General features: G+C 74.5%; 110 protein-coding genes (1 of these 110 only partly in view). 47 read left to right on the top strand and 63 right to left on the bottom strand.

Annotated features, from left to right (window positions below; translation table 11 throughout):
• The first annotated feature begins 260 nt into the window (after positions 1-260).
• Complete coding sequence (locus GCU56_RS08760) at positions 261-1,013, top strand: GNAT family N-acetyltransferase (RefSeq protein ID WP_163481178.1); 753 nt, start codon at positions 261-263, stop codon at positions 1,011-1,013.
• Here the strand turns inward: GCU56_RS08760 and GCU56_RS08755 are convergent.
• The 7 genes from GCU56_RS08755 to GCU56_RS08725 form a co-directional block, all read right to left on the bottom strand.
• A complete protein-coding gene (locus GCU56_RS08755) occupies positions 970-1,386 on the bottom strand; it encodes a hypothetical protein (RefSeq protein ID WP_163481176.1) in 417 nt (138 codons plus the stop codon). The two genes, GCU56_RS08760 and GCU56_RS08755, sit on opposite strands and share 44 nt — an antisense overlap.
• A complete protein-coding gene (gene mshB, locus GCU56_RS08750) occupies positions 1,383-2,297 on the bottom strand; it encodes an N-acetyl-1-D-myo-inositol-2-amino-2-deoxy-alpha-D-glucopyranoside deacetylase (RefSeq protein ID WP_163481174.1) in 915 nt (304 codons plus the stop codon). The genes GCU56_RS08755 and mshB overlap by 4 nt, the downstream gene beginning before the upstream one ends.
• 66 nt (positions 2,298-2,363) lie before the next feature.
• Complete coding sequence (locus GCU56_RS08745) at positions 2,364-3,437, bottom strand: dipeptide ABC transporter ATP-binding protein (RefSeq protein ID WP_163481172.1); 1,074 nt, start codon at positions 3,435-3,437, stop codon at positions 2,364-2,366.
• Complete coding sequence (locus tag GCU56_RS08740; RefSeq protein ID WP_163481170.1) at positions 3,430-4,482, bottom strand: ABC transporter ATP-binding protein; 1,053 nt, start codon at positions 4,480-4,482, stop codon at positions 3,430-3,432. Before GCU56_RS08740 ends, GCU56_RS08745 begins: the two co-directional genes overlap by 8 nt.
• Positions 4,479-5,429, bottom strand: coding sequence for an ABC transporter permease (locus tag GCU56_RS08735; protein WP_163481168.1), 951 nt, complete (start codon positions 5,427-5,429; stop codon positions 4,479-4,481). The genes GCU56_RS08740 and GCU56_RS08735 overlap by 4 nt, the downstream gene beginning before the upstream one ends.
• A complete protein-coding gene (locus GCU56_RS08730; protein WP_163481166.1) occupies positions 5,422-6,345 on the bottom strand; it encodes an ABC transporter permease in 924 nt (307 codons plus the stop codon). Before GCU56_RS08730 ends, GCU56_RS08735 begins: the two co-directional genes overlap by 8 nt.
• A gap of 140 nt (positions 6,346-6,485) precedes the next feature.
• The gene (locus tag GCU56_RS08725) at positions 6,486-8,126 is read right to left on the bottom strand and encodes a peptide ABC transporter substrate-binding protein (RefSeq protein ID WP_345771731.1); all 1,641 of its coding nucleotides are present in this window, start codon (positions 8,124-8,126) and stop codon (positions 6,486-6,488) included.
• A 352-nt stretch (positions 8,127-8,478) separates the two neighbouring features.
• On the opposite strand from GCU56_RS08725, the gene GCU56_RS08720 reads away from it, so the two are divergent.
• Entirely contained in the window at positions 8,479-8,649 is a 171-nt protein-coding gene (locus tag GCU56_RS08720; RefSeq protein WP_163481164.1) for a CsbD family protein, read from the top strand.
• Between the two features lie 267 nt (positions 8,650-8,916).
• On the opposite strand, the gene GCU56_RS25115 is transcribed toward GCU56_RS08720, so the two are convergent.
• Both GCU56_RS25115 and GCU56_RS23400 read right to left on the bottom strand, forming a co-directional pair.
• Complete coding sequence (locus GCU56_RS25115; protein WP_163481162.1) at positions 8,917-9,798, bottom strand: DUF559 domain-containing protein; 882 nt, start codon at positions 9,796-9,798, stop codon at positions 8,917-8,919.
• 130 nt (positions 9,799-9,928) lie between these two features.
• Positions 9,929-10,690 carry an NUDIX domain-containing protein gene (locus GCU56_RS23400; protein WP_345771730.1) on the bottom strand — a complete coding sequence of 254 codons (762 nt, stop codon included), beginning with the start codon at positions 10,688-10,690 and terminating at the stop codon, positions 9,929-9,931.
• A 46-nt stretch (positions 10,691-10,736) separates the two neighbouring features.
• On the opposite strand from GCU56_RS23400, the gene GCU56_RS08705 reads away from it, so the two are divergent.
• The 5 genes from GCU56_RS08705 to GCU56_RS08685 all read left to right on the top strand — a co-directional run bounded on the left by GCU56_RS08705 (position 10,737) and on the right by GCU56_RS08685 (position 15,045).
• Complete coding sequence (locus tag GCU56_RS08705; RefSeq protein WP_204331665.1) at positions 10,737-11,219, top strand: RrF2 family transcriptional regulator; 483 nt, start codon at positions 10,737-10,739, stop codon at positions 11,217-11,219.
• A gap of 50 nt (positions 11,220-11,269) precedes the next feature.
• Positions 11,270-11,809, top strand: a complete 540-nt coding sequence (gene cysC / locus GCU56_RS08700) for an adenylyl-sulfate kinase (RefSeq protein WP_163481158.1) — start codon at positions 11,270-11,272, stop codon at positions 11,807-11,809.
• Positions 11,810-12,043: 234 nt separating this feature from the next.
• Positions 12,044-13,717 (top strand): nitrite/sulfite reductase, encoded by a 1,674-nt coding sequence (locus tag GCU56_RS08695; protein WP_163481156.1) that lies wholly within the window; start codon positions 12,044-12,046, stop codon positions 13,715-13,717.
• A gap of 163 nt (positions 13,718-13,880) precedes the next feature.
• Positions 13,881-14,591, top strand: a complete 711-nt coding sequence (locus GCU56_RS08690; RefSeq protein ID WP_163481154.1) for a phosphoadenylyl-sulfate reductase — start codon at positions 13,881-13,883, stop codon at positions 14,589-14,591.
• A 160-nt stretch (positions 14,592-14,751) separates the two neighbouring features.
• A complete protein-coding gene (locus tag GCU56_RS08685) occupies positions 14,752-15,045 on the top strand; it encodes a 4a-hydroxytetrahydrobiopterin dehydratase (protein WP_163481152.1) in 294 nt (97 codons plus the stop codon).
• Between the two features lie 15 nt (positions 15,046-15,060).
• Here GCU56_RS08685 and GCU56_RS08680 read toward each other — a convergent pair whose 3' ends face one another.
• Positions 15,061-15,453: a DUF3037 domain-containing protein gene (locus GCU56_RS08680; RefSeq protein ID WP_163481150.1), complete on the bottom strand. Its 393-nt coding sequence runs from the start codon at positions 15,451-15,453 to the stop codon at positions 15,061-15,063.
• The gene (locus tag GCU56_RS08675) at positions 15,450-16,304 is read right to left on the bottom strand and encodes a HipA family kinase (protein WP_163481148.1); all 855 of its coding nucleotides are present in this window, start codon (positions 16,302-16,304) and stop codon (positions 15,450-15,452) included. Before GCU56_RS08675 ends, GCU56_RS08680 begins: the two co-directional genes overlap by 4 nt.
• 45 nt (positions 16,305-16,349) lie before the next feature.
• On the opposite strand from GCU56_RS08675, the gene GCU56_RS08670 reads away from it, so the two are divergent.
• Complete coding sequence (locus GCU56_RS08670; RefSeq protein ID WP_163481146.1) at positions 16,350-16,895, top strand: DUF1990 family protein; 546 nt, start codon at positions 16,350-16,352, stop codon at positions 16,893-16,895.
• On the opposite strand, the gene GCU56_RS08665 is transcribed toward GCU56_RS08670, so the two are convergent.
• From GCU56_RS08665 to GCU56_RS08655, 3 genes are read right to left on the bottom strand one after another with little or no spacing between them, the layout of a single operon-like run.
• Entirely contained in the window at positions 16,892-17,641 is a 750-nt protein-coding gene (locus GCU56_RS08665; RefSeq protein ID WP_163481144.1) for an ABC transporter permease, read from the bottom strand. The two genes, GCU56_RS08670 and GCU56_RS08665, sit on opposite strands and share 4 nt — an antisense overlap.
• The gene (locus GCU56_RS08660; protein WP_163481142.1) at positions 17,638-18,540 is read right to left on the bottom strand and encodes an ATP-binding cassette domain-containing protein; all 903 of its coding nucleotides are present in this window, start codon (positions 18,538-18,540) and stop codon (positions 17,638-17,640) included. The genes GCU56_RS08665 and GCU56_RS08660 overlap by 4 nt, the downstream gene beginning before the upstream one ends.
• Positions 18,541-18,599: 59 nt before the next feature.
• Positions 18,600-19,412, bottom strand: coding sequence for a formate/nitrite transporter family protein (locus GCU56_RS08655; RefSeq protein WP_163481140.1), 813 nt, complete (start codon positions 19,410-19,412; stop codon positions 18,600-18,602).
• Between the two features lie 109 nt (positions 19,413-19,521).
• On the opposite strand from GCU56_RS08655, the gene GCU56_RS08650 reads away from it, so the two are divergent.
• A complete protein-coding gene (locus tag GCU56_RS08650) occupies positions 19,522-20,220 on the top strand; it encodes a monooxygenase (RefSeq protein WP_163481139.1) in 699 nt (232 codons plus the stop codon).
• 30 nt (positions 20,221-20,250) lie between these two features.
• Here the strand turns inward: GCU56_RS08650 and GCU56_RS08645 are convergent, their stop codons facing one another.
• Complete coding sequence (locus tag GCU56_RS08645; RefSeq protein WP_163481137.1) at positions 20,251-20,769, bottom strand: GNAT family N-acetyltransferase; 519 nt, start codon at positions 20,767-20,769, stop codon at positions 20,251-20,253.
• Positions 20,770-21,039: 270 nt separating this feature from the next.
• On the opposite strand from GCU56_RS08645, the gene GCU56_RS08640 reads away from it, so the two are divergent.
• A complete protein-coding gene (locus GCU56_RS08640) occupies positions 21,040-22,323 on the top strand; it encodes a BtrH N-terminal domain-containing protein (protein WP_163481135.1) in 1,284 nt (427 codons plus the stop codon).
• 59 nt (positions 22,324-22,382) lie between these two features.
• Here the strand turns inward: GCU56_RS08640 and GCU56_RS08635 are convergent, their stop codons facing one another.
• Positions 22,383-23,096, bottom strand: coding sequence for an FAD-binding oxidoreductase (locus tag GCU56_RS08635; protein WP_345771729.1), 714 nt, complete (start codon positions 23,094-23,096; stop codon positions 22,383-22,385).
• Positions 23,089-23,694 (bottom strand): sulfite oxidase-like oxidoreductase, encoded by a 606-nt coding sequence (locus tag GCU56_RS08630; protein ID WP_163481133.1) that lies wholly within the window; start codon positions 23,692-23,694, stop codon positions 23,089-23,091. Before GCU56_RS08630 ends, GCU56_RS08635 begins: the two co-directional genes overlap by 8 nt.
• A gap of 166 nt (positions 23,695-23,860) precedes the next feature.
• Between GCU56_RS08630 and GCU56_RS08625 the strand changes: the two genes are divergently transcribed.
• The 4 genes from GCU56_RS08625 to GCU56_RS08610 all read left to right on the top strand — a co-directional run bounded on the left by GCU56_RS08625 (position 23,861) and on the right by GCU56_RS08610 (position 28,089).
• A complete protein-coding gene (locus GCU56_RS08625; protein WP_163481131.1) occupies positions 23,861-24,556 on the top strand; it encodes a succinate dehydrogenase cytochrome b subunit in 696 nt (231 codons plus the stop codon).
• A gap of 13 nt (positions 24,557-24,569) precedes the next feature.
• Positions 24,570-26,516: a fumarate reductase/succinate dehydrogenase flavoprotein subunit gene (locus tag GCU56_RS08620; protein ID WP_163481129.1), complete on the top strand. Its 1,947-nt coding sequence runs from the start codon at positions 24,570-24,572 to the stop codon at positions 26,514-26,516.
• A 22-nt stretch (positions 26,517-26,538) separates the two neighbouring features.
• A complete protein-coding gene (locus GCU56_RS08615; protein ID WP_440588736.1) occupies positions 26,539-27,375 on the top strand; it encodes a succinate dehydrogenase/fumarate reductase iron-sulfur subunit in 837 nt (278 codons plus the stop codon).
• 177 nt (positions 27,376-27,552) lie between these two features.
• The gene (locus GCU56_RS08610) at positions 27,553-28,089 is read left to right on the top strand and encodes a PaaI family thioesterase (protein ID WP_163481127.1); all 537 of its coding nucleotides are present in this window, start codon (positions 27,553-27,555) and stop codon (positions 28,087-28,089) included.
• Positions 28,090-28,100: 11 nt separating this feature from the next.
• On the opposite strand, the gene GCU56_RS08605 is transcribed toward GCU56_RS08610, so the two are convergent.
• Complete coding sequence (locus GCU56_RS08605) at positions 28,101-30,392, bottom strand: putative bifunctional diguanylate cyclase/phosphodiesterase (protein WP_163481125.1); 2,292 nt, start codon at positions 30,390-30,392, stop codon at positions 28,101-28,103.
• 208 nt (positions 30,393-30,600) lie between these two features.
• On the opposite strand from GCU56_RS08605, the gene GCU56_RS08600 reads away from it, so the two are divergent.
• The 3 genes from GCU56_RS08600 (at position 30,601) to GCU56_RS08590 (ending at position 34,916) form a co-directional block, all read left to right on the top strand.
• Positions 30,601-32,907 (top strand): putative bifunctional diguanylate cyclase/phosphodiesterase, encoded by a 2,307-nt coding sequence (locus GCU56_RS08600; RefSeq protein ID WP_163481123.1) that lies wholly within the window; start codon positions 30,601-30,603, stop codon positions 32,905-32,907.
• Between the two features lie 90 nt (positions 32,908-32,997).
• Positions 32,998-33,891 (top strand): acetoacetate decarboxylase family protein, encoded by an 894-nt coding sequence (locus tag GCU56_RS08595; RefSeq protein ID WP_163481121.1) that lies wholly within the window; start codon positions 32,998-33,000, stop codon positions 33,889-33,891.
• Positions 33,888-34,916: a glycerate kinase gene (locus GCU56_RS08590; protein ID WP_204331662.1), complete on the top strand. Its 1,029-nt coding sequence runs from the start codon at positions 33,888-33,890 to the stop codon at positions 34,914-34,916. The genes GCU56_RS08595 and GCU56_RS08590 overlap by 4 nt, the downstream gene beginning before the upstream one ends.
• 40 nt (positions 34,917-34,956) lie before the next feature.
• Here the strand turns inward: GCU56_RS08590 and GCU56_RS08585 are convergent, their stop codons facing one another.
• The 3 genes from GCU56_RS08585 to GCU56_RS08575 all read right to left on the bottom strand — a co-directional run bounded on the left by GCU56_RS08585 (position 34,957) and on the right by GCU56_RS08575 (position 37,840).
• Positions 34,957-35,814, bottom strand: a complete 858-nt coding sequence (locus GCU56_RS08585) for a CmcJ/NvfI family oxidoreductase (RefSeq protein ID WP_163481119.1) — start codon at positions 35,812-35,814, stop codon at positions 34,957-34,959.
• A 171-nt stretch (positions 35,815-35,985) separates the two neighbouring features.
• On the bottom strand, positions 35,986-37,008 hold the full coding sequence (locus GCU56_RS08580) for an ABC transporter substrate-binding protein (RefSeq protein ID WP_163481117.1): 1,023 nt from the start codon (positions 37,006-37,008) through the stop codon (positions 35,986-35,988).
• A gap of 211 nt (positions 37,009-37,219) precedes the next feature.
• Positions 37,220-37,840 (bottom strand): hypothetical protein, encoded by a 621-nt coding sequence (locus GCU56_RS08575; RefSeq protein WP_345771728.1) that lies wholly within the window; start codon positions 37,838-37,840, stop codon positions 37,220-37,222.
• Positions 37,841-38,019: 179 nt separating this feature from the next.
• On the opposite strand from GCU56_RS08575, the gene GCU56_RS08570 reads away from it, so the two are divergent.
• Positions 38,020-39,288, top strand: a complete 1,269-nt coding sequence (locus GCU56_RS08570) for a Bcr/CflA family efflux MFS transporter (protein ID WP_163481116.1) — start codon at positions 38,020-38,022, stop codon at positions 39,286-39,288.
• 19 nt (positions 39,289-39,307) lie between these two features.
• Here GCU56_RS08570 and GCU56_RS08565 read toward each other — a convergent pair whose 3' ends face one another.
• Positions 39,308-39,922 (bottom strand): ATP-dependent Clp protease proteolytic subunit, encoded by a 615-nt coding sequence (locus GCU56_RS08565; RefSeq protein ID WP_163481114.1) that lies wholly within the window; start codon positions 39,920-39,922, stop codon positions 39,308-39,310.
• A gap of 252 nt (positions 39,923-40,174) precedes the next feature.
• Between GCU56_RS08565 and GCU56_RS08560 the strand changes: the two genes are divergently transcribed.
• Entirely contained in the window at positions 40,175-41,419 is a 1,245-nt protein-coding gene (locus GCU56_RS08560; protein ID WP_163481112.1) for a serpin family protein, read from the top strand.
• A gap of 9 nt (positions 41,420-41,428) precedes the next feature.
• Here GCU56_RS08560 and GCU56_RS08555 read toward each other — a convergent pair whose 3' ends face one another.
• From GCU56_RS08555 to GCU56_RS08515, 9 genes are all read right to left on the bottom strand, one after another.
• Entirely contained in the window at positions 41,429-42,301 is an 873-nt protein-coding gene (locus GCU56_RS08555) for an alpha/beta hydrolase (RefSeq protein ID WP_163481111.1), read from the bottom strand.
• A 67-nt stretch (positions 42,302-42,368) separates the two neighbouring features.
• Positions 42,369-43,370 carry an ABC transporter substrate-binding protein gene (locus tag GCU56_RS08550; RefSeq protein ID WP_163481109.1) on the bottom strand — a complete coding sequence of 334 codons (1,002 nt, stop codon included), beginning with the start codon at positions 43,368-43,370 and terminating at the stop codon, positions 42,369-42,371.
• A 117-nt stretch (positions 43,371-43,487) separates the two neighbouring features.
• A complete protein-coding gene (locus GCU56_RS08545) occupies positions 43,488-44,669 on the bottom strand; it encodes an acyl-CoA dehydrogenase (RefSeq protein WP_163481107.1) in 1,182 nt (393 codons plus the stop codon).
• Positions 44,670-44,777: 108 nt separating this feature from the next.
• Positions 44,778-45,689, bottom strand: coding sequence for a LysR substrate-binding domain-containing protein (locus GCU56_RS08540; RefSeq protein WP_163481105.1), 912 nt, complete (start codon positions 45,687-45,689; stop codon positions 44,778-44,780).
• A 69-nt stretch (positions 45,690-45,758) separates the two neighbouring features.
• Positions 45,759-46,526, bottom strand: coding sequence for a DivIVA domain-containing protein (locus GCU56_RS08535; RefSeq protein ID WP_163481104.1), 768 nt, complete (start codon positions 46,524-46,526; stop codon positions 45,759-45,761).
• Positions 46,523-47,662 (bottom strand): globin domain-containing protein, encoded by a 1,140-nt coding sequence (locus tag GCU56_RS08530; protein ID WP_163481102.1) that lies wholly within the window; start codon positions 47,660-47,662, stop codon positions 46,523-46,525. The genes GCU56_RS08535 and GCU56_RS08530 overlap by 4 nt, the downstream gene beginning before the upstream one ends.
• A 257-nt stretch (positions 47,663-47,919) precedes the next feature.
• Positions 47,920-48,105 carry a hypothetical protein gene (locus tag GCU56_RS08525; RefSeq protein WP_163481101.1) on the bottom strand — a complete coding sequence of 62 codons (186 nt, stop codon included), beginning with the start codon at positions 48,103-48,105 and terminating at the stop codon, positions 47,920-47,922.
• Positions 48,106-48,282: 177 nt separating this feature from the next.
• Entirely contained in the window at positions 48,283-48,618 is a 336-nt protein-coding gene (locus GCU56_RS08520; RefSeq protein ID WP_163481099.1) for a PspC domain-containing protein, read from the bottom strand.
• Between the two features lie 84 nt (positions 48,619-48,702).
• Positions 48,703-48,981 carry a hypothetical protein gene (locus GCU56_RS08515; RefSeq protein WP_163481097.1) on the bottom strand — a complete coding sequence of 93 codons (279 nt, stop codon included), beginning with the start codon at positions 48,979-48,981 and terminating at the stop codon, positions 48,703-48,705.
• Positions 48,982-49,092: 111 nt separating this feature from the next.
• Between GCU56_RS08515 and GCU56_RS08510 the strand changes: the two genes are divergently transcribed.
• Genes GCU56_RS08510 through GCU56_RS08500 form a run of 3 tightly spaced genes read left to right on the top strand, consistent with a single transcriptional unit; the run spans position 49,093 to position 51,003 of the window.
• Positions 49,093-49,839: an SDR family oxidoreductase gene (locus GCU56_RS08510; protein ID WP_163481095.1), complete on the top strand. Its 747-nt coding sequence runs from the start codon at positions 49,093-49,095 to the stop codon at positions 49,837-49,839.
• A gap of 59 nt (positions 49,840-49,898) precedes the next feature.
• Positions 49,899-50,534, top strand: a complete 636-nt coding sequence (locus tag GCU56_RS08505; protein ID WP_163481093.1) for a dienelactone hydrolase family protein — start codon at positions 49,899-49,901, stop codon at positions 50,532-50,534.
• A gap of 55 nt (positions 50,535-50,589) precedes the next feature.
• Positions 50,590-51,003, top strand: a complete 414-nt coding sequence (locus tag GCU56_RS08500) for a DUF1761 family protein (protein WP_163481092.1) — start codon at positions 50,590-50,592, stop codon at positions 51,001-51,003.
• Here GCU56_RS08500 and GCU56_RS08495 read toward each other — a convergent pair.
• Positions 50,985-52,385, bottom strand: a complete 1,401-nt coding sequence (locus tag GCU56_RS08495) for a TonB-dependent receptor (RefSeq protein WP_163481090.1) — start codon at positions 52,383-52,385, stop codon at positions 50,985-50,987. The genes GCU56_RS08500 and GCU56_RS08495 overlap by 19 nt on opposite strands.
• 154 nt (positions 52,386-52,539) lie before the next feature.
• Here GCU56_RS08495 and GCU56_RS08490 point away from each other — a divergent pair, with 154 nt between their 5' ends.
• Entirely contained in the window at positions 52,540-52,800 is a 261-nt protein-coding gene (locus GCU56_RS08490) for a hypothetical protein (protein WP_163481089.1), read from the top strand.
• 33 nt (positions 52,801-52,833) lie between these two features.
• On the opposite strand, the gene ppk2 is transcribed toward GCU56_RS08490, so the two are convergent.
• The 3 genes from ppk2 to GCU56_RS08475 form a co-directional block, all read right to left on the bottom strand.
• Positions 52,834-53,670, bottom strand: a complete 837-nt coding sequence (gene ppk2 / locus GCU56_RS08485) for a polyphosphate kinase 2 (RefSeq protein ID WP_163481087.1) — start codon at positions 53,668-53,670, stop codon at positions 52,834-52,836.
• 47 nt (positions 53,671-53,717) lie between these two features.
• The gene (locus GCU56_RS08480; RefSeq protein ID WP_163481085.1) at positions 53,718-54,395 is read right to left on the bottom strand and encodes a DUF6308 family protein; all 678 of its coding nucleotides are present in this window, start codon (positions 54,393-54,395) and stop codon (positions 53,718-53,720) included.
• Between the two features lie 73 nt (positions 54,396-54,468).
• The gene (locus GCU56_RS08475; protein ID WP_163481083.1) at positions 54,469-55,284 is read right to left on the bottom strand and encodes an SRPBCC family protein; all 816 of its coding nucleotides are present in this window, start codon (positions 55,282-55,284) and stop codon (positions 54,469-54,471) included.
• Positions 55,285-55,418: 134 nt separating this feature from the next.
• Between GCU56_RS08475 and GCU56_RS08470 the strand changes: the two genes are divergently transcribed.
• Positions 55,419-55,736, top strand: a complete 318-nt coding sequence (locus tag GCU56_RS08470) for a hypothetical protein (RefSeq protein ID WP_163481081.1) — start codon at positions 55,419-55,421, stop codon at positions 55,734-55,736.
• A 17-nt stretch (positions 55,737-55,753) separates the two neighbouring features.
• On the opposite strand, the gene GCU56_RS08465 is transcribed toward GCU56_RS08470, so the two are convergent.
• The 3 genes from GCU56_RS08465 to GCU56_RS08455 all read right to left on the bottom strand — a co-directional run bounded on the left by GCU56_RS08465 (position 55,754) and on the right by GCU56_RS08455 (position 58,180).
• Positions 55,754-56,458 (bottom strand): hypothetical protein, encoded by a 705-nt coding sequence (locus tag GCU56_RS08465; RefSeq protein ID WP_163481079.1) that lies wholly within the window; start codon positions 56,456-56,458, stop codon positions 55,754-55,756.
• Between the two features lie 94 nt (positions 56,459-56,552).
• Positions 56,553-57,440 (bottom strand): alpha/beta fold hydrolase, encoded by an 888-nt coding sequence (locus GCU56_RS08460; protein ID WP_163481078.1) that lies wholly within the window; start codon positions 57,438-57,440, stop codon positions 56,553-56,555.
• Positions 57,437-58,180, bottom strand: coding sequence for a hypothetical protein (locus GCU56_RS08455; protein WP_163481076.1), 744 nt, complete (start codon positions 58,178-58,180; stop codon positions 57,437-57,439). The genes GCU56_RS08460 and GCU56_RS08455 overlap by 4 nt, the downstream gene beginning before the upstream one ends.
• Positions 58,181-58,420: 240 nt before the next feature.
• Here GCU56_RS08455 and GCU56_RS08450 point away from each other — a divergent pair, with 240 nt between their 5' ends.
• Together GCU56_RS08450 and GCU56_RS08445 are read left to right on the top strand one after the other, a co-directional pair.
• Positions 58,421-59,014 carry a carboxymuconolactone decarboxylase family protein gene (locus GCU56_RS08450; RefSeq protein WP_163481074.1) on the top strand — a complete coding sequence of 198 codons (594 nt, stop codon included), beginning with the start codon at positions 58,421-58,423 and terminating at the stop codon, positions 59,012-59,014.
• The gene (locus tag GCU56_RS08445; protein ID WP_163481072.1) at positions 59,011-59,880 is read left to right on the top strand and encodes an RNA polymerase sigma-70 factor; all 870 of its coding nucleotides are present in this window, start codon (positions 59,011-59,013) and stop codon (positions 59,878-59,880) included. Before GCU56_RS08450 ends, GCU56_RS08445 begins: the two co-directional genes overlap by 4 nt.
• A 72-nt stretch (positions 59,881-59,952) precedes the next feature.
• On the opposite strand, the gene GCU56_RS08440 is transcribed toward GCU56_RS08445, so the two are convergent.
• The 9 genes from GCU56_RS08440 to GCU56_RS08400 form a co-directional block, all read right to left on the bottom strand.
• Complete coding sequence (locus GCU56_RS08440) at positions 59,953-61,053, bottom strand: FAD-dependent oxidoreductase (RefSeq protein WP_204331661.1); 1,101 nt, start codon at positions 61,051-61,053, stop codon at positions 59,953-59,955.
• The gene (locus GCU56_RS25110) at positions 61,050-62,354 is read right to left on the bottom strand and encodes a glutamate synthase-related protein (RefSeq protein ID WP_163481071.1); all 1,305 of its coding nucleotides are present in this window, start codon (positions 62,352-62,354) and stop codon (positions 61,050-61,052) included. The genes GCU56_RS08440 and GCU56_RS25110 overlap by 4 nt, the downstream gene beginning before the upstream one ends.
• A gap of 9 nt (positions 62,355-62,363) precedes the next feature.
• Complete coding sequence (locus GCU56_RS08430) at positions 62,364-63,083, bottom strand: glutamate synthase (RefSeq protein ID WP_163481069.1); 720 nt, start codon at positions 63,081-63,083, stop codon at positions 62,364-62,366.
• Positions 63,071-63,964: a glutamine amidotransferase gene (locus GCU56_RS08425; RefSeq protein ID WP_163481067.1), complete on the bottom strand. Its 894-nt coding sequence runs from the start codon at positions 63,962-63,964 to the stop codon at positions 63,071-63,073. The genes GCU56_RS08430 and GCU56_RS08425 overlap by 13 nt, the downstream gene beginning before the upstream one ends.
• Before the next feature lie 32 nt (positions 63,965-63,996).
• Complete coding sequence (gene glnT / locus GCU56_RS08420) at positions 63,997-65,355, bottom strand: type III glutamate--ammonia ligase (protein ID WP_345771727.1); 1,359 nt, start codon at positions 65,353-65,355, stop codon at positions 63,997-63,999.
• Positions 65,356-65,553: 198 nt separating this feature from the next.
• On the bottom strand, positions 65,554-66,525 hold the full coding sequence (locus GCU56_RS08415; RefSeq protein ID WP_345771726.1) for a heme-dependent oxidative N-demethylase family protein: 972 nt from the start codon (positions 66,523-66,525) through the stop codon (positions 65,554-65,556).
• Positions 66,522-67,499: a PDR/VanB family oxidoreductase gene (locus GCU56_RS25105; RefSeq protein WP_345771725.1), complete on the bottom strand. Its 978-nt coding sequence runs from the start codon at positions 67,497-67,499 to the stop codon at positions 66,522-66,524. Before GCU56_RS25105 ends, GCU56_RS08415 begins: the two co-directional genes overlap by 4 nt.
• Positions 67,496-68,008, bottom strand: coding sequence for a dimethylamine monooxygenase subunit DmmA family protein (locus GCU56_RS25100; protein ID WP_163481065.1), 513 nt, complete (start codon positions 68,006-68,008; stop codon positions 67,496-67,498). Before GCU56_RS25100 ends, GCU56_RS25105 begins: the two co-directional genes overlap by 4 nt.
• Before the next feature lie 6 nt (positions 68,009-68,014).
• The gene (locus tag GCU56_RS08400) at positions 68,015-68,371 is read right to left on the bottom strand and encodes a cupin domain-containing protein (RefSeq protein ID WP_163481063.1); all 357 of its coding nucleotides are present in this window, start codon (positions 68,369-68,371) and stop codon (positions 68,015-68,017) included.
• Between the two features lie 132 nt (positions 68,372-68,503).
• Here GCU56_RS08400 and GCU56_RS08395 point away from each other — a divergent pair, with 132 nt between their 5' ends.
• Positions 68,504-69,118 carry a helix-turn-helix domain-containing protein gene (locus GCU56_RS08395; RefSeq protein WP_163481062.1) on the top strand — a complete coding sequence of 205 codons (615 nt, stop codon included), beginning with the start codon at positions 68,504-68,506 and terminating at the stop codon, positions 69,116-69,118.
• Positions 69,119-69,188: 70 nt separating this feature from the next.
• Here GCU56_RS08395 and GCU56_RS08390 read toward each other — a convergent pair whose 3' ends face one another.
• Both GCU56_RS08390 and GCU56_RS08385 read right to left on the bottom strand, forming a co-directional pair.
• Entirely contained in the window at positions 69,189-70,550 is a 1,362-nt protein-coding gene (locus GCU56_RS08390; protein WP_345771724.1) for an ammonium transporter, read from the bottom strand.
• A gap of 682 nt (positions 70,551-71,232) precedes the next feature.
• Entirely contained in the window at positions 71,233-72,141 is a 909-nt protein-coding gene (locus GCU56_RS08385; protein WP_163481060.1) for an MmyB family transcriptional regulator, read from the bottom strand.
• Between the two features lie 181 nt (positions 72,142-72,322).
• Between GCU56_RS08385 and GCU56_RS08380 the strand changes: the two genes are divergently transcribed.
• From GCU56_RS08380 to GCU56_RS08370, 3 genes are all read left to right on the top strand, one after another.
• The gene (locus tag GCU56_RS08380; RefSeq protein ID WP_163481058.1) at positions 72,323-73,177 is read left to right on the top strand and encodes an SDR family oxidoreductase; all 855 of its coding nucleotides are present in this window, start codon (positions 72,323-72,325) and stop codon (positions 73,175-73,177) included.
• 44 nt (positions 73,178-73,221) lie between these two features.
• Entirely contained in the window at positions 73,222-73,446 is a 225-nt protein-coding gene (locus tag GCU56_RS24550) for an SDR family NAD(P)-dependent oxidoreductase (protein ID WP_204331660.1), read from the top strand.
• 82 nt (positions 73,447-73,528) lie between these two features.
• The gene (locus tag GCU56_RS08370; protein WP_163481056.1) at positions 73,529-74,065 is read left to right on the top strand and encodes an ATP-binding protein; all 537 of its coding nucleotides are present in this window, start codon (positions 73,529-73,531) and stop codon (positions 74,063-74,065) included.
• A 240-nt stretch (positions 74,066-74,305) separates the two neighbouring features.
• On the opposite strand, the gene ychF is transcribed toward GCU56_RS08370, so the two are convergent.
• Genes ychF through GCU56_RS08355 form a run of 3 tightly spaced genes read right to left on the bottom strand, consistent with a single transcriptional unit; the run spans position 74,306 to position 77,855 of the window.
• On the bottom strand, positions 74,306-75,379 hold the full coding sequence (gene ychF, locus GCU56_RS08365; protein WP_163481055.1) for a redox-regulated ATPase YchF: 1,074 nt from the start codon (positions 75,377-75,379) through the stop codon (positions 74,306-74,308).
• Positions 75,380-75,403: 24 nt separating this feature from the next.
• Positions 75,404-76,573 (bottom strand): HNH endonuclease signature motif containing protein, encoded by a 1,170-nt coding sequence (locus GCU56_RS08360; protein WP_163481053.1) that lies wholly within the window; start codon positions 76,571-76,573, stop codon positions 75,404-75,406.
• A 49-nt stretch (positions 76,574-76,622) separates the two neighbouring features.
• Positions 76,623-77,855 carry an MFS transporter gene (locus GCU56_RS08355; RefSeq protein WP_204331659.1) on the bottom strand — a complete coding sequence of 411 codons (1,233 nt, stop codon included), beginning with the start codon at positions 77,853-77,855 and terminating at the stop codon, positions 76,623-76,625.
• Positions 77,856-77,912: 57 nt separating this feature from the next.
• On the opposite strand from GCU56_RS08355, the gene GCU56_RS25095 reads away from it, so the two are divergent.
• A complete protein-coding gene (locus GCU56_RS25095) occupies positions 77,913-78,875 on the top strand; it encodes a helix-turn-helix domain-containing protein (RefSeq protein WP_163481051.1) in 963 nt (320 codons plus the stop codon).
• A gap of 12 nt (positions 78,876-78,887) precedes the next feature.
• On the opposite strand, the gene GCU56_RS08345 is transcribed toward GCU56_RS25095, so the two are convergent.
• The 4 genes from GCU56_RS08345 to GCU56_RS08330 are packed head-to-tail and all read right to left on the bottom strand — an operon-like array spanning position 78,888 to position 82,502.
• Positions 78,888-79,517 carry a response regulator gene (locus GCU56_RS08345; protein WP_163481048.1) on the bottom strand — a complete coding sequence of 210 codons (630 nt, stop codon included), beginning with the start codon at positions 79,515-79,517 and terminating at the stop codon, positions 78,888-78,890.
• Complete coding sequence (locus GCU56_RS08340) at positions 79,514-80,752, bottom strand: histidine kinase (protein WP_163481047.1); 1,239 nt, start codon at positions 80,750-80,752, stop codon at positions 79,514-79,516. The genes GCU56_RS08345 and GCU56_RS08340 overlap by 4 nt, the downstream gene beginning before the upstream one ends.
• Entirely contained in the window at positions 80,749-81,600 is an 852-nt protein-coding gene (locus tag GCU56_RS08335; protein ID WP_163481045.1) for an ABC transporter permease, read from the bottom strand. The genes GCU56_RS08340 and GCU56_RS08335 overlap by 4 nt, the downstream gene beginning before the upstream one ends.
• The gene (locus tag GCU56_RS08330; RefSeq protein WP_163481044.1) at positions 81,597-82,502 is read right to left on the bottom strand and encodes an ABC transporter ATP-binding protein; all 906 of its coding nucleotides are present in this window, start codon (positions 82,500-82,502) and stop codon (positions 81,597-81,599) included. Before GCU56_RS08330 ends, GCU56_RS08335 begins: the two co-directional genes overlap by 4 nt.
• A gap of 181 nt (positions 82,503-82,683) precedes the next feature.
• Between GCU56_RS08330 and GCU56_RS08325 the strand changes: the two genes are divergently transcribed.
• From GCU56_RS08325 to GCU56_RS08300, 6 genes are all read left to right on the top strand, one after another.
• Entirely contained in the window at positions 82,684-83,505 is an 822-nt protein-coding gene (locus tag GCU56_RS08325; protein WP_163481042.1) for an alpha/beta fold hydrolase, read from the top strand.
• 39 nt (positions 83,506-83,544) lie between these two features.
• Positions 83,545-84,417, top strand: a complete 873-nt coding sequence (locus tag GCU56_RS08320; protein ID WP_163481041.1) for an alpha/beta hydrolase — start codon at positions 83,545-83,547, stop codon at positions 84,415-84,417.
• Complete coding sequence (locus tag GCU56_RS08315; RefSeq protein ID WP_163481039.1) at positions 84,414-85,202, top strand: MBL fold metallo-hydrolase; 789 nt, start codon at positions 84,414-84,416, stop codon at positions 85,200-85,202. Before GCU56_RS08320 ends, GCU56_RS08315 begins: the two co-directional genes overlap by 4 nt.
• An 86-nt stretch (positions 85,203-85,288) precedes the next feature.
• Positions 85,289-86,245: a helix-turn-helix domain-containing protein gene (locus GCU56_RS08310; RefSeq protein WP_163481037.1), complete on the top strand. Its 957-nt coding sequence runs from the start codon at positions 85,289-85,291 to the stop codon at positions 86,243-86,245.
• A gap of 115 nt (positions 86,246-86,360) precedes the next feature.
• Entirely contained in the window at positions 86,361-89,135 is a 2,775-nt protein-coding gene (locus GCU56_RS08305; protein ID WP_204331657.1) for an AAA family ATPase, read from the top strand.
• Positions 89,136-89,250: 115 nt separating this feature from the next.
• Positions 89,251-89,463 carry a hypothetical protein gene (locus GCU56_RS08300; RefSeq protein ID WP_163481035.1) on the top strand — a complete coding sequence of 71 codons (213 nt, stop codon included), beginning with the start codon at positions 89,251-89,253 and terminating at the stop codon, positions 89,461-89,463.
• 56 nt (positions 89,464-89,519) lie between these two features.
• Here the strand turns inward: GCU56_RS08300 and GCU56_RS08295 are convergent, their stop codons facing one another.
• Both GCU56_RS08295 and GCU56_RS08290 read right to left on the bottom strand, forming a co-directional pair.
• Complete coding sequence (locus GCU56_RS08295; protein WP_163481033.1) at positions 89,520-90,347, bottom strand: ABC transporter permease; 828 nt, start codon at positions 90,345-90,347, stop codon at positions 89,520-89,522.
• The gene (locus tag GCU56_RS08290; RefSeq protein ID WP_163481243.1) at positions 90,344-91,300 is read right to left on the bottom strand and encodes an ABC transporter ATP-binding protein; all 957 of its coding nucleotides are present in this window, start codon (positions 91,298-91,300) and stop codon (positions 90,344-90,346) included. Before GCU56_RS08290 ends, GCU56_RS08295 begins: the two co-directional genes overlap by 4 nt.
• A gap of 108 nt (positions 91,301-91,408) precedes the next feature.
• On the opposite strand from GCU56_RS08290, the gene GCU56_RS08285 reads away from it, so the two are divergent.
• The 6 genes from GCU56_RS08285 to GCU56_RS08260 all read left to right on the top strand — a co-directional run bounded on the left by GCU56_RS08285 (position 91,409) and on the right by GCU56_RS08260 (position 96,811).
• The gene (locus tag GCU56_RS08285) at positions 91,409-92,209 is read left to right on the top strand and encodes a TetR/AcrR family transcriptional regulator (protein WP_163481032.1); all 801 of its coding nucleotides are present in this window, start codon (positions 91,409-91,411) and stop codon (positions 92,207-92,209) included.
• A 9-nt stretch (positions 92,210-92,218) separates the two neighbouring features.
• Complete coding sequence (locus GCU56_RS08280) at positions 92,219-92,518, top strand: hypothetical protein (RefSeq protein ID WP_163481030.1); 300 nt, start codon at positions 92,219-92,221, stop codon at positions 92,516-92,518.
• A 72-nt stretch (positions 92,519-92,590) separates the two neighbouring features.
• Positions 92,591-94,081, top strand: a complete 1,491-nt coding sequence (locus GCU56_RS08275) for an AlkA N-terminal domain-containing protein (protein WP_163481029.1) — start codon at positions 92,591-92,593, stop codon at positions 94,079-94,081.
• Positions 94,078-94,599 (top strand): methylated-DNA--[protein]-cysteine S-methyltransferase, encoded by a 522-nt coding sequence (locus tag GCU56_RS08270; protein WP_163481028.1) that lies wholly within the window; start codon positions 94,078-94,080, stop codon positions 94,597-94,599. The genes GCU56_RS08275 and GCU56_RS08270 overlap by 4 nt, the downstream gene beginning before the upstream one ends.
• A gap of 129 nt (positions 94,600-94,728) precedes the next feature.
• On the top strand, positions 94,729-95,817 hold the full coding sequence (locus GCU56_RS08265) for a DNA recombination protein RmuC (RefSeq protein WP_163481027.1): 1,089 nt from the start codon (positions 94,729-94,731) through the stop codon (positions 95,815-95,817).
• A gap of 217 nt (positions 95,818-96,034) precedes the next feature.
• Positions 96,035-96,811: a DUF6542 domain-containing protein gene (locus GCU56_RS08260; RefSeq protein ID WP_163481026.1), complete on the top strand. Its 777-nt coding sequence runs from the start codon at positions 96,035-96,037 to the stop codon at positions 96,809-96,811.
• A gap of 327 nt (positions 96,812-97,138) precedes the next feature.
• On the opposite strand, the gene GCU56_RS08255 is transcribed toward GCU56_RS08260, so the two are convergent.
• Positions 97,139-98,110: a 4-hydroxy-3-methylbut-2-enyl diphosphate reductase gene (locus tag GCU56_RS08255; RefSeq protein WP_163481025.1), complete on the bottom strand. Its 972-nt coding sequence runs from the start codon at positions 98,108-98,110 to the stop codon at positions 97,139-97,141.
• 139 nt (positions 98,111-98,249) lie between these two features.
• On the opposite strand from GCU56_RS08255, the gene GCU56_RS08250 reads away from it, so the two are divergent.
• From GCU56_RS08250 to GCU56_RS08240, 3 genes are all read left to right on the top strand, one after another.
• Complete coding sequence (locus GCU56_RS08250) at positions 98,250-99,611, top strand: hypothetical protein (protein WP_163481024.1); 1,362 nt, start codon at positions 98,250-98,252, stop codon at positions 99,609-99,611.
• A 100-nt stretch (positions 99,612-99,711) separates the two neighbouring features.
• A complete protein-coding gene (xseA, locus tag GCU56_RS08245; protein WP_163481023.1) occupies positions 99,712-100,932 on the top strand; it encodes an exodeoxyribonuclease VII large subunit in 1,221 nt (406 codons plus the stop codon).
• Entirely contained in the window at positions 100,929-101,153 is a 225-nt protein-coding gene (locus GCU56_RS08240; RefSeq protein ID WP_163481022.1) for an exodeoxyribonuclease VII small subunit, read from the top strand. The genes xseA and GCU56_RS08240 overlap by 4 nt, the downstream gene beginning before the upstream one ends.
• Positions 101,154-101,159: 6 nt before the next feature.
• Here the strand turns inward: GCU56_RS08240 and GCU56_RS08235 are convergent, their stop codons facing one another.
• Positions 101,160-101,444: a hypothetical protein gene (locus tag GCU56_RS08235; RefSeq protein WP_163481021.1), complete on the bottom strand. Its 285-nt coding sequence runs from the start codon at positions 101,442-101,444 to the stop codon at positions 101,160-101,162.
• A gap of 155 nt (positions 101,445-101,599) precedes the next feature.
• On the bottom strand, positions 101,600-102,205 hold the full coding sequence (locus GCU56_RS08230; RefSeq protein WP_163481020.1) for a DUF4245 domain-containing protein: 606 nt from the start codon (positions 102,203-102,205) through the stop codon (positions 101,600-101,602).
• A gap of 112 nt (positions 102,206-102,317) precedes the next feature.
• On the opposite strand from GCU56_RS08230, the gene glpX reads away from it, so the two are divergent.
• A complete protein-coding gene (gene glpX / locus GCU56_RS08225) occupies positions 102,318-103,373 on the top strand; it encodes a class II fructose-bisphosphatase (RefSeq protein WP_345771723.1) in 1,056 nt (351 codons plus the stop codon).
• Here the strand turns inward: glpX and GCU56_RS08220 are convergent.
• Positions 103,366-104,040, bottom strand: a complete 675-nt coding sequence (locus GCU56_RS08220; protein WP_345771722.1) for a DUF1707 domain-containing protein — start codon at positions 104,038-104,040, stop codon at positions 103,366-103,368. The genes glpX and GCU56_RS08220 overlap by 8 nt on opposite strands.
• A gap of 80 nt (positions 104,041-104,120) precedes the next feature.
• A protein-coding gene (locus GCU56_RS08215) for a hypothetical protein (RefSeq protein WP_163480785.1) crosses the window boundary here: on the bottom strand, positions 104,121-104,247 show its 3' end. Its footprint extends 1,163 nt past the window's final position; only the last 127 of its 1,290 coding nucleotides appear in the window; its start codon lies beyond the right edge, outside the window; it ends in the stop codon at positions 104,121-104,123.

The following is a 104,247-nucleotide window of genomic DNA, read 5'->3' as shown; positions in this document are numbered from 1 at the left end:
TAGAGCATCCGGTCGCCCTCGTAGATGCAGTCCACCGGACACTCGTCGATGCACGCCTTGTCGAGGACGTCGACGCAGGCCTGGGTGATGACGTAGGTCACGGTGGTTCCCTCCCGGGGACGCGCGGGGACCGCCGGCTCGGGGGCCGGGGTCGGTTGTTCCGGCGCCCAGTATGGCTCCTCCCGGCGGCAGCGGGCGCGACGGGTGGACCGATGCCCCGGTGCGCGTCACGTCGGGCGGACCCCGCAGGATCGACGTCCATGGGACAGAGCCGCTCGCCCCTCGACGTCGCCGACCTCGAGTACCTCGCGGCGCGGGGCTGGCGCGGCACCGAGGAGGCCGACCTCGGCGACTGGCTGCTGCGGGCCGGCGGCGGTTTCACCGGGCGGGCCAACTCGGCGCTGGTGGTCGGCGACCCGGGCCGGCCGCTGCCGGACGCCGTCGAGGCGGTGGGCACCTGGTACCGCGACCGCGGCCTGCGCCCCACGGCCCAGCTGCCCGGGCGCCAGTCGCGCGCGGCGGACGCGGTGTTCGCCGAGGCCGGGTGGGAGCGCGACGAGGACGTGCTGGTGCTCACCGCCCCCCTGACCACCCCGCCGGACGACGGCGTCGCCGTGGAGCTCTCCCCCGCACCGGACGCCGCCTGGCTGGCCGGCTACCGGCACCGCGGCCGGGCCCTCCCGCCGTCGGCCGGCGCTGTGCTGACCAACGCCGAGGACGTCGTCTTCGCCTCCGTGCGCCTCGAACCCGAGCCCGCGCCGCTCGCGGCCGTCGCCCGCGGGGTGCTCACCGACGGCTGGCTGGGCGTCGCCGCCGTCACCGTCGCCGAGCAGCACCGCCGTCGCGGCCTGGCCACCGCCGTCATGGGTGCCCTGCAGCGCTGGGCCGCCGACCACGGCGCGGCGTGGGTGTACCTGCAGGTGACGTCGTCCAACGCCCCCGCCCGGGAGCTCTACCGCCGGGCCGGCTTCATCGAGCACCACCGGTACCACTACCGGTACGCCGCGCCGTGACCGGCGCGGCCATCACCCGGCCGACGGCGAAGGCCGCGGCGATCACGCCGAGGAGCAGGAAGGCGAGGTTGACGAAGCCCGCGGCCCCGCCTCCGGTGACGAGCAGGTCACCCTCGGGACGCCGCAGGCTCCCCGCCACCGCGATCACCAGCCAGACCAGCGCCGGCGCGGCGGCGACCAGCCGCGATCCGGTCAGCCGGAACGCCAGCGGCACGAGCAGCAGGTTCCCCGCCACGGCCGCGACCGGGGACGCCGGGACGAGCACCCCGCCGACGCGCAGGGGCAGCCAGAACACCTCCACCAGCGCCAGCTCCGCCGCGACCGCGACGACGAGCAGTCCTGCCGGCAGCCGCGCCCAGGCGCGGCGGTTCATCCGGGCAGGCCGGCGAACAGGTCGTCCTCCCAGCCGTCGGGTGCGGCGCCGGCCGGTCCGCGCTGCCCGCGCTGCCCGCGCGCCAGCCGGTAGTACTCGATGCCCATGACCTCCTGGCCCAGGTTGTTGGACAGGGCGAAGAACGGCCCGTCGACGGTGATCTGGGTGGCGTGGGCACGCAACGCGGCGTCCTTGCGGCCGGCGTGCGGCCGCCCGTCCACCGCGGCGGCCACCACCTCGTCGGGGACGGTGAAGGGCACGTCGTCGACGTCGCCGAGGGACGCGAACGGGGAGTCCTCGCCCAGCGCCGCCATCGCCTCGATGCCCGCGCGCATGACCGAGCGCGGGAAGCAGCACCAGTAGACCTTGGCGACGTCCCACGGCTCGCCGAGGTCGGGGCGGTAGGCCGGGTCGGCGGCCGCCTCGACGGCGCCCATGGCCACCCGGTGGGCCTGGATGTGGTCGGGGTGGCCGTAGCCGCCGTTCTCGTCGTAGGTGACCACGACCTGCGGCCGCACCTCCCGGACGACGGCGACGGCGTGCGCCACCGCCTCGCCGAGGTCGGCGTTCCAGAAGGCGCGCGGCTTGTCGTTGGCCGGCGTCCCCATCATCCCCGAGTCGCGGTAGCGCCCCGGCCCGCCGAGGAAGCGCCAGTCGGTGACGCCGAGGGCGTCCATCGCCGCGGCGAGCTCCCCGATGCGGAACCCGCCGAGCTGGTCGGCGTGGTCGGACGCGAGCAGCTCCAGCGACGGGACGAGCACCTCGCCCTCCTCGCCCAGCGTGCAGGTGAGCAGGGTGACCGCGGCCCCCTCGGCGACGTAGCGGGCCATCGTGGCGCCGTTGTTGATGGTCTCGTCGTCGGGATGGGCGTGCACGAGGAGCAGGCGGCGGTCAGCGGTCACGGCGTCCATCCTGCAGTGCGGGCGGACGCCGCCACCCGGCCCCTGGCCGGGTCGGTCACGGACGGCGCTGCCGCGTCATCGCCCCTCCTCGAGGGGGACGACGCGGCGGGCCTCGGCGAAGTGGCAGGCCGACGGGTGGCCCTGGCCGCGGTCCACCAGCGCCGGCGGCTCGACGGCGCAGACGTCCTGGGCCTTCCAGCAGCGGGTGCGGAACCGGCAGCCCGAGGGCGGGTCGGCCGGGCTGGGCACGTCGCCCTGCAGGAGGATCCGGTCCTTCTGCCCGCGCAACGCCGGCTCGTGCAGCGGCACCGACGACAGCAGCGCCTGCGTGTAGGGGTGTGACGGCGAGGCGTAGACCTGCTCGTCGGTGCCCTCCTCGACGATGCTGCCGAGGTACATGACCGCCACCCGGTCGGAGATGTGCCGCACCACCGACAGGTCGTGCGCGATGAACAGGTAGGAGAGGCCGAACTCGTCCTGCAGGTCCTCGAGCAGGTTGACCACCTGCGCCTGGACCGAGACGTCCAGGGCCGACACCGGCTCGTCGCAGACGATGATCTCCGGCCGCAGCGCGAGGGCGCGCGCGATGCCGATGCGCTGCCGCTGGCCACCGGAGAACTGGTGCGGGTAGCGGTTGACGTAGTCGGGGTTGAGCCCGACCCGGTCCAGCAGCTCCTGCGTGCGCTGCAGCCGGCCCTTCCTGGGCGCGACGTCGGCGTGCACCGCCCAGCCCTCGGCCACGATGTCGCCGACGGTCATCCGCGGGTTCAGCGACGCGTAGGGGTCCTGGAAGATGATCTGGACCTCGCGCCGGTAGGCCTTGAGCGCCCGGCCGCTCATCTTCGCGACGTCGCGCCCCTTGTAGAGGATCGACCCCGACGTCGGCTTCTCCAGGGCCACGAGCAGCTTGGACACCGTCGACTTGCCGCAGCCGGACTCGCCGACCAGGCCCACGGTCTCCTTGCGGCGCAGGGTCAGGTTGACGCCGTCCACGGCGCGGACGTGACCGATCGTCCGCCTGAAGACGATGCCCTGGGTGAGCGGGAAGTGCTTCCTGAGGTCGCGGACCTCCAACAGCGTCTCGCCGGCCGCCGTCGTCGGGAGGGACGCGGCCGTGGCTCCGGTGCTCCCGTCGCTGTCGTCAGACACCGAGGACCTCCTCGCTGTAGTGGCAGGCCGCTTCGCGGCCGGGGACGACCAGGCGCAGCGGCGGGACGTCGGCGGCGCAGTCCCGCCCCGGAGCGGCCTCGGCACCGATGCGGCGCCGGGAGCAGCGCGGGTGGAACGGGCACCCGCTGGGGATGGCCGCCAGGTTCGGCGGCTGCCCGACGATCGGGGTCAGCCGCCCGCCCTTGGCCTCCAGCTGCGGGATGGAGGACATCAGTCCGTCGGTGTACGGGTGCGCCGCGTCGGTGAAGACGTCGTCCACGGTGCCGCGCTCGACGATCTTCCCCGCGTACATGACGGCGACCTCGTCGGCGACCTCGTTGACCACGCCCAGGTCGTGGGTGATCAGGACCAGGCCCATCCCGGTGTCCCGCTGCAGGTCCTTGAGCAGGTCCATGACCTGGGCCTGCACCGTGACGTCGAGGGCCGTCGTCGGCTCGTCGGCGATGAGCACCCGCGGGTCCAGGGCGATGGCCATGGCGATCATCACCCGCTGGCGCATGCCGCCGGAGAACTGGTGCGGATAGTCGTCGACCCGCGCCGCGGCACCCGGGATGCGGACCCGGTCCATGAGCTCGACGGCCTTCTTCTTGGCCTCCTTGCGGGACGTGCCGCGGTGGGCGCGGAACATCTCCCCGATCTGGAAGCCGACGCTGTACACCGGGTTCAGCGAGGACAGCGCGTCCTGGAAGATCATCGAGATCCCCGGCCCGCGGACCTTGCGCTGCTCCTCGGCCGGCTGGGTCAGCAGGTCCTTGCCCTCGAAGAAGATGCCGCCGCCGGTGATCACGGCCGGGGGGCTGTCCAGGATCCCCATGATGGCCTGGGCGGACACCGACTTGCCGGACCCGGACTCCCCGAGGATGGCGAGGGTCTCCCCCGCGGCCAGCGTGTAGCTGACGCCGTTGACCGCGTTGACCACGCCGGAGCGGGTGCGGAACTCCACGTGCAAGTCGTCCACCTCGAGCACCGGGGTGCCGGCGCCCGGCGCCGGGGCGGACGTCTTGGAGAGATCGGGTCGGGTCATCCGCGCTGCCTCGGGTCGAGGGCGTCGCGCAGGGCGTCGCCCATCATGATGAACGCCATCACGGTCAGGGTCAGGACGATGCTCGGGAAGAGCACGAGGTGCGGCGCCGTCCGCAGCAGCGACTGGCCGGCGTCGATCTGCAGCCCCCACGAGATCGCCGGCCGCTGCAGGCCCACCCCGAGGAAGGTCAGCGTCGCCTCGGCGGCGATCAGCACCCCGATGGTGATGGTCGTGTAGACGAGCACCGGCGCGACCGCGTTGGGCAGGATGTGCCGGACCAGGATGCGCCCGTTGGACGCGCCCATCGCCCTCGCCGCGGCCACGTAGTCCCCGCTCTTCACGGCGATCACCTGGGAGCGCACCAGCCGCATGGCGGTCATCCAGCCGAACGCCGCCAGGGCGATCGCCACCGCGACGACCCCCCGGCCGATGACGCCGCTCTGGAGGACGACGATCGCCCCGAGGACGAACGGCACCGCGTAGAAGACGTCGGTGAGGCGGGACAGGACGGTGTCGGTGAGCCCGCCGTAGAAGCCGGAGACGGCGCCCACGACCACGCCGAGGACCAGCACGACCAGGACGGCGAGCAGTCCGATCAACAACGAGTTGCGGGCGCCGTAGACGACGTTGGCCAGGTAGTCGCAGCCCTGCTGGTCGAACCCGAACCAGTGGTCGGCCGACGGTGCCTGCTGGCTGTTGGACAGGCTGCACGAGCGGGGGTCGGCCCCGCGGGCGAACACCTGCGGGAACACCGCCACGAGCAGGAAGACCAACCCGAGGACGGCGCCGATCCAGAACAGCGGGTTGCGCCGCAGGTGGCCCCAGGCGTCGCTCCACAGGCTGTTCTGCCGGGCGTCGGTGACGTCGACCGACGGGCTGGCCAGGCCGGTCGTCGTCCCGGCCTCCATCTCGTCGTGCCGCAGATCGGCCTGCTGCTGGTCAGTCATAGCGGATCCTCGGGTCGAGGACGGCGTAGAGCACGTCCACCACCAGGTTGAAGAAGATGAAGAAGAAGACCATCAGGGTCACGATGCCGACGACCACGGCGCCCTCCTGCTGGCGCACGGCGTCGAACACCGCCCGGCCGATCCCGGGCAGGTTGAAGACCGACTCGGTCACGATGGCGCCGCCCATGAGCGTGCCGATGTCCGCACCGATGAAGGTGACCACCGGGATCAGGCTGTTGCGCAGCGTGTGCCGGATGATCACCGTCCGGTGGGGCAGGCCCTTGGCCTTCGCCGTCCGGACGTAGTCCGCGCGCATGTTCTCCGCGACGCTGGTCCGGGTGAGCCGGGCGACGTAGGCGAGGGATCCTGCCGCCAGGACCAGGCCGGGCAGCAAGAAGCTCCGCCAGCCCTCGCTGATGCCCGAGATGGGGAACAGACCGAGCTGGAGCCCGAAGACGAACTGGGACACGAAGGCGAGCACGAGGATCGGGACGGACACGACGACGGTGCTCGAGACCAGCACCAGGTTGTCGAGGAAGCCGTTGCGGCGGATGCCGGCGAGGACACCCGCGATGATCCCGATGACCGCCTCGAAGGCGATCGCGACCGCCGTCAGCCGGATCGTGACGGGCAGCCGCTGGGTGATCGTGTCGAGCACGGCGCGACCGCGGAAGTCCGTGCCGAAGTCTCCCTGCAGGAGGTCGCCGACGTACTTCGCGTACTGGATCAGCAGCGGGTCGTCGAGGTTGTAGTCGTCCCGCAGCTGGGCGACGACGGCGGGCGCCAGCGGTCGGTCACCGCCCAGCGCCCGGATGGGGTCACCCGGCAGGGCGTACACCATCGCGAAGATCAGGAACGACGCACCGATCAGGACCGGGATGGTGAGCAACAGGCGGCGCGCCACGTAGCGGCCCATGTCCCCCCTCAGGTGTGAGCACCGGTCGACGCGCGGCCGGCGGCGTGGTCATCGTGCCCGGTGCGGGGCACGCGCGCCGCCGGGGGCGACCGTCTGCAGTGACGGCGCCCCCGGCGGGCAGTGCGGGTCCTGCTGGGAGGTCAGCCGACGACCGTGACGGCGGCGGCGTCGATCCGCCCGAAGGCGTCGATCACCACGTTGTCGACGTTCTCCGAGTGCGCACCCTGGTTGAGGCGGTAGAACAGCGGAGCCGACGGGAAGTCGCGGAGGAGGACGTCCTCAGCCGCGTTGTAGGCCGCGATCGCCTCGTCGTCCGAGGCGGCCGAGTTCCCCTGCTGGAGCAGCGCGTCGAACTCCGGGTTGCTGTAGAAGGAGTAGTTCGAGCCGGCCGGCGGCAGGGCGGCCGACGAGTACAGCGGACCGAGGAAGTTCTCGGCGACCGGGTAGTCCATGATCCACGCGTCGCGGAACGGCCCGGTCATGCCCTTGGCGTCCTTCAGCGGCAGGAACTCCGCCTGCTGCAGCTCGCCGCGCAGCTGGTACTCCAGGCCCAGGTTCTCCCGGAGCTGGTTGCCGATGGCCTCGACCCAGGCGTCGTGACCGGCGCCGGCGTTGAACCACAGGTCGATCGGCTGGCTGCGGTCGAAGCCCGCCGCGTCGAGCAGCCGGTTGGCCTCCTCGACGTCGAGCACGCAGGCCTCGCAGGCGTCGTCGCGGTAGCCCTGGACCACCGGGCTGATGAACGAGGTCGCCGGGGTGCGGGTGCCGTTGAAGATCGCGTCGCTGATCGCCTGCCGGTCGATCGCCATGGAGATGGCCTTGCGCACGTTCGGGTCGGCGAAACGCTGGTCGTAGGTCGGGAAGCCCAGCGAGGTGATGTCGCCCTGCTCGGTCTCGATGTACCGGTCACCGAACTCCGACTCGGCCGAGGCGATGGCGTCCGGCGGGAGGGTGTCCATGATGTCGACGTTGCCGCCCTGCAGGTCGGTGTAGGCCGTGTCCTGCTCGGCGTAGACCCGGTACTCCACCGACTCCGCGTTCGCGGGCGCGTCGCCACCGAAGTCGTCGTAGCGGGTCAGCGTGATGCCCTGACCGGGGACGAAGGGCTCCTCGGCCTGGAAGGGGCCGTTGCCGATCGGCTGCTCGCCGAAGCCCTCGGGGTCCTCGAAGAAGGCCGGGGGGAGCGGGTAGAAGGCGGTGTAGCCGACGGTGGTCGGCCACTGGGCGTAGGGCGACGAGAGCGTGGCCTCGAAGGTCAGGTCGTCGATCACCCGCAGGCCGCTCATCTCCGTGGCCGCGGGCTGGCTGCCGTCGTCGCCGGCCTGCAGCTGGTCGTAGCCGACGATGTTGGCGAAGAAGTACGAGTTGCCCTGCGCGTTCGGGCTGTACGCGGCGTAGTTCCACGCGTCGACGAAGGACTCGGCGTTCACCGGGCTGCCGTCGTGGAAGGTCCAGCCGTCCTTGAGCGTGACGGTCCAGGTGGTCTGGTCCGTGGACTCGATGGACTCGGCGACGCCGGTGAAGGCCGCCTCGTTGGTCTCGTTGTCGTACTCGACGAGGCCGGTGAACAGCGAGTCGACGACCTGGCCGCCCTCGGTCTCGTTGGTGTTGCCGGGGAGCAGCGGGTTCTCGGGCTCGCCGATGTAGACGCTGAAGCTGCCGCCGTCCCCGGCAGCACCCCCAGAGCCGCCGTCGTCGTCGCCGCCGCCACAGGCGGCCAGGACCATCGCGGTGGACAGGCCACCCACGATGAGCGCGGTGGAGCGCTTGCTCAGCTTCACGTGCAATGCCTCCCTCGTCCCGCTGTCGCGGGGGGAATGGACTGGTTCTCCGGTGGCCGGCAGTTGGTGCTCGGTCGACCGGTGGCGCTGCGGACAGGTACCGAGTCAGTCGGTACGACGGGCGACCCTAGGCGCGCTCCGAGAAGAGCGTCCACGGACGTCACCGACTTGTGACCTCGGCTCAGGATCTCACAGGGTGGTATTCCGGCTTGCGTCCGGGCCGGTCCAGCGGCCCCGGAGGAGTTGCGGCGCAGGTCACGTCCGGCCGCAAGGATTCCGGCCGGTAGGAGGAGGGGTGTCGGGATCGGTCGCTCGGGGTACTGCTCGGCCGACCCGACGAGAGGAGCCAGGCATGAGCGGCATCGACAAGATGAAGAACAAGGCCGAGGAGCTGTCCGGTAAGGGCAAGGAGGCCGTGGGCAACGCGACCGACGACCCGGACCTGCAGGCCGAGGGTCAGGCGGACCAGGCCTCGGGCAACCTCAAGCAGGCCGGCGAGAAGGTCAAGGACGTCTTCAAGTAGTCCCTCGCGCCGAGCAGACACTCGCGCGAGCAGGACACGACAGCGACGGACGCCCCGCCGGCTCGACCCGGCCCGGCGTCCGTCGCCGTCTCCGGACTCCCGGCGCCACGAGTCCGCCCCCGGCTCCGGACTCCCGGCGCCACGAGTCCGCCCCCCGGCTCCGACTCTCGCGCCATGAGTCCGCCCCCCGGCTCCGGACTTTCGGCGCCACAGGTCCGTCCCCGTCTCGGGACTCTCGGCGCCGCGAACACGGCTGCGGACGTCCGCTCAGCCGGCGGACGACGCCTCGCGCAGCGCCTGGGCGATCCTCGAGACCACGGCGTCCATGTCGCGGAGGTCCGCGGCGCTGAGCCGGATCACGCGCCACCCCGCGGCGACGAGGCGTGCGTAGCGCCGGTCGTCCTGCCGGATCTGCAGCCCATCGAAGTGGTGTGGCCCCTCGTACTCGACGACGAGTCGAGCCTCGGGCCAGGCGAGGTCGACGCGCCCCAGGAACTCCCCTCCCGCGACGACGACGAACTGCGGAACGGGAGCAGGCAGGCCGGCCCGCACACAGGCCACCCGCACCCATGACTCCGGCGGGCTCTCGCTCCGGCCGTCCACCAACGGGAGCGCCGTGCCGACCCGGCTGGCGCGCCACCGCCCCCGCGAGGTCTCGTGGAGCCAAGCCAGCGCCGCGAGGTCGAGGCACCCGGCGCGCACCATCCCGTCGAGCATCGCGACCGCGGTCGGCACGATCTCCAACGTCGCGACGTCCCACGCCGTCCGCAGCGGTGACGTGACCCGGACGTCGTGGTCGACCGTCTGCACGTCGTCGGCCCCGATCGTCGTCCGATGGACCCGGACACCTCGAGGACCGAGCCACGCCGAGTCCGGTGGGGCGAGCACCACCACGGGCTCGGTGGCCGAGGCGAACGGTGCACCGAACCAGGTGGCCGCTGACCTCCCGCCCAGCGCCGCGTCCGGAGGCATGAGCAGTGCGGCCGCGCGCGCGTGCAGCTGGTGATCGGCCTCCAGCCGGGGGTCGGCGTAGACGTTGCGCAGCAACCGCCGGTACAGGCCGGCCTTCAGCTGGCGCGGTGTGACCGCCCCCTCGGCGACGGCGTGCGTTCCCAGGAAGACCCCGTGCAGTCCGTACCCGCGAGTCACCGGTGCAGGGTCGCCCACTCCCGCGCCCGCTCGCCGCGTCGTCCACAGCCGCCGCCCTCCCCCAGACTTTCGGCGCCAAAAGTCTGGGGGCGGACGCGAACTCTCAGCGCCGAGAGTCCGGGGAGGCGGGTCAGGGGTGGGCGAGGAGGGTGCGGACGGCGGGGAGGAGGGGGCGGTCGGCCGGGATCCAGTCCAGCGCGTCGAGCTCGTCGGCCCGCAGCCACCGCAGTTCGGCGTGCTCGTGCGCGGTGAGCTCGCCGCCACCGACGATGCGGGCCGACCACACCCGCAGCGTCGATGCGCCCGGGACGCCGCCGGCGACGACGCCGTCCAGCACGACCTCCCCGAGGAACTCCTGGGGGACGACGACCACGCCCAGCTCCTCGCCGATCTCGCGGACCAGCGCCGCCAGGTCGTCCTCCCCGGGCTCCACCTTGCCGCCGGGGAACTCCCAGAACCCGTCGTAGGGGCCACCCGACCGCTGCGCGACGAGCACGCGGTCGCCCTCGACGAGGGCGGCGCCCACCACCTGGACGACCTCGACCGCGGACCGCGCCACCGCCGCGGCGTAGGCGTCGAGGTGGGCCCGCATGGCCCGCCGGACCCGCCCGCGCAGCAGCCGGTCGGCAGCCCGGCCCAGCAGACCCGGCAACGCGGTCGCCCACTCCACCTGCTCGTCGACGCGCGTGCCCTCCCCCGTGGCCGTGAACCGCCGCGCGTGGGTGATCCGCCGCCACCCGGGGACCGGCCCGACGGCGTAGACGTCGCAGGCCGGCCGGACCGACTCCACCTCGACGAGCGGCGTGCGCCACGGGCGGCCCAGGGCTCGGGCGACGTCGAAGGCCACGGTCAGCGGCGCCTCGACCAGCGTGGTGAAACGCAGCTGGGACACCCGGACAGGGTCCCAGACCAGGAGCGCGAGCCCATCCCACGGCAGGATGACCCCCGTGCGCATCACTGCCCGGGTCGACTACGCCGTCCGTGCCGCGGTCGAACTGGCCGCGGCCGCGCCCGGCGCGCTCACCAGCGACCGCATCGCCACGGCCCAGGGCATCCCCGCCCGCTTCCTGCAGTCCATCCTCGGCGACCTGCAGCACGCCCGGCTGGTGACCAGCCAGCGCGGCCGGGAGGGTGGCTACCGGCTCGCCCTGCCCCCGGAGGAGGTCTCGATCGCCCGGGTCATGCGGGTCGAGCAGGGGTTCCTCGCGGAGGTGCACGGGCAGCGCCCGGAGGAGGTCGAGTACCCCGGCGCGGCGGCGCCGCTGGCCGGGGTGTGGGTGGCCGCCCGGGAGGCCTACCGCCGGGTGCTCGAGGAGGTCACGCTGGCCGACGTCGTCGCCGGGAAGCTGCCGGCGGCGGTGGCGGAACTGGCCGCGCTCGAGGAGGCCTGGCGGTCCTTCGGCGACGAGCCGGTGGTCTGACGCCGGGACCGGCCGGCGGCCGCGCGGACCGGCTGGGCGAGACTGGGCGCATGGCAGGCACGCAGCAGACGGGCGTCACCGTGTTCCTGACCGGGCTGTCCGGCGCGGGGAAGTCCACCATCGCCGACGCCCTCGTCGCCCAGCTCGAGGCCGAGGGCCGGGAGGTGACCGTCCTGGACGGCGACGTCGTCCGGACCCACCTCTCCAGCGAACTGGACTTCTCCAAGGAGCACCGCGACCTCAACATCCGCCGGATCGGCTGGGTCGCCGGCGAGGTGGTCAAGCACGGCGGCACGGTCGTCGTCGCGGCGATCGCGCCGTACGACGCCGCCCGGGAGGCCGCCCGCGCCCTGGTGGAGGAGCACGGACGCTTCCTGCTCGTGCACCTCGCCACTCCGCTCGAGGTGTGCGAGCAGCGCGACGTCAAGGGTCTGTACGCGAGGGCGCGGGCGGGCGAGATCCCCGTCTTCACCGGGGTCAGCGACCCGTACGAGTCGCCGTCCCGGGCGGAGCTGACCATCGACACCTCGGTGACCCCCCTCGAGGAGTCGGTCGCCCGGATCCGGGCCGCCATGGATCCCGTCAGCTGATTCACACCACCTGTCCGGTCGACTTATGCGACCATGGACGGCGTGACCGATCGTGGCAGCCTCCTCGTCGCACGGCTGCACATCGACCTGGCGCTCGTCTCCAGCGCCGTCTGTCGCGCTCAGCGCTGAGCCCGGTCCCCCCGCGCAACCCCCACTGCGCCCCCGATCTGCAGCGCCCCCTCCTCCGAACGGTCGGTAGCCCGCGGAGGCGGTGAGCGCAGGAAGAAGTACGACGTGACCTCCCCCACCCGTGCGAGCAACCGTCCCCAGCGTGGACAGGGCCAGTGGGCCCTCGGCTACCGGGAGCCGCTCAACCCCAACGAGCGGATGAAGAAGGACTCCGACGGGCTCGAGGTGCGCCAGCGGATCATCGACATCTACTCGAAGGCCGGCTTCGACGCCATCGACCCGGGTGACCTCCGCGGCCGGATGCGCTGGATGGGCCTCTACACCCAGCGGGCACAGGGCATCCCCGGCGGGAAGACCGCCGTGCTGGAGCCGGAGGAGCTCGAGGACTCCTACTTCATGATGCGTGCCCGCATCGACGGCGGACAGCTGACCAGCGACGCGCTGCGGGTCCTCGGCGGCATCAGCACCGAGTTCGGGCGGGACGTCGCCGACGTCACCGACCGGCAGAACGTGCAGTACCACTGGATCCGCATCGAGGACGTGCCCGAGATCTGGCGGCGGCTGGAGTCGGTCGGGCTGTCGACGATGGAGGCCTGCGGCGACGTCCCGCGCGTGATGCTCGGCTGCCCGCTGGCCGGGATCCTCGAGGACGAGGTGCTCGACGCCACCGACGTCATCGCCGCGACCGTCGCCAAGTACGTGGGCAACCCCGAGTTCAGCAACCTGCCGCGCAAGTGGAAGACCTCGATGTCCGGGTGCGTCGACCACTGCACCGAGCCCGAGATCGACGACGTCTCCTTCGTCGGCGTGGTGAACGAGGCGGGCGAGGCCGGCTACGACCTCCTCGTCGGCGGCGGGCTGTCGACCAACCCGATGTTCGCCCAGCGGATCGGCGTCTTCGTCCGACCCGACCAGGTGACCGATGTCTGGGCGGCGTGCACCTCGGTCTTCCGCGACTACGGCTACCGCCGGCAGCGCAACCGCGCCCGGATCAAGTTCCTCGTCGCCGACTGGGGTCCGGAGAAGTTCCGCCAGGTGCTCCAGGACGAGTACCTGCACGAGGCGCTGCCCGACGGTCCCGCGGCCGCCCCGGCCAAGCACGACCAGCGCGACCACGTCGGCGTCGCCAAGCAGAAGGACGGCGCCAACGCCGTCGGCTTCGCCCTGCGCACCGGCCGGATCAGCGGCTCGCTCCTCACCACCATCGCCGACCTGGCCGACGAGTACGGACGGGGACGCATCCGGACGACGACGCAGCAGAAGCTGGTCATCCTCGACGTGCCGGACGAGAAGGTCGAGGCGCTGGTGGAAGCGCTCGCCCGGCACGACCTGCAGGTCCGCCCGAGCGCCTTCCGCCGCGGCACGATGGCCTGCACCGGCCTGGAGTTCTGCAAGCTCGCGATCGTCGAGACCAAGCAGCACGCGCAGGACCTCTACGCGGAGCTCGAGAAGCGGCTGCCGGACTTCGACGTGCCGATCGGCATCAACGTCAACGGCTGCCCGAACAGCTGCGCCCGGTTCCAGACCGCGGACATCGGGTTCAAGGGATCGATGGTCCGGGACGCGAACGGCGAGATGGTCGAGGGCTTCCAGGTCCACCTCGGCGGGCACCTCGGCGTGGAGGCCACCTTCGGCCGCAAGTTCCGCGGCCACAAGGTGACCAAGGCCGAGACCGCCGACTACTGCGAGCGCGTCCTGCGCGGCTTCGCCGAGCGCCGGACGCCCGGCGAGTCGTTCGCGCACTACGTCGCCCGCGCCGAGGAGGACTGGTTGCTGTGAGCGAGCCGTCGGTCACGGGAAGGGCCCGGCAGCTGCCGGTGTTCCACTGCCCGTACTGCGGCGACGAGGAGCTGACCCCGCACGGGGACGGCGGCGAGTGGCACTGCGCTGCCTGCCTTCGGACCTTCACCGTCCGGTTGACCGGAACAGGAGTCCAGCACCCATGACGATCGCCCTCCGCCCGACACCGCTGCTCGCGCAGGCCGCCGACGGCTGGTTCGCCGACATCGCCGACCCCGTCGAGCAGGCCCTCACCGTGCTGCGCTGGGCTGGCGACACCTTCGGCGACGACTTCGCGATCACGTCCTCGATGGCCGACGGGCTGCTGTCCCACCTGGCGAGCGAGGCGGTGCCCGGCGTCCACGTGGTCTTCCTCGACACCGGCTACCACTTCGCCGAGACCATCGGCACCCGCGACTGGATCACGAGCGTCCTGCCGATCACGCTGGTGAACGTGAGGCCGGAGCAGACCGTGGCCGAGCAGGACGCGGAGCACGGCCCGCGGCTGCACGAGCGGGACCCCGACCTGTGCTGCTCGCTGCGCAAGGTGCGGCCGCTCGCACAGGCGCTGTCGGGCTACGTGGCCTGGGGCTCCGGGGTCCGCCGCGACGAGTCGCCCAGCCGGGCCGGCACGCGGGTCGTCGAGTGGGACGCGAAGCGGGAGATGATCAAGGTCAACCCGCTCGCCGCCTGGACCCAGGACGACGTCGACCGCTACGTCGCCGCGCACCAGGTGCCGGTCAACCCGCTGCAGGAGATCGGTTACAGCTCGATCGGCTGCGCACCCTGTACCCGTCCGGTCGCCCCGGGCGAGGACCCGCGCGCCGGCCGCTGGGTCGGTCTCGGCAAGACCGAGTGCGGCCTGCACACCTGACGAGGGGCCCCGAGAGGACCTCGCTGCCCCTCCGCTCGCGCGAGGACCCTGCACCGAGGCCGTTGAACGACGTGCTGCGCACGCCGCGGGTCCCGGGAACAACGACGTGCTGGGCACGCCGCGGGTCCCGGGAACGAGGCCATGGGGCGAGAATCGGACGATGCCCCGACCGCCGAAGCTGACCCCCGACGAGCTGACCGCCGCCCTGCCGGACCTGCCGCTGTGGTCCGGCGGCACCGACGGGCTGACCCGCAGCGTGAAGCTGCCGACCTTCGCCGACGCCGTCGCCGCCATCGTGCGGATCGGCTTCGTCGCCGAGTCGATGGACCACCACCCCGACGTCGACCTGCGCTGGCGCACCGTGCACCTCACGGTGGTCAGCCACTCGGCCGGCGGCGTCAGCCAGCTCGACCTCGACCTGGCCCGGCGGATCGACGCCCTCTTCCCCGGCTGAGAGGGCCCCTGCCCGTCAGCCCTCGACGGGCAGGACCAGCAGGCGCAGGAGCCGGTCGGCCTCGGCGTCGGGGTCCGCGGTCAGCCCGGTGTGCACCGGTCCCGGCTGGACGACGGTGCTGCGCGGCGCGGTCAGCCAGCGGAAACGCGAGCCCAGCGCCTCCCGGCCGGCCGCGCCGGAGACCGGGTCGGCGGCGCACACGTCGGCGGCCGCCTGCAGCGCGCGGCGGATCGCGGCGGCGTCGGCAGTTGGGTCGAGGGCGCGCAGCCGGTCCACGTCGAGGTGCACCCGGGAACCCAGGTAGTCCCGCTGCCGGCAGTAGACGAGGACGCCGGCGTTGAGCGACTCGCCCCGGTCGACCCGGGGCACCACGCGCAGGACGGCGTACTCGAAGGTCTCCCGGCTCACCGCTGGCGGATCCCCTCGGGCGGCGGCGGACCCAGCCACGAGGGCCGGTTCTCCCCGCGGGGGGCCCGTCGGCGCGAGCCACCGGCGGCCGCGGTGGCCACCAGCTGCGGCAGCCAGGACCCCCGGGCGGCCAGCCGGGCGAGCAGCTGCTCTGTGTAGCGGCGGCGAACGGCGGACGGCGGCTCGTCGGGCGCGGGACCCTCGAGCCAGGCGTCAGGGACCAGCGCCAGGACGCCGGCGAGCAGGTCGGCGGTCACCCGTGGTGCCAGGGCCGCGTCCGCGGACCGGACGTCCGGCTCGCACTCGACGAGCGCGTGCTGACCGGCGTCGTAGGGCCGGGCCACCGCCGCGGGGGCCCCGGGCCAGTTGTGGTGGAAGGTCAGCGCGGCGCCGTGGTCGATCAGCTGCAGCCGGTCGTGCCAGAACAGCATGTTCGGGTTCCGCCAGGAGCGGTCCACGTTGCCGACCAGCGCGTCGAACCACAGCACCCGACCGGCGAGCTCGGGGCCGACCTCCCCGACGCCGGCCTCGAAGTCCAGCGCGCCCGGGAGGTAGTCCAGCCCGAGGTTGGTGCCGGCCGAGCGCTGCAGCAGCTCCTGCACCTCGACGTCGGGCTCCCCCACCGCCAGCTCCGGCGCGACGTCGACGGTGACCAGCGCGGGCACCGGCAAGGACAGCGCCCGGGCCAGCTCACCGCACACCACCTCGGCGACCAGCACCTTGACGCCCTGTCCCGCGGCCCGCCACTTCACCACGTAGGTGCCCAGGTCGTCGGCCTCCATGAGCCCCGGCAGCGAGCCACCCTCGCGCAGCGGGGTGACGTAGCGGGTGGCGGTGACGGCGGGCAGCACAGTGGGGCGGAATCTACCGGCGGCGCGGCCGGGGACACTCGCGGGATGGGCATCCTGCGCGCTCCCGACCCCGTCGACCTCACCGACGTCCCGTTCACCTACGCCGAGGTCGGGGCGACCCGGGACGCCGAGCTGCCCGCCGGGTACGACCACGTCGAGCGCTCGGTCGTCGTCGGCTCGGGGACGGCCGACCTCGAACGGGCCGCCGCCGCGGTGTTCGACTGGCGGGCCCAGCGCGGCGTCGGGCTCCGGGTGCGGGCGACCGGACCGGCGACCGAGCCGGGCACCGTCGTCGTCCTCACCGCGGGACTGCCCCGGCTCGGCTACGACATCCCGTGCCGGGTGGTGTGGGCGCAGACCACCGGCAACGAGCGGGGCTTCGCCTACGGGACGCTGCCCGGACACCCGGAGAGCGGGGAGGAGGCGTTCGTCGTCCGGCTGACGCCCTCGGGGGACGTCGTCTTCGCGCTGCGGGTGTTCGCCCGGCTGGCCTCGCCGCTGGCCCGGCTGGGCGGCCCGGTCAGCACCGCCGTCCAGCGGCTGGCCACGGCGCGCTACCTCTCGGCCATCCGACAGGCGACCCGGGCCTAGACGTCGCGGCGCTCGAGCAGCACCGCGCCGATCGCCCAGGCGCCCACCGCCCACGCGCCGCACACGACCAGCCCCACCGGCCAGGTGGTCGGGACGGCGAGGAACGGGTCCTCCCCCACCCGCAGCGCCGGCAGCGCCTGCGACGCCCGCGAGGCCACCACCCCACCGGCGAGGGCCAGCAGCGGCGGCAGCATGAACACCAGCGCGACCCCCACGCCGACCCCGCCGGCGCTGGACCGCAGCACCGCGCCCAGCCCCACGGCCAGCACGGTGAGCAGCGCCGCGCCCGCCACCTGCAGGCCGAGCGCGCGCAGGACGCCGGGGGCGGTCAGCGGGATCCCGCCGGGGACCGCGGTGAGCGTGCGGGCGGCCAGCCAGCAGACCACCGCCAGGACCGCGGTGAGCAGCGCCGCCCAGGTGGCCACGACGACGGTCTTGGCCACCAGCAACCGGGAGCGGCGCGGCACCGCGGTCAGCGACACCAGCGCCGAGCCGGTGGCGAACTCGGCGCTGACGGCCAGGACGCCGAGCACCACCAGCACCAGCTGGCCGAAGCCGAACCCGGTCAGCGCCACCCCCACCGCGAGGTCCGGCCGCACCGCCGTCGGGGTGCTCGCCGCCGCCAGCCAGCCGAACGCCGCGACCACGACGAGGTAGACGGCGGCGCACCACCACGTCGAGCGCACGGACGCGAGCTTGGTCCACTCGCTGCGCAGCACCGCCCGCACCGGGACGCCGGCCCTCACGCGGCACCCGCCCGGTACTCGACGTCCCCGCCGGCCAGCTCCAGGTAGGCCGCCTCCAGCGAGGCGACCACCCGGGTGAGCTCGTGCACGCGCACGCCCGCGGAGAACGCGACGTCGCCGACGGCAGCCGCGTCCAGCCCCTCCACCCGCAGCGCGCCGTCCAGCTCGAGGGCGACGTGTGCGCCGGCCGACCGCAGCGCCACCGACAGCAGCGGCGCCTCGGGACTGCGCACCCGGACGGCGGCGTGCGCACCGAGCAGCTCGGCGACGGAGACGTCGGCCAGCAGCCGGCCGCGGCCGAGGACGACGAGGTGGTCGGCGGTGTCCTCCATCTCGCTCATGAGGTGGCTGGAGACCAGCACCGTGCGACCCTCGGCGGCCAGCCCGCGCAGCAGCTCGCGCACCCAGCGGATCCCCTCGGGGTCCAGCCCGTTGACCGGCTCGTCGAGCAGCAGCACGTCGGGGTCGCCGAGCAGCGCCGCGGCGATGCCGAGGCGCTGGCCCATCCCGAGGGAGAAGCCGCGCACCCGCTCGTGCGCGACGCTGCCCAGCCCGACCAGCTCGACCACCTCGTCGACCCGGCTGCTGGGCAGGGCGTTGCTCTGCGCCAGGACGGCGAGGTGCTGGTAGGCGGTCCGCCCGGGGTGGCGGGCCCGGGGGTCGATGAGCGCGCCGACCCGCCGCATCGGCCAGGACAGCTGCCGGTAGGGCACCCCGAGGACGGTGGCGCTCCCGGCGGTGGGCCGGGTCAGACCGAGGACGCAGCGCATCGTCGTCGTCTTCCCCGAGCCGTTGGGGCCGAGGAAGCCGGTCACCCGGCCGGGCTCGACACGGACGGTGAGGTCGTCGACGGCGACCCGGTCGCGGTACTGCTTGGTCAGGCCGTCGAGCTCGATCACGTGCGACAGCATGGCCAGCGCGGGGCGGCGCGCGCGGGAGGCTCGGCCGGGCGGCCGCCTCAGGCGCCCGCGGCGGCCCGTTCCCGCTCGATGAGCTCCTTGCTGCGCACCAGGCGCAGGAAGGTGACCACGACCAGCCCGCCGACGACGTTGAGCAGGGTGGTGTACCAGAACCACTCGAGCCAGTCACCGTAGCCGTAGGGCGCGCCCGCGTGCAGGGCGCCGAAGAGGATCAGCGAGTCCAGGATGGAGTGGAACAGCACCAGCCCGGCGAGCAGGAAGCCGCCGGCGACCGAGGCCGCGAGCTTGCCGGCCTCGGAGTCCGCGCCGTGCTGCATCCGGGTCATCAGGGTGATGAAGCTGCCGGCGAGCAGCGCCAGGCAGACGGCCTGCAGGTCCAGCGGCGCCTCGACGAACGTCCGGCCGGACTCGATGGCGGTGGTCCCGAGCTCGGGCAGGGCGTGCACCACCAGCCACATCACCAGCCAGCCGCCGACCAGGTTGGCGATCAGCGTGCCGGCCCACAGCTTCCCGAGCTGCGCGGCACTGGCCCGCCCGGCCACGACCGCGGTCACCGGCACCAGGAAGCCCTCGGTGAACAGCTCGCTCTTGGCCAGCATCAGCGCGACGAAGCCGATGCTGAACGCCAGCCCGGCCAGCAGGTGGCTGCGCGTCTCGGTGTAGACGGCGAGGAGCGCGACCACCCCCGTGGCCACCTCCAGGCCCCCGGCGAGGCCGGTGGTCAGCACCTCCCGCCAGGACCGGTGCAGCCGCTGGGCGCCCTCGTCGACGATCCGGTCGAACGCCTCGACGACCTGGTCCTCGACCGGGGCGTCGGACTGCCCCAGCTCCTCGCGTGCCGACTGCGCCACCGGGGCTCCTCTCCGACGGCCGGCCCACGACGTGGACGCGGGGTGCGACCGCGCGGGCCTACCCGGCCGGTGCCGGGCCACACGTCGGCGGGCCGGGGAGACTGGGCCCATGACGTCGCGACGGGTGGCCACCCTGCACGTGTGGGGCGTGCCGGCACGGGCCGTCCCCGCCGCCCTGCTGCGCATGGCCGCCGACCGGCGACCGCTGCGGGACGTCCCGGGTCTCCGGTTCGCCAAGTTGCTGGGCACCGGCAGCGGGCGGACGTTCACCGTCCGCGACGCCGATCCCCGCCGGTGGGCACTGCTCGCGGTGTGGGACGACGCGGACGCGGCATCGGCGTTCGCGGGCAGCGCCGTCCGGCGCCGGTGGCAGCGCATCGCCGACGAGGAGTGGACGGCGACCCTGCGGCCGCTGGCCTCCCGCGGGCTGTGGTCGAAGGAGGAGCCGTTCGGCCGGCCGTGGCCGCAGCGCTGGGACGGGCCGGTCGTGGCCGTCACCCGCGCGCGGCTCGTGGCCCGCAAGGCGGTGACCTTCTGGCGGGCCGTGCCGCCGGTGTCGGCCGACCTGCACGCGAGCCCCGGCCTGCGCCTGGCCCTGGGCATCGGCGAGGCGCCGGTCGGGCTGCAGGGCACGGTCAGCCTCTGGGACTCCTCGGCCGCGCTGAACTCCTTCGCCTACGACCGGGCGCCGCACGCCGCGGTGGTCACCCGGACCGCCCAGGAGGGCTGGTACGCCGAGGAGCTGTTCGCCCGGCTCGGCCTGCTCTCCTCCACGGGCACCGTGGGCGGCCGCGACCCGCTGGGCTGAACGACCGTCCGCCGATGGGTCGCGAGGGCCTCACAACCGGCAGGTCAGGTGCAGCTCGTCGCGGTCGTCCCCCGGCGCCACCCGGATCGCGCCGGGCATCCGGCCGAACTCCCGGTAGCCGAGGCCCTGGTAGAAGGCCTCGATCCCCGTGCCACCGCGCACGGTGAGGTGCAGGAACTCCAGTCCGCGCGCCCGGGCGACGTCGTGCACCCCGGTCATCAGCGCCCGCCCCAGCCCCTGGCCCTGCCGGTCGGGGTGCACCTGCACCCGCAGCACGGTGGCCCAGTGCCGCCGCAGCGGGCTCATCGACAGCGACAGCACCGCGAACCCGGCCAGCTCGCCGTCCACCCGGAGCAGCGCGAGCACCTCCCGGCCGGCGCGCACCCGGTCGACCACCGCGTCGAGCACGGGGGCGACGTCCTCGGCGGTCACCGGCGGGACGAACCCGACCGCGCCGCCGGCGTTGCTGACGTCGGTCCAGCAGGCGAGCAGCTGCGCGCGCAGCGGCTCGTCGACGGTCGACTGGGCGGTCACCTCGGCGTGCGGCATGCCGGGGATTCTCCCGCTGCCCCGTCGCGGCCCGGACGCGGGCGCCGTCGACGGCCGGGCACCCCCCCCGTACGGCCGCACCGGGCGGTAGCGTGCGACCCGGCGGACCCCACGCCACACCCTCTGACCGGTTGCCCACGCCTCCGGCCGTGCGAGGGCAGAGGGGATCGATGTCCTCGGGGCCCGGAACGGCAGCTGGTCCACCCCTTCTCTGCTGCGGCCGGGCCGGCGACGCGTGGGGTCGGGGCCCGCGCCGCCGGAGGAGCCCCCATGACCGCCCACAAGCACCTGAAGGCCGCCGTCCGCGCCCGCATGGCCCGGACCGGCGAGCGGTACACCACCGCCCGCCGGAACCTCTCCCCCGCAGACGCCGGCGACCACCCCGTCACCGGCGGTGGCCGGCACCACGACAGCGGGCTGCTCACCAACGCGCTGCGGGCCGCCGGCGTCACCGCCGCCCACGACGGCCGCCCGTTGGCGGAGCCGGTGGTGGCGGGCCTGGCCGGCGGCATCGGCTTCATGTACTTCTCCTTCGACTACGCCGATGCGCTGCCGACGATGACGATCGTCCCCCGCATCCACCCGCGGCCGTTCCTGGCCGGCGCGCTGGAGCGGGCGGGGGTGGCCCACCGCGTGCTGCAGACCGGCAGCGCGGCGAAGGCGGCCCGCGACCTCGACGCCGCCCTCGACGCCGGGCGGACCGCGATCTGCACCGTCGACCGGGCGGGCCTGGGCTACCAGGTGTGGGCCGACAGCCTCGAGGGCGCCGAGCCGCACGAGGTCGGCGTCCTGGGTCGCCGGGACGGGGTGGTCCTCCTGGACGACGAGTGCCTGGCACCGACCCCGGTCGACGCGGCGGCGTTCGCGGCGGCCCGGGCGGCGCACCGGGCGAGCAGGCACCGGATGCTGGTCGTCGAGCCGCCGGCGGCACCGGTGGACGTCGTCCCGGGGATCCGCGCGGCCCTCGCCGTCACCGTGCACGACCTCACCGGGGACGTCATGCCCAACGCCTTCGCGGGGGCCTTCGGGTTGCGGGGCCTGGCCAAGTGGGCCGACGCGGTGGCCGACCGGCGCGGGAGGTCGGGCTGGGCGCGCCGCTTCGCCAGCGGCCCGTCGTTCGGGACGGCGATGCGCCGGTTGCACGACTGCCTGACCACGGACCTCTCCTCCCCCGGGGCGATGCGGCCGCTGTACGCCGACTTCCTCGACACGGCGGCCGGGCTCCTCGACGAGCCGGCACTGGCCGAGGCCGCCGCCCGCTACGCCGCGGCCGGGCAGCTGTGGGCGGGCATCGCCGAGGAGGCGGTGAGCGGTCCACTGGCCCCCTACCGGGCGCTCGTGGAACGGCGCCTGGAGCTGTTGCTCGACCAGGGCAGTGCGGCGACCGACCAGCTGCGGCAGCTGGCCGCGGAGGCCCGGAGGCTCACCGACGGCCTGGAGCTGGCCGAGGCCGACCGGCTGGCGCAGCTGGACCGCCTCGCCGCGCAGGCCGCAGAGGTGCTCGCCGTGGAGCGGGAGGCGTGCACCACCCTCCAGGGGGTCGTCGGACGCTGACCGGCCCCGTCTGGAGGTCCGCGTCGAGCCTGCGAGACGTGAGGGGGACGGGTCCTCTCTCAGCCGCTGGGGCCGAACCGCTCGATCCGGACGGCGGGCGCCGGCACGCCCATGCCGATCAGCAGCTGGCTGGCCGCCTCCGCGAAGGAGGTCGACCCGCAGACGTAGGCGGTCTGCCCCGGTTCCCAGAGCGGGATGAGGTCGGCGTCGGTCAGCCGGCCCGCCGGCCGGATGCCCCGCGGCTCCCGGGTGGTGATCACCAGGGCGCCGGCCGCCACCAGCTCGTCGGCGTAGGGCAGGCCGGCCAGCGTCCGGGTGGAGACGGCGATCCGCAGCAGGTCGGTGCGGTCGAGGTCGCGGGCGGCCCGCAGCATCGCCACGAACGGCACGACGCCGGTGCCGCCACCGACCAGCAACGCCGGCGTGCTGCCGTCCCACACGAACCAGCCGCCGATCGGGCCGCGGACCTCCAGCACGTCGCCTGGCTCGACGACGTCGGCGAGGTAGGTGGAGACCTCGCCGTCCTCCAGCCGCTCGACGAAGAGCTCGACCTGCGGGTCGTCGGGCGCCGAGGCCACGGAGTACGAGCGCTGGGCGGTGTACCCGTCCGGCGCCGTCAGCCGGACGACGTAGTGCTGGCCGGGCAGGTGGTCGATCCGGTCGGCGACGTCGAGCCGCAGCGCCACGGCCCGCTCGATCGGGCGCTGCACCGACGCGACGGTCGCCACCCGCCAGCCGCCCCGGGAGGCACGGGGCGGCGCCGCGTCAGTCACCCTGGTAGCGCTGCTCGCGCCACGGGTCGCCGCGGTCGTGGTAGCCGTTCTGCTCCCAGAAGCCGGGCTGGTCCCGTGCCATGAGGGTGAGCCGGCTGATCCACTTGGCGCTCTTCCAGAAGTACAGGTGCGGCACCAGCATCCGGACCGGACCGCCGTGCTCGATGGGCAGCGGCCCGCCGTCGTACTCCCAGACGATCCACGCCTTGCCGCCGGTGACGTCCTCCAGCGGCAGGTTCGTGGTGTACCCGGTCTTCGACGTCGCCATCACGAACTGCGCGTCGGCCGTGGGCCGGGCGGCCTCGAGCAGGGTGTCGACGCTGACGCCGGCGAACCAGGTGTCGAACTTCGACCAGGTGGTGACGCAGTGGATGGCGCCGCGGTACTCCGACCGCGGCAGCTGGTGCGCCTCGTCCCAGGTCCAGGACACCGGCTGCTCGACGTGGCCGTCGACGCTGATGCTCCACGTCTCGGGGGTGATCCGCGGCGTGGGTTCCGCGGTCAGCACCGGCCAGTCGCGGCCGGCGTCGTACTGGCCGGGTGGGAGCCGGGGGTCGCGCCGCCGGCGGCCGAGGAAGCCGCGGGTGGGACCGGTCATGTCGTCGTCCTCCCCCTCGCAGGGTGTGTGCCGCGCCCGCGCCGGGCGACCGACCTGCGCACCGTAGCGGCAGGCCCGGGTTAGGGCATCCTTACGAGAGCCGTGTCACCGCGCGTTGACGTGGCCGTCACCTCGGCGACGACCTAGCTTTGGTGCCGTGGTGACGGTGACGCACTCTGGCCAACGCAGGACGCCGAAGGCCGCGAAGACCAACTCGGTCTTCAAGAAGGTCGTGATGGCGGTCAGCGGCATCATCTTGGTGCTGTACCTGATCGCGCACATGATCGGGAACCTGAAGGTCTTCGCGGGCCGCGAGTCCTTCAACCACTACTCCGAGTGGATCCGCACGATCGGTGAGCCGGCCGTCCCCTCGCAGACGACGCTGTGGATCATCCGCATCGTGCTGCTGGCCGCGGTCATCGCGCACTTCTGGGCGGCGGTCTCCCTGTGGCGGCAGGCCCGACGGGCCCGCCCGGAGCGCTACGTCAGCAAGAAGGCCGTGGCCCAGAGCTACGCCTCCCGGACCATGCGCTGGGGCGGCGTGATCGTGCTGCTGTTCATCATCTGGCACATCCTCGACCTCACGGTCGGCGCGGTGAACCCGGACGGCGCGGACTCGACGCCCTACGACCGGCTCGTGGCCAGCTTCCAGAACCCGTTCATCACGGCGTTCTACGTGCTCGCCCTGCTCCTGCTGGGCATGCACCTGCGGCACGGGATCTGGAGCGCCACCCAGACGCTGGGACAGAGCAACAAGCGTCGCGAGCGGACGGTCAACGCCTTCGCCATCGCGTTCGCCACGCTGCTGACCGTCGGCTTCCTGATCGTGCCCTTCTCCGTCCTCTTCAACATCGTCGACTGAGGAGCCCCCAGCGATGCCTCTCGATCTCTTCACCGTCGGCGACCCGATCGCCGACACCAAGGCGCCGATGGACGTCCCGATCGGCGAGCGCTGGAGCACCCGCCGGTTCCGGGCCCGTCTGGTCAACCCGGCCAACCGCCGCAAGCTCACCGTCATCGTCGTCGGCACGGGTCTGGCCGGCGGGTCCGCGGCCGCCACGCTCGGCGAGGCCGGCTACCGGGTGAAGTCCTTCTGGTACCAGGACAGCCCGCGCCGGGCGCACAGCGTCGCCGCGCAGGGCGGGATCAACGCCGCCAAGAACTACCGCAACGACGGCGACAGCGTGCACCGGCTCTTCTACGACACGGTCAAGGGCGGCGACTTCCGCTCGCGCGAGAACAACGTGCACCGCCTCGCCGAGGTCAGCAACAGCATCATCGACCAGTGCGCCGCGCAGGGCGTGCCCTTCGCCCGGGAGTACGGCGGCCTGCTGGACAACCGGTCCTTCGGTGGTGCCCAGGTGTCGCGGACGTTCTACGCCCGGGGCCAGACCGGTCAGCAGCTGCTCTACGGCGCCTACCAGGCCCTGGAGCGGCAGATGGCCGCCGGCAACGTCGAGCAGTACGCCCGCACCGAGATGCTCGACCTGATCATCGTCGACGGCCGGGCCCGCGGCATCGTGGCGCGCGACCTGGTGACCGGTGAGGTCAGCACCCACTTCGCCGACGCCGTCGTCCTGGCCACGGGTGGCTACGGCAACGTGTTCTACCTGTCGACCAACGCCAAGGGCTCCAACGCCACGGCGATCTGGCGGGCGCACAAGCGGGGCGCGTACATGGCCAACCCCTGCTACACCCAGATCCACCCGACCTGCATCCCGGTCAAGGGCGACTACCAGTCCAAGCTCACGCTGATGAGCGAGTCGCTGCGCAACGACGGGCGCGTCTGGGTGCCCAAGGAGCGCGGCGACGCCCGCGACCCCCGGGAGATCCCCGAGGGCGACCGCGACTACTACCTGGAGCGGATCTACCCGGCCTTCGGGAACCTGGTGCCCCGCGACATCGCCTCCCGTCAGGCGAAGAACGTCTGCGACGAGGGCCGCGGCGTCGGCCCCAACGGCCTGGGCGTGTACCTGGACTTCAGTGACGCCATGGAGCGGCTGGGCCGGCCGGCGATCGAGGCCAAGTACGGGAACCTCTTCGACATGTACGCCCAGATCACCGGCGAGGACCCGTACGAGACGCCGATGCGGATCTACCCGGCGGTCCACTACACGATGGGCGGACTGTGGGTCGACTACGACCTGCAGTCGACGATCCCCGGCATGTTCGTGATCGGCGAGGCCAACTTCAGCGACCACGGCGCCAACCGCCTGGGCGCCAGCGCGCTGATGCAGGGCCTGGCCGACGGCTACTTCGTCCTGCCGAACACGATCAACGACTACCTGGCCGACGGCCCGTTCGAGAAGGTCGACGACAGCCACCCGGCCGCAGCTGAGGCGCTGGCCGGCGTCCAGGACCAGGTGCAGCGGCTCCTGAACATCAACGGCACCCGCACCCCGGCGTCCTTCCACCGGGAGCTCGGCCGGCTGATGTGGGACCTCTGCGGCATGGAGCGGTCCGAGGAGAGCCTGCGCAAGGCACTGGACCGGATCCCGGAGATCCGCCAGGAGTTCTGGACCAACCTCAAGGTGTCCGGCGACTGGACCTCGATCAACCCGACGCTGGAGCACGCCGGCCGGGTCGCCGACTTCATCGAGCTCGCCGAGCTGATGTGCGTCGACGCCCTGCACCGCAACGAGAGCTGCGGCGGGCACTTCCGCGCGGAGAGCCAGACGCCGGAGGGCGAGGCCCTGCGCGACGACGAGAACTACGCCTACGTCGCCGCGTGGGAGTGGACCCCGGAGGGCGCCCCGCCGGTGCTGCACCGCGAAGCCCTCGAGTACGAGTACGTCCACCTGGCTCAGCGGAGCTACAAGTGATCACGATCCAGCGGAGCGACAAGTGACAGCAACACGTGAGGGCACCATGCGCTCCAGCGTCGGGAACCCCGCGGACGAGAAGCGCGGCATGAACCTGACGCTGCGCATCTGGCGCCAGAAGGGCCCGTCGGTCAAGGGCAGGATGGTGACGTACGAGGTCACCGACATCTCCCCGGACATGTCCTTCCTCGAGATGCTCGACGTCCTCAACGAGCAGCTGATCCTCTCCGGCGACGAGCCGGTCGTCTTCGACCACGACTGTCGCGAGGGCATCTGCGGCAGCTGCGGCCTGATGATCAACGGCACCGCGCACGGTGCCGGGGTCGCGGCGCCGGGGCGCACGACCACGTGCCAGCTGCACATGCGCAAGTTCAAGGACGGCGACACGATCGACGTCGAGCCGTGGCGGGCCAGCGCGTTCCCGGTCATCAAGGACCTCGCGGTCAACCGCGGCGCCCTCGACCGGATCATCCAGGCGGGCGGCTACGTCAGCGTCCCGACCGGCACCGCGCCGGACGCGCACGCCGTCCCGGTGCCCAAGAAGGACGCCGACGCGGCGTTCGACGCGGCCACCTGCATCGGCTGCGGCGCCTGCGTGGCGGCCTGCCCGAACGCCTCGTCGATGCTCTTCACCGCAGCCAAGGTCAGCCACCTGGGGCTGCTGCCGCAGGGCCAGCCGGAACGCAACGACCGGGTGGTCAACATGGTCGCCCAGCAGGACCGCGAGGGCTTCGGGGGCTGCACCAACATCGGCGAGTGCTCGGCGGCCTGCCCCAAGGGCATCTCGATGGAGAACATCTCCCGGCTCAACCACGACCTGCTCGGCGCCCTGCGAGCCGGAGCCCGACCGAAGAGCTGACAGCGGGCCCTCCTGCCCCCGCCCCTCGCGAGCTCGCGGCGGGACCCTGCAGAAGGGCCGACGGCGGGCGGGGGTCCCCTCGGGGGTCCCCGCCGGCGTCGTCTCCCGGGACTTTCGGCGCCACAAGTCCGCGCGCGGTGGTAGCCAGCCTGGGTTCGGTGTGTGAACCTAGACGTCATGACGGCTGAGCTGACGACCGAGTCCACCCCCGAGAGCTGGGGCGAGCCCCGCACCCGCACCGTCGCCTGGCACGACCCGATGGTCACCGCGGCCGGCGCCCTGGTCCGCACCGGGCTGGAGACGATGGAGGCGATCCGCGACGGCATCCTCCCGCCGCCGCCCATCGCCATGCTCGTGCAGCTGGGCATCTCCTCGCTGGAGGAGGGCCGGGTCGAGTTCACCTGCGACGTCGACGAGTCGGTCTACAACCCGATCGGCGTCGTCCACGGCGGGCTGGTGTGCACGGTGCTCGACACCGTCGTCGGCTGCGCGGTGCACACCACCCTGCCCGCCGGGGTCGGCTACACCTCCATCGAGCTGAAGGTGAACTACCTGCGTGCGGTGCACGCCACCAGCGGGCCGCTCACGGCGGTCGGCACCGTGGTGAAGCCCGGGCGCCGGGTGGCCTTCGCCGAGGGCGAGGTGCGCAACGCCGCGGGGCAGACCGTGGCGACGGCGACCGGCTCGCTGCTGGTCTTCCCGATCCCCGCCTGACCGCCGGGCGGTCAGCCCCCGACGCCCGCGGGGGCCCGCCGGGCGTCCAGCCAGCGCTCGAGCGGCTCCGCCGGCAGTGGCCGGCTCAGGTGGTAGCCCTGCACCACGTCGCAGCCCAGGGCCGCCAGCGCGTCGACCGTGGCCTGGTCCTCGGCACCCTCGGCGACGAGCGTCAGCCCGAGGGCGTGCGCCAGCTGCAGCGTGGAGGTCACGATGGACGCCGCCCGCGAGCTGCCGGTCATGGCCGCGACGAACGTGCGGTCGAGCTTGAGCTCGGTCACCGGCAGGGCCGCGAGGTAGGCGAGGCTCGAGTAGCCGGTGCCGTAGTCGTCGATGGAGACGCCGACGCCGGCCTCACGGAGCCGGGCGAGCACGCGGACGGCGCGTTCCCGGTCCTCCATCAGGAGGCTCTCGGTGACCTCGAGCACCAGCGCCGTCGGCGGGACCCCGTGCTCGGCGAGCAGGCCGGCGACCTCCTCGGGGAAGTGCTCGTCGACCAGGTTCGACGGGCTGACGTTCACCGCCACGGTCAGGTCGCGGCCGGCGTCGGCCCACGCCCGCCGCTGGGCCAGGGCGAGCCCGACCACCGCCGTCGTCAGGGGGCCCATGAGCCCGGCGGACTCCGCCAGCTCGATGAAGGCGTCGGGGTACAGCAGCCCGCGGGTGGGGTGCCGCCAGCGCACCAGCGCCTCGACGCCCTCGATCTGCCCGGTCTGCAGCGAGAGCTTGGGCTGGTGGTGGAGCACCAGCTCGCCGCCGCTGATCGCGCGGCGCAGCTGGTCGACCGCCTCGAGCCGGTGGCGTCCCGAGCCGTCGCGCTCCTCGTCGTAGACGGTGGCTCCGCTGCGGTTCGCCTTGGCGCAGTACATCGCGAGGTCGGCCATCTGCAGCAGCTCCTGCGCCGACCGGGAGTGCTGCGGCCCCACCGCGATGCCGATGCTGGCGTCCACGGACAGCGACATGCCGCCCAGCCGGAAGGGTTCCCTCAGCGCCGTGCACAGCCGCTGCGCCAGCGCTCCGGCACCGATGTCGTCGAGGTCGGCGGCGAGGACGACGAACTCGTCCCCGCCGAGGCGGGCCAGCAGGTCCCCGCCACGCAGCTGCGCCGACAGCCGCGGACCGACCTGGCAGAGCAGCGCGTCGCCGACGGCGTGCCCGAGGGAGTCGTTGATCTCCTTGAAGCGGTCGAGGTCGACGACGAGCACCGCTGTCGCGGCCCCCGTCGCGAGCCGGGCGTCGACGGCGGCCAGCGCCTCGAAGACGTGCCGGCGGTTGGGCAGACCGGTGAGCTCGTCGGTCCGGGCCTGGCGACGGCTGTCGGCCAGCGCGCGGACGTCCCGGAAGGTGAGGGCCGTGCGGGCCAGCGCGGCGAGGACGGCGCCCAGCGCGAGCAGCCCGGCCAGCAGCTCGCCGCCGTCCAGGTAGCCGAAGAACAGCAGCAGCAGGGCAGCCAGCGCGCAGACGCCCGGGACGGCCAGCGCGCCGAGCCCCTCCAGCCGCGTGGTGCCGCCCGACCGCGAGGCCTGGCAGGCGGCCAGCCCGAAGCAGGCGAAGGCCACCCCCCAGCCGAGGTCCAGCGGTCCGCCGGTGACGTAGCTGCCGTGCAGCACCTGGTAGGCGTAGAGGGTGTCCGTGACGACGAACAGCGCCATGCCGCTGGTCACCCACCACCAGACGCCGCCGGCGCCCCGGCCGATCACCGCCAGCGCACCGGCGATGAGCACGAGCAGCAGCAGGTCGGCCACCGGGTAGGCGACGGCGATGACGACGGCGCCGGCCGGTCCCTCGGCCATGCGGAGCACCGCTCCCAGGGCGACCGCGGCGGCCAGGGCGGCGGCCGTCAGCCCGGTGACGATCCCGTCCAGCCACATGCTGGAGGTGAGCCGGCTGACCCGGGCCCGCAGCATCCGGAACAGCCCGACGTAGGCGAGCGGGTAGAGGCCCATGTAGCCGAGGTCCGACCAGGACGGCCGCGGGACCACCGGCAGGCTCGCGTAGTAGAACTCGTGTCCCAGTGCCCCCGCCAGGTAGGAGGCCACCCCGGCGGCGAAGCAGGCCCAGGCGATCCGGTCGCGCGGTGAGCTGACGGCGCGGATGGCGAGCACGGTCACCAGGCCGGCGATGAAGAGCAGCTTGCCGCTGCCGGCGAGCACGGCCAGGGAACCGGTCGCCCCGGTCCCCAGGGCCACCAGCGAGGCCACGTACGCGAGGAGGAGGGCAGCCGTCAGCGCCCGGACGGTGCCCAGCGACCGGTCTGTCCGGTGCGGGGACCGCGCGCGACGGCGGGTCGAGGAGCGCTCCATGCAGCAGGGATCGACCACTGCCCGTCGGCTCTCCAGCGCGAGGACTCCGGCCCCCTCCCTCCGGGGGAGGTCACCCCGCCGCGGGCGCTCCGGGACCGCTCACCCCCGTCGGGTGAGACACCCGCCATTGCCGTCCAGGACGCCGCGCCCGGGGTCGATGGGAGCCGGGGACGACGACCGCCGTCCTGCCGCCGACCCGAGGACCGTGATGAGCACCGCAGCTCCGTCGCCGTGGCTCCGAGCCCGGGCGCGCCGTCGTCTGCACCGGCCCGACGACCTGGTGGAGCAGACCCGCTGGGTCTTCCTCGTGATCGCGCTGGTCTCCCTCGCCGCGACCACCCCGGCGGCGCTGGTCGGCGGTGCCTCCTGGGGACCGGCCCTCCTGGTGCTCGCCACCCTGGCACTGACCGCCTCGTGGATCGTCCGCTACCGGTCGCAGGCCGCGCCGGCGGCCCTCGACGCCGTCGACGTCCTCGCCGTGGCGGTCTTCGCCCTGGCCTGCCCGGTGCCGCCCGTCGCCTTCGGCGTGGTGTTCCCCGCGCTGTGGTCCCGCGTCATGTACGGCCGGACCGCGCGCGTCGCCGGGTACGCCGCCGGGCTGTGCGCGGCCCTGCTGGCCGCCACGCTGGTGTGGGGTCTGCTGCCCGGCCGGTCCGGATCGACCGACGTCACCCACGTGGCGGGCGCGCTGCCCGTCCTGCTCCTCACCGCCGTGGGAGCCCGGCACCTCGCGCTGGGCCTGTTCGCCCGGGAGCAGACCCGTGGCCGGGATGCCGCCCTGCTCACCCTCGGCACCGGCCTCGTCGGCGTGACCGACCTGATGGCGATCCGCCTGCAGGGCTGGACGGCGACCACCGAGATCTGCCGCATGACGCCGGGCCTGCGCGTGGCCGTCGTCGCGGACGACGGGAACGGGCACCTGCGCGTCGCCGCCCAGGTGGGCGACTTCGACCGGACGCTGGACGTGCTGCCGCTGGACCTCCTGCCCCACGGAGGCCTCCCCAACGAGTGCCGGGAGGTCACCGATCCCGGGCTGCTCGGGACGGCCGGCGGGTTCACCCGGCAGTGGCTGTGCATGCCACTGCCCGCCTCCCCCGGGCGCTACATGCTGCTCGGCGCACCGGACACCGTCCCCGCCGAGGCCGTCGCCGCCATCCAGTCGATGAACAACCAGGTCGCCCTGGCCACGCGCGGCAGCCAGGCGCACCGGGACCTGCAGGCACAGGCCCGCACCGACAACCTGACCGGGCTGGCCAACCGCGCGGCGTTCACCAGCGCACTCGACGCGGCCGCCGGCGGCGGGACCGGAGCGGCCTGGGTGCTCTTCCTCGACCTCGACGACTTCAAGGTGGTCAACGACGCGCTCGGGCACGCCGCCGGCGACCAGTTGCTCCAGCACATGGCCACCCGCATGCTCGGCGCGCTGCGGGACGAGGACCTCTGCGCCCGGCTGGGCGGCGACGAGTTCGGCGTCCTGCTGCACGACGCCGGCCGGGAGCAGGCCGAGCAGGTCGGCCGCCGCCTCGTCGAGCTGCTGTCGGCCCCGATCCGCCTCGACGGCCGGCTCACCCAGGTGGGCGCCAGTGTGGGCATGGCGGCCCTCGAACCCGGGACGTCGGGTGCCGGGGTCGTCCAGCAGGCCGACATCGCGATGTACGCGGCGAAGGCGGCCGGGAAGAACCGCGTCCAGGCCTTCTCCCCCGCGCTGCTCGAGGCGGACGCGCCGTCCACCCTCGAGCTCGAGCTGCGGGGAGCGGCCAGCCGGGGCGAGTTCGTCGTCCACTACCAGCCGATCGTCGCCACGAGCGACGGCCGCTGCGTGGCGGTCGAGGCACTGGTGCGCTGGGCACACCCGACCCGCGGGCTGCTCGGCCCGGTGGACTTCCTCGAGCTCGCGGAACGGACGGGCCTCATCAACCGGATCGGCGAGCAGGTGCTGCGCCGGGCCTGCGCCGACGCGGCCGGCTGGACCGACGGCGGCCGGCCGGTGGCGGTGCACGTCAACGCGTCGCCCAGGCAGCTGGCCCACCCCCACTTCGTGACCGCCGTCCGGGAGTGCCTGGCCGCGTACGCGCTGGCCCCCAAGCAGCTGATCATCGAGATCACCGAGTCCAGCGTGCTGGACTCCCCCGCGGTCCAGCTGACCCTGGACGTCCTCTCCCGGCTCGGCGTGGGTCTGGCGGTCGACGACTTCGGCACCGGCTACTCGGCGCTGACCACGCTGCGCACCCTGCCGGTCGACGTGGTGAAGATCGACAAGTCCTTCGTCGCCGGCGCGGCCACGGTGGTCGCCGACCAGGCGGTCCTGGAGGCGATCGCCCAGATGGCCGGCCGGCTCGGGCTGGGAACCGTCGCCGAGGGCGTGGAGGACGTCGACCAGCAGCGGTTCGTCGAGCAGGCCGGCATCACCGCCGTGCAGGGCTACCTGCACCAGCGCCCGGTGCCCGCCGCGGAGCTGGCCGCCTGGCTGGCGCAGGAGCGGTCGAGCCGGACGCTGGTGGCGGGGCACGCCTGAGCGACGCGCCGCGCCGCGCCGGGGCCCGGCCCCTGGCTCCGGCGGCCGGTCGGGGCCACCCTGGACCGGACCCGGGAGAGGGAGGCCGCCGTGACGCACCGGGACGACCCCGACGAGTGGGCCGGCGCGACGTCGGCCGCGCAGGTGGGGAACCGTGTCCTGCGGCTGCCGCTGCGGTACCCCGAGAACGCCTGCCTGGCCTCGGTGCACACCGCCGACCCCGAGGCGGTCGCCGCCGCCCTGCCCAGCCCCGAGCTGCGCCCGGCGCGGTGGGTCGACGGCCGGGCGCTGATCTCCGTCGCCGCCTTCCGCTACCGCGCCGTCACCACCGCCGACGACCCGCCCGGGGTGCTCGCGCCCTACGGGGAGCTGGCCGTGGCCGCCGTGGTGACGCGCGGGCCCGCGCCGCGGCTGCTGCCGCTGCTGCGCCGTCGGCTCCCGCTGTTCGTCCTGCACCTGCCGGTCACGACCGCCGAGGCGCGCGACGCCGGCCGGGCCCTCTGGGGCTTCCCGAAGTTCGTCGCCGACATGGACTTCGCCGAGGAACGGCCGGTGCGGCAGGTGACCCTGGCCGAGGGGTCGACCACGGTGCTGACCCTGCGCGTCCGGGGCACGGGTCCGGTCCTCTCCGACCGCCGCCCCGCGGTGATGTACACCGCGCGGCAGGGGGAGCTGCTGGAGACCGTCGTGCCGATGGCCGGCCGGCTGCGCCTCGGCCTCGGCCGCCGGGCGGGTGGACTGGAACTCGGCGACCACCCGGTGGCCCGTGAGCTGCGGGCGATGGACGTCTCCTCCGCACCGCTGGTGGTGTTCGACTACCTCGAGCACCGGAGCCTGCTGCCGCCGGGACGCCCGATCGGCCCGGCCCGGGACCACCCCGGCCACCGGGGTGCCGACCGGGAGTCCGGCCGCTGCACCGTCCGCCACCCGGGCACCCCGCCGCTGGACCTCTGCGCCCGCCCCGTCGCCACCGGACCACGGTGACCACCGGACCCACGGCCGGCACCGGCACACCGCCGTCCCCGCGGCTGCTCGTCTGCCCCGACTCGTTCAAGGGGACGTTCACCGCCCGCGAGGCCGCTCTCGCCCTCGCGCGGGGGGTGGCGCAGGGCGGCGGGTCGGCCGTCGTCCTGCCGCTGGCCGACGGCGGCGAGGGCACCGCCGAGACCCTCCTCGACGCGCTCGGCGGCCGGTGGGTCACGGCGCGGGTCAGCGGGCCCCTGGGCGAGGAGGTGGAGGCCCGCTCGGCCCTGCTGGCCGACGGCCGCACCGCCGTCGTGGACGTCGCGGCGGCGAGCGGACTGCCACTGGTGCCCGAGGACCGGCGGGACGCCGAGCGGGCCAGCAGCCGCGGGACCGGGCAGCTCATCGCGCGGGCCGTGGCCCAGGGCGCCCGCACCGTCCTCGTCGCGTGCGGGGGCAGCGCGACCACCGACGGCGGCTACGACGCCGCCCAGGCCATCCTCGAGGCCGGCGGCCTGCGCGGCGCCGAGCTGGTCGTCCTCAGCGACGTGACGACGCCCTTCGAGGACGCCGCCAGGGTCTTCGGCCCGCAGAAGGGCGCCGCCCCCGACGCCGTCGACCGGCTCACCGGACGCCTGCACAGCCGGGCGGACGGCTATCCCCGGGACCCGCGTGGCGTGCCCCGCACCGGGGCGGCCGGTGGGCTCGCGGGCGGCCTGTGGGCCTTCTTCGGCGCCGAGCTCACCTCCGGCATCGACCGCGTGCTGGACGCCGTCGGGTTCGACGCCGCACTCGAGGGGGTCGAGGCGGTCATCACCGGCGAGGGGCGCCTGGACGAGCAGAGCGCCCACGGCAAGGTCGTCTCCGGGGTGCTGCGACGGGCGGCCGGGCGGCCCGTCCACGTGTGCGCCGGCCAGGTGGCCCTGACCCCGGACGCCGCCCGCGGCCTGGGCATCCGCAGCACGACGACCGCGTCCACCGTCGCCGACCTCGTCCGCGCAGGCGCCCGGATCGCCCGCCGCACCGCCGCGTCGGCACCGGGCTGAGCCCGCGCCGGACCGACGCCGCCCGCCACCGGTCCCGGGGTCAGCGGAAGAAGGCGAAGGTGCGGAACTCGATGCTGTGCCGGGGCGCGGTCGCCTCCACGGTGGGGTCGGCGAACGCCGAGTGCGGCACCCGCCAGGCCCGGCCGTGGTCGGTGTCGTGGAAGACGAAGAACAGCACCTCGTCGCGCGTCATGTCCGGGAAGTACCACCACTCGTGGGCGGGGTTGACGACGAACTCCGAGCCGCTCGTGACCTTCCGCAGCCCGTCGACCGGGCCGAAGGGGTCCTCGGGGATCTCGTCGACGAAGTAGAGGGTGTTGGGGATGCCGTCGTCCGGGGCGACGCTGCGGAAGTCGCACAGCGCCAGCGGCCAGTCCTGCGGCGCGGGGCTGAAGACCCGCCAGGTGCTGGTCGCCACCGCCCGGCTGTACCCGGGACCGTCCGGGAAGTGCTCGGCGTAGACGGCCGCGGCCATGTCGTCGAAGCCCTGGGGTGCGTAGTCGATGTGCACCAGACCGGCCTGGGGCTGCGAGGCGTTCTCCCCCGGGGCAGCCGACCGCCGCAGCACCCAGCCGCGGGAGGCGACCTGGTCGGCGCCGAGCTGCTCCCGGACGAAGTCGAGCACCTCGGGCACGTAGACGGCGTCCACCTCGGCCTTGTCGGTGAAGTCGGTGACGGCGCTGACGTGCCGGGCGATCCGGAACCCGTTCACCTCGACGCTGAACTCGTCCTGCACCGGCCGGCCGTCGCGGATCGGGACGACGTGGGTCTCGTACCGCCCGGTGTTCACGCTGTTGCCGGGTGCGGTGAACCGGCGCAGCACCGTCGAGCCCGGGGCGAGGTAGCTCAGCTCGGCCTGCACGGCGGTCGTCCGCTCGGCCGCGGGGGTCTGCGTCATGGTCGTCGCCTCTCTCGGGCCGGGTCGCACCCGGACGGCCCGAGTCTGCGGCGGCCGCCCGGCGCGGTCACCGGGCGTCCCGCCCCGCGGAAGAGCGGCCAGGACCGGGCCCGGGACACGCATCGCCCGCGGCCGATCGGCCGCGGGCGATGCGTTCGTGCTCGGCCGGGGTCAGCTGGAGGGCTCCCAGAAGAACTCGTCGGCCGCGGGCACCTCGTCGAGGATCCCGTACTCCTTGGCCTTGTTCGGGGCGACCTGGTACTCCTCCTCGGTGTACTCGGACTTGAACAGGGGCATCGTGATCCGCGCGACCAGGGCCGGGTCGGTCTCGGTGTACTCGGTGATCTGCGCCCGCCACTCGTCCGGGTGCTCGCGGGAGTAGTCCAGCGACTCGAGGATCGCCTCCTGGATGCCGGCGAACAGCTCGGGGTCGGCCTCGATCTGCTGCTCGGTCGTGAAGTAGACGCCGGACATGCCCACGCCGTCGGGGACGAGGTCGAGCCAGTTGTCGGCGATGACGCGGCCGCCGGCGTCGAGCGCCAGGGTGCAGAACGGCTCGCCGCAGACGAAGGCGTCGACATCGCCGCTGCCCAGCGCGGTGACCGCGTCGGGCAGGGACATCTCGACGAAGTTGACGTTGTCGGGGTTGCCGCCGTTGACCTCGACCGAGTTGCGGGCGAGGGCCTCCACCTGGCTGTTGAGGATGTTCAGGGCGATCGTGCGGCCCTCGAGGTCACCGGCGTCCTGGATCGCGGGGTCGTTGCCGATGAGGGCGTTGATCTGGCCGCCCACCTCGCCGTTGCTCCACGAGGTCGGTGCGATCGCGGTGACCGGGAGGCCCTCCTCACGGGCCTGCAGGATCGAGGTGATGCCGCTGAAGCCGAAGGCGTACTCGCCGGAGACGACGGCCGGGACCAGCGCGGCACCACCCTGGCCGAAGTTGAAGTTGAGCTCGATGCCGCGGTCGGCGAAGAAGCCCTGCTCCTGCCCCAGGTAGAGGATCGCCACGTCGCTGACCGGGATGATGCCGACCTCGACGGTCTGCGTCTCCCCGGCGCCGCCGCTGCTGCTCCCGGCTGCGGCGTCGCCGCCGCCGGTGTCCCCGCCGTCGTCGCCGCAGGCGCTGAGCACCAGTGCCAGTGCGGCGGCGAGCGGCACCAGCCGGCGCCCGGTGGACGCGGTCGAGCTGCGCATCAGTTCTCCTCGAGGTGGTGCGGTGACGGAGCGGATCACGACCGCGCGTGCGCCATCCGAACACGCGGGCGCTTTCCGGACGGGACGCTAGGTGAGGGCAGTCACAGCGTCAACCGGCCATGCCGTTGCCGACGGTCACGGTGGGCACCGGCACGGGACGTGGAGCGCCGCGACGGCCGCCGAGGGCCCGCCCGAACCGGTCCGCCGCCGGTCAGCGGCTCTGCAGCGCGTCCAGCGCGACGGCCATGCAGGCGGCGACGCGGAAGTCCACCCGCGGGTCCGGCACGGTCACCGAGTACCGGTCGCGGACGGCCTTCTGCCGCTCGCTGACCAGGACCGTCGCGCCGGTCGCGGTGTCGACGAAGTCGAAGTGGAAGACGAAGGGCACCCAGACGTCGCCGAGGTAGGGGATCAGGTCCCAGACCCGCCGGAGGACGGCGATGACCGGTCGGCGCTCGCGGCCGACGGCCTCCAGTCCCGGCACCGACAGGTCCCAGGTGGAGCGCAGCAGGCTCGCGCCGAACTGCTTGCGGAACATGCCCAGGGCCACGCCGTGCTCGTCGTAGACGTCGTGCTCGGCGCGCACGTCGAGCCGCTGGCGGGCCTTGAACGAGAACACCGCGCGGCTCTTGGTGGCGTCGGAGTAGAAGACCACCTCCTCCTTGAGCTTCATCCGCTTCTGCTCGGCCAGGGCCAGCAACTGGCCCTCGGTGCCGTCGGGGTCGGCGGCCAGGATCTCGTACCGGTTGACCATGAGGGTGATCCGCTGTTTGACGAAGAAGGCGGGCACGACCATCGCGGCCGGCGGCTGGGACGCGGGGGGTGTGGTCACGGCTGGGTCTCCGTAGCGGTCGGGGCGGCGGCGAGGACCCATCGTGACCCACCCGAGGCGAGCGGCGGGTGTTCCTCCCCACGCCACCAGGAGGAATGGACGGCGGGTGGGCGGACTTGTCGGTCCACGTACGCGGCCGACGGAGGCCCCGCCCGACGCTCCCCTGATCGAAGGACCCCGTGACCGCCACGCAGAGCCACCCCACGCGCCTCGCCCCACCGACAGCTCCGCCCGTCGGTGCGCGGAGCCGCGCACTGCTGGCCCTCGTCCTCGGCGCGTTCGTCGCCCTCGGACCCCTCACGATCGACATGTACCTGCCGGCGCTGCCGACCATCACCGACGACCTCGCCACCACCTCGGCCACCGTCCAGCTCACCCTGACCGGCACGCTGCTGGGCCTGGCCGCGGGCCAGCTGGTGCTCGGGCCCCTGTCCGACGCGCTGGGCCGGCGCCGCCCGCTGCTGGCCGGGACGGCGCTGTACGTGGTGGCGTCCCTGCTGGTGCTGGTGGCGCCGAGCATCGGCGTCCTCGGCGTCCTGCGGGTGCTCCAGGGGGTGGGCAGCGCGGCCGGTGCGGTGATCGCCATGGCCGTCGTCCGTGACCTGTTCACCGGGCGCGCCGCGGCGACGATGCTGTCCCGGCTCTTCCTCGTCCTGGGCGCCGCGCCGGTGCTGGCCCCGACCATCGGCGGGGAGCTGCTGCGGTTCACGTCGTGGCGCGGCATCTTCGTCGTCCTCGCGCTCTACGGCGCGCTCCTGGTCGCCTTCGGTGCCTGGGGACTGCGGGAGACGCTGCCGCCCGAGCGCCGGAGCACCAGCGGGTTCCGCGGCACGCTGGGGACCTACCGGGGGCTGCTCCAGGACCGGACGTACGTCGGCCTGGTGCTCGTCGCCGGCCTGACGATGGCCGGTCTGTTCAGCTACGTGTCCGGCTCCTCGTTCGTCTTCCAGAGCCAGTTCGGCCTCGACGAGCAGCAGTTCGGCCTGCTGTTCGGCGCCGGCGCGTTCTGGCTGATCGCGGCCACCCAGCTCAACCCGGTCGTGCTGCGCCGCTGGGCGCCGGCCCAGATCCTCGTCGCGGGCGTGATCGCCGGGACCATCGCGGGATCGGTGCTGCTGGTGCTGGCCCTCACCGGTACCGGCGGCCTGCTCGGCGTCCTGATCCCGCTGTGGGCCGTGCTGTTCTGCGGCGGACTGGCACTGCCCAACGCCCCGGCGTTGGCGCTGTCCCGGCACGGCGAGGCGGCTGGTGCGGCGGCGGCCCTGCTGGGCGCGGTCCAGTTCGGCGTCGGCGCGGCCGTGGCTCCCTTCGTCGGCCTGCTCGGCAACGACGCGGCGGCGATGGGCACCGTCATCGTCACCGCGCTGGTCCTGGCGATCGCCGTCCTGGTGCTCGTCGTCCGGCCGTGGCGGCTCACCGACGTCCCGGAGGACGCCGCCGCCGGTTGAGCCGGCCCAGGTCGGCTCGTCAGGCGGTGAGCGGGTCGTCGCCGGCCGGCAGGGCGGCCGCGGAGCTGATGACGTGGTCGACGAAGCCGTAGTCGCGCGCCTCGGCCGCGGTGAACCACCGGTCGCGGTCGGCGTCCTGCTCGATCCGCTCGACGGTCTGCCCGGTGTGGCGAGCCTGCAGCTCGGTGAGCTGCCGCTTGAGCCGGCGCAGCATGTCGGCCTGGATGGTGACGTCGGACTCCGTGCCGCCGAGGCCCGCGGAGGGCTGGTGCATCATGATCCGCGCGTGCGGCAGGGCGTACCGCTTCCCGGCGGTGCCGGCCGCGAGCAGGAACTGCCCCATCGACGCGGCCATCCCCATGGCGTAGGTGGCGACGTCGCAGTCGATGAACTGCATGGTGTCGTAGAGCGCCATCCCGGCCGACACCGAGCCGCCCGGCGAGTTGATGTAGAGGTGGATGTCGCGGCGCGCGTCCTCGGCCGAGAGCAGGAGCATCTGCGCCGCCAGCTGGTTGGCGATGTCGTCGTCGACCTGGCTGCCCAGGAAGACGATCCGCTCCCCCAGCAGCCGTTCGTACACCGAGTCGGGGAGGCTCGCGGGGGCGGTGGCCAGGCGCGGGGACGGAGCGGTCATGGCGGGTGCATTCCTCCGGACGTCGGTGGGAGTTCTCCCCGGAGCCAATCAGTGACTTCCCCGGACGGCCATGACGGAATGGCTCTTTCCGCTTTCCGCTGAACGATTGCGCCGAGTGCGGAATGGCCTTGACGAATCCCTCTCCCGACGCGGTCGGGGCCGGGCGGCCCGGGCGGGCGGCCTTGCGGCGGATGGTCCGCCGGCACGACGATCGGCGCAGCCGGGTGGGTCCGGGGTCGGAGGAGGTGCCGGGTGGGGTCTGGTCCGTGGCGCGGGCCGCGGCTGGTCGTCGCGGCCGCCGCCGCCCTGGCGCTGGCCATGTGCGACAGCACCGGCGCCACCGCCGTCGTGCACCGCGGCACGGCGTCCGAGCTCGCTCGCGGTGACCTGACCGCCACCGACGTCGCCGCGGCGCAGACCGCCTTCGGCGTCGACCTGGTGCGGGAGATCTGCGCGGGACGGGCCGGCGGCACCCTGCTGCTGTCCCCCACCTCGGCCGCGCAGGCCCTCGCCCTGCTGCACCCCGCCGCGACGGGGCGGACCGCCGTGGACCTCGGCGCCCTGCTGCACCTCCCCGAGTGGTCACCGGACGTGGCCGCCGCGCTGCGCGACCACACCGGCGCGCTCTCCGCCCTGCGCTCCGACGCGGACCCGGACGACGACGACGCGCCCGACGCCCTGCGGGTGAGCAACCGGCTGTGGACCGCCTCGGGACTGCACCCCGACCGGCGTTACCTCGACGACCTCGCGACAGCCTTCGCCGCCGAGGTGCGGTCCCTGGACTTCGCCGAGGACCCGCGGGCGGCCACCGCGGCGATCGACGAGACGGTCGAGGAGGACACCGCCGGGCTCATCCGCGGCCTCTTCGACGATCCGCTGCCGGCGTCGACCGCCGTCGTGCTGACCAACGCAGTCCACCTGCGGGCGCGGTGGGCGACCCCGTTCACCGGCACCACGGAGGCCCGCTTCGCCGCTCCGTCGGGCGCGGTGACGGTCGGCATGATGCGCGGCGGCTCCGGCACCGCGCACCGGATCGCCGGCTGGGAGGCCGTCGAGCTGCCCTACCGGGACGGCACGCTGGCCGCCGTCGCCGTCCTGCCACCGGAGGACACCGACCCGTGCGCCGTCGACGGGGCGCTGTTGACCGACCTCGCCGCCGCCTCGCCGGAGGAGGTCGACGTGAGCCTGCCGACGATGCACCTCGAGCAGTCGCACGACCTGCTCGGCCCCCTGACCCGGCTGGGGCTCCCGCTGCAGGGCGACTGGTCGGCGCTCGGCCGGCCGGGGCTGGAGATCTCCCAGGTGGTGCAGAAGACGTACCTGCGCGTGGACGAGCGGGGCACCGAGGCCGCCGCCGCGACCGGCGTGGCCATGGCGGTGTCGGCGCGGGCGCCGCGCCGGACGGTCGTGTTCGACCGGCCCTTCCTCTTCCTGCTGACCGACACGCGGACCCGCTCGCCGCTGTTCCTCGCCGTGGTGTCCGACCCGACCGCCTGAGAGCCGCGGTCAGAGGTGGGCGTCGACGAAGCCGGTCACGTGGGCGGCGACGGCGGCCTCGGCGCCGCCGTACTCGTGGCCGGCGCCGGGGACCTCGACGGCGGTCCGGTCGTCGACGTCGAGCCGGTCGAAGAGCTCCCGCCAGGCTGCTGCCCGCGTCTCCGCGCCGCCCCACAGCATCAGCAGCGGGGACGGCGAGGCGTTGCAGCCCTGCAGCCAGCGGTCGGGACGCTCGGCCAGCCGCTCGAGGAACGACTCGGCGGAGATGGCGAAGTACCAGGCGGGCACCGGCAGCAGCAGGTGGCCCTGGCCGCGGGCGACCAGCTCCTCGGCCCGCAGCCGCGCCCGGTCCAGCGCGGCGTCGTCGGCGAACCACGCCGACAGGGGGAACCGCACCGAGGTCAGCGGGGAGAGGAAGACCCTCCCCGCCACCTCCCCCGGCCCCGGCGCCCAGTCGCCGAGGAAGTAGCCCCCGGCCGAGTGGGCGACGACGACGACCGGCAGACCGGTCCGCTCGCGCAGCCAGTCGACCCCGGCGCGGATGTCGACCGGTCCGTCGGCCAGCCGCTCCCACATGCCGCCGTACGCGGCCTCCGCGCCGGTCGCGATCCCGGCGGCGTCGCCGAGCCGGCTGTAGGCGAGGTCGTGGCAGCGCAGGTTCAGCGACAGGTGCACGAAGCGGTCGGGGGCCAGCAGTGGCGGGAGCGTCCGCGACGGGCCGGAGTAGAAGTTGCCGCCCTTGCCGTGCACGTGCAGCAGGGCCGCCCGCCCGCCGTCGGCCGGCGGGGGCAGCAGCATCCCCTGCAGCAGGACGCCGTCCGGCGCCGGGACGTCGACCAGCTGCGGGCCGCCGGTCGGCAGGCCGGTGGCTGTCGTCGTCATCGTGCTCCCCTCGTCGGGGACGGCCTCGCCCCGGTGCGGCGCGACGGACGCACCGGGGAGCGGGCCGTCAGTCGTCGAGGATCGCCTCGTCGTAGTCGATCTCCTCCTCGAGCAGGCCGTACTTGACCATGCGCTCGCCGAAGGTCTGGATCGACTCCGTGTCGTTCTTACCGCGCCACTGGATGAGGTTGATCCTCTCGGCCAGAGCCGGGTCGAGCTCGATCAACTCGGGCAGCGCGGCACGGAAGGACGCGGGGTCCTCGCGGATGTCGTCGGCGGTCGCCTGCACGGCCCGCCCGAAGGCCTCGACGACGTCCGGGTTGGCCGCCACGGTCTCGTCGGTCATGACCATCGTGCCGATCTGCAGGCCGGGCTCGATCCCCCACCACGGCCGGTGGACGACGCGCAGCCCCTGGTTCTGGCCGATGGTCGCGAACGGCTCGATGAGGATGCCGGCGTCGACGTCGCCGCGGTCGATGGCGGCGAGGATCTCCGGGAAGGGCAGCTCCACCGGGCTGATCGCGTCCTCCGCGAAGCCCTGGTCGTCGCGGATGTCGCCGATGGCCAGGTCGTTGACGTTGCGCAGCGCGTTGACCCCCATCCGGATGCCCTCGAGGTCCTCCGGCCCCTGGATGGGGCTGTCGGCCCGCACGAGCACCGCGGCGAAGTCGCCGTCGGCCTCCTCGGACGTCGCGCTGCCGGCGGCGACCATCTTGATGGGCAGGCCGCGGCCGATGCTGGTGATGGCCGAGACCAGGTCCAGGCCGAGCACGTCCATGTCGCCCTGCACGAGCGCCGGCACGGTGGCGGTGCCGCCGGCCGGGTTCACCCGCGCCTGCAGGTCGATGCCCTCGTCCTCGAAGTGCCCCCGCTGGACGCCGTAGGCGACGAAGGAGAACGGGCCACCCGGCGTCTCGGCCATGGTGAGGGTGGTCAGGCCACCGTCACCGGAGGCGCTCGAGGTGGCCGCGGCGTCCGGCGAGTCGCCGTCGTCGGACCCGCCGCAGGCGGCGCTGAGCATGAGCACCCCCGCGGTCACGGCGGCCCATGCGGATCTCGACGACTTCATGCTTCTCCTCGGGAGTCGTTCGGGTGCGGGCCCCGGCGAGGGCCGCGCTGTAACGTAGGTCACCATTCCGAGCTGCGCAACGCAGCGCGTGGAAGTTCCGCGCTTCGGAATGACGGGTCACTTCAGGGCGAAGTGCACCCAGCGCTTCCCCTCGGCCAGCCCGGCCAGCTCCCGTCCGGCGGACTGCAGGACCAGCGGGGATGAGGAGATGTGCTGGGTGCCGCCGTGCACGTCCCGGAACAGCCGCTGGACGACGCCGTTGCGCAGCGCCTCGCTGCCGACGGACACGTAGACGAACTGGGCGATCTCGGCGACCGAGAACGTCGCGTTGTTCAGCGCCACCCGGTTGAGGGTCTCCAGGCGCAGCGGGATCGACCCTCCCCGGGCGAGCACGTCCTCGATCTCCGCCCACACCTCGTAGAGGAGCGCCTGGGCGGCGCGCAGCTGCACCTCGGCCTTCGCGTAGTGCTCGGCGAACGCGGCGGTGTCGGTGGCCGCCCCGGGGCGGCCGGTCTTCGCGCGGACGACGGCCGCGAGCTCGTCGAGCAGTCGCCGGCCGACGCCCAGGGCCCAGGGCCCGTGGTTGAGGCTGGCGTAGTTGCCGATGCCGATCCGGTAGAGGTCGCCTCCGGTCACCGGCTCGGTGCTCAGCGACGGGTAGCTGTAGGTGATCGGGACGAAGTGGTCGGACAGCGTGTAGTCGATGCTGCCGGTCCCGCGCAGGCCCAGCACGTCCCAGTTCTCGATCAGCGTGACCTGCTCGACCGGCACGATGAAGAAGCGCGTCTGGCCGGTCTCGGTGTCCGCCGCGGCGGTGTGCAGGTGGGTGGCGTGCTTGATCCCGGAGGCGAACGCCCACTCGCCGGTGAGCCGGTGACCGCCGTCGACCGGGACCGCCCGCCCGGGCCGGGTGCCCTGGCCGGCGATGCCCAGGCGCGGGGTGGCGAACAACTCGCGGGCGGTGTCCTCGTCGAAGAAGGCGCCGGCGAGGCCGGTGACCATGGCCAGTGCCATGGTCACCCACCCGGTGGAGGGGTCGGCGTAGGACAGCGTGCGGTAGAGGTCCATCAGCTGCCGGGGGGTCATCTCCGCCCCGCCCAGCTCGCGCGGCGTGAACCCCGAGACCGCCCCGACCCGGTACAGCTCCTCGATGACCGGCTCGGCGATGCGCCCGGTGCGGTCGTTCTCGGCCCCGTGCCCGTCGACGAGGTCGAACAGACCCTCGGCGGCACGGAGGACCTCGGCGGCCTCGAACGGCGTCGCCGTCGCCCCGGCCGGCTGCTGCTGCACCGTCGTCATGTCCCGCCCTCCACCCGTCGGCGCGCCAGTGTGTGCGCCGCCACATGAATGTAGGGACCGATCGCGCCGACGACGATGCCCCGGTGATAGGCACCCGGGCCGCGGTGATCACTTCTCGGCATGCACGTCCGGCTCCGGTGGGTCGGCCCAGGGACGTAGCCGGAGGAAGTTGGCCAGCACCGGCGGGCCGGGGTCCGCGTGCCACAGCGCGCCCATCGTCAGCGACAGGCCGCCCTCGGCGAGGGGGACGTAGGCCACCCCTCCCTGCGCGGCCAGCCGGGAGGACGCCGGCGCGAACGCGACGCCCAGTCCCCCGGCCACCAGGCCGATCGCGATCGACGTGCTGCTCACCTCGTGCGCCACCCGGGGGCTGAAGCCGGCGCCGGTGCACGCCGCGACGTAGTAGTCGTGCAGTTCGGGCTCCACCGCGCGGTCGATGAGGATGACCTCCTCGTCGGCCAGGTCGGCGAGGCGTACCTCGGGCCGCTCGGCGAACCGGTGGCCGCGGGGGACGACGACCAGCACGGGCTCCTCGCTGACCACCTCGGTGCGGAGGTCCGGCCGCGGCGCGACCGGGAGCCGGGTGAAGGCCAGGTGGAGGGTCCCGTCGGTGATCCGCTCGATCGCCGTCCGGCTGGTGGCCTCGCTCAACGCCAGGACCACGCCGGGGTGGTGCCGGCGGAAGACCCGCAGCGACCGGGGCAGCAGGTCGGCGAGCGCGGGCTGGATGAACCCGATGCTGAGCCGGCCGACCTCTCCGCGGGTGACCGCCCGGGCCCGGTCGACCGCGCCGTCGGCCCGGGCGAGCACCTCGACGGCCTCGCCGAGGAAGACCCGCCCGGCCTCGGTCAGGCTCACCCCACGGCGGTCCCGGTCGAGGAGCTGCACGCCCAGCTCGTGTTCCAGCGCGCTGATCGACTTGCTCAGTGCCGGCTGGACGATGTGCAGCTTGTGCGCCGCCCGGCGGAAGTGCAGCTCCGAGGCGACCGCCACGAAGTAGCGCAGGTGCCGCAGCTCCACGGGCGGGGACCTCCTCGGGTCAGCGGCGACCGGCGTGGCCACCGCCCGGCGATGGTGCCCCCCGCGGTGTCAGCGCCGGACGGCGACCTCCACCCCACCCTCGCCGGCCGCCGCGTCGCCGCCCGGCCCGTCGTCCAGCGGCACCTCGCGGGCCACGTTCAGCGCCGTCGTCCCGCCACCGCCCTGCGGCGCCCGCTGGGCCGGCGCCCGCAGGGGCGCCTGGATCAGCGAGGCGGGGTCGGCGCGGCCCCACTCGGTCTCCACGTCGGTGAGCAGCGCCTCCAGGTAGGCGCGCAGCTGCGTGCGGCAGGCCTGCCCGAACGCCTTGAGGTAGGCCACCTGCTCCTCGAGTTCCTGCGTCGTCCGCTCCCGCGGCTCGGCCGACACGACGGCGGGGCCACCGCCGACCATCCGGGCCGCCGCCTCCTGGGCCGCCTGGATGATCGCGCCGGCGCTCTCGCGTGCGCGGCGCAGCTGCTCCTCGTACTGCGCGCGGGCGTCGCTGGTCATCTGCCGGCTGAAGTCCTCGGCCTCGGCCACGTAGCTGTCGGCCGTCTGCTGCGCGGTGGCCAGGAGCAGCACCGCCTGGTCGCTGGGCGCCACGTCGGCCGGGACGTCGTCGAGCTGGGACTGCAGGGTGCGCACCCGGTCGCGCAGGGCAGCCTTCTCCGCGTGCAACCGGGTCAGCTCGTCGGCGACCCGGTACAGGAAGTGGTCGACCTCGGTGTCGCTGTACCCGGGGCGCAGCATGGTGGCCCGGGTGAACCGCACGTGGTGCAGGTCGGCCGGCGAGATCCGCCGGTCGCCGGCGCCGGCCTCGTGCTCGTCGCTGGTCATTCGGTCACCTCTCCGTCAACACTGGGCCCCGGTCGGCTGGGGGCGAAGACCTCGGTACGGATGCGTTCTCGCCGGACGCCGTGACCGACCAGCCGGGCGACGGTGTCCTCCACCATGACGGCCGGGCCGGCGACGTAGGCGTCCCGGCTCAGCCAGGGGCCGTGCCGCATGACGACGTCCCCGACGTCTCCCTGCTCCAGCGCGGACTCCTTGTCGTCGGAGACGGCGAGGGTGACGGTCAGCCAGGGGTGCTCCTGCTCGAGCCGCTGCAGGTCGGCCCGGTCGTAGAACTGGTCCTCCAGGCGGGCGCCGACGAAGAGGTCGACCCGGCGAGGAGGCCCGTTCCGGGCGACCTCGTCCACGACCGCCTTGAGCGGCGCCAGCCCCATGCCCCCGGCCACGAGCAGCAGGTCCCGGTCGGACCCGGCGTCGAAGGTCAGGTGCCCCATCGGGGGGCCGAGGCGGAGCACGTCGCCGACGCCCACCCGGCGCACCAGCGCGGTGCTGACCGGGCCGCCGTCGCGCGCCTTGACGTGGATGTCCAGCGTCCCGTCGGGACGACGGGCGTTGGCCGGCGAGTAGTAGCGCCACAGCTTGGGCCGGATGTCGGTCTCCAGGGAGATCGACTGGCCCGGCCGGTGCTCGAAGGGCTCCCGCGGCGTGATCCGGAGGACGGCGATGTCGATGGTGCGGCGCTCGTGCGCCACGACGTCGGCCTCCCACCAGGCGGGCTGGTCCGCGGCCTCGTCGGCCGCCTCGATCATGACCTTCGCGACCAGCTGGTAGGCCGCCGTCCAGTCGTGCGCGAGCTGGGCGTTCCAGCCGTCGTCGAAGTGCTGCAGGGTGGCCAGCAGGCTGGCGCCCACGGCCGGGTAGTGCTCGGCGACCGTGCCGAACTTGCGGTGGTCGCGGCCGAGTTCCTGCAGGATCGGCACGAGCGAGTCCAGGTCGTCCACCCGCGCCACGACCTCACCGAGGGCCGAGAACAGCCGGTCGCGCTGGTGGGCCATCGACAGCGGGAACAGCTGCCGCGTGTCGGGGTGGGTCAGGAACAGGTGGGAGTAGAAGTACAGGGGCGCCTCGTCGCCGGCCGCTGCCGCCTTGCTGAAGTTGGCCCGCATCGCAGGGATGTCCACGCACCCTCCTCGGGAGCTGGGAGCTCGGATGGGGCGGTCAGCCGACCAGCGGGGAGTCGGCGGACGTGGCCGTCCCGGGGCCGCCGGACCGGTCGGGGCGTTCGTGGGTCGACATCAGCACTCCGTTCCCCCCGTGCCGTCTCCGATCACGCCGTCGGCCGCGCGGACGACGCCAGCCCCTCATGCCTCCACAGCCGGTGATCATGCTGTAGCCACTGGCAACCGTAGCGATGCACCGGCCGTTGCGCGATCTCGGGTCAGCCGGGAGGCGCCGCCCGCCAGGCGGCCCGCCACTCCGGTGCCGGCCACCCCTCCGTGACGTGGACCGTCTCCCGGGACACCGGCTCCCCGCGGAGCTCGAGGACGTCGACGCCGAACGACCACGGCCCGTCCTCGTAGCGGCTGCCCAGCTCGACGACCCAGACGTCGTCGCGTCCGCGCACGCGACGGATGTCGACGTCGATGGACGTCGCGGGGTGGTCGCGCCGCCATCCGAGGACGCCGTGGGTGGACCTGTCCGCCGCGCCTGGATACGAGCCGTGGCACCGCGTCGGGGCACCGTCCGGCGTCGCGCAGGCCTGAGGGGTGGCTGCAGGCCCTCGGTCATCGCCCGCTCGACGTCAGGTCCGCGGAGAGGTCAGGCGGGTGATCGCGTCGTGCAGCCGGCCGGCGAGCTGGTCGAGAGGGCTGCGGCCGGCGTCTGCGGCGACCGGGGCCGGGGGCATGAGCACCCACAGCAGCAGGTAGACGAGGACGCCCGCGCCGCCGGCGAGGGTGAGCCCGACGAAGCCGACCCGCCACAGCAGGCTGTCGATGCCGCTGTACTCGGCGAGGCCGCCGCAGACGCCGCCGGCCAGCCGGTCGGTGCCGCTGCGGCGCAGCTGGGGCCGGCCGCCCGGCTGGGGAGCGACCGGCTTCTCGAACGACGGAGGGGTGGGAGGCACGCTGGTTGTCATGGGAGGAGCCTGTCGCCCGGCGGACGCCGGGACCATCGGGGAACGCCCTGGTCCGACCCCGGTCGTCCGCGTCGGGGGATCCCCTCAGAGGCCGATGAGGTGGCCCAGCGCGGCGGCTCCGAACCCGACCGCCAAGAGCACGATGGCGCTGCTCCGGTCGAAGGAGTTGCCCCGCAGCGCCTCGACGAGCGCCGTCCGGTCCGCCGCCGGGTCCGGCGCTCCGGGTGTGGCCTCGCTCCACCGGCGGAGGGCGGTGCCGGTCCGCCGCCGCTCCCTGGCGAGGAGGGCCAGCCCGGCCAGCTGAGCCGATACCGCCACGAGATGGCAGACGACGGTCAGCGCGGTCTGCGCGGTGTCGCTCATGCGGGAAGCGTGCCCGACGTCCGGCCCGGGGGGGCAGGACCGCGAGACTGTCGACGGTCGGCACGGCTGCCCGCCGGCGACCTGCCCGGCACCCGGGAGGAGGGAGACGCGATGAGCCAGGGGGTGTGCGTCGTGACCGGGGGTGGCCGGGGCATCGGTGCCGCCACGTGCCTGCGCCTGGCCCGCGACGGCTGGGACGTCTGCCTGTCCTGGACCAGCCGCGAGGACGCCGCCGCACGGGTCGCCGCCGCGTGCCGGGACGCCGGCGCGCGCACCGCCGTGGTCCGCGCGGACGTGTCCCGCGAGTCCGACGTGACCGCCCTCTTCGCCGCCGCCACCGAGCTCGGGCCGGTGCGGGGGCTGGTGAACAACGCCGGCAGCCTCGGCCGGCAGTCCCGGGTGGAGGACCTCGAGGCCGCCCGCGTGGAGCGCACCGTCGCGGTCAACCTGGTCGGGGCCATCCTGTGCGCCCGTGCGGCGGTCCGGGCCATGTCGACCCGGTGGGGTGGGTCCGGCGGCGCGATCGTGAACGTGTCCTCCCGGGCGGCCGTCCTGGGTGGCCCGGAGGAGTACGTGGACTACGCGGCGGCGAAGGCGGGCGTCGACGCCCTCACCGTCGGCCTGGCGAAGGAGGTCGCCGCGGACCGGATCCGCGTCAACGCCGTCCGGCCGGGACTCATCCGGACCGACATCCACGCGTCCGGCGGTGAGCCGGGCCGGGTGGACCGGCTGGCACCGTCGGTGCCCATGGGCCGGGGTGGAGAGCCCGAGGAGGTCGCCGCGAGCGTGGCCTGGCTGCTGTCCGCGGAGTCGTCGTACGTGACCGGGTCGATCCTCGACGTCGCGGGCGGGCGGTGACCGGCGTCGGCGGTGCCCGTACGGTCGGCGGCCCCGGCGCGTCGAGGAGGCGAGGAGCCGTGAGCCGTCCCCCTGAGGTCACGACCCTCGGGTCTCCCGGTGCGCCCGGCGTCCTGCTGCTGCACCCCTGGTGGGGGGTGACACCGGCGGTGCACTGGTGGGCCGACCAGCTGGTGTCGGCCGGGCGGCGCGTCGTCGTCCCGGACCTCTTCGGCGGCGCGCTGCCCACCACCGAGGCCGACGCCGAGGAGCACGCCCAGGCAGCCCTGGGCGACCCCGCGACGAGGGAGTCGGTCCAGCGGTGCGCCGACGGGCTCGCCGCCGAGGGCCGGCCGTGGGCGGCGATGGGCTTCTCCCTGGGGGCGTTCCTCGCCTGCTCGCTGTCCGGCCGCGGTGCCGCCGACCCGGACCAGCTCGTCCTCTTCTACGGCGGCCGGCCACCGTCGGGGAGCGACGTCCGCACCCGGCGGGTCGACCTGCACGTGGCCCCGGGCGACCCGTGGTTCCCCGACGACGAGCGATCGGCCGTCGAGGGGGGCTTCCGGGACGCCGGTGCGGAGGTCGTCGTCCACCGGTACCCCGGCTGCGGGCACTGGTTCGCCGAGGCCGGCTCGCCCGGTCACGTGCCGGCGGCGACCGACCTGGCGCGCGACCGGGTGCTGGACCTGCTCAGGGATCGGCCGGCCGACCGATGAGCCGGCTGCAGCGCCGTGGTCTGACCTGCATCGCACACCGCCCCCAGGAGGACCCGTGAGCACCCTGCAGCGCAGCTGGCCGATCGGTGCCGCCGCCGGAGCCGCCGTCGCGGCCAGCGGCGCCTGGTATGCGGCCTTCGGCCGCACGCTGGCCCAGCTGGACGACGCCTACGCCGGCGACTCCGCGCCGCCGGCCTGGGTGCTGCCGGTCGAGCTGGCGCGCAGCACCACGGTGGCGGCGGCGGTCGCCGTCCTGGCCGATCGCACCGGCGTCGCGGGGCCACGGGACGCCGTCCGGCTGGGTGTGTTGCTGTGGGGCGCCTTCCCGGCCGTGCTGCTCACCGGGTCGGTGGTGCACGAGAAGGTGCCGTGGCAGCAGGCCGCCATCCATGCCGGTGACTGGCTGGCGAAGCTGGTGCTCGTCTCGGCGATCGTCGGCGGGACGCGGCGTCAGCGAGCCCGCTGGTAACCGAAGAAGCCGCGCTTCCTGATCACCTCGCTGACCTCGGGCGGCACCATCGACGTCCAGGACTCGTCGTCCGTGGGGATCCGTCTGAGCACGTCGCGACTGAGGATCGGGAGGTAGTCGGGCTCGTAGTCGTCCAGGCCGACGAAGCTGCCCCGCCGGGAGAGGTAGTCGTAGAGCGGCTGCAACTCCTCGCCGACGGTGACGGTGTCGACCGTCGTGATCTCGCCGTCGCGGAGCATCGGGTAGACGAACAGCTTCAGGTCGTTCTTGAGCAGCCGTCCGAAGCTCTCCAGGATGCCGCCGGGCAGGTCGGCGTGCGTGGTCTCGTCGAAGAGGTCGATGAGGCTGGGCAGCCCCATGACCATCCCGATCCGGCCGTCGGTGCGCCAGGCCAGGTAGGCGGCGAGCCGGTGGTAGGCCAGGTAGTCGGAGATGAGCACGGTCATGCCGCACGCGGCCAGCAGGTCCGCCCGGGCGAGGAAGTCCCTCCGGTCGACGACGTCGCTCCCGGCGCGCAGGTTGGCCATCGTCAACTCGGTGAGGAGCAGGATCTCGCGTCCGGCGACCGCGGGGTCGGTCTCGAACCGGGCGCGCGCCGCCTCCAGCATGTCGATGTTGACGACCGTGGGCGGGCGGAAGCTGCCCCGCTCGACGAGGATCGCCTTCTTCCGCAGCACCTCGCTGGGCTGCAGGACCTTCCGGTCGGGACCGAACATCGCCGCGCCGCTCAGCCCGGTCTGCACGAGCTTGAGGGCCATCAGCCGGTTGTCCACCGTCCGGAACTCGATCCCGGTCAGCTCGATCAGGTCGATCTCGATCCGGCCGGTGGTGAGCCGGTCGAGCAGGCTCTCGACGAGGACCTCGGGCTGGTGGTGCTGGAAGAAGGCGGCGTGCAGCAGGTTCACCCCCACCACGCCCAGCGCCTCCTGCTGCAACGCCGCCTCGTCGTCGAGCATCCGCACGTGGACGACGACCTGGCTGGGCTCGTCGCGGGGGTGGGACTGGAACTTCACGCCCATCCAGCCGTGGCACTCGTTCCCGCCGCGGTAGCTGCGGGCGACGACGGTGTCGGCGAAGGCGAAGAACGCCGTGTCGTCGCCGCGGTCGTCGCCGAGCCGGTCGACGTTGAGCTGGAACTCGTGGTCGAGCATCGCCTGCAGCCGGCCCTTGGAGACGTAGCGGTCCGACTTGCCGTAGACGGCGTCGCTGACCGCCATGTCGTAGGCCGACATCGTCTTGGCGACGGTGCCGGCCGCTCCGCCGGCCCGGAAGAACCACCGGGCGACCTCCTGGCCGGCGCCGATCTCGGCGATGGTGCCGTACCACCGGGGGTCGAGGTTGACCTGCAGCGCCTTCTGGAGTGTGTCCGCGCCGGCGTCCATGGCTGCTCCCTCTCCGGTGGCTCCGCGGTCGCGGCGAGGCTAGCCCGGGCAGTCGTCTGGCCGCCTCCGGGAGACGACGCCCGTCCCCGCATCCGGATCCGGTGCTCACGACGAAGACCTGACGAGCACCGGGGAGAGCGGGGAGCCAGCGATCGTGAACGCCACGTGCACCCACACCGCGGACGGCAGGGTCCGCGATCCGTCCCGCCGCACCGGCGGCCCGTGCCGGTACCGGGAGCCGGCCGGGCTGGACCTCGACGAGGTGATGCGGCGGATCGGGAGCGGCCGGCCGATGACGGTGCCCGAGCTCCTGCGGGCCGCCGCCGTGCTCGCCCGCCACGTGGCATCCGGCCGGACGGACGTCCTGGTGGCGCGGGTCCGGGTGGCGGTCGCGCTGGAGGAGCTCGGCGCCTGACGTCAGATCGACCGCAGGCGGCCCCGGCCGGGGTCAGGGCACGACGTCGGGGATGATGTTCTGGCTCTCCTTGGGTGGCCGGACGTAGTCGTCGTGGACCGGTGGGCGGGGCGGCAGGGTCGGCGCCTCCGGGGTCAGGTCCTCGTACGGCACCTGGGCCAGCAGGTGGTGGATCACGTTGAGGCGGGCCCGCTTCTTGACCTCGGCCTCGACGACCCACCACGGCGCCTCGGGGATGTCCGTGACGGCGAACATGGCGTCCTTGGCGCGCGAGAAGTCGACCCACCGGTTGCGGGCCTCGAGGTCCATCGGGCTGAGCTTCCAGCGCTTGGTCGGGTCCTTGAGCCGCGCCTGGAAGCGCTTCTCCTGCTCGGTGTCGCTGACCGAGAACCAGTACTTGATGACCGTGATGCCGCTGCGCACGAGCATGCGCTCGAACTCCGGGCAGGAGCGCAGGAACTCCTCGTACTCCTCGTCGGTGCAGAAGCCCATGACCCGCTCGACGCCGGCGCGGTTGTACCAGGACCGGTCGAACAGGACCATCTCGCCGCGTGCCGGCAGGTGCGGGACGTAGCGCTGGAAGTACCACTGCCCCTTCTCGCGCTCCGTGGGGGCGGCGAGGGCGACCACGCGGGCCGCCCGCGGGTTGAGCGTCTCGGTGATCCGCTGGATCGCCCCGCCCTTCCCGGCCGCGTCCCGGCCCTCGAAGACCACGACGACCCGCTGCCCCGTCGCGCGGATGTACTCCTGCTGCTTGACCAGCTCGACCTGGAGCCGGGCCAGCTCCTCCTCGTAGTAGGCGTTGTCCACCTTGGCGGTCGACTGCGGCGCCTCCTCGACGGAGGGCGCGGATGCACGGGCTGCTGCCATGCAGCGGAGGATCGGCCCGCCCGGGCGCGGCGGCAACCCGACTCGGCTCAGCCCGCCGGGGTGTCGCCGTCCCCGTCCGGCCGCCCGCCGGCCGGCGCACCGGCCCACCAGGCGACGACGTCGAGTGCCCGCAGCGGGCTGATGCCCGGTCCGGCGGCGAAGCCGGCGACGACCTCCCAGAACGGCAGTTCCCGCTCCAGGTCGGTCCGGACCGCCTGCGCGAAGACCGTGGAGAAGTCTGCCCACGACCTGCCCGTCATCGGGGGGACGGGGGCGCCCGCCCCCTCCTGGTACACGCTGCGGACCCGTTCGTCGTGGAGCGGGATGAACCGGGGCCGCTTCCGGTGCAGCACCGCCGCCAGCACGGTGCCCCGCACACCACCCATCCCGGGGCCGTCGAGGACGGCGAACAGCCGGGCGAGGAGCCGGAAGTCGGCCGGTCGCGCGTCGAGCAGGGACAACTCCGGTGGGAGGTCGTCGAGCGCGGACTGGAGGACCGGCCGTACCCGTTGCAGGGCCTCGTACGTGGCGACGGCCAGCCGGGGGACGCCGAGCAGCACGGGGGCCAGGAAGTCGCCGTCCACCAGGGGGCCGAGGGCGCCGGCCGCGTCGAAGCCGTCGTAGGAGGGATAGCCCCAGCCGACGCCGTCGGTGAGGTGGCGGCGGGCGAACGCGCGCGCCCCGGCGCGGTCGACGGTCCGTCCACCGATCGTCAGCGTGTCCACGCGCTCACCCTGGCAGACCGCCGGGGCGGGTCGGGGGGAGGAGGCGTTACCCCCTCCCCCACCGACCGTGGGATCAGCGGCTGCCGCCTCCGATCATGGGGTCGTCACCGGAACCGGTGACGCCCTTCTCGACGCCCTCCGTGGACCCGGAGGCGACGTAGCCCTCCGGGCTGGACTCCTCGACCAGGACGTCGTCCCGGACGATCGCGTCGGCGGGCGGCTGCGGGACGACGGCGACCTCCTGCGGCTGCGTCACCTCGCGGGGCTGCTCCGCCTCCTGACCGCCCGACGAGGCGGCCGCGGCCACACCGGCCGCCGCGACACCGGCCACCGCCGCGACACCGGCGACGACGGTCTTCGCCGACAACCCGGCCTTGCCGCTGTCCCCCTCCGAGCCGAAGGCCGCACCCACACCCGGCGTGCCCACGTCGAGGTGCTCGTTGACCGAGCCCCGCCAGGCACCGGTGGCGTAGCCCTCGTCCTCGATGAGCGCCTTGAACCGCTCGAGGTCGGACGTGACCTGCCGCTCGACGATGCCGAGCTTGTCGCCCACCTGCTCCACGATGCCCTCGGGCTCGTACTCGAGCTCCAGGTACACGATCGTCGAGGACGCACCGGCGGGCTGGAACCGGACCGCACCGGCGTTGGTCGCGCCCGACGTCGCCGCCCAGGCGACCTTCTGGTCCGGGACCTGCTCGAGGATGGTCGCCTCCCACTGCCGGCGGACGCCGGCGATCTCGGCGACCCAGTGGAGACGCTGGTCGTCGAGCTGGCGGACCTCCTGGACCCCGCCCATGAAGTGCGGGAAGTCCTCGAACTGCGTCCACTGGTTGTAGGCCTGGTTCACCGGCACGTCGACCTGGATCGACTTCTCCACCTTGGTGGTCATCGCTTCTCTCCCTCGTCACGGGATCCCCGCTGGACACCGTCGAGTCGGCGCTACCCCCGCCGCGCGCCGGTGACGCCTGCCGACGGGTCCCGGCGGTGTTCCACCGGCGCCCGCGGACCGCCGATAGAGGAGGCATGCGCTCCAGCCACGTGGCCACCGCCCTCGCCGCCTTCACCGCCGGTGCGACCGTCACGACGGTCCTGCACCGTCTCGTCGACCGTCGCGCGTCCGCGACCCGTGCCGTCGCAGCCCTGCCGTCGGCCCCGCCCGCCGCCGACAGCGACGGCGTCGTCCTCCCCTTCACCCGCCCGATGGCGACCGCACCGGCCGTCGAGCAGCCGGCGGCGCCGGCTCGCTGCGGCGACAACGGTGGCCGGACGAAGGCCGGTACGCCGTGCGCGGCCCGGGCCACCTCCGGCGGGCGTTGCCACCACCACCCCGTCGCCGCCTGAGGCCCGCTCGCCGGGGCTCAGCTCCGCGCGCGGCACCAGTCCTGCAGGGCCTCCCGGGCGTCCCGCCACTGGTCGGCGTCGCTCTCGTCGAGGATCGCCCGGGTCGCCAGCCCGTCGTGCAGGACGGTGACGGCGGTCAGGGCCGGGGCGGCGGCGGCGGGCAGCCCGGCACCCACCCGGTCCGCCGCCGCCCGCGCCTCCTGCCATGACGCCCGCATGTCCGCCGCGGCGGCCGTGCGGTCGCCCCCACTGGCGCCTTCGGCGAGCGCGACGGCCTCGTAGCGGACGACCGCGTCGGTGAGTGCCCCGACCACGTCGGCGCAGGCCAGCGCCATCGGGGACTCGGTGACGGTGGCGGCCTCGGCGGCCTCCTCCAGGTCCGCCGCGTCGACCCCGTCCGCGTCCGACGCCGCCGGATCGGGTGCCGCGGGGTCGGGGGCGGCCGGGTCGGGGGCGGCCGGGTCCGGAGCCGCCGGGTCCGGAGCCGCCGGATCGGGTGGCGCGGGGGCGGACGAGGACGCGGGGGCGGACGGGGACCGGTCGAAGGGAGCCGGGGCGGGCACGACCGTCAGGCGGCTGGAGCCGGCGACCAGCCGGCCCTCCCCCTCCAGGGCGGCGCAGCCGCACAGGAGCAGAGCCGCGACGACGAGCGCCGGCCCCAGGCGTGCTCCCCGGATGGACATGCCCGACGGTGACACCGCCACCGGCGTGGCGCGCACCATGGGCGCACCACCAGCGCAGATCCCCGTCGCGCCGTGACGCAGCGCCAGGACGGCCCCTCGCCCGTGCTCCGGTCCGGGACGGCGGCGCCCACCGTCACCCCGCGCACCGGTCGAGGAAGCCGTCGACCGCGGCTCGGAACGCGGCGGGCTGCTCGACCCAGGGGTGGTGGCCGCAGTCCTCGACCACGGCCACCCGACCGCGCGGGAAGACATCGGCCACGGCCAGCACGGGGTCGACGCCGGTGACGACGTCCTGCGCGCCGGCGACGACCAGGACCGGAGCCTGCACCGCCCCCAACGACGCGGGGAGGTCGGCCGGTGGATCGCCGGCGAGGAAGGCGCGAGCGGCGGCCAGGTGGAACCGGGTGGAGACGGCGTGCGCCTGCGTCGTCTCGTCCCACCGCGCGTAGCCGAGCGGTGCGGTGGCGTGCCGCCATGAGGTGAAGGCCTCGTCGGTGCCGGCGTCCGGGCCGGCGTCGTCGGCCACGATGGCCGCCGCGAACGACGGCTCGCCCAGCCGGGCGGCCCTCAGCCGGGGCACGTCCGAGGGGACGTCGACCAGGTACTCCGCCGGTGGTGTGATCAGGACGAGCCCAGCCAGCCGGGCCGGGAACCGGGCGGCGTAGGCGATCGCCAGGCGCGTGCCGGCCGAGTGGGCGACCAGGGTGCACCGCTCGAGACCGAGGTGGGCCCGGAGCCGGTCGACGTCCTCTGCCTGACGCCATCGGGAGCCCCGGTGACCGAGGTCGACGGCGCTGGACCGGCCCACTCCGCGCAGGTGGGGCACGACCAGCCGGTGCCGCGCACCGAGCCCGGCGAGGTCCCCGAGGTAGGCCGGATGGGCCGCCGCGCCACCGGCCAGCACGATCAGCGGAGGCGCCGCGGCCGGGCCGAGCACGTCGCCGTGCAGGACCGCTCCGTCAGGGCCGCGGTAGGTCAGCGTCGTGGGCGCGGACCCGGGGCGGCGGCTCGCCGCGCTCATCCGCGGGCGTACCCGACGCCGAGCAGGCCGTCGTCCACGCCGAGGAGCCGCCCGCCGGCCGTGGTCATGAGCTCGGCGGTCCGGGCCGCCCGCTCGTAGGCCGCCGCCGCGTCCAGCAGCGAGGGAGCCCCGTCCGCGGCGTGCCGGAAAGTCAGGGCCTCCAGCGTCCGGACGAGCGCACCGCCCTCGACGGCGTGGATGCGCAGTGCGCTGCCGTCGGCCACCAGATCCGCGTTCGGCCCGACCCGGGCCGGCGCGACGCCCCACCGGCGGTGCCCGACCTCGGCCGCCGTCACCTGCCGGCCCAGCTCGAGGAGGAGGTCAGGGGACACCGCTGGACCGCTCACCTGCTGGAGCCCGGCGCCGCTCCACGCCACCACCGGCGTCCGGACGGCGACGTCGAGGTGCAGCGCCTCCTCGCCGGGGACCGGTGCCTCGTCGACCACGCGCAGCCGCCAGCTCGGCACCGCCCACCGGCCACCCTCCGGCGTCGGCGGCGGACCCACGACCTGCTGCGCTCGCCGGCGCCGAGAGGGACGGGTGGCCAGCAGGTGCCCGTCGGTCATGTGTCCGGCCAGCGCCCAGCCGGCGGCGTGCGCCGCCCGCAGCTCGGCCGCGAGCGACCGCAGGGCGCCGGCGGCTTCGGCCAGCGTGCGGACGCCGTCCAGTTGCCACCGGTGCTCGGTCTCGTGCCGGGAGCCCGGCCAGGGCGACGGCGGCCGTGGGGTCGTGGCGGTCATGCGGTCCTCACGCGAGCTGCGGCGTCTCGGGCGGGGAATCGGCAGCGGACTGCCGGGCCGGCGCCCGAGGTGGACCGACTCGCGGGGTCGGGGCCGGCGGGTTCCCCCGGTCGGGGTCCAGCGCCGGCCGGCCCATGGTGGCACGCGGCGGACCCGACCGCCATCACGCCCGGCGAGGTGTCACGTGCAGGTCGCGGCCGGTGTCTCCATGGGGAGACCACGACCGAGTTCGGAGGAGCCATGACGACCACCACCCGGGTCCCCGCGACCGAGATCACCGGCATCTACGGGACCCTGCTGAAGGCGATGAGCCGCAGGATGCTCGGGCAGGTGCCGGATGCCGCCGGGGTCATGTGGCACTACCCGGCCCTGCTCAAGGACATGATGAGGTTCGGCCGCCGCAGTGAGTCGTGGAACCGGCTCGACCCGGACCTGGCGTCGTTGGCGACGATGGCCGCGGCCGGCGCCGTCGGCTGCAGCTTCTGCCTGGACCTCCACTACTTCATGTCGCACAACCGCGGGCTCGACGAGGCGAAGGCGCGGGAGGTGCCGCGCTGGCGGCAGTCGGAGGTGTTCACACCGCTGGAGCGGAGGGTCATGGAGTACGCCGAGGCGATGTGCCAGACCCCACTGACCGTGACCGACGAGATGTCGGCCGCTCTGCTCGACGAGCTCGGGGCGCCGGCCCTCCTGGAGCTCACCGCCCGGGTCGGGGCGATGAACCTCACCGCCCGGAGCAACGTCGCACTGGGCATCCGGTCGCAGGAGTTCTCGGCGTCCTGCGGCCTGCCACCGCTCGCGAGCGCCGCGCGGAACGGCCTCGCCCCGGCATGACCGACGACCCGTTCACCGCCCACCGCAGCCTGCTGTTCACCGTCGCCTACGAGATGCTCGGCTCGGCCGCCGACGCCGACGACGTGGTGCAGGAGACCTGGCTGCGGTGGGCCGAGGTCGACCAGCCGGCGGTGCGCGACCCGCGGGCCTACCTGGTCCGGATCGTCACCCGCCAGGCGCTCAACCGGCTGCGCACGCTGGCCCGCCGCCGCGAGGACTACGTCGGGGAGTGGCTGCCCGAGCCGCTGCTCACCAGCCCGGACGTCGCCGAGGACGTCGAACTCGCCGAGAGCGTCTCGATCGCGATGCTCACCGTGCTGGAGACGCTGAACCCGACCGAGCGGGCCGTCCTCGTGCTGCACGAGGTGTTCGACGTGCCCTACGACGAGATCGCCGAGGCCGTGGGCAAGTCGGGTGCAGCGGTCCGGCAGATCGCGCACCGGGCACGTGAGCACGTCGCCGCTCGGCGTCCCCGGGTGACGGTGAGCCGCGCCGAGCAGCAGCGCGTCGTGGACCGGTTCCTCGCCGCGGTCACCGCGGGCGACGTGCAGGGGCTGATGGACGTGCTCGCGCCCGACGTCGTGGTGGTCGCGGACAGCGGGGGCCTGGCGCCCGCCGCCCGGCGTCCGGTCACGGGCAGGGCGCGGGTGGCCAACGCGCTCGCCCGCTTCGCGTCGTTCGCGCCCCACGTGGAGATCACCACCCCCCTGGTCAACGGCGCCGTCGCCGCCCGGATCGACGCGGGCGGCGAGTTCGACACGGCGATCACCTTCGTCGTCGAGGACGGCCGGATCACCCGGCTGTACGCGATGCGCAACCCGCACAAGCTGGGCCGGCTGGACCAGGTCGCGGAGCTGCGTCGGTGACCGCCGGAGCGGTCCGGGGCGGCAGGTCGGCGTCGCGCCTCGCCGAGGTCCGGCTGGTCGACGGGAGCCCCGTCACACGAGTGAGCCCACCCGGCTCAGCGCGAACCTCGGTTCTGGCTCCGCCTCGCCGAGGGCGAGGGCGGCGGCCATGCGACCGATCAGGGCGGCGAACTTGGCGCCGTGCCCGGAGCACGGTGACGCGACGACGACGGGGCCGACTCGGTCGAGCACGAAGTCCTCGTCCGGGGTGACGGTGTACAGGCAACTGCCCTGCGCGATGGGCTCCGGTTCGAGGCCGGGCAGCCACGCCCGCACGAAAGCGGTGACCCGCTCACGCGAGGCCGGGTCGACCACGCCGTCCCGGGTGGACGCCGTCGTCGGCCGGCCACCGTCGTGCTGGGCGACCTTCACCGCCGGGCGCGGGCCGCCGTCGGCGCCGGAGGGCAGGCCGAACAGCTGCAGGTCGCCCTTGTGCACGAACGTCGGCCAGACGGCGGCGGGGTCGAGCTGCCGGAAGTGGAAGACCTGCTGCTGGGTCACGGTGAGGGGTGGGAGCGGGAGGCCGAGCGGCAGCTCCGGGAGCCACGGCCCGGCCGCGACGACGACGCTGCCCGCCGCCAGCTCGGGCCCGTCGGTGACCACCCGCGCGCCGCCTCCGTCGGGTTCCACGGCGAGCACGCGGGTGCGCTCGAGCACGGTCCCGCGGAGCTCGCGCACGCGCCGCACCCAGGCGGCGACCGCGGCGTCGGCGTCGAGCACGGCTCCCTCGGGGTGGAAGAGGACCGAGCCGTCGAAGCGCATCCCCGGCCAGCGGGCCTCCGCCTCTCCCGCCGTCAGCAGCTCGTGCGGCACGCCCTCGGCGGCCATCAGCCGGGCCAGCCCCACGGGGTCGCGGCGGGCGCCGGTGTCGAGGCCGCCGGTGGTGCGCAGCAGTGCCGTGCCGGTGTCGTCCTCGGCCTCGGCCCAGGCGTCGTACGCGCGGCCGGTCAGGCGCACCCAGAACGGGTCGGCGTAGGCGCGGCGCACGATGCGGGACGTGCCGTGCGAGCTGCCGTGCACGTGCCCCGCGTCGAACGCCTCGACCAGGGCCACGGACACCCCGCGCCGGGCGAGCTGCCACGCCGTCGCCGCGCCCATGAGGCCGGCGCCGACGACGGCGACGTCGACCTTCACAGCCCGCCCTGCCCGGGGATCCACGACGTGCCCGCCAGCGGCACCCGGGCCATCGCGGCGGCCTCGATGGTGAGCGCCACCAGGTCCTCGGGCTCCAGCGAGTGCAGGTGCGCCTTGCCGCAGGCCCGGGCGATCACCTGTGCCTCCATGGTCATGACGCGGATGAGGTTGGCCAGCCGCCGGCCGCCGGCGACCGGGTCGAGTCGGGCCGCGAGCTCGTCGTCCTGCGTCGTGATGCCTGCCGGGTCGCGGCCGGCCTGCCAGTCGTCGTAGAAGCCGGCCGCCGAGCCCAGCGCCCGGTACTCCTCGTCGAGGTGCGGGGAGTTGTCGCCCAGGGCGACCAGCGCCGCCGTCCCGATGGCGACGGCGTCGGCACCCAGCGCCATGCACTTGGCGACGTCGGCGCCGTTGCGGATGCCGCCCGAGACGACCAGCTGCACCTGCCGGTGCAGCCCCTCCTCCTGCAGCGCCTGCACCGCCTGCGGCAGCGCCGCGAGCGTCGGGATGCCGACGTGCTCGATGAAGACGTCCTGCGTGGCCGCGGTGCCGCCCTGCATGCCGTCGAGCACGATGACGTCGGCGCCGGCCTTGGCCGCCAGTTTCACGTCGTAGTAGGTGCGGCTGGCACCGATCTTGACGTAGATCGGCTTCTCCCAGTCGGTGATCTCGCGGAGTTCACCGATCTTGATCTCCAGGTCGTCGGGACCTGTCCAGTCGGGGTGCCGGCAGGCGCTGCGCTGGTCGACGCCCATGGGCAGGGTGCGCATCCCGGCCACCCGCTCGGTGATCTTCTGGCCGAGGAGCATGCCGCCGCCACCGGGCTTGGCGCCCTGCCCGAGGACGACCTCGATGGCGTCCGCTGCCCGCAGGTGGTCGGGGTTCATGCCGTAACGGGAGGGCAGGTACTGGTAGACGAGGTGCTTGGACTGTCCGCGCTCCTCGGGCGTCATGCCGCCGTCGCCGGTGGTGGTGCTCGTACCCACCTCGCTGGCCCCGCGGCCCAGTGCCTCCTTCGCGCGGCCCGACAGGGCGCCGAAGCTCATGCCGGCGATGGTCACGGGGGTCGACAGGTGCAGCGGGTAGGTGGCGTGGCGGTCACCGAGGACGACGTCGGTGTCGCAGCGCTCGCGGTAGCCCTCGAGCGGGTACCGGGACATGCTCGCGCCCAGGAAGAGCAGGTCGTCGAAGTGCGGGACGCGGCGCTTGGCGCCGCCGCCGCGGATGTCGTAGATGCCGGTCTCGGCGGCGCGCTGGATCTCGGCGATGGTGGCGCGGTCGAAGGTCGCGGATTCCCTGAGCACTGCTCCCCCTCAGTACGCCGAGGCGTTGTCGACGTGGAAGTTGTAGAGACGGCGGGCCGAGCCGTAGCGCCGGAAGGACGTCGCGTCGGCGTCGATGCCGGCCGCGTGCAGCAGGCCGGCGAGCTCGGCCAGGTGCTCGGGCCGCACCTCCTTCTCGACGCAGTCAGCGCCGAGGCTCTTCACCGCTCCGGCGACGTAGATCCGGGCCTCGTAGACGGAGTCGCCGAGGGCGTCGCCGGCGTCGCCGCAGACGACCAGCCGGCCGGCCTGGCCCATGAACGCGCTCATGTGGCCGACGTCGCCGCCGACGACGATGTCCACGCCCTTCATCGAGATGCCGCAGCGGGCCGAGGCCGACCCCTCGACCACGAGCAGGCCGCCGTGCGCCGTCGCCCCGGCCGACTGGGAGGCGTTGCCGCGGACCCGCACCGTGCCGCTCATCATGTTCTCGGCCACGCCGACTCCGGCGTTGCCCTCGACGGTCACCGTCGCCAGCTGGTTCATGCCGGCGCAGTAGTAGCCGACGTGCCCCTCGATGCGGACGTCGACCTCTGCGTCGAGCCCGACGGCGATGCTGTGCCGCCCGGCGGGCGAGGTGACCCGCCACGCGGACGCCTTGTCCGCGACGTCCGGGGCGTGCAGGGCCGCGTTGAGCTCGCGCACGCCGGTGAAGGAGAGGTCGACGACGGCCGGCTCCACCGCGACGTCGGACGTGCTCAGCGCTGCCATGCGTAGACCTCTTCCGGCTCGGGCTCGAAGATGCGTGCGGCCTCGACGCCGGGCAGGCCGGCCAGGGCGCGGTACTCCGACGCCATCGCGACCCACAGCGGCGTCTCGGCGACGACGGCGGGCTTGCACGCGATGGCGTCGCGGACGACGGCGAAGCTGTCGCGGGTGCTGACCAGCAGCGTGTAGAAGCCGTCGAAGCGCTCGCACAGCAGCTTCAGCGACTTCTCCAGGTCGTACCCGGCGGCCAGCTGTGCGGCGACGAAACGGGCACCGACCTCGGAGTCGTTGTCGCTGTCGAAGGCCGCACCCGCGGCCCGCAGTTCGCGGCGGATGGTGGCGTGGTTGGCGAAGGAGCCGTTGTGCACCAGGCACTGGTCGGTCCCGACGGAGAAGGGGTGGCAGTGCGCGGGGGTGACCGCCGACTCGGTGGCCATCCGCGTGTGCGCCACGCCCTGCCAGCCCTGCGCGGCCGGCAGGCCGAACTCGGCGGCCAGGGACTGCGGGTGCCCGACGCCCTTGAGGACGGCGACCTCCTCCCCCGCTCCGGTGACCACGGCACCGGGGACGGCGTCGCGGACGGCCGAGACGAGGGCGTCGGGGGGCGCGGCGGCGTGGACGACCAGCGTCTGGCCGGCGTCCACGACCCCCGCCTCGGGCAGGAGGACGCGGACGGCGGCGGCGACGTCGTCGGCCGTGCGGGCGCCGGTGAGCAGCGAGACCGACGCCTCACCGGGCGGCGACCACCGGGGGTCGCCGTAGACGGCGACGCCGGCGGAGTCCGGACCGCGCTCGGTGACCTGGCACAGCATGCCGGTCAGCAGCTCGCCGAGCCGGGGGTACAGGGAGGGCTCCCGAAGGTGGAGCCCGACGATCCCGCACATCGCAGGACGGTTCCTCTCGTCGGTCGGTCGGGTCAGAAGGCGGTCACGTAGCGGTCGACCTCCCAGGGGGTCACCTGCCCGTGCCACTCGAAGAACTCCTCGCGCTTGAGGCCGGCGAAGTACTCGCAGACCCCGGGTCCGGCCGCGTCCAGGGCCGCGGCGACGACCGGGTCGGCCTGCAGCGCCTCGACGGCGTGCAGCAGCGTCGGCGGCAGCGGACTGCTGGTGGTGGCGCCGGGGTCACCGGGGTCCAGGCCGCGGCGCACCCCGTCCAAACCGGCGGCGAGTGCCGCCGCGGCGGCGAGGTAGGGGTTGGCCGAGCCGTCGCCGCCGCGCAGCTCGACGCGGTTGCCGTCGGGCACGCGGAGCAGGTGGGTGCGGTCGTTGCCGCCGTAGGACGCCGCGCGCGGGGACCACGTCGCGCCGGACCGCGTGGAGCTCGCGCCGGTCCGCTTGTAGGCGTTCACCGTCGGCGCGAGCACCGCCTGCAGGCCGCAGGCGTGCTCGATCAGGCCGGCGACGAAGGAGTAGGCCAGGGATGAGAGGCCGAGGCCACGGGGGTCGGCCGCGTCGGGGAAGGCCGGCTCGCCGCCGCGCCACAGCGAGAGGTGCATGTGCAGCCCGCTGCCGGTCCGGTCGGTGAACGGCTTGCCCATGAACGTCGCGGTCATGCCGCGCTGCTCGGCCAGCACCGACAGCAGGTACCGGAGGGTGACCACCCGGTCGGCGGTGGTCAGGGCGTCGGCGTAGGCGAAGTTCTGCTCGAACTGGCCGTTGCCGTCCTCGTGGTCGTTGGCGTAGTTGCCCCAGCCCAGCGAGTTGATCGCCTTCGACACCTCGGTCAGGTGGTCGTACATGCGGGTCAGCCCGCGGGCGTCGTAGCAGGGCCGGGCCGCGGTGTCCTTCGGGTCCGCCGGCCGCAGCGCACCGTCCGGGCCGCGCTCGACGAGGAAGTACTCGACCTCGGCGCCGACCTTGAGCTCGAGGCCCAGCTCCGCCGCGCGGGCCAGCTGGGCCTTGAGCAGGACCCGGGGCGCGTAGGGCCAGGGCCGGCCCTCGACGTGCGGATCGCAGTGCACGATCGCCAGGCCCGGCCGGATGAAGGGCACCGGCATGTAGGACGACGGATCGGGGATCGCCATGAGGTCGGGGTCGCTGGGCTCCTGCCCCATCGCGCCGACCGCGTAGCCGGCGAAGCCGACACCCTCGCTCTCGAGCTCCTCGACCGCCTCGACCGGGACCAGCTTGGCGCACGGCTTGCCGGTCAGGTCGACGAACAGCGCCATGACGAACTCGATGCCGTCAGCGCGGGCTCGGCGGGCCAGCTCACCTCCGGAGGGCAGCTCGACCGGCGCAGGCGGGGCCTCGGGGCGGGTGGCGGTGAGCGACACGGGTCCTCCCAGGACTGCGCGGTGTTCACTGGCGTGAATCTCTGTCACCTCGGAGTGAACAGGCTGCGTGTTACCGCGGGATGACCGCCCGGGGAGATCCCTGTTTCCTCCTGTCGCACGGGCCGGGCACCCGCGTGACACGACGGCGGCCCGCCGTCCCGGGGCGGGACGACGGGCCGAAGGTCGGGCCGTCGGGGGTCAGCCGCCGGCCAGCCAGCTGGCCGCGGCGTGCCGGTAGCGCTCGATGCCCTTGTAGGCGGCCATGTCGTCGGGTAGCTCGGAGAGCACGGCGGCCGTCCTCCGCCGCCACTCGGGGACGGTCGCGAGCTCCCGCAGGGACAGCAGGTGGGTGCGGATGAGGAAGCAGACGGCGTTCGAGACGCCGAGGCGCAGCAGGTGCTGCACCTCCACCCGCAGGTGCAGCCGGTCAGGCAGCGCGGGATCGTCGACCACCAGCCTCCGGTCCCGTCCCCAGTCCGGATAGGTCTCCGTGGAGGTGTCCAGGCGCCGGTCCACGGTCATCGTCCAGTTGGTCCGGCGGTAGGCGTCGCCGGGCTGCAGGCGCATGAGGAACTGCTCGGCGCGGGCGACCACCCCGCTCTCGTGGACCCGGGGCACCGGCCCGTGGACCTCCTGGAAGCGCATGCCGACGTCGAACCCGAGCGACCAGTCGGCGGCGAAGGTGACCAGCCCGGCGTCGGCCCACAGCGATCCCTCGCGCTGGTCGAGCAGGACGACGTCCTCCTGCACCTGGCTGCCGAGGAAGGCCAGCGGACCGCCGGGGACCGAGTCGTCGTCACCGAGGACGAAGGACGACGAGGTCCCGAGCAGGTCGTTGCGCCACTGCCACCGGTCGCCGCGCCGGTGCAGCGCCACCACGTCCGGACGGATGGCCGCGAGCTCCGGGAGGAGCGTGGTCAGCGCGTCCCAGGCGGCGACGCGCATGTGCGGCAGCTGCGCGCACCGGGTGGGGTCGGCGGCCAGCACCGCACGGCGGAGCGCGATATCGAGGGCGTAGTCGTCGTCGACGTCGACGACGTGCTCGCCCCAGGTCCCCCCGGCGGTTCGCACGGGGCGGCGGGCCGGCTCGACGTTGGTCGCGTAACGGTAGGTCTCGGCCGGGAAGGGGAACGGGAAGCGGGCCACCCGCGGCGGCAGCGTCGTGGTCACAGGTCCAGCCCCAGGTGGTCGTCGAGGCTGCGCGAGACGCAGCACATGACCGCGTCGCCGGCGGAGCGCTCGGCCTCGGAGAGGTAGAGATCGCGGTGCAGCGGGCGACCGGAGACCACCGCGACTCGGCACTCCCCGCAGACGCCCTGGCGGCACGTGCTGGGGACGGCGACCCCGGCGCCCTCCAGCGCCGCGAGCAGGCTGACGCCCGGAGGGACGGGCACCCGGACGCCGGAGCGGGACAGGTGCGCGGTGAACGGCTCCCCGGGATCGAGATCGGCGGAGAACCGCTCGGCGTGCACGCGTTCGGCCGGCCACCCCAGCTCCTCCGCAGTCCGCTCGACGAAGTCGATGAGCGGCGCCGGACCGCAGACGTAGACGTGCGTGCCGATCGGCCGGTCGGCGAGCACCGCGGCGACGGCGTCGAGCATGCCCGGCGTCGACTCGTGCACGGTGAGGCGCTCCCCGCAGACGGCCGCCACCTCCTCGCGGTGCGCACCTGCACCCGGCCGGTGGCCGTAGACCAGCTCGAAGGAGCGACCCCAGCGGACCGCGGCCCGGGCGTGCGACAGCATCGGGGTGATCCCGATGCCCCCCGCGACGAGCACGTGGTGCCGCGCCGTCGCGACCGGGGCGAAGGCGCTGCGCGGCCAGGAGACGGCCAGCCGGTCGCCGACGGCCAGGCCGTGCACGAACGCGGAGCCGCCCCGGCCGTCGGGGCGGAGCAGCACCGAGATCCGGTACGCCTCCCCTGGCGCACCCTCCCCGGTCAGCGAGTAGGCGTTGCGCCGGTCCCCGCAGGTGAGCACCACGTGGCTGCCGGGTGCGTAGCCGGGCAACGGGGCGCCGTCGGGGTGCCGGAGGGTGAGGGCCCGGACGCCGTCGGCGGCGTGCGCGACGGCCGCGACCTCGAGCAGCAGCTCCGGGACCTCGCCCGGCGTGGTCGCGGGCCGTGCGGGCAGGACGGCGGTCACGCGATCTCCTCCGCGTCGGCCATGAACCCCAGGTAGGCCCCGGTGCGCCGGGAGACGTGCGCGTACACGTGCAGTCGCCGCGCGCACCCCCGGCAGGGCACCTCGGCACCGACCGGCACCTCCGCCTCGGTGATGACGCGGCAGTGCGGGCAGGAGACGCGCTTGTGGTCCGCGCCGGTCACCGCCGTCCGGATCTCCGCGTCGAGGAGGCCGAGGCCGGTGGCGACCGCGCGGGCGGCGAGCACGTCGACCTCGGGCCCGGCGAGCATCAGCCGCCAGCCGACCCGGGCGGTCCGCACCTGCGCGGCCAGCGCGGTCAGCGTCGCGTCGTCGGCCCGCTCCGCGACGACACACCAGGTGAGCCGCCCGGCCGGCGTGGCGGCGGCCCAGTCGTGGACGATCGCCCGGCCCGGGTCCCCGAAGCCGAGCACCGAGACGGTCCGGCCGACGGGGTCCACGCCCGGCGCGGCGGCCGGCCAGCGCGGGACGCTCGTGTGTTCTGCTCCCACGGCCGGTCAGGGGGCGAAGGAACGGTGGCCGGTGTAGAAGCCCAGCGCCCGATCCGGCGTCTCGAAGCGGATCCGCGAGCCGGCGGGGAAGTACAGGACGTCCTTCGGCCGCGCGACGACCTGCTGACCCGAGTCGAGGTCGGTGAGGTGGAACTCGCCCTCGACGACGACCTTCATCTCGTCGTAGGTGTACTCGTAGTCGAGCGGCGCGCCGGCGAAGAGCTCGAAGAAGCCACTGGAGATCGCCGCCCCGCCGGGGTTGGCGAAGACGTCACCGATGTGCGCGCGCACCCCCTCCACCTCCATGCTGGGCAGCTTCAGCGAGCCCCCGGTGACGTGGCCGATCGTGCCGGTGACGGGCATGGGTCCTCCTGGGAAGTCGTCCACTGGGGTGAAACGGAGGCTACGAGCGGTGGACCCTCCTTCGGGTTACCCGTCCGTTACGTTCTCGTCGCCGGGCGGTTCGGCCGAGCGCAGCCGACCTACGCTCGCCGGGTGGAGGTCTCCCCCGGTCCCGGTGCACAGGACGACGCACCGAGCGGCCATCTCGAGGACGTCATCGCGCTGCGGGTCCGGGAGTTCCGGCTCGCCCAGGGCATCTCGCTGGCGGAGCTGGCCCGGCTGACCGGCATGAGCAAGGCCATGCTGTCGAAGATCGAGAACGCGCAGACCTCGTGCAGCCTGTCGAGCCTCGCCCGTCTCGCAGAGGCGCTCGCGGTGCCGGTCACCGCGCTGTTCCGGGGCATCGACGCCGAGCGAGAGGCCGTCTTCACGCCTGCCGGGCAAGGGTCGCAGATCGTCCGCCGCGGCAGCAACGTCGGGCACCTCTACCAACTGCTGGGGTCCCTGCGGGGCGAGCACAAGCGGCTCGAGCCGCTCCTGGTCACCCTCACCGAGGCCAGTGAGGTGTTCCCGCTCTTCCAGCACCCGGGGACGGAGTTCCTGCACATGCTGGAGGGGGTCCTGGTCTACGGGCACGGTGAAGCGCGCTACGAGATGCGCGCCGGCGACTCCCTCGTCTTCGACGGCGAGGGACCGCACGGCCCGGTCGAGCTCGTCGAGCTCCCGGTCCGCTTCCTCAGCGTGACGGCCTACGGCCACCTGGCCTGAGGCCCCTCGCCCCGGACGTGTCGGAGGCCGGCCCCGCGGTGCGGGACCGGCCTCCGCCGTCCGTGGGCCGTCAGCCCGGCGTGCCGCTCCCGGTGCGAGGGGCCGCCACGGAGCCGGCGACCAGCCGTTCGGCCGAGGCGATGACCGCCTCGGGGGTCGGGCCGCTGCCCGGGGTGTGCACGCCGCCCTCGAGGTCGTAGGCGACCTCGGCGTGCTCGGTCAGGTCGTGACCGGCGAGCTCGCCCTCCTTCGACGCCCGCAGGCCCACCGTGTGCTTGACGACGAGGGCGATCAGCAGGCTGACGAGGAACGAGTAACCGACCACCGCCACGACGGCGACGGCCTGCGTGCCGAGGAGCCCGAACCCGCCGCCGTAGAACAGGCCCGCCTTGCCGCTGGGCGCCTCGGCCGAGCCGAACAGGCCGACCAGCAGGGTGCCGACGACGCCCCCGACGAGGTGGACGCCGACGACGTCGAGAGCGTCGTCGTAGCCGAAGCGGTACTTCAGCGTGATGGCCAGCGGGCAGACCGCACCGGCGATGGCGCCCACGGCCAGGGCCCCCAGGGGAGTGACCGCGCCGCAGGCCGGGGTGATGGCGACGAGCCCCGCGATGGCGCCGGACATGCCGCCGAGGGTGGTGGCGTGCCCGTCGCGCAGCCGCTCGACCAGGAGCCAGGCGAGGATCGCCGCGCAGGTGGCGTTGAACGTCGTGAGCATGACGACCGAGGCGCTGTTGCCCGCGGCCAGGGCGGACCCGCCGTTGAAGCCGAACCACCCGAACCAGAGGATGCCGGCGCCGAGGGCGACGAGGGGCAGGTTGTTCGGCCGGGCCTGCCGGGGCCAGCCGGTGCGCTTGCCCACCACCAGCACGAGGGCGAGGGCGGCGACGCCCGCGTTGATGTGGACGGCGGTGCCGCCGGCGAAGTCGACCGCGCCGAGGGTGTTGGCGATCCAGCCGCCCTGGACGCTGCCGTCGGCCGAATCGAAGGCGAACACCCAGTGGGCGACCGGGAAGTAGACCAGCGCCGCCCAGAGCCCGGTGAACAGCAGCCAGGGGCCGAAGCGGACGCGGTCGGACACCGCGCCGGCGATGAGCGCGGTCGTGATGACGGCGAACAAGGCCTGGAACACCGCGACCAGCGCCGGCGGCAGGGCGGCCGCCTCGTCCCCGGCCACGACGTCGCCGAGGCCGAGGTACTCGGTGACGTCCCCCAGCAGACCCAGGCCGCCGTAGCTGTTCCCGAAGACCGCGGAGAAGCCGAAGAGGGTCCACAGGACGCCGACGACCGCTACGGCTCCGAAGACCATCATGATCATGTTGAGGACCGAGCGGGACCCGACCATGCCGCCGTAGAAGAGCGCGAGGCCCGGGACCATGAGTGCGACCGCCATGGTGGCGGCGAGGATGAATGCAGTGCTGCCGACGTCCACGGCACACCTTTCGTCTACTGACAGTGGTCGCTGTTCGGCAGCAGTAGACGGCGTGCGTGTTGCTCCCGCGGTCCCCGCAGGTGACTTCCGTGTGACATGAACAGCGCCTGACCGCCACGCGCCTCTCTGGACCCCGAGCGCGGCGAGGAGGTACCGACCTGGACGTGGCGGGCTGTTGCAGAAGCGCAGGACGAAGTGGCACACACCTCCCGCACCTCGGGTCTGCAGTTCGTGGTGACGTGCACCTGGAGGCTCGTCAGCACCCTCAGCGGGAGCGACCTGCGGATCCCTCGTCAGGCATGACCGCCGAGCGCTTCTCGTCCTGGAGTCCGGCTCGTCCACAGGGCTGCCTGGGAGGCGCGGTCCGGTCGCGGCGCAGGCCTGGGGGCGCGGCGTCCTGGGGCTGCTGACCTGCAGGAGCAGGCTGCATCTCACGTTGAAGCGGAACGTCAATGGCGTGCTCGGCCGTCGTTGGCTGCAGGGGGAAGTGCCCGTTGGCCAGGGCGTTCATCATCGGACGGCATTGGCCGTCAGTCGGCTGGAACGGAAGTCCGTTGCCGGTGTGTTGACTGGCGTCCATGCGGTCGGGCGTGCCGTCCGGCCCTGCTTGCCGAGGGACCTCGCGGTGCCCTCGGTACGACGGACCCTGTCCACCGAGCGATGAGGTCCGTCGCGGCAACGGTCAGGTCGTGTGGTCGTCCTTCGTCCTCTCGCAGGCAGCCGGCCGCTGTCCGTCCGACGTGGCCCAGCTGGCGAGGAAGGTCAGCGCCTGCTGCGAGGGCGACCCGGGCTCAGCGGTGAAGGTGATGAGCGTCTGCCCCGGATCGGCAGTGAGCGCCAACCCCTCGTAGGTCAGGCAGAGGTCACCGACGACCCGGTGGTGGAAGCGCTTCGTGCCGGTGGTGTGCCAGCGGACGTCGTGCGTGGCCCAGAGGGTGCTGAACTGTGTGCTGCGGGTGGTCAGCTCGCCGATGAGCTGGTTGAGCTCTCGGTCGTCGGGGGTGCGGCCGGCTTCGGCGCGCAGCTGGGACACGATGTCGGCGGCGACCCGGTTCCAGTCGGGGTAGAAGTCGGTGGCGCGCGGGTCGAGGAACGCGTAGCGGGCGTGGTTCGGCGCCCGGCCGGCGCTGCCGGGTCCGGCGTCGTCGAACAGGTCGGCGTACAGCGCGCGGGCAAGTGGGTTGGCGGCGGGGACGTCGAGCCGGCCGTTCTGCACGAACGCCGGGACGTCGCTCATCGCGCCGAGCAGTTGCTGCACGCTCGGGCGGACGGCTGGTCGGGCCGGACGGCGGCGAGCGCGGGCGGCCGTCGTCGCCCCACGGGTGAGGCCGTAGAGGTGCGCGCGCTCAGCGTCATCGAGCTGCAGAACCCGGACCAGCGCCTCCAGCACGCTGTCGGAGACGCCGTTGGCGTTGCCGCGCTCCAGGCGCGTGTAGTACTCGACGCTCACGCCGGCGAGCAGCGCCAGCTCTTCGCGGCGGAGTCCGGGCACCCGCCGCCGCCCACCGTAGGTGGGTGATCCGGCCTGCTGCGGCGTGATCCTCGCCCGGCGCGTGGTCAGGAACTCGCGCAGGTCCTTGCGGGTGTCCACGACAACGAGGCTAGGTCCGTCGAGACCCGCGTAGGGGTCCCTGCCAGTACCCCCTCACAGCAGGCTCTCCCACCGCGTCGCCGACCGGCGTTTCCTCGGTCACAGCGAGTTCGACCGACTGCCCACAGCCGCGGGCGGCGCCTCGCCACCCGCTCGTTCGAGACCGAGGGACTGCACTCACATGACTGACAAGAAGTTCTGGCTCGTCACCGGCGCCGGCCGGGGCATGGGCATCGACATCGCCCGCGCCGCTCTGGATGCCGGGCACGGGGTCGTGGCCACCGGCCGCGACCCCGACCGGGTCACCGCGGCGCTCGGTACGCACGAGGATCTGCTGGCCGTCGCCCTGGACGTCACTGACCCCGCCAGCGTCGCCGCCGCGGTCGACGCCGCCGTGCAGCGGTTCGGTCGGATCGACGTCCTGGTCAACAACGCGGGCAACTTCTACGCGGGCTTCTTCGAGGAGATCACCTCCGAGGACTTCCGGGCCCAGATCGAGACCAACCTGTTCGGCCCGCTGAACGTCACCCGCGCCGTGCTGCCGGTCATGCGCGCCCAGCGCTCCGGACTCGTGGTGACCTTCAGCTCCTCAGCCGGCATCACCGGGGGCGAGTTCACCTCCGCCTACGCCGCGTCGAAGTTCGCCCTGGAGGGCTGGAGTGAGTCGCTGACGCCGGAGGTCGCGCCCTACGGCATCGGCACGATGCTGGTCGAGCCCGGCTTCTTCCGCACCGAACTGCTCACCGAGGACTCCACCCGCTACCCGGAGCCGACGATCGACGACTACGCCGAGCGCACCCGGCAGACCGTCACCGCCTGGCGCGGCATGAACGGCCAGCAGAGCGGCGACCCCGTCAAGCTCGCTCGCGCCCTGGTCGAGCTCACCGACTCCGACGAGCCGCCGCTGCGCTGGGCCGCCGGCGCCGATGCCATCGCCGCCTTCGAGCAGAAGGCACAGCAGCTGCTCGACCAGGCCGACGCCCACCGCGACCTGTCCAGCTCGCTGGTGCACGACGGCGCCCCCGCCAACGCCTGACCCGGCACCGCCCACTCGACCATCTGCAGGAGGCGACCACACCCATGACCTCGAAGCTGACCGGCACCGTCGCCCTCGTCACCGGCGCGAGCAGCGGCATCGGCGAAGCCACGGCCCGCCACCTGGCCGCACACGGCGCGGCTGTCGCACTCGTGGCCCGCCGAAAGGAGAACTGCCACCACTGGGTGCGTTGGACCAAGACTGGGCGGTGCACCGCAGGCGGCCGCAGACCAGACAGGGACAGGTGCAGCCAGACCAGTTTTCCGTGACGGCGGCGGGGTAGCACCCCAGTATCGGAACCAGTCGTTCCATCTGGTGCCGCGCCGACCTCAACGTTCTGGGAAGACGGCCGTGAGCGCGTACAGCAACTCCCCTTCGGTCAGCGCGACAACAGCTGACGAGCAAACCGTCTCGGACGAGCCGCCAGAGAACCCCACCGGCGCCGACTCCCCAGTGAACAGGGAGCCATCCCCGGACGACCGGCGCGAGGCTTGGCGCCTTCCTTCCGTTCTGATTTCCGTCCGCGTGATGCGCCAGCGGCTGCGCGACTGCCTCCGCAGGAAGACTGCGTTGTCTCACGACGAGACCGAGGACCTGCTCCTGGCCGCCAGCGAGGCGGCCAACAACGCGGTCGAGCACGCTCAGCAGCCGACGGAACCGTTCTTCGACGTCTCCAGTCACATCGACGACGAACAAGTCACCGTTGTCGTCCAGGATCACGGAGGATGGCAGCAGCCGAGGTCCCCTTCGTACCGAGGACGCGGCCTGGCGATGATGAGGGCCCTGGTCCACACCACTGTCACGACGCGTCCGCACGGAACGACGGTGACAATGCGGAGCCGCTGGCACCGTCGCGGGGCCGAGACCGAGGAGGGTCACCCCTCGTAACAGCCGTGGACACACCGGGCGACGGAGAGGTTCCAGGAGCGGATTGTCCGACGGCCACGTCGGGCCGCTGCGCAAGGCCGGCGTGGAGGTCTTGCCGACCCGAGCGGCGGCCGGCCGCAGGTGGGGGCCGCCCTCGAGGCGGCCGACCCGGTCTTCCGACCGTTCGCCGCACTGTGCGCGTTCGCCGGGCTCCGGCTTGGAGGAGCCCCGCAGGCAGCTGACCGGCAGGAATGGGTCGTGTCACACGTTGAAGCGGAACTCCACGACGTCGCCGTCCTGCATGACGTACTCCTTGCCCTCCATGCGGACCCAGCCCCTCGACTTGGCCTCCTGCATCGACCCCGCCTCGACCAGCTGGTCGTAGGAGACGATCTCGGCCTTGATGAAGCCGCGCTGGAAGTCGGTGTGGATGACGCCGGCCGCCTGCGGGGCGGTTGCCCCCACCGGGATGGTCCAGGCGCGGGCCTCCTTGGGGCCGGCGGTCAGGTAGGTCTGCAGGCCCAGGGTGGCGAAACCGACGCGGGCGAGCTGGTCGAGACCGGGCTCGTCCTGGCCGATCCCGGCCAGCAGCTCGGCAGCCTCCTCGGCGGGCAGCTCGGCGAGCTCCGACTCGATCTTGGCGTCCATGAGGATCGCCTCGGCCGGGGCGACCATGCCGCGCAGCTCCGAGATGAGCTCCTCGTTGCCCAACTCCTCCTCGTCGACGTTGAAGACGTAGAGGAACGGCTTGGTGGTCATGAGACCGAGCTCGCGCAGCGGCGCGGGGTCGATCCCGGCGGCGAAGAGCGTCCTGCCCTCGTCCAGGACCTTCTGCGCATCGACGGCGGCAGCGTGCAGGGCGGAGCGCTCCTTGTCCTTGCGCATCTCCTTCTCCAGCCGCGGGATGGCCTTCTCCAGCGTCTGGAGGTCGGCCAGGAGGAGCTCGGTGTTGATCGTCTCGATGTCGTCGGCGGGGCTGACCTTGCCGTCGACGTGCACCACGTCGGGGTCGGTGAAGACCCGGATCACCTGGCAGATGGCGTCGCTCTCGCGGATGTTGGCCAGGAACTTGTTGCCCAGGCCAGCCCCCTCGGACGCGCCGCGGACGATGCCGGCGATGTCCACGAAGGAGACGGTCGCCGGGATGATCTTCTGCGACCCGAAGATCCCGGCCAGCTTGCCCAGCCGGGGGTCGGGCACCCCCACCACGCCGACGTTCGGCTCGATGGTGGCGAACGGGTAGTTCGCCGCCAGGACGTCGTTCTTGGTCAGCGCGTTGAACAGCGTCGACTTGCCGACATTGGGCAGCCCGACGATGCCGATGGTGAGACTCACGGGAGTCCAGGGTACGGCCCCCGATCAGGCCGCCGGGGCGAGTGCTGGGGGAACGATGACCTCGCTGCCGTCCGGCCGGTACGTCCGCCACGTGCCGGTGGGTTGTCGCTCGACGCGGAAGCCGTGGTGCACCTGGGTGTGGTGACGTTCGCAGAGGAGCGCCGAGTTCTCGAGACTCGTCTCGCCGCCGTCCAGCCAGTGGATCACGTGGTGGACGTCGCACCAGTGGGTCGGGGCTCCGCAGCCGGCGAACACGCAGCAGCCGTCGCGCAGCTCGGCCGCCCGCCGGACGTAGCGGTCGACGAGGCGCTGCTCACGGCCGAGGTCCAGCGGCGCGCCGTCGGGACCGAAGACGACGCGGGAGATGGCCCCGTCGCAGGCCAGCCAGCGCGCGCGGGCCGCCGAGATGGTGGCGCCGAAGCCCATGCGGCCGACGTTCTCGCCGGTGGCCGGGTCGACGAGGTCGGTCAAGGCCACCACCACGGCGACCTGCGGCTTGCGCGAGCGCAGGACCGGCAGGCCGCCGGTTGCCAGCGCGTAGTCGGCGAGCTGCACGAGGCCGTCCCCGAGCCGCTGCGCGCGGGTGCGCTCGTCACCGGCGGGGCGGCCGGCCTGGACGAACGGCTCGAGGGCCGCCTGCAGCCGCTCCCCACCGACCGCGTCCAGGTGCCCGCGGAAGGACAGCGATCCGTCCGCGTGCTTCGACAGGGTGAGCGCCCGCCCTTCCGTGGGGTCGGGCTCCGGTCCGTCGGGCTCCAGGTCGTCGACGTAGCGCTGGACGACCTGGACCAGGTCGGCGTGCGGCTGCTCGACCGCCACCCCGGTGAACACCGCGTCGATCCGCACGAGGTCCACCCCCTGCTCGGCGGCCGCGACCAACCGTTCAGGAGTGACCGCCCGCGCCGCCACCGCCACCTGCTCGGCGGTGACCAGCCCGGCATCGTGCGCCTCCGCCAGCGCCGGCAGGTGTTCCAGCGCCCGGCCGTTGCGCACCAGCCGCGCGGCCTCTGCCGCCGAGACGCGGCAGTGCCCGCGCAACCACGACGTCATCGAAGCCAACCCGTCGCGCTGCGCCGCCTGCTCGTTCTCGGCGGCGCGCACCGACCGCGCCAGCCGGGCGTCCAGCCGGTTCCGCTCCGCCAGCGCGGCGGCCAGGTCATCGAGCGGATCCCCACCCGGCACGCTCGAACACATGTACGAATCCTAGCCGGGAAACGGCTGCCTCTCAAGTCGAAACCGCAGGTCAGGCGCGCGGGCGCCGACGTCCCGCAGCGACGGATCCGGACGTCGTCCGCACCGGTGCGGTCCGGACGCAGGCCGCGACCCGTGCCAGGGGGCGGATGAGCAGCAGCGACACCGCCAGGGACGCCGCAGCGAGCGCCGCCATCGCCGGCGCCACGGAGACGACGTCGGCCAGGGCGCCGGCGAGCACGGCGCCCAGCCCCTGGGCGGTCATCCGCGCCGACGACTCCAGACCCAGCACCTGCCCGCGCAGCTCGGCCGGGCTGACGGCCACCAGCCACTCCTGCTGGGCGAGCGACGCGCCGTAGCCCGCAGTGGCGAGCCCGACCAGCAGGACGGCGACCGGCACAGGCGGCTCGAGCGCGAAGGCCAGGAACGGTGCGGCGAGCAGCAGCCGCAGGGCGGTGTTGGTGCGGCGGCGCCCCTCCGCGGTGAGCACCCGGCCGACCAGCAGGTCACCGGTCATCATGCCGAGCGCAGCGGCCGCGAGCAGCCAGCCGGCCCGGTCCCCGGCGTACGGCACGAACAGTGCCTCGCACCCCACCACCAGCCCGTTGGGCAGGCAGAGCGCGACCAGCAGCGCACGGGTGTGCCGACCGCGGAGCAGGGCGCGGTTGCCCCGCCAGGTCTCGCGCGGTCCTACGCGCGCGGTGCGCCGCGCCGGTCGCTCGGGCAGCCCGAACCGCAGCACCGGGACGGCGAGCAACGACACCCCGGCCGCGACCGCGAACACCTGCGCAGCGGTGAGGACGGCGAGCAGCAGCCCGCTGGTGGCGAAGCCCAGGACCTGGAACGCGCCCACCGCGACGTTCATCGCCGACCGGCCCAGGGCGAAGCCGTCGGCCGGGACGATCTCGGCCAGCAGCCCCCACCGGGCACCCGCACCGATCGACGCCACGTAGGCCGCGCCGAGCACGAGCAGCAGCCGCTCCGGCACGCCGAGACCGGGGATCGTCTGCAGGCAGAGCGCGGCTGCCGTGCCCGCCCCGACCAGCAGCAGCGTGCGCCGCGGCGGGCTCGCGTCGGCCGCCGCCATCAGCGTCGTCGCGCCGAGCACCTGCGCCAGGGACGGGCCGGACATCGCCACCGCGGCGAGCAGCGCTGACCCGGTCTGCCGGTGGACGACGGTGGCGAGCGCGAGGCTCGACATCGTCGACGCGATCGTGGTGAGAGCGCTGCTGGTCCACAGCGCCCGGAACTCCGGGAGCGCCGCCAAGGCCCGGTAGGTCCGCATGCCGCAACGGTCGGCGACGGGCGCTGCCACACCCACTGTTTCGGCTACGGTCGAAAGGTGGGCGAGTTCATCGTGGACGCCGACGTCCTGGCGCGCACCCGTTTCGGCACCTCGCAGCTGACCGAGACCCTGGCCGGGATCGCGATCCTCCGGCATCGGCAGGTCCAGCCGTGGCACCTCGCCTGGCGCGATGCCCACGTCGCCGCGTTCGAGGCCCGGCTCGCCGACGACCCGGTGGGCGCGGCGCTGCTCCGGGCCGCCTTCGGACCGTCGTGGACCGCCGACTTCCTCACCGTCCCCCCGGCCGCCCCCGACCTCGGCCTGGAGCAGGAGCTGGGCTACCTCGAGTCGCTGGACGACGACCGCATCCGTGCCGACCTCGAGTTCGCCACCGGCCCCCTCCCCCGTGAGCTGACCGCCGGCGGCCTCGCGCACACGGCGGCGCAGCTGCTGCGCTGGACCTGGGAGTGCACCATCCGCGCCGAGTGGGACCGGCGGCTGCGGGTTCTGCGCGCCGACGTCGTCTCGCGGATCGCCCGGCTGGGCAGCGAGGGCTGGTCGGGCGCGCTCGACGGCATCGCCCCGGGCGTCCGCTGGCTCGCCAACGGGCGGCTGCAGGTCAACGCCCACCCGTACCCGCCCCGCGACATCCGGGGCAGCGACCTGATGCTCCTCGCCGCGCACAGCCGGCGCAGCTGGGTGAGCTGGCACCTCCCCGACCGGTACGCCGTCGTCTACCCGGTCACCGGCGTCCTCGCCGCCGGCCCCGCGCCGCTCCCCGAGCCACTGGTCCGCCTCCTCGGCCGGAGCCGTGCCCGGGTCCTCACCCGCCTCGGCACCCCGCGGAGCACCAGCGCGCTCACCGCCGAGACCGGGCTCCCCCTCGGCAGCGCCGGCGGGCACCTGCGGGTGCTGCTCGACGCCGGCCTGGTGGAGCGGCGCCGGTCGGGGCGCGAGGTCCTCTACTGGCGCAGCCCGACCGGCCAGGCGCTGGTCGACGCCTCTGCCGACGCGCCGTGAGCTGCGGCCCGCTCAGCCGGGCGGGGGCAGCAGGCCGCGCTGGACGGCGACCATCACCGCCCGCGTCCGGTCGTCGACGCCGAGCTTGGCGAACACCCGCAGCAGATGGGTCTTGACCGTCGCCTCGCCGATGAACAGCTCCCGGCCGATCTCGGCGTTGGTCAGCCCGCGGGCCACGCCGGCCAGCACCTCGAGCTCGCGCGCCGTCGGCGCCTCCGCCGCGGGCGCCCGCAGGTGCGACACCAGCCGCGCGGCCACCGGCGGCGCCAGCACCGTCTCCCCCCGCGCGGCCGCCCGGACCGCGTCGGCCAGCTGCGGCAGCGGCGCGTCCTTGAGCAGGTAGCCGGTCGCCCCGGCCGCGACCGCCCGCACGATGTCGGCGTCGGTGTCGTAGGTCGTCAGCACCAGCACGCGGACGCCGGGACGCGTCGCCGACAGCCGCTCGATCGCCGTCACGCCGTCCATCCGCGGCATCCGCAGGTCCATGAGGACGACGTCCGGCTCGAGCGCGGCCACCAGCGCCAGCGCCTCCTGCCCGTCGCCGGCCTCCCCCACCACGTCGAGGTCCGGTTGCGCGGCCAGCCACCCCACCAGCCCGCCCCGCACGACGGGGTGGTCGTCCACCACCAGCACGGTGATCACGAGCCGGGCACCCGCACCGTCACCCGTGTCCCGGCCCCAGGCGCCGACGCGACGTCCACCGATCCGCCCACCTGCTCCACCCGTCCGCGCAGGCCCTCGAGCCCGGCGCCCCGCGCCGCGGCCGGGTCGAAGCCGACGCCGTCGTCCTCCACGTGCACGGACACCTGCCCGGCCACCCGCGACAACCGCACCACCACCGCCGTCGCGTCCGCGTGCCGGCGCACGTTGGTCAGGGCCTCCTGCGCCCCGCGCAGCAGCACCACCTCCTCGTCGCGGCGCAACTCCGCCCCCTCGCCGAGGGCGGCGGTGTCCACCCGGACCGGCAGGCCGGTCTCCCGGGCGAACCGCGACGCCAGCCGCTCCAGTGCCTCGACCAGGGTGGAGTCCTCCAGCCCGACCGGACGGAACGCGGCCACCACCGCCCGCGCCTCGGCGAGGTTGTCGCGGGCGACCTCCTCGATGAGGGCCAGCCGGTCCCGGACGGCCGGCGGGTCGGTCGCCAGCTGGGCCGCCGCGGTCTGCGCCAGGACGACGATGCTCGTGTAGCCCTGCGCCAGGGTGTCGTGCACCTCGCGGGCCAGCCGCTCCCGCTCGGCCAGCGCCCCGCGTTCGCGCTCGGCGGTGGCCAGCTCCGCGCGGGTGGCCTCCAGCTGCTCGATCAGCTGCGCCCGCTGCCCGCTCTGGTGCAGCACCCGGCTGACCCACAACCCGAGCGCCAGGCTGAAGAACAGGCCGATCACCGTCTCCTGCAGGATCTCGGCGGTCGTCCGGCCGCCCGCCGTGGTGGCGATCGGGCCGGCCGCGCTGGCCACGGCCAGGAGCACCGTCCAGGCCACGCCGACCGACGTCCCCTGCACGACGAACCACACCTGCGGGTAGGCCAGGAAGAGCATGAACAGCAGCGAGGGGGCCAGCCAGCCGATCGCGGCGAAGCCGGCCACGACCACCGTCAGGTGCACCACCGCCTGGACCGGGCGGCTGCTGCTGATCGCCGGCCCGCCGGCCACGGCGTAGGACACCGCCAGCACACCGAGGACGACGAGCGTGGGACCGCGGTTGCCGCCGTCCACCGCGTCGCCGCTCACCGTCGACAGCACCGCCAGCGCCCACACCGCCGCCGAGATCACGTGCATCCCGACGACGGTGGTCCGCCACCCGCGCTCGGACAGCGGCGAACCGCCGTCCTCCTCCCTCTCGGGGACGAGGACGGCGGTCCAGCGACGCAGCGAGGTCACTCCCCCCGCCGCCAGCGGAACGTCCGTGCGCACACCACGGCGCCGATGATCACCCATGCGACCAGGACCAGGGCAGTCCTCCCGTGCTCCCACGTGCCCGCCGCCTCCATGGCGGCCGCCGAGTCCGGCAGGAACACCGACCGCATGCCCTGCACCATCCACTTGAGCGGGAACACCGCCGCGATCTGGTCCATCCAGGCCGGCAGGTCGGAGTCGATGAAGAACACGCCGGAGAGGAACTGGAGGACGACGGCGAACGCGGGGATCCCGGTACCGGCGGCGCGGGCGCTGCCGATGAACGACGTCACCGCGATGCCCATCACCGTGCCGGCGAGGATGCCCAGCACGACCACCCAGGCGAAGGTCAGCCACCGGCCGGGCTCGGTGGGCAGCGGGACGTCGTAGGCCAGCGCCGCCACCCCCAGCAGCACGGCCAGCTGCGCGACGGTGGTGACGAGCACCTGACCGGCCTTGCCGATCCCGTAGGCCAGGGGCGGCGTCCCCAGGGTCTGCAGCCGGGCCAGGTCACCGCGCTCCCGCTCCTCGGTGATCGCGGTGCCGACCGCCTGGAAGCTGGTCAGCATGACGCCGGTCGCGGCGATGCCCGCGAGGAAGTACTGGCGGAAGTCGACCCCGGGCAGGACCTCCTCGCCGCCGAAGACGGAGCCGAAGATCACCAGCATGATCACCGGGTAGGCGAAGGAGAACACGACCTGCCCGGAGTCACGGGCGAACAGCCGCAGCTCCAGGCCGATGCGGGACCGGCCGATGGCGGCTGCCGAGGGCAGCGCCGGGCGGGCGGTGGTGCCGGGTGCGGTGGTCGTGCGCGGTGCGGTGGTGGCGGTCATCGGGTCTCCCTCTCCGGGGTGGCGACCAGCCGGAGGTAGACGTCCTCCAGGCCGGGGCGGGTGACGGACAGGTCGGGGACCTCCCCGAACGGGTCGGCGGCGAGCAGGTCGCGCAGCAGCGCGCCGGGGGCGGAGGTGACCACCTCGCGGGGAGCGTCCCCCTCGGTCCACCGGACGGTGACCTCCCGGCGCAGGTCGCCACCGAGGTCGGCGGGCGGACCCACCTCGACCAGCCGGCCGGCGGTGATGACGCCGACCCGGTCGGCCAGGTGCGCGGCCTCGTCCAGGTAGTGGGTGGTCAGCAGGACGGTCGTGCCGCGGGTCCGCAGGCCCTCCACCAGCGTCCAGAACTGTCGCCGCGCGACGGGGTCCATCCCCGTCGTGGGCTCGTCGAGGAACAGCAGCTCGGGCCGGCCCTGCACGCCGAGGGCCACCTCCAGCCGGCGGCGCTGGCCCCCGGAGAGCTTGTCGACCCGCCGCGACGCGGCCTCGGTCAGCCCGACGTCGGCCAGCAGCTCGCCCGTCGGGACCGGCGCCGCGTGGTAGTGCGTGTAGTGGTCGAGGGTCTCGCGGACCGTCAGGGCGTTGCCGGCGCCGGTGGTCTGCCCGACCACGCCGATCCGGTCCCGCCAGCGCCGCCCGCCGGTCGCCGGGTCCTCGCCCAGCACGGTCACCTCCCCGGCGTCGCGGCGGCGGACCCCCTCCAGGATCTCGACGGTCGTCGTCTTGCCCGCCCCGTTGGGCCCGAGCAGCGCGAACACCTCACCGCGCCGCACCTCGAGGTCGATGCCGTCGACGACCGCCCGGCCCCCGTACCGCTTGACCAGCCCGCGCACCCGCACGGCCGGTTCCTCGTCGCGCGCCGTCCCGCGGGGGGCCGGCGCCTGCTGGGTCGCTGTCATGGCACGAGCCTGTCGCCGGGCCCGCCGGCCCGGGACCGCCGAACCGGTGGTCCGCCGTCCACCGGTCGGTGGACGCCGGCAGTCGACCGGACGGAGCGCGTGCAGTCACGTGACTGATGCCCGGCGCACCGCGCTCGGGCCAGGGTCGGACGGGTCCCGACCGACCCGCAGGAGGCACTCGATGGCCATGTTCACCACGACGGACGGCACCTCCCTCTTCTACAAGGACTGGGGCTCCGGGCAGCCGGTCGTCCTCAGCCACGGCTGGCCGCTGAACGCCGACGCCTGGGACGAGCAGCTGTTCGCCATGGCCTCGAACGGCTTCCGCGCCATCGCCCACGACCGCCGGGGGCACGGCCGGTCGAGCCAGCCGTGGGAGGGCAACGACATGGACACCTACGCCGACGACCTGGCCCAGCTGATCGAGCACCTCGACCTGCACGACGTGGTCCTCGTCGGGCACTCCACCGGCGGCGGCGAGGTCACCCGGTACATGGGCCGGCACGGCACGGCCCGCGTGTCGCGGGCGGTCCTGCTCGGCGCCGTCCCACCGCTCCTGATGCGCACCGACGCCAACCCCGAAGGGCTCCCCGTCGAGGCCTTCGACGAGATCCGGGCCGGCGTGCTCGGCGGGCGCTCGGAGTTCTACCGGCAGCTGGCCACCCCGTTCTACGGGGCCGACCGGCCCGGCAGCGAGGTCGCGCAGGGGCAGCTGGACGACTTCTGGCGGATGAGCATGACGGCCGGTCTCAAGGGCGCCCACGACTGCATCCGGGCGTTCTCGGAGACCGACTTCACCCAGGACCTGCACCAGATCGACGTCCCGGTGCTCGTCGCGCACGGCGACGACGACCAGATCGTGCCCTTCGCCAACTCGGCACCGAAGACGGCCGAGCTGCTCAAGGACGCCGAGCTCAGGGTCTACCCCGGCCGGCCGCACGGCCTGACCGGTGCCCACGGTCAGGCGTTCACCGCCGACCTGCTCGCCTTCGCGCGGGCCTGAGCCGGTGTCCACCGTCCACCACCTCCGAGGAGCACTCCGATGACCGACATCCCCGACCCCCGCCCCGTCTCCGACCCCGTACCGGACGCCCCGGACACGATCGTGCTGATCCACGGCTTCTGGGTGACCCCGCGCAGCTGGGAGGAGTGGAAGGCGCGCTACGAGGCCCGCGGCTTCCGCGTCCTGACCCCCGCCTATCCCGGTTTCGAGGCCGAGGTCGAAGCGCTCAACGCCGACCCGACGCCGATCGTGGAGCTGACCGTCCCGGCGATCGTCGAGCGGCTCCGCTCGGTGATCGAGCCCCTCGAGAAGCCGCCGATCCTCATCGGGCACTCGGCCGGCGGCGTCTTCGTCCAGCTGCTGCTCGACCGGGGCTTCGGGGCGGCCGGGGTGGCGATCAACTCCGCGCCCACGGAGGGCGTGAAGGTCCTGCCCCTGTCGCAGCTGCGGTCGACCTTCCCGGCCTTCAAGAGCCCGGCCAACCGGCACAAGGCGATCGGCTTCACCCACGAGCAGTGGCACTACGCCTTCACGAACACGTTCTCCGAGGAGGAGTCCCGGGCGCTGTACGAGCGGTACCACGTGCCCGCCTCCGGCGGCGTCCTGTGGAGCACCGTGCTGGCCAACCTCATGCCCGGTCCGCAGGACGCGGCCGTCGACTACCACAACGACGCCCGCGCGCCGCTGCTCTTCATCGCCGGCGGCGAGGACCACCTGATGCCGCCGAAGGTGCAGTACTCCAACGCCAAGCACTACAAGGCGCCGAACACCGTCACCGAGGTCGTGGAGTACCCCGGCAAGGCGCACCTGCTGCCGGCCCAGGAGGGCTGGGAGGAGATCGCTGACGCCGCGCTGGACTGGGCGCTCGCGCACGCTCGTCCCGCGCGGTCGGAGGTGGCCGGCGCACAGTGAACGGCGTCCGCCTCACCCACGTCGGCGGGCCGACGGTGCTGGTCGAAGCGGCCGGGTGGCGCCTCCTGGTGGACCCGACCTTCGACCCGCCCGGCCGCCGGTACGCCTTCGGCTGGGGCACCGGCTCGCGGAAGACGACCGGGCCGGCGGTCGCGGCCGAAGACGTCCTGCCGGTGGACGCCGTCCTGCTCAGCCACGACCACCACGCCGACAACCTCGACGACGCCGGCCGCGCGCTGCTGCCCGCGGCCGGCGTCGTGGTCACCACGCTCCCCGGGGCGCGGCGGCTGGGCGGGTCGGTGCGCGGACTCGCGCCCTGGGCGACCACGGAGCTGACCGCGCCCGGCCGGCCCACGGTCGTGGTCACCGCGACGCCGGCCCGGCACGGTCCGCGGTTCAGCCGCCCGGTGGCCGGCGCCGTCATCGGGTTCGCGCTGCGCTGGGACGGCCAGGAGCACGGGCAGCTGTGGATCTCCGGCGACACGGTGCTCTTCGGCGGGGTGCGCCAGGTGGCCGAGCGGTTGACCGTGGACGCCGCGCTGCTGCACCTGGGTGGCGTCCGGTTCCCCGTCACCGGGCCCGTCCGGTACTCCATGCGCGGCCGGGACGCCGTCGAGCTCTGCCGGCTGCTGCGCCCCCGGACCGTCGTCCCGGTCCACTACGAGGGCTGGTCGCACTTCCGGGAGGGCCGCGGCCCGGTCGAGCAGGCCTTCGCGGCGGCGCCTCCCGCGCTGCGCCGCGCCGTGCGCTGGCTGCCGGCCGGCGTGCCGGTGGACCTGGACTGAGAGGTCCTTGCGCGCGGGCGCCGGTGGGGACGACGCTGCGGGGGCGGAGAGGGGACGGCGCTGCGGGGGCGGAGAGGGGGACGGCGTTGGGACGCACCGTGGACACCGCGCTGCTCGCCCCGCGGGACCGCGCCGAGGCCGCCCGCACCTTCCTCGACGAGGTGTGGCACCTCCAGGTCGACTTCCAGCACCCCCCGAGCGAGGTCGCCTTCCGGCTGGACATGGACGTCCTCGGCCCGCTCGCCGTCACCCGCACCACCTCCTCCGGCCTGCAGGTGCGCCCGGCCCGGGGACAGGCGCGGCGCGAGCGGCCGCCGGGCATCGCGCTGCTCGTGCACGAGCGCGGGCTGGGCGGCGTCGTCCAGGGCGACCGGGACCAGCTGGTGCGGCCGGGGTCGGTGACCCTGCTCGACCTCGGCGCCCCCTACGCGTTCGGCTGGCGTGACCGCGGACGCTCGCACGCCGTCGTCGTCGACGCCGAGGACCTCGCCCTGCCTGCCGACGTCGTCCGCCGGGCCGTGACCACCGGCCTCCCCCGCAGCCCGCTGACCGATCTCGTGGTCGCGCACGTGGGGCGGCTGCTGCGCGACGTCGAGGCGGTCGCCGCCCTCGACAGCGCCCGGTCGGTCGGCACCGGCACGGTGGACCTGCTCCGCGCCCTGGTCGCCGAGGCCGGCGGCGGCAGCCGGCTGCGGACGGCGACCGCGCAGGACGCGCTGCTGGCGCAGGTGCTGGCCCACGCCCGCCAGCACCTCGGCGATCCCCGACTGGACGCCGCGCGCATCGCCGCGGCCCACCACGTCTCGGTGCGCCGGCTCTACCAGCTGTGCGCCGACTCCGGCATCGGCCTGGCGGAGTGGATCATGGCCGAGCGGCTCGAGCGCGCCCGGCGGGACCTGACCGACCCGGCGAAGGCCGCCTGGACGATCGCCGCGATCGGCCGCCGCTGGGGCTTCCTCGACGCCGGCCACTTCAGCCGCCGGTTCCGGGCCGCCTTCGGCCTGTCCCCGCGCGAGTGGCGCCGGCGCCGACGCGAGGAGTAGCTGCGCCCTGCACGGTCAGCCCACTCCCGTGCACGCTCAGCCGACTCCCGCCTGCGGACCCGGCCTAGCGTCGGGACCAGCAGAACCGGCCGGCGAGCACCGTCGGGAGGCCCGCGTGACCACCGCAACGCCGCCCCGGCTCCGGGTCGCCGAGTGCCCCGTGCCCCGGGAGCCGCGGCTGCTGGGCCGGGAGCCGGAGCTCGCCGTGCTCGACGCCCTGCTCGCCGCGGCCGCCACGGGCAGCGGTGCCACGCTGCTGGTACGTGGCGACGCGGGCATCGGCAAGTCGGCGCTGCTCGAGGAGGCGGGGGTCCGCGCGAGCGCGGCCGGGTTCCGGGTGCTGCGCACCGCAGGGGTGCCCTCGGAGGCGCACCTCCCCTTCGCCGCCCTGCACCACCTGCTCGCCCCGGTGCTCGCGCGGCTCCCGGCGGACGCCCATCCCGAGGTGCGGGCCGCGCTGGGCACCGGCGAGCCGGGGCCACCGATGTTCCGCACCGCGCTGGGCACGCTGGACCTGCTGGCCGACCTGGCCCAGGTGGCTCCCGTGCTGCTGCTCGTCGAGGACGCGCCGTGGCTGGACCGGTCGACCAGCGAGGTGCTCGCCTTCGTCGGCCGCCGGGTGGCCGGCGAACCGATCGCACTGCTGGCCGGCGGCCGGCACGACGTCGGCGCGACCCCGCTGTGCACCGCCGGGCTCGACCAGCTGTCCCTGGCGCCGCTGGAGGACGCCGACGCCCGCGCCCTGCTCGACAGCCGTGCCCCCGGCCTGGCCGGGGACCTGCGGGAGCGGCTGCTCGGCGAGGCGGCGGGCAACCCGCTCGCGCTGGTCGAGCTGCCGCTCGGCCCGGGCCTGGGCGCCCGGCACGCCGTCCCCTCGGCCTGGCTGCCCCTGACCGCCCGGCTCGAGCAGGCCTTCGCCTCGCGCGTGCCCGGGCTGCCGGCCGCCACCCGGGCGCTGCTGCTGGTGGCGGCCCTGGACGACGGCGACCGCCTCGCCGAGGTGCTCGCGGCCGGCACCGCGCTGCTCGGCCACCCGGCCACCCTGGCCGACCTCGAGCCGGCCGCGGGCGCCGGGCTGCTGCGGGTGGACGACGACGCGCGGGTGCGCTTCCGTCACCCCCTCGTCCGGTCCGCCGTCCGGCAGGGCGCGCGGCTGGCCGCCCGGCACGCCGCGCACTCCGCGCTGGCCGACGTCCTCGCCGGGGCGCCACACCGGCAGGTCTGGCACCGCGCGGCAGCCTGCGTCGGACCCGACGAGGACATCGCGGCCGCGCTGGTGACCGCTGCCGGGCGGGCGCACGCGCGCGGCGACGTGCCCGCCGCCGAAGCCGCGCTCGAGCGCGCCGCGCAGCTGACCCCCGATCCTGCGACCCGTGGTGAGCGGCTGCTGGGCGCGGCCCGCCTGGCCGCCGACGCCGGCCGCTCCGCGCGCGTCGCCGAGCTGCTCCGGGACGCCGAGCCCCTCGACCTGCGCCCGGCCGACCGGCTGCAGCTGCTGTGGCTGCGCGAGATCCTGGTCGAGGCCAGCTGGTCGGGCGCCGACAACCTGTCGGCCTTCGTCGACCTGGCCGACCGGATGCAGGCAGCGGGCGACCCCGACCGCGCCCTGGACTCCCTGCTGCTCGTCGCGCTGCGCAGCCACTGGTCCAACCCGCCGCAGGCCGTGCGGGACCGGCTGGTGGGCAGCGCCCGGCGCGCGACGGCCTCCCCGCGCGACCCGCGGCTGCTCGCCGCCCTCGCGCTGGCCGATCCCGTCGGCTGCGGCGACGCCGTCCTCGACGCCCTGGCGGCCGGGTCGCGGGACCCGACCGGGGACGCCGACACCCTCCGTCTGCTCGGCGCGGCCGCCAGCGCGGTCGGCGCCCTCGACACCGCCGTCCGGCTGCACGAGCAGGCCGAGACGCTGCTGCGGGCACAGGGCCGGCTGGGCCTCCTCGCGCAGGAGCTGGTGCACCGGGCGTGGGGCGGTGCCCTGCTCGGCGTCGCGACCACCGCGGCGCCGGCGGCCGACGAGGGGACCCGGCTGGCGGAGGAGACGGGGCAGCCCCGCTGGGCCGCCGTCGCCCGCCTCGCCTCGGGAGCCGTGGCGGCCATCCGCGGGGACGCCGCGCTCGCCGAACACCTCGCGGCCCGCGCCGAGCGGGTGCTGCTGCCCTCGGCCGCGACACCGATGCTGTCCCTGGTCGCCCTCGTCCGAGGACGGGCCGCGCTGTCGGCCGGCCGGCACGCCGAGGCCTACGAGCAGCTGCACACCATCGCCGACCCCGCCTCGCCGACGGCCCACCCGTTCGTGCGCTGGTGGGTGGTCGACGACCTGGTCGACGCCGCGGTGCACAGCGGCCGGGCCAGCGAGGTGGGCCCGCTGCTCGAGGAGCTGGGCGGCCTCGCCGCCACGGTCGGCTCCCCGCTCCTGCGGGCGTCGCTGACCTGCGCCCGGGCGCTGGCGCGCGACGACGGCGACGGGTTCGCCGAGGCGCTGGCGGTGGACCTCTCGGCCTGGCCCTTCCACCGGGCGCGGCTCCTGCTGGCCCACGGCGCCTGGCTGCGCCGCCAGCGGCGGGCGGTCGACTCCCGGGTGCCGCTGCAGGCCGCGCGGGACGCGTTCGAGGCGCTGGGTCTCCCGCCGTGGGCCGACCGCGCCCGCGCGGAGCTCCGCGCGTCCGGTGCCGCGGGCGGACGCCGCCGCCCCGACGCCGCCGACCAGCTGACCCCCCAGGAGCTGCAGATCGCCCAGCTCGCGGCCACGGGCCTGACCAACCGTGAGATCGGCGAGCGGCTGTACCTCTCGCACCGGACCGTCGGCGCGCACCTGTACCGGATCTTCCCCAAGCTCGGGGTGAGTTCCCGGGCGGCGCTACCCGCACAGCTCGGAGCGACGCCCTCGCCGTGAGCGACGACGTGTCCCCCGTCGGAGTGGGGTCCCTGGCCAGCTGTGCCGGGACATCACTACCGTCCGTCATCGCACCGCGGTCGGGGGACCGGCGGGCAGCCAGCAGGGGGAACGCGTGGAGCGAGCGATGTGGGCCGGCCCGGCGACGGTCGTGCTGGTCGTCGGGGGGATGGCCGTCCTGCTGTTCGCGCTGGTGCTGCCCGAGACGCGGCCCTCCGGGCTGGTCTTCGGCACGGGCCTGGTGCTGGTCGGCGCCGTGCTCGACCTGTGCGCCCGCGTCGGTCGGCGACGCGGCGCTCTCCTGGGCTCGGTTGGCCTCTCCCGCTGAACCCCGTCCGTCCGTCCCGCCGAGCCCGCCGGGGCAGCTCCCACCGCCCGGTGCGCTCATGACGACAGCGCCTGGAACCGCCGCACGCTGAGCGTCGCGAACACCACGGTGAGCACGACCGGCCAGCCGACGGCGAGCAACGTCGCGTGCTCGGTCGCCCAGCCGCCACCGGTCCCCACCGGGGCACCGAAGAGGTCACGGACGGCGGTCACCGTGCCGGCCAGCGGGTTCCACTCGGCGACGGTCGCGAGCCAGCCCGGCATCGAGGACGCGGCGACGAACGCGTTGGACAGGAAGGCGAAGGGCCACACCAGGATCTGCACCGCCGTCACCGCGGCCGGATCGCGGGTGAGCAGCCCCAGGTGGATCCCGATCCAGAGGAACGCCAGGCGCAGCAGGAGCAACAACCCGACCGCGGCCAGGGCGGACCCGATGCCGGCCGGTCGCCAGCCGATCGCCAGACCCGCGGCGAGGAGGACCACGAGTCCCACCACCGAGGACGCGAGGTCGGCCAGGCAGCGACCGGCGACCACCGCCGACGGCGCCATGGGCAGGGAGCGGAACCGGTCGGTGATGCCACGCGCCGTGTCGGTGACGACGGCGGTCATCGTGGCCTCCACCCCGAACACCATGGCCAGCGCGAGCATCCCGGGGACCAGGAAGTCGCGGTAGTCACCGCCGCCGGGCACCGCCATGGACCCGCCCAGCAGGTAGACGAACATCAACAGCAGCAGGACGGGGAACAGGGCGTTCACCAGCAGGGCGGCCGGCTGCCGGCGCCAGTGCGCGGCATCCCGGCCGGCGACGGTCAGCGCGTCGGTGACCGCCCAGCGCAGGCGCGCGCCGACGGTGGTCTCCCCGGCCGGGTGCGTCGCCGCGGTCACGCCGGCACCTCCGTCCGGGTGCGGTCGGCACCGGTGATCCGCAGATAGGCCTCGTCGAGGGTGGTGGGCCGCAGCACGACGTCGTCCACCTCGATGCCGGCCTCGTCCAGCGCACGCACGACGGCACCCACGACCCCGGGGCGCCGCGACACCGGCACCGTGACACGCACCCCGTCGGCCGCCGGCGCACCCGGCGGACCACCCGCCGCCCGCTCGGCCAGCCGCGCGGCCTCGGCCGCCCGGGCCGGATCGCCCACCACGAGTTCCAGCCGGTCCCCGCCGATCGCGGCGGTCAGCTCGCGCGGCGTGCCGCGGGCGACGACCCGGCCACCGTCGAGCACGCAGACGTCGTCGGCCAGCTGCTCGGCCTCCTCCAGGTACTGGGTGGTGAGGAGGACCGTCGTCCCGCCCGCGACCAGCGCGCGGACGGTGTCCCAGACGTCGCGGCGACCGGCCGGGTCCAGCCCCGTCGTCGGCTCGTCCAGGAAGAGCACCTCGGGAGCCAGGACCAGGCCCGCGGCGACGTCCAGCCGCCGGCGCATGCCGCCGGAGAACTGCCGGACCGGCTTGGCCCCGGTGCCGGCCAGCCCGACCTGCTCGAGCAGCTCGTCGGCCCGGGCCCGGGCGGTCCGGCGGTCCAGGTGGTGCAGCCGGGCGAACAGCACGAGGTTCTGCCGGGCGCCGAGGAGGTCGTCGACCGCGGGTTGCTGCCCGACGAGACCGAACCGTCGCCGCGCGGCCCGGGGGTGGCGGAGGACGTCCACGCCGGCGACGTGCACCCGGCCCGCGTCCGGCCGGGTCAGCGTCGTCAGGACGCGGACCGCCGTCGTCTTGCCCGCCCCGTTCGGGCCCAGCAGGGCGCAGACCGATCCGCGCGCCACCTGCAGGTCCACGCCGTCCAGCACCACCGTCGTCCCGTAGGTCTTGGTGAGCCCCGCCACCTCGATCGCCATCGTCACGCCGTCCTCCGTACGCTGTACGTCATCACCGAGGGGCAACAACGTACGCCGTACGGAGATGGTTCCGCCAGTGTGCGACCCGGCATGCTGGAGAGTGAGGACATGGCCACGGAGTTCACCGGCACCGGCGATCCGGCGCGCAGCATGGCGCTGCTCTGGCGCACGCCGCCGGGCGCCGACTCCCGGCCGGGCCCGAAGACGACCCTGGACGTCGACCGGATCGTGGCGGCCGCCGTCGCGCTGGCCGACGCCGACGGGCTGTCCGCGCTGTCGATGCGCCGGGTGGCCGCGGAGCTGGGGGTGGCCGCGATGACCCTGTACACGCACGTCCCGGGCAAGGGAGAGCTGCTCGACCTCATGCTCGACGCCGTGCTCGGCGAACTCCACCCCGACGAGCGGCTGCTCACCGCGGGTCCCTGGCGGGCCCGCCTGGAGGCCCTCGCCCGGGCCAACTGGGACTTCTTCCTCCGGCACCCCTGGGCGCTGCACGTGTCCACCGGCCGTCCCCCGCTCGGGCCGGGGCTGATGCGCAAGTACGAGCTGGAACTGCGGGCCGTCGACGGGCTGGGCCTGCCCGAGGTCCAGATGGACCTGCTGGTCACGCTGGTCAACGGCTTCGTGCGCGGCACGGTCGGCGGGGTGCACGAGAAGGCCGCCGCGGAGCGGGTGACCGGCATCAGCGAGGACCAGTGGTGGGCCGCGACCGAGCCCTACGTCGCCCAGGTGTTCGACGCCGAGCGGTTCCCGACCGCGGCCCGGGTCGGCCCGGTCGCCGGCGAGGAACTCGGCGCCTACGACCCGCGGAGGTCGTTCGAGTTCGGGCTGGCGCGACTGCTCGACGGGATCGGGGTCCTCGTCGACACGGGACCTGCAGGACTGTCCGCAGGCGGGACGCCGACCTAGCCTTCCCGGGTGGCCGACAACGACCTGCAGCGACTCGTCCAGCGGCGGCTGCTCGAACTGGACGCGACCGCGGACGAGGCGTCGCGGCGGTCGCGGTGGGCGATCGCGCCCGAGACCATCACCCGGATCGCGTCCGGCGGACACTCGGGCCTGATCAGCGAACGGCTGGCCGGCGCCCTCGCGCATGCGCTCGACGTCCCGGAGAACCGGGTCCGGCGGGCGGCCGGGTTGCCGCTCGTGGAGGACGCGCGCGCCGACGTCCGCACCGGCCCGCACCTGCGCGTGGTCCGCGACGACGGCCGGATGTGAGCGGGTCCGGCGACTGACGGCCCCGTCCGAAAACCGCCAGTCCAGGCCCCTCGGGGGTGTCATGCTCGGTGCGTGAGCCGGCTCCTGGACCCCGAACGCTGCTACCGCGCGGTGACCAGCCGCGACGCCCGGTTCGACGGCTGGTTCTTCACCGCCGTGGCCACCACCGGCATCTACTGCCGCCCCTCCTGCCCGGCGCGCACACCGCTGGCGCGCAACGTCAGCTTCTTCTCGACCGCCGCGGCCGCCCAGGGCGCCGGGTACCGCGCCTGCCGCCGCTGCCGGCCCGACGCCGTCCCCGGCTCTCCGGAGTGGGACGTCCGGGCCGACGTCGTCGCCCGCGCCATGCGGCTGATCGGCGACGGCGAGGTGGAGCGTGGCGGCGTTCCGGGCCTGGCCGCGCGGCTCGGGTACTCCGAGCGTCAGCTGCACCGGCTGCTGGTCGACGAGCTCGGTGTCGGCCCGCTCGCCCTCGCCCGCGCCCAGCGCGCCCAGACCGCCCGGCTGCTGATCGAGACCACCGACCTGCCGATGGCCGACGTCGCCTTCGCCGCCGGGTTCGCCAGCATCCGGCAGTTCAACGACACGGTGCGCGAGGTCTTCGCGCTCACTCCCACCGAGCTGCGCCGTGCCGCGCCCGGTGCCACCCGCGGCGGGCCACCCGGCGAGCTCACCCTCCGGCTGGCCGCGCGCGCTCCCTACGACGGGGCGGAGGTGCTGCTCTTCCTGGGGGCGCACGCCGTCCCCGGCCTCGAGGAATGGGACGGGACGACGTTCGCCCGCGTGCTGGACCTGCCGCACGGGCCGGCGGTGGTGCGCCTGTCCCCCAGCCCCGACGGGGGTGCCGCGGTCACCGCCCGGCTGCGGCTGACCGCCCTGCGCGACCTGGGCGTCGCGGTGGCCCGCTGCCGCCGGATGCTCGACCTCGACGCCGACCCGGCGGCGGTGGACGACGTCCTCGGCGCCGACCCGGCCCTGGCCGCTCTCGTCGCCGCCGCCCCCGGCTGCCGGGTGCCCGCCTCCCCGGACGCCGACGAGCTCGCGGTGCGCGCGGTGCTCGGCCAGCAGGTCTCGGTGGCCGGCGCCCGCACGCTCACCGGGCGGCTGCTCCGCGCCGTCGGCACCCCGCTGGCCGAGCCGGTGGGCACGCTGACCCACGCCTTCCCCCGCCCCGCCGCGCTCGCCGACGCCGACCTCTCGGCCGTCGGGCTGACCGGCGCCCGCAGCCGCACGGTGACCGCACTGGCCGCCGCGCTCGACGCCGGCCGGGTCAGCCTCGACGCCGGGGCGGACCGGGAGACGGCGGTCGCGTCGCTGCGCGCGGTGCCGGGCATCGGGCCCTGGACGGCGTCGCTCGTGGCGCTGCGCGGGCTGGCCGACCCCGACGTCTGGCTGCCCGGCGACCTCGCCCTGCGCCGGTCCCTGGCCACGCTCGGCAGCTCGGACACCGACGCCGCGACCCGGTGGCGGCCGTGGCGGTCCTACGCCGTCCTGCACCTGTGGGCGCTCGCCGTCCCCAGCCTCTTCACCCGGCACCCCCTCCCCGATCGGAGCGCCTCATGACCGCCTCGCCCGCCCGCTTCGCCACCGTCGACACACCGCCGGGCCCGTTCACCGTCGTCGTCGGGCCCGACGACGTCGTCCTCGCGTCCGGCTGGACCGCCGACGTCAGCGAGCTGCTGCCGGTCGTGCACCGCGCGCTGCGGCCCACCTGGGTCGAGGCGGCCGAGCACCTCCCCGCGCTGGACAAGGTGGCGGAGTTCGTCGCCGGCGACGTCACCGCCATCGACGGCGTGCCGGTCCGGCAGCGGTCCGGGCCCTTCCTCGAGGACGCCTGGGAGGTGCTGCGCACGGTGCCGGCCGGCGAGCCGGACACCTACGCCGCGTTCGCCGCCCGCTGCGGCCGGCCGGCGGCGGTGCGGGCGGCGGCCAACGCCTGTGCCCGGAACGCCGCGGCCCTCTTCGTCCCCTGCCACCGGGTGCTCGGCTCGGACGGCGGCCTGGGCGGCTTCCGCTGGGGGACGCCGGTGAAGCGGTGGCTGCTCGACCACGAGGCCGCGCACGCCCCCGTCCCCGCCTGACGCAGGAGCCCTCGCCTCGGCCGGCGGCCCGGCCTGCGTGGCCGCGTCGGCCGTCCGCGGTCCGGCCGTCGTGGCCACTCTGGCCGGGTTGCCGGGAAGTGTCGGTGACCTGAGGCAGGCTCGCCGACCATGGATGCCGCTTCCCTGCTCACCGGTCTCCTCCTGGGCGCCCTGCTGGCCACGGCCGTCACCCTCGGCGTCGTCGCGCTGCTGGCCCGCCGCCGGCCCGCCGACGAGGGGCTGGAACCGGTGCACGAGTCGCTGGACCACCTGCACCGCCTGCTGGCCACGATCGAGCGGGCCCGGGCGACCGCCCACGGTGAGCTGCGGGAGCAGATGGGGAGCGTGGGGCAGGCCTCCTCCATGCTGCGGCAGGAGACCGCCGCCCTGGTGACGGCGCTGCGCACCCCGCACGTACGCGGCCGCTGGGGGGAGGTGCAGCTGCGCCGGGTGGTCGAGGTGGCCGGCCTGCTCGAGCACTGCGACTTCGTCGAGCAGCCCAGCGGGACCAACGACGCCGGCGCCGGCGTCCGCCCCGACCTGGTGGTGACGCTCGCCGACGGGCGGCAGGTGGTGGTCGACGCGAAGGTGCCCTTCGCCGGCTACATCGAGGCGGTGCAGGCGGACGACGTCGGCGTGCGCGCGGAGCGCATCGCCGTGCACGCCCGGCAGTTGCGCACCCACGTCGACCAGCTCGCCGCCCGCCGCTACCCGACGGCGTTCCGTCCCGCCGCGCCGTTCACCGTGCTGTTCGTCCCCTCCGACGGGTTCCTCACCACCGCCCTGGAGGCCGAGCCCGGGCTGCTGGAGTACGGCTTCGCCCGCGACGTCGTGCTGGCCACGCCCAGCACGCTGCTGGCCCTGTTGCGCACCGTCGCCTACTCGTGGCGGCAGGAGCGGCTGGCCCGCGACGCCGACCAGGTGCTGGAGGTCGGACGGCGGCTGCACGCCCGACTCACCACGCTGTCGGGTCACCTCACCCGCCTCGGCTCGGCGCTGTCCTCGGCGATGGGCCGCTACAACGAGACGGTGGGTTCCTACGAGAGCTCGGTGCTGGTGGCCGCCCGCCGCTTCGACGACCTGGGCGTCGCCGAGACGCCGGTGCCGACCCCACAGCCGCTGGAGGCGACGATCCGCACGCTGCGTCCGGCGGAGCTGCCGCTGCCCGGCGACCGGGACCGCGACGTCGCCGGGGACCGCGACGGCACCACCGGCTGAGTCGCCCGGTCCACCACACCCTGCCGTCGCGCACGTACCGCTCCGTCACAGCCGCCCCGGCCGTACCACCGGATGACCGACGACCGCTGACGGTTTGGCACTTCTGCACAGCGCGCGTCGGCATCGTCCTCCCGGCGCGGCACAGCTCCCGTCGCTACCGTGATCTGCGAGAGGATGCCCCTCCCGGGGGCGGATCCGACGGGACGGGAGGTACGCCATGGCCACGGCCCGCACAGCCGACACCTGGCGCGAATCCGGTGGACGCGGCGAGCGACGCGCCGCCCCGCGGATGCCCCACCCCGACGCGGAGGACCACGTGGCCCGGGTGCCCCGCCCGCCGCTGCCGCCGCGCCCGGCCGCGCGGATGGCGTCCACCGACCTGCCGCCCCTGCCCGAGCACCTGGCCCGGCTGGCCCGCAGCCGCGGCGTGGACCCCACCCCGTCGCCGGCCTCCCGGAACGAGGACCGCCGTCCGCCGCGGCCCGGTCGTCCGGCACAGCCGAGCCGTCCGGTGCAGTCGGCCCGCCCCCTCGAGCACAGCCGCCCCGTCGAGCGTCCCCGCGCCGACCGGGAGGACCTCCCGCCGCGCGGTCGCCGCCCGGCGGAGCCCCGCGCGACCCGCCGGCCGGTCCCGGTCCCCGAGCGCGGCGGCCGCCTGCGCGGCGCCGTCGCCGTGGTGGTCGTCTTCCTCGCCTGCCTCGCCGGCGCGGCCGTCGACTCCTTCTTCGGCTCCGGCCCGGGCCTGGTCACCCTGGTCGCCCTGACCGCCGCCACGGCCCTGGCCACGCTGGCGGTCCGTCGCCGCGACCTGGTCACGATGGTCGTCGCGCCGCCTCTGGTCTACATCGCTGCCGCGGCCGTGAGCACCGCGGTCTTCTCGACGGCAAGCCTCGCCGCGATGGCCACCCTGCTGGTCCGCGGCTTCCCGACCATGGCGATCGCCACCGCCGTCGCCCTCGTCCTCGCGCTGATCCGCTGGGCCGCCCGCCGCTGAGCCGCGGGTGCGGTCCGCCGGCCGGCGGGTCTCCTGCCCGGGTGGCCGCGATGTGCTCGGCCGTGTGGACGTGGTGCCGGAAGCGGGTCACCCACCCGGCGTCGTCGAAGGTCCAGAGGCGAGGACCCGGCCACCCCGGCGGGACCGGTGCACGGCGCGAGGTGCACGCCTCGTGGAGGCGGTGTGGTCGGTCGCGCTGGGCGCCGGGTCGGCCCTGGCAGCCGGGCTGGTCATGGCGTCCCCTCCGGGTCGTCGGACGACACGGAACCGCATCGTCGCGCGACCCAGGGGGGCGGCGAGGGTCCTGGGACCCGCCGGAGACCGTCGTCAGGCGGGCCCGGCCGCCGGCTCGGCACGGCGCACCCGGAGCTCGTGCGGCAGCGCGAAGACCAGCCGCTCCTCCGCGGCCTTGACCGTCTCGACGTCGGCGTAGCCGCGCTCCGCCAGCAGGTCGAGCACCTCGCTGACCAGGATCTCCGGCACCGAGGCGCCGCTGGTCACACCGACGGTGGACACGCCGTCCAGCCAGGCGGGGTCGATCTCCGACGCGAAGTCCACCAGGTGCGCCGCGCGGGCGCCGGCCTCCAGGGCCACCTCGACCAGCCGGACCGAGTTCGACGAGTTGGTCGAGCCGACGACGACCACCAGGTCGCACTCCCCGGCCATCTGCTTGACCGCCTGCTGGCGGTTCTGGGTGGCATAGCAGATGTCGTCGCTGGGCGGGGACTGCAGACCGGGGAAGCGCTCGGTGAGCCGGTCGACGGTCGAGAGCGTCTCGTCGACGGACAGCGTGGTCTGCGACAGCCAGACGACCTTCTCCGGGTCCCGGACCTGGACGTTCGCGATGTCGTCGGCGCCGTCGACGAGCTGGATGTGGGCGGGGGCCTCTCCGGCGGTGCCCTCGACCTCCTCGTGCCCGCGGTGGCCGATGAGCAGGATGTCGTAGTCGTCCTTGGCGAACCGCTTGGCCTCCTGGTGCACCTTGCTCACCAGCGGGCAGGTGGCGTCGATGGTCCGCAACTGCCGGTCGGCGGCCTCCTGGTGCACCGCCGGGGAGACGCCGTGGGCGCTGAAGACGACGACCGACCCCTCCGGCACCTCGGACGTCTCGTCGACGAACACCGCGCCCCGCCGCTCCAGCGTGGCCACCACGTGCTTGTTGTGGACGATCTGCTTGCGGACGTACACCGGGGCACCGTGGATCTCCAGGGCCCGCTCGACCGCGACCACCGCCCGGTCCACGCCGGCGCAGTAGCCCCGGGGATCGGCCAGCAGGACGCGTCCGCGCTGATCAGCCATACCCGCCATGGTAGGTGGGCGACGCCGCCCGGCCCGCTGCACGACGGTGTGATCGCCCACCACGCTCCCGTGTGGCCCGCGGGGGTGGAACTGCACACATCGCGTGTCGGGCCGCGGGTTGTGGGGCACGCTGTGGCGCATGGCCCGAGAGATCCCTGAAGTCGTCCGCGCCGCCGCCGGGCTGGCCGCCACCGTCCTCGACGAGGCCCGCCGCCTCCCCGAGACGCTGCCGGGCCTGCCCGTCCGCGTGATCGGTCTGGCCATGCAGGCCACGATGAAGCTCCAGCAGCAGTACTCCGGCCTGGTCGCCCGCGGCGACGAGCTCTTCACCGGGCTGCGGGGTGCGGACGAACCCGGCATGGCGACGTTCGACGAGGACCTCCCGGCCGCCCCGACCGGCAACGGCGTGCACACCTCCGCCTTCGACCGGGCCGCCGAGGCCGTGCCGGACGAGGGCCCCACCGACGCGGAGATCGACGCCGAGGTCGCCCTGCTCGTCGACGACGAGGTCTCCGGCCTGCCGCCCGAGCCGGCGCCGGAGGAGGTCGTCGAGGCACTCCAGGACATCAACGACCAGGTGGCCGCCGCCGACCTCGACGCGGCACCGGTCGCCGGTCTCACCACCGAGGACGCGCTGGAGACCGCCCTGCTCGAGGCGGACGGCGCTCCGGACGCCGCACTCGTCGACGGCGGCGCAGCCGACGGCGGCCTGGTCGACCCCGAGCTGATCGCCGAGAGCCCGACCACCCCGCCGGACGCCGTCACCGGGGACGCCGCCCCCACGACCGAGGCACCCGCGCCGAGTGACCCGGGCGGCTCGCCCGTGGGCGAGGAGGCGGGCAGCCCCGACGTCGGCACCACCGGGGACGCCCCGACCGTGCCGGAGCCGGCCGCGGACCTGACCGCGGACGTGGCCACCGAGGTCGACGTCCTCACCGCCGACGGCCAGATCGAGACGGTCGAGGCCACGGTCACCGACGAGGGCGTCGCCGCGCCGGAGTCCGCCGACGAGCCCCAGCCGCCGACGGCGGACGCGGCCGCCGATCAGGTGCTGGCCACCGACGAGGGGGGCACCCCGGTCGCCGCGGCCACCGGCGGCGGCGAGTCGGGCGGCGTCGACGTCCCCACCACCGACGGCGGCATCTCGACCGTGGAGGCCACGGTCACCGACGAGGGCGTCGCGGCTCCCGAGTCCGGCGCCGGGGGCGAGTCGCCGACGGCAGACGCGAGCCCCGCGGCGGAGGGCGCCGGGAGCCCGGACGAGTCCGCCGCCGGCGGTGGCGACGCCGGGGCCGCCCCGGTCGACGGCTACGACGGCTTCACCGTCGCCCAGCTGCGCGGCCGGCTGCGGGGCTACCAGCACGCGACGGTGCGGGACCTGCTGGACTACGAGCAGGCCACCCGTGCCCGCGCCCCGTACCTCACGATGCTGCGCAACCGGCTCGAGAAGCTGGACCAGCAGGCAGCCGACGCCAGCCCGCTGGCCCCCCGCGGCGCCTGAGAGAGGGCCCCCCTGCCCGCGCCCTCGGCGCGGGCTGGGGGGTCGCGCCGTCCGGGACGGGCCACGAGGGGTGTCCGCGCCGTCTGACACCCTCGGGGTCATGACCGCGCCGTCCACGCCCGAAGCGCCGTGGCCGGTGCGCACCGTGGCGCGCAAGGTCGCCGAGTGGATCGGCCGGCTGGGTGAGGTGTGGGTCGAGGGGCAGGTCGCCCAGCTGTCCCGGCGCGGCGCGGCCACGGTCTTCCTGACCCTCCGCGACCCGGCCGCCGACCTCTCCGTCCCGGTGACCTGCTCCCGGGACGTCGCCGACCGGCCCGGCCTGGAGCTGACCGAGGGCGCCCGGGTGATCGTGCGGGCCCGGCCGGACTACTACATCGCCCGCGGGTCCTTCTCGCTGCGCGCGACCGAGATCCGTGCCGTGGGACTGGGCGAGCTCCTGGCCCGCATCGAGCGGATCCGCCGGCTGCTGGCCGCCGAGGGCCTGTTCGACGCCGCCCGCAAGCGCCCGCTGCCGTTCGCCCCCGCCGTCGTCGGGGTGGTCACCGGCCGGGACAGCGCCGCCGAGCGGGACGTGCTGGTCACCGCGCGCCGCCGCTGGCCCGCGGTGCGCTTCGCCGTCCACCACAGCCTGGTCCAGGGGACGTCGGCGGCCGCCTCGGTCATCGACGGCCTGCGCCGCCTGGACGCCGACCCCACCGTCGAGGTGATCGTCGTGGCCCGCGGCGGCGGCTCGGTGGAGGACCTGCTGCCGTTCTCCGACGAGGGGCTGGTGCGGGCCATCGCCGCCTGCCGGACGCCGGTGGTCACCGCCGTCGGGCACGAGACCGACACCACGCTGGTCGACCACGTGGCCGACGTCCGCGCGGCGACCCCGACCGACGCCGCGCACCGCGTGGTCCCCGAGATCGGCGAGCAACGGGCGCTGGTCGACGGCCTGCGCGCCCGTGCCCGGCACCTGGTGACCGCCCGGCTCGAGCAGCAGGTGCGCTGGCTGGAGAGCGTGCGCACCCGGCCGGTGCTGGCCTCCCCGGACCGGCTGCTGCACGGTCGCGTGGAGGACGTCGAGCAGCTGCGCACCCGGGCCCGCCGCACCCTCACCCACCGGGTGGAGGGTGCCGAGCGGGACCTCGAGCACGCCCGCGCGCGGGTCGCCGCCCTCTCCCCCGCCGCGACGCTGGAGCGGGGCTACGCGGTCGTGCAGCGGGCGGACGGCGCCCTCGTCCGCGACCCGGCCGAGGTCGGGGACGACGAGCAGCTGTCGGTGCGGGTCGCGGGCGGCCGGCTGCCCGTGCGGGTCGACCGGCAGGATGGGACACCGTGACCACCGCGGAGCCCACCGAGCCGACGACCACCTACGAGCAGGCCCGCGAGGAGCTGGCCGACGTGGTCCGGCGGCTGGAGGCCGGCGGGCTGACCCTCGAGGAGTCGCTCACCCTGTGGGAGCGGGGCGAGGCGCTGGCCGAGCTGTGCCAGCACTGGCTCGACCGCGCCCGCGAGCGGCTGGCCGCCGCCGCCCCGGCCGAGGGTCCCGGCCGGGGCTGACGAGGTTCAGGCCGACAGCCGCAGCTCGCTCCCGGTACTGAGGACCAGGCCGGCCGTGGTGAGGGCGGCCAGCAGCCGGTCGGCCCGCTGGCTGAGCAGCCCGGAGGCCACCGCGTCCAGGCCGTCGGACCCCTCGTCCAGGCACCGCGCGAGCAGGGCCAGCACCTCGGCCGGCGGCTGGGCTGCGGCCCGCCGGGCAGCGGGGATCCGGGTGACCATGCCGCACGCGCAAGACCCGCCGGTCTTGGGGGCACGGTGGTCGCCGCCGGGGCACGTACCGCGTTCGAACATCGTGAGCTCCTCGATGAGCCTGGCCCCTACGACGTCCGTGATGGGCCGGGACACAAGAGTCACTCCAGTCACACGAGTCACACGCCACGACCCGCCGCAGCTACATCGAGTCGTGATCTGTGACACACAGTCTCAACATCCTGCCGACGTCCCCGTCAGGGCACCGGGGGCACGGCGGCGGCCACGGTCTCCAGTTCGGCGTCCGCGGCCGAGCCCGTGACCAGCACGGTCACCCCGTCGACGGCCCGCCACAGGACGGTCTCGCCGCGTGCGGTGGTGGCGCGACTCCAGCTCTGCCCGCCCAGGTCGCGCGTGTCCTCCTCCTGGACGCCGCCGAGGACGCCGGTGACCGCGTCGGCGCGGTCGTCGTCGCTGACCACGAAGCCGGCGAACTCCTGCTCCGGTGTGAGGTAGCCCAGCTCGAGCGTCACCGGGTCCCCGGTGTCGGCCTCCCCGGCGTCGGTGCGCGCGCTGGTCACCCGGTAGTCCGCCGGCAGTCCCGCGGGGACCACCAGGGGGTAGGCGGCGCGTGCCGCGGCCAGGTCGACGGTCGTGGACGGATCGACCTCGCGGACCGGCTCCACGGCCGACTGCCGGAAGGCGACCCAGGCGACGAGGAGCAGGCAGATGACCACCAGCGGCACCAGCGAGCGGATCATGTTCGCCGCGCTCATCCGGTTGGCCCGCTCCACCGCCGGTGAGGGCGGCGTGGTCTGCGCGTCCTGGGGAGGCCGCTGGCTCGTCGGGCCGACTCCGGTCATCCCCCTAGGATGACAGGACCGCGCTCCCGCCTCGCCGCCCATGGCCCCGTCCCGGGCCCCGCCCTGAGCTCGCGAAGGGTGGGGAGGACGGGGCCTGTCCCCAGGAGGTCCCGTGTCCCTGCCGCTGCCCGAAGGCCCGACCCGCAGCGGGAGCACCTTCCGCGCCGACCGCCCCGCTCCCGACCGCAACCTGGCCATGGAGCTGGTGCGGGTCACCGAGGCGGCGGCCATGGCCGCCGGTCGATGGGTCGGCCGAGGGGACAAGAACGGTGGGGACGGCGCCGCGGTCGACGCGATGCGGGCGCTGATCGGCACGGTGAGCATGAAGGGCGTCGTCGTCATCGGCGAGGGCGAGAAGGACGAGGCGCCGATGCTCTACAACGGCGAGGAGGTCGGTGACGGGCACGGTCCGGAGTGCGACGTCGCGGTCGACCCGATCGACGGCACCACGCTCATGGCCAAGGGGATGCCCAACGCGATCGCGGTGATGGCCGTCGCCGACCGCGGCGCCATGTACGACCCCTCGGCCGTGTTCTACATGGAGAAGCTGGCCACCGGTCCGGCCGCGGCCGACGTCGTCGACATCACCGTCCCGGTCGCGGAGAACATCCGCCGGGTGGCGAAGGCCAAGCACTGCTCCGTGGAGGACGTCACCGTCTGCATCCTCGACCGACCCCGGCACGAGCAGCTGGTGGACGAGGTCCGCGAGGCGGGAGCCCGCATCCGGTTCATCACCGACGGCGACGTCGCCGGCGCGATCGCGGCCGCCCGCGAGGGCACCGGCGTGGACCTGCTGCTGGGCATCGGCGGGACCCCGGAGGGGATCATCGCGGCGTGCGCGCTCAAGTGCATGGGCGGAGCGCTGCAGGGCCGGCTGTGGCCCAAGGACGACGAGGAGCGGCAGAAGGCCCTCGACGCCGGGCACGACCTCGACCGGGTGCTGCACATCGACGACCTGGTCCGTGGCGACGTCTTCTTCGTGGCCACCGGGATCACCGACGGCGAACTGCTGCGCGGTGTGCAGTACCGCGCCGGCGGCTGCACCACCCAGTCGCTGGTCATGCGCTCGCGATCGGGCACGATCCGGTCGATCGACAGCCTGCACTCCCTGCAGAAGCTGCGCGCCTACTCCGCGGTGGCCTTCGACCGCTCCGACGAGCTCAGCTGAGCGACGGCGGCGGGGCGGGCGGCGGGACCGGGGGCACCGGCGGGGCGGGCGGGGGCAGCGGCCGCTGGGCCAGGCGGTCCATGATCGCCCGCCACCGGCTGGCCGACTCGCCAGGCGCGAGGCTGCGCAGCCGGAGGTCGCCGAACACCGTCCGCGCCCGCACGACGACCAGGGGCGTGCCGGCCACCCGCGGCACGGGCGCCAGCTTGGTCTTCTTGTCGCCGAACACCGTCCAGCCCGACAGCTCGGCGTCGACCCCCTCGGCGACGATCACGTCGATGTCGCCGAACACCGCACCCAGCTCCAGCTCGATCCGGTCGGCGTCGGTGCGCAGCGCACGCAGGTCCAGCCGGACGTCGCCGAAGACCGTCGACACCCGGCGGGGCACGGCTGCCGTGCCCTCGATGCGGACGTCGCCGAACACCGAGTTCAGCGCCTCCGGCATCCGCTGACCGACGATCTCCACCGGCGGCGGAGCGTCGGCGGGCAGGTCGGCCACGAGCGCGTCGAGCTCGGCGCGGGTGACCGCCGCGTAGGCCGCCTCCACCCGCTCACCGAACTCGTTCAGGTCGATCCGACCCTCGGCGAGCGCCTTCTGCAGGCGGGTCACGAGGACCTCGCGGTCGGCGTCGGAGGCGCGCACGGCGGGTGGCAGGTCGGCGTCCACGGGCCCGACCGTAGCCGAGCCGCCGGCCGCCGGAGCCGGGCCGGCGACGGCGCCGCCGTCCCGGCCGGGGCCGTCGCCCCTCAGTCGTCGTAGCGCTGCGTGCAGGAGTCGATCGGCTCGTTGCGGCCGCCGCAGGTGGCGCCGTACTCGGCGAACTCCTCCAGCGCCGGGTCGGCGAGCGCGGCCAGCTGGAGCAGGTCGCAGAAG

This window comes from Geodermatophilus sabuli (genome assembly GCF_010686765.1).
Lineage (GTDB): Bacteria > Actinomycetota > Actinomycetes > Mycobacteriales > Geodermatophilaceae > Geodermatophilus > Geodermatophilus sabuli_A.
Note: the sequence above shows the minus strand (reverse complement) of the source record. Positions and strands in the feature narration are given on the sequence as shown.

Bases quoted from the DNA above. Each gene is read 5' to 3' on its own strand.
- GCU56_RS08760 (WP_163481178.1), top strand. From the start codon at position 261: ATGGGACAGAGCCGCTCGCCCCTCGACGTCGCCGACCTCGAGTACCTC.
- GCU56_RS08755 (WP_163481176.1), bottom strand. From the start codon at position 1,386: ATGAACCGCCGCGCCTGGGCGCGGCTGCCGGCAGGACTGCTCGTCGTC.
- mshB (WP_163481174.1), bottom strand. From the start codon at position 2,297: ATGGACGCCGTGACCGCTGACCGCCGCCTGCTCCTCGTGCACGCCCAT.
- GCU56_RS08740 (WP_163481170.1), bottom strand. From the start codon at position 4,482: ATGACCCGACCCGATCTCTCCAAGACGTCCGCCCCGGCGCCGGGCGCC.
- GCU56_RS08735 (WP_163481168.1), bottom strand. From the start codon at position 5,429: ATGACTGACCAGCAGCAGGCCGATCTGCGGCACGACGAGATGGAGGCC.
- GCU56_RS08730 (WP_163481166.1), bottom strand. From the start codon at position 6,345: ATGGGCCGCTACGTGGCGCGCCGCCTGTTGCTCACCATCCCGGTCCTG.
- GCU56_RS08720 (WP_163481164.1), top strand. From the start codon at position 8,479: ATGAGCGGCATCGACAAGATGAAGAACAAGGCCGAGGAGCTGTCCGGT.
- GCU56_RS08705 (WP_204331665.1), top strand. From the start codon at position 10,737: ATGACCCCCGTGCGCATCACTGCCCGGGTCGACTACGCCGTCCGTGCC.
- cysC (WP_163481158.1), top strand. From the start codon at position 11,270: ATGGCAGGCACGCAGCAGACGGGCGTCACCGTGTTCCTGACCGGGCTG.
- GCU56_RS08690 (WP_163481154.1), top strand. From the start codon at position 13,881: ATGACGATCGCCCTCCGCCCGACACCGCTGCTCGCGCAGGCCGCCGAC.
- GCU56_RS08685 (WP_163481152.1), top strand. From the start codon at position 14,752: ATGCCCCGACCGCCGAAGCTGACCCCCGACGAGCTGACCGCCGCCCTG.
- GCU56_RS08670 (WP_163481146.1), top strand. From the start codon at position 16,350: ATGGGCATCCTGCGCGCTCCCGACCCCGTCGACCTCACCGACGTCCCG.
- GCU56_RS08650 (WP_163481139.1), top strand. From the start codon at position 19,522: ATGACGTCGCGACGGGTGGCCACCCTGCACGTGTGGGGCGTGCCGGCA.
- GCU56_RS08645 (WP_163481137.1), bottom strand. From the start codon at position 20,769: ATGCCGCACGCCGAGGTGACCGCCCAGTCGACCGTCGACGAGCCGCTG.
- GCU56_RS08640 (WP_163481135.1), top strand. From the start codon at position 21,040: ATGACCGCCCACAAGCACCTGAAGGCCGCCGTCCGCGCCCGCATGGCC.
- GCU56_RS08630 (WP_163481133.1), bottom strand. From the start codon at position 23,694: ATGACCGGTCCCACCCGCGGCTTCCTCGGCCGCCGGCGGCGCGACCCC.
- GCU56_RS08620 (WP_163481129.1), top strand. From the start codon at position 24,570: ATGCCTCTCGATCTCTTCACCGTCGGCGACCCGATCGCCGACACCAAG.
- GCU56_RS08610 (WP_163481127.1), top strand. From the start codon at position 27,553: ATGACGGCTGAGCTGACGACCGAGTCCACCCCCGAGAGCTGGGGCGAG.
- GCU56_RS08605 (WP_163481125.1), bottom strand. From the start codon at position 30,392: ATGGAGCGCTCCTCGACCCGCCGTCGCGCGCGGTCCCCGCACCGGACA.
- GCU56_RS08600 (WP_163481123.1), top strand. From the start codon at position 30,601: ATGAGCACCGCAGCTCCGTCGCCGTGGCTCCGAGCCCGGGCGCGCCGT.
- GCU56_RS08585 (WP_163481119.1), bottom strand. From the start codon at position 35,814: ATGACGCAGACCCCCGCGGCCGAGCGGACGACCGCCGTGCAGGCCGAG.
- GCU56_RS08580 (WP_163481117.1), bottom strand. From the start codon at position 37,008: ATGCGCAGCTCGACCGCGTCCACCGGGCGCCGGCTGGTGCCGCTCGCC.
- GCU56_RS08565 (WP_163481114.1), bottom strand. From the start codon at position 39,922: ATGACCGCTCCGTCCCCGCGCCTGGCCACCGCCCCCGCGAGCCTCCCC.
- GCU56_RS08555 (WP_163481111.1), bottom strand. From the start codon at position 42,301: ATGACGACGACAGCCACCGGCCTGCCGACCGGCGGCCCGCAGCTGGTC.
- GCU56_RS08550 (WP_163481109.1), bottom strand. From the start codon at position 43,370: ATGAAGTCGTCGAGATCCGCATGGGCCGCCGTGACCGCGGGGGTGCTC.
- GCU56_RS08545 (WP_163481107.1), bottom strand. From the start codon at position 44,669: ATGACGACGGTGCAGCAGCAGCCGGCCGGGGCGACGGCGACGCCGTTC.
- GCU56_RS08535 (WP_163481104.1), bottom strand. From the start codon at position 46,526: ATGACCAGCGACGAGCACGAGGCCGGCGCCGGCGACCGGCGGATCTCG.
- GCU56_RS08520 (WP_163481099.1), bottom strand. From the start codon at position 48,618: ATGACAACCAGCGTGCCTCCCACCCCTCCGTCGTTCGAGAAGCCGGTC.
- GCU56_RS08515 (WP_163481097.1), bottom strand. From the start codon at position 48,981: ATGAGCGACACCGCGCAGACCGCGCTGACCGTCGTCTGCCATCTCGTG.
- GCU56_RS08510 (WP_163481095.1), top strand. From the start codon at position 49,093: ATGAGCCAGGGGGTGTGCGTCGTGACCGGGGGTGGCCGGGGCATCGGT.
- GCU56_RS08495 (WP_163481090.1), bottom strand. From the start codon at position 52,385: ATGGACGCCGGCGCGGACACACTCCAGAAGGCGCTGCAGGTCAACCTC.
- ppk2 (WP_163481087.1), bottom strand. From the start codon at position 53,670: ATGGCAGCAGCCCGTGCATCCGCGCCCTCCGTCGAGGAGGCGCCGCAG.
- GCU56_RS08475 (WP_163481083.1), bottom strand. From the start codon at position 55,284: ATGACCACCAAGGTGGAGAAGTCGATCCAGGTCGACGTGCCGGTGAAC.
- GCU56_RS08470 (WP_163481081.1), top strand. From the start codon at position 55,419: ATGCGCTCCAGCCACGTGGCCACCGCCCTCGCCGCCTTCACCGCCGGT.
- GCU56_RS08465 (WP_163481079.1), bottom strand. From the start codon at position 56,458: ATGGTGCGCGCCACGCCGGTGGCGGTGTCACCGTCGGGCATGTCCATC.
- GCU56_RS08460 (WP_163481078.1), bottom strand. From the start codon at position 57,440: ATGAGCGCGGCGAGCCGCCGCCCCGGGTCCGCGCCCACGACGCTGACC.
- GCU56_RS08455 (WP_163481076.1), bottom strand. From the start codon at position 58,180: ATGACCGCCACGACCCCACGGCCGCCGTCGCCCTGGCCGGGCTCCCGG.
- GCU56_RS08450 (WP_163481074.1), top strand. From the start codon at position 58,421: ATGACGACCACCACCCGGGTCCCCGCGACCGAGATCACCGGCATCTAC.
- GCU56_RS08445 (WP_163481072.1), top strand. From the start codon at position 59,011: ATGACCGACGACCCGTTCACCGCCCACCGCAGCCTGCTGTTCACCGTC.
- GCU56_RS08430 (WP_163481069.1), bottom strand. From the start codon at position 63,083: ATGGCAGCGCTGAGCACGTCCGACGTCGCGGTGGAGCCGGCCGTCGTC.
- GCU56_RS08425 (WP_163481067.1), bottom strand. From the start codon at position 63,964: ATGTGCGGGATCGTCGGGCTCCACCTTCGGGAGCCCTCCCTGTACCCC.
- GCU56_RS08400 (WP_163481063.1), bottom strand. From the start codon at position 68,371: ATGCCCGTCACCGGCACGATCGGCCACGTCACCGGGGGCTCGCTGAAG.
- GCU56_RS08380 (WP_163481058.1), top strand. From the start codon at position 72,323: ATGACTGACAAGAAGTTCTGGCTCGTCACCGGCGCCGGCCGGGGCATG.
- GCU56_RS24550 (WP_204331660.1), top strand. From the start codon at position 73,222: ATGACCTCGAAGCTGACCGGCACCGTCGCCCTCGTCACCGGCGCGAGC.
- GCU56_RS08360 (WP_163481053.1), bottom strand. From the start codon at position 76,573: ATGTGTTCGAGCGTGCCGGGTGGGGATCCGCTCGATGACCTGGCCGCC.
- GCU56_RS08355 (WP_204331659.1), bottom strand. From the start codon at position 77,855: ATGCGGACCTACCGGGCCTTGGCGGCGCTCCCGGAGTTCCGGGCGCTG.
- GCU56_RS08335 (WP_163481045.1), bottom strand. From the start codon at position 81,600: ATGACCGCCACCACCGCACCGCGCACGACCACCGCACCCGGCACCACC.
- GCU56_RS08330 (WP_163481044.1), bottom strand. From the start codon at position 82,502: ATGACAGCGACCCAGCAGGCGCCGGCCCCCCGCGGGACGGCGCGCGAC.
- GCU56_RS08325 (WP_163481042.1), top strand. From the start codon at position 82,684: ATGGCCATGTTCACCACGACGGACGGCACCTCCCTCTTCTACAAGGAC.
- GCU56_RS08320 (WP_163481041.1), top strand. From the start codon at position 83,545: ATGACCGACATCCCCGACCCCCGCCCCGTCTCCGACCCCGTACCGGAC.
- GCU56_RS08290 (WP_163481243.1), bottom strand. From the start codon at position 91,300: ATGGCGATCGAGGTGGCGGGGCTCACCAAGACCTACGGGACGACGGTG.
- GCU56_RS08285 (WP_163481032.1), top strand. From the start codon at position 91,409: ATGGCCACGGAGTTCACCGGCACCGGCGATCCGGCGCGCAGCATGGCG.
- GCU56_RS08270 (WP_163481028.1), top strand. From the start codon at position 94,078: ATGACCGCCTCGCCCGCCCGCTTCGCCACCGTCGACACACCGCCGGGC.
- GCU56_RS08265 (WP_163481027.1), top strand. From the start codon at position 94,729: ATGGATGCCGCTTCCCTGCTCACCGGTCTCCTCCTGGGCGCCCTGCTG.
- GCU56_RS08260 (WP_163481026.1), top strand. From the start codon at position 96,035: ATGGCCACGGCCCGCACAGCCGACACCTGGCGCGAATCCGGTGGACGC.
- GCU56_RS08255 (WP_163481025.1), bottom strand. From the start codon at position 98,110: ATGGCTGATCAGCGCGGACGCGTCCTGCTGGCCGATCCCCGGGGCTAC.
- GCU56_RS08250 (WP_163481024.1), top strand. From the start codon at position 98,250: ATGGCCCGAGAGATCCCTGAAGTCGTCCGCGCCGCCGCCGGGCTGGCC.
- xseA (WP_163481023.1), top strand. From the start codon at position 99,712: ATGACCGCGCCGTCCACGCCCGAAGCGCCGTGGCCGGTGCGCACCGTG.
- GCU56_RS08235 (WP_163481021.1), bottom strand. From the start codon at position 101,444: ATGTTCGAACGCGGTACGTGCCCCGGCGGCGACCACCGTGCCCCCAAG.
- GCU56_RS08230 (WP_163481020.1), bottom strand. From the start codon at position 102,205: ATGACCGGAGTCGGCCCGACGAGCCAGCGGCCTCCCCAGGACGCGCAG.